Here is a 93,482-nt window from a genome sequence, read left to right on the forward strand (position 1 = left end):
GAGCCTTCATCATCCGTAGGTACTGGTGGCGACAATGGCATTGCCAGGCGCGGTACTGATGCCGTCGTCGCCAGTTCGACCAGAGCAGCATGTGTGATAAAGTCTGGTTTCCCCGCATGAACCAGCGATTCATCAATCGCCGGAGTTCAGGTAAGGTCCAGGCGATACGCGTCACGGTGTTTTTTTTCCTGCGGAATGGCCTGCCGCATGGCGACCAGCAAAGCGTGCGCCAGAAGCGCCAGGGTGATATGGCGATGCCAACTGCCCCAACGCCGAACTTCATAGTCATCCAGCCCACATTCCCCCTTGGCTATCTGGAAGCCTTGCTCGATTTTCCAACGCTGACCGGCAACCCGCACCAAGGTATGAATCGATGCCTGCTCTCGCGGGGCAAAGACCACATAGTAGGCCCGCTCGTCCGGCTATGAGCGGCTGCGTCGGATCAGCAGATAATGCCCCCAACGACGATCCTCCTCGTTGAGTTGGAGGCGCATCAACGGTGTCAACGCCCACTCGTACCATCGTTCTCCCTTGCTGCCAGCGCCGGCAGACAAGGTCTGCCACGCATCATCAGGCAGGGCCGCCATGCTCTCATCAGCCCGGGTGTACTGGAAGCTCTTCCACCACAAGGGTTCATTGCAAGCCACTTCCAGAACAAAGGGTTGCGATCGCTGCTCGAGCCAGAAGCGCAGGCGGCGATTGCCTCCGTAGATGCTGTCTCCTGTTACCCAGGAGGCCGGCGTGCCGTGATCCAGGGCACGCTCCAGCATGCGACGAGCAAGCTCCGGTTTGCTGGCAAATTCGACGTCATCGGGAATCCCGGCACGCCGGCAACGATGGCGATCCTCGGTCCAGGACTTGGGCACGTACAGGGCGCGATCCAGGAACGCATGCCCAGCAGGACTGGCGTAGAGAAGAAAGACCCCAATTTGGCTGTTTTCGACACGCCCGGCCGTGCCACTGTACTGGCGCTGTACGCCGACGGAGTGCTGGCCTTTCTTGATGAAGCCGGTCTCGTCCAGCACCAGCACACTCTCAGGATCGCCCAGCAACTCGATGACCCATTGGCGAAGCCTATCCCGCGCGTCATCCGCATCCCAGCGCGCCCGATCCAGCAGGTATTGGACGCCATCAGGAGACACATCGCCCAACCATTCGGCGAGTTGCCAGCCATTCTTGCGCTCACATCGGCTGAGCAATCCTTTGATATATCCCATGGCCCGCTCGCGGGTTTCCGAGCGAGGAAAGAGCGGTCCAAGTCGTTGGGCCAGGTCATCGAAGCGGTCGACAATGGCGGTTTCTAGTGACGGCATATCTCATCCACGAAAACGTTAGGATTCAAGATCATGCAGTGTAGTCAAATTTAGCTACGGCTGTAGTACTAGTCTATACCGGCAAGTGCGAAACGACGAGTCGCCTGACGCGTGTTCTCAAGCAGACAGGGTTGAAGGTGGCTGTGCTGCGCTTGAGCGTTGACACCAGGTCGAGAAAGGCATCGAAGTCCGGCTCAATAACCCCGAGTTGGTGAAGCCAGGCCTTGATCTCCTCGACTTCCCGACGGTCGCGTTCATGTAGATCGGTTGGAACAACTACACGCTTCAGCAGGCGGCGCGCTTGCCATGGCGTATCGGACAGCACTGGGCGGTTGCGTGGTGTTCTTCGGCTACACTGAAACCTCGCAGACCGACTGCATGTGGTTGATGGCCAGCAAAAGCGCCGTAGCGCAGAGCACGTCCGGGGACATCCCCGAACCGGGCCTGGATGCGCTCAACATTGATGGCGAATCGGTCGAGATGGAATTGGTCAGGCAACTAGTCGCTTGAACCCAACCCCTCTTCGGAGGATTTTTTTAGCACACTCAGTAATGTGGAGGTGTCATCACCCACACAACTACTGTTCTGGTCTTTCCCGGATTCCTGTATCTGTGCGGTTTCGATGAGTCGAAGTGAAAACTATCCCCTTCGCAGAGGAGGAACACTTCTGATTCAATGGTGAGCTCTAACTGTCCCTGATCCACGTACCCAGCCTCTTCTCCATCATGGGAGTACAGCTCATCTCCAGAGCTTCCTCCGGGCTCAAGGGTACATAGCAGAAGCTCGAGCTTTCCAGACAGTGTGGGAGAGAGAAGCTCATCACGGATTCCCGACTCGAATTTCAAGGAACGGCGCCTGGAGGCGCGTACGACAACAGCAGCCTCAGGTTCCTCATGCCCTTCTGGGTCGGGAAAAAACCAGTTGATGCTTACTCCGAGGATACGTGCAATCACATTCAGTGATCGAATCGATGGGGTTGCATGCTCGCGCTCGAGCTGACTCAAGTACCCAACAGACAGGCCCGTTTCAAGAGCGAGGTCCTGGAGAGTCATTGACTTTGCCTTTCGCAGTTCACGCATGCGCGATCCAATGATTGGTTGCGTCTCGCGGGGCCTATTAGCTGGGAAGCAGTAGGCCTTCTCCTCGGGATCCGAAGTAGGTTTAGAATATTTCATCAAAATTACACCGCTATTTTTTTGACATGAGCGAATTTTTCAGCAATAAATTATAGCAGGGTTGGAGGGTGAGGTCACCATCCTCCAGTAAAGCACGTCCTGCCTTTCTGCAGGCTGCCACAAGGAGCAACCGATGGAGCGGCTTGAATTCAACGGGAAGGCGATTCTTGCTCGAGCAGGGGCTAGCGGTCCGGCCATGATGATATGTGCTACGGCACTGATGGCTTTCCAGGACTCCTTGGTGAAGCTGATGAGTGCAGACCTCCCGCTCTGGCAGCTATTCCTGGTCAGATCGTTAATAGCTCTCCCTGTGCTGTTAGTTCTATCGGGTAAAAATTCCGGCCAGGTTCTGCGGGCGGCGTTTTTACCTTGGGCTCTCATTCGGTCATTCTTTATTGTAGCGATGTACATTGCTTTCTATGCAGCTCTACCAGTTCTCGACCTATCCGTTGTGGCTGCGCTCTATCATGCGGCACCTGTTCTCATTGTTCTGCTTTCGACAATATTTCTACATGAATCAGTTCGTCTTGGACAGGCCATTGCAATAGGTTTGGCATTCATCGGGGTTCTCATAGTCGTTCAACCTTCGGGTAATGCTTTGACTATAGCTGTAATCATTCCGCTTGTTTCAGCCCTTTGTTATGCGATTGCTGCAGTAATGACCAGGTCCAATGTAAGTGATGCTGGTCCATGGGCTCTAACCGTATCCATTAATATCGTTTTTGTAGCTCTCGGAGGTTCAGGAGTTGCAATTTTGGCAATTGTAGACCCGGCGCCAGTCTATCCATTTCTTACACAAGCATGGATACCGCTGAGTAAAGAAATTATAGGTAGCCTATCTGCACTCGCAGTGATATCAGTAGGGATTCATTTAGCCCTGGCAAAGGCATATAAAGCTGGACCTATGGCGGTAGTTGCAAGCCTTGATTATTCATATCTTTTATTTATTGCGCTGTGGGTATTTGTATTTTTTGGATCTGTCCCAGAGAACATGGTTATCTTTGGTTCTATTCTCATTGCTGCTTCTGGTATATGGCTCACATTTGGGAATCAAGATAATTAGAAGGCAATGGCTGAAATAAACATGTGGTGCCAGGAAGAAGATTTAATTAAAAGTGAGATTTCCAAGAGAGACTGAATTAAAGGTTTTTCATAAACCTGTAGGGTGCGTGGAGCCTGTGGTTATTTATGAGTTTTATTATATTTATAAATAAGATATTGTTCTTAAAATTACGCAGGAGGTCGTGATGGCTCTTAGCATTGAATCCTTGAGAGCATTTCAAGCTGTCGCCGAAACAGGAAGTTTCACGCGATCAGCAGAAAAAATATGTAAGACTCAAGCAGCTGTTAGCCTTCAAATTAGACAGTTAGAGCATTATCTTGGAAAGGACTTGTTTCTACGTGAGCGCAGTGGCGCAAAATTAACAGAGCATGGTAGAGTTTTGCATAAATACGCATCTAAGATCTTGTCGGCGCACTCAGAAGTAATATCCAGATTGTCTCACCCAGAGCCGGTAAGCACAATCCGCTTTGGAATACCTGACGACTACAAACTAACTTGCCTGCCTGTTTTACTCTCATGCTTCAATGAGGTCTTTCCAAATGTAATAATCGAAGCGGAAATTGAAAGCACGTATGAACTAGAGCAATTGCTTGATAGGGGAGAGCTCGATCTAGCAGTTATTACCAAGGCTTTAAGTGAGGGTGAGCAAGGTGACAAATTTATGGTAGACCGCCTCATCTGGGCATCGGCAATAGATAGCAAGGCTTATATGGAAAGGCCATTGCCATTAGCGATATATACTAAACCATCACAGTTTTATGAGTGGGCCATTTCAACATTGGATGCTGTCGGTGTAAAGTATCGTACAGCTATATCAAGCTCAGATATCACAACTCTACATGCAGCGGTTTCGGCGGGCTACGCAGTTGCTCCAATGTTAGAGTCTGAAATATCTATTGGTCTAAAACAGTTAGATGTATCAGACGGTTTGACTTCATTGCCTACTGTGAAAGTTTGTCTTGCTTATCCTAAGGGCTCCTCTTCAAATGTTAGTCGGAAACTTGCAAACCTCATAGCCGATGACATTTCAAAAATTATTGGCCGAAAAGTGAGTGAAGTGAAAAAATGCCGAAATTCTTTTGCTAGAAAATCACTTGGCAATGATGTCGCATACAAGCTACAGAATTTTCAATGATTCATTCTCATTTTGTTCCCAATAGCAATAGCCCCATTATTTTGATGAGGTTAAAGCATAGAATGGATCTCCTACAATCATGACAAAATTACCACACCTTTTGTAGGTGCAGAGGATAGTTGCATTTCCGGGAAGGTGTTAATAATAACTTGTCAAGTCTAGGTTCTTGTCTGAAAAGTCTGCACGCAAACAACGGTCTATGCAGACCAGGCATACCACCGCCCGGAAGCTGCTGGCGAGCTTGTCGTAGCGTGTGCAGATGCGGCGTAGTTCCTTGATCCAGCCGATGCACCGCTCAATGACGTTCCTTTCCCAGCAACGCGGTTTGTCAAAACTTCTGAGTGTCCTTGGTCGTGGTTTTCGACGCATCTTGCGTCTAGCGATGATCGGCTTCATTCGATGGCGGTCGCAGTACTGGCGGAGGAAATCACTGTCATAGCCCTTGTCTGCCACGATGCAGCGATAGCGCTTACGTGGACGTCCCACCGGCCCAGGCAGGTGGACGTGTTCCATGGCCGGCACGAAGTGACGGGTATCCGAATCCTGCCCCGGTGTCAACGTCAGTGGCCAACCATGCCGATCGCAGACCATGTGATCTTGGGCGTCAGGCCGCCTCGGCTCTGCCCCAGTGCATGGTCTACGGGTTCGTTCGATCCCCTTTATTGCCGCCTCCCGAGAACAGCGCACGTGGCCCGGATTAACGTAGAGTCGATCATCCAAGTATAGATCCATCAGTCCGTCTTCACGCAACTTGAGATGGAGCTGATCCAGGACCGCCTCGAAAGTGCCATCATCTCGCCACTGCGGGAACCGGTCATAGACCGTCTTCCACAGACTATACCGTTCCGGGAGGTCGCGCCACTTGGCACCAGATCGCAGGATCCAGAAGATCCCGTTTACCACTTGACGGTCATCTCGGCGGGGGCGCCCATTGGCTGGGAGGGCGAGACAATGTCCTCGATCATCTTCCAGCTTTGATCAGAGAGTTCGTAGCATCCTGCCATGCTTCACCTATGCAGCTGCTGAGGCATGAATAATATTAGTAAATTCGGCTTTCGGATAAAACCTAAGCTCCAGTGATATCGCTGTCTGACCATTGTGGTAGCTGGATGGGATATCTATGTCCTCAAAATATCCGCTGCTGCGATACCTAAGGTAAAAGGTGTTTCTACATGCATAAGAAATTTTTATAGAGATAAAAAATCCTTGAGATCCTTGTTGAAAAAAATGAGTTACCCTGAATGTGAGAGTCAGGTCATAAGGCGTCTATCTTGCTGGTCAGAAATATAACTAAGGATGGTAATGGAGGTGCAGATAATGACACGTGTAGGTTTTATTGGTACCGGAAACATGGGGCGACCAATGATCGACAAGCTTCTTGAGGCTGGATATCCAGTAAGTGTCTATGATTTCAGAACTGAATCAGCAAGAAGTGTTATCGAAAAAGGTGCTGAATGGCATGACTCTCCACGTAGTGCGGCAAATAACTGCGACATTGTAATTACTTGCCTACCATTACCTGAGGATGTTTATGAGAATATGGTTGGTGATGAGGGAGCTCTAGCTGGTATGAAATCCAGCAGTGTGTGGATCGATACATCAACAACTGACTATCACAACACTCTAGATGTTGCCAGCCAAGCGAAGTCTCAAGGAATTTATTCGTTAGAGGCACCGGCTAGCAATTTATCGCATATGGGTGTTGATTTCGCCAATGCAAGTTTTTTTGTAGGTGGTCCATTGGAAGCCTATAAGCGTTGCGAAATAGTATTGAATGAAATGGGTGTAGTTTCATTTCACGTCGGAGGTATTGGTCAAGCACAATCAGTCAAACTCTTGACAAATTTGCTTTTCTATACCGCAGTCGTCGCAGTTGGAGATGCTTTACTTCATAGTAGATTTGCAGGGGTACCTGCCCATCAAGCATGGAAGTGTTTCGTTCGTTCCCCTGCTAATTCCGTAGCCATAGAGCAATTTGCACCATTTCTACTAGATGGTAGCTTCGATAGTTCCTGTAGTCTAGAGATTGCTGTAAAGGACATGGCTCTAACCGTTCAAATGGCTGATGAACTTAAAACACCTATGCCACTAGGTCGAGTGATTGAGTCGCGTTACAGGCATGCAGGGTTAAAGTATGACCGTTATGACAATCACCTTCGTGTGGTTGAAGCGAGACATACGGGTAATGGGGTCCACTTGAAGGTACCCGGGTATAGTGCACCCTCAAAGTATGGAATCGATCCGTCTTACCCCATTGATCAAGAGTTCACCACTGACCAAGTCGGGCGCGTTAAACCAAAGCGCGAGCATCAATTTCCACTTAATGATATTCCGCTTGATGATGACCAAGTGAAACTTCTCGATACGCTGATAGATGACTTGGTTTATGTCAATCGCCAGATCCTTGACGAAGCATATGATCTTGGCCGAGGAATGGGATTAAAGGACTCCCTTATCTATGACGTAGTTACATGGAGTGTAGGCGCCTCTAATTGGTCTGACAGTTTGATGGATGAATGTGGAAATGAACTCATGTCAGAACGAAAAAAAACAGCTGATGAAATAACAAGCCCTAACCTTACAGCCCTTTTCGCAGACAATTTATAATTTTCCTTATTTGTAATGGATGTTCAGGAATATAGCTTAATCACAATAGGTTTATAGGTGTGTTATGGATGCTTTCCCCAAAATATCTCTACAGAAACTTTCTTCTTCTGAAATGCGATTAGATGAGCTCGATATTTTATACTCGACCTGTCAGAACTATGGCTTCTTCTATCTAATAGACCATGGTTTATCAGAGAAGAAAATAAAAGACACTATTAAAGCGTCTTATGATTTCTTTAATCTTCCTAAATTAGTGAAAGAACGATACAATCACTCTTCCCAGGGCGTTTTTCCTGCTACTTCTCGTGGGTATACCCCGTTGTATGGAGAGATTCTTCACCCTGGTGAAGGTAATGATCCGAAGGAGATTTTCGATGTTGGCATCGAGAATGATAGTTCAGGTCGTCCCTTTTTAGGGCCGACAAACTTGCCGGACAATGAAGTTGCTCCTAACTTTTCTAGATTTCTGTTGTCGTTACAGTCGGACATCATGGATGATGTTGTTCCTGTGCTTGGGAAGGCTTTTGCAGAAATTCTCGGCATGGATTCCGATTGGTTTAAAAGACATTTTAATTCTCCTACACTTCTTCAGCGTGTGATTCGTTATCCACCTAATAATGGGGCTGCAGGTAAGCACACAGATAATGGATTTTTTACACTACTTCTTCAAGAAGATCTCCCATCATGCTCATTGAAGGTATGGTTCAAAGATCATTGGGTGTCTGTTCCTAGTCTCCCTGGAAGTCTTATAGTGAATCTTGGCGACATGCTTCAGGAATTAAGTGATGATAGATTTATGAGTACACCTCATCAAGTTGAGCACAATGGGGGTACAGATAGAATTTCTCTTCCATTCTTTATATATCCAGACATCGATTCTCGTCTTTCTTCTCCGAGTGGGAAAAGATCATTTGAAGTTGCTGAGGTAATGTTGAGCAACTTTCTATCTATCTGGGAAACCAACGATGGGGCTGGCCGTGCGATTGAGTTGCAGTAATTATTTACATACACATACAGAGTGATTGAGATATGTTGGAACAAAGCGATTTTTGCAGCCAAGACAACGATAGAGATGAATGGCGGGCACGTATTGATCTTGCGGCGATGTTTCGTTTGGCAGATTACTATGGTTGGTCAGATACGGTATGGGGACATATTAGTGCCAGGGCACCAGGTACAAAGGATAGCTTCCTAATGCACCGTTTTGGACTTCGTAATCGCGAAGTATGTGCATCTAACCTTATCAAGGTTGATCGTGATGGATGTGTTATAGATGGCCCGCGTGATGTAAATGTTGCTGGTTTTGTTATTCAGAGCGCTATCCATAGACACCATCCTGAAAACCATTTTGTATTCCATACTCATGCTCCAACTGCACTTGCGGCTACCGCCTTTCGTGATGGGGTGCCTTTTCTAGTGCAAGATTCAGCAATGCTTTATGGCAAGGTTCGGTATCATGGCTGGGAGGGTGAGTCAGTCGATCTTGGTGAGCGAGAACGGATCGCCGAAAACCTCGGAGATGGAAAATGTCTCATCATGCGTAATCATGGTTTTTTGACAGTGGGGGCTACCGCTGGTGAAGCATTCATGAATATGTACTATCTTGTCCGCATGTGTGAGGTTGCCCTTCGCGCCTATGCTAGCGGCCTTCCTCTTGATGAGGCTACACCTGAGCTTTGGTCTCTTGCGGCGGAGCAGTATAAATCTTTTCCCCCTGGACACTATGAGTGGCCGGCCCTGTTAAGGGTATGTGATGAACTTGATCCGACTTACAGGAACTAATGTTTATGACTATTTTTCTAGATCAGGGTGCTGTCCCCTCGCAATCTAATGCTGGTGCTGGGCATTTACGTGTGGGGTACATTGGTCTCGGTCAAATGGGCCATGGTATGGCTGCCAATATTCTTCGCGCTGGCCATAGTATTTTTGGGTATGATGTTGACCCTAAGGCCATGTCTACATTCAGAAGTATTGGAGGGGTAACGGTAGGCAGTGTGCGTGAAGCTGTAGGTTCTGTAGATGTAGTGATTACGTCACTCCCAGGTCCTCAACATTTGGAACAAGTCGCTTTATCAGAAGATGGCTTGCTCAATTCCGCCCAAGTAGGGACGATCTGGATTGATTGTAGTACTGTTGATGTTTCCACTGGCATACGTCTTCGTGATGCTTGCACTCAGGCCGGTATTGAAATGGTTGATGCACCTGTGACAGGAGGAGCGGAGCGTGCATCTAGCGGAGATCTGACTGTTCTTGTCGGTGGCGATGACGACATTGTTACACGACTTAATTTTCTCTTTAGAGGCTTTGCTAAAAGAGTTCACCACCTAGGACCATTTGGGGCTGGATATGCAGCTAAGTTGTGTCAGTTGCATTTGAACTATCTCGTTGCCACTGGGGTCGGAGAAGCTTTTCTCATGGCAGCTCGATTTACAGTTGATGTTAAAGAGTTATATTTAGCTCTGCAAAAAAGCTGTGCGCAAAGCTATGTTCTTGACCATCATGTGCCCCAGTTGCTTGCAGGAGACTACGACGAGTCCTTCAATTTAGGCCTTGCTGTAAAGGATTTGGGGCTGATCTGTGATTTGGGTGAAAGTACTGGTGTTGAACTTTCGCTCGGTCGATTGGTTTATAATCGATACAAAGAGGCGCGAGATAAGTACGGTGATACAGCGCCCCATCTCAGTATTATACGCCTATTGGAGGATAGCCATCATCAGTTAATTCGCCCTATGAGTAATATGGAGGTGGTGGAGTAGCGCATAATTATAAGCTTGTGCCATTAACTACCGGATGAATGATGTTTTTTCTGCGCCGTCATATCTTGAAGTCAATTTTAAGATTTTTCTAGATGATGCGGGAGAAAATATGTTATTCGTGACTTTCTCATCTTGTTGTGGCTGCTTTAATCCATCGGGCGGATTGTTTGATGTTTTTTAACAAACTGGAGTTTAGTTTTGTCCCAAGTCTCGCTATATACAGCTTTAATAACTGCTATTGTCTTTGAGGTGCTAGGGACGTCTGCTATGCAGGCGGCACAACATTTCTCTAGGCTTGTGCCAACCACACTTATGGTGGTTTGTTATGCTATAGCATTTTACACGTTGTCCTATACACTTCGCTATATCCCAGTCGGTATCGCTTATGCACTCTGGAGCGGTCTTGGTACCGTCTTGATCTCATTAGTCGGTTTTGTAGTTTTCGGACAGAAAGTAGATATGGCGGGTATTTTGGGGCTTGCGCTTATAATTGCGGGCGTATTAGTGCTCAACCTTTTCTCCAATTCAACACTACACTGAAGATGGCGCCTGACAAGCAGACGTTTCAGTCGGGCCTTGAGGCGTGGCAGCTGACTCAGTTGGTACCGAAAGGTGTGCATGTCCATGGATAGGCACCTCAGAGGACCTTCACCTACCAAGGTAGCCTTTCACACCCAACAACGGGGACATAGCCTTTAGATAAGGCTTCATGGCCCTTGCGGAACGCGGTCTCATCCACGGACAGAAAGCGCACATCCAGTGAGTCCTCGTTTCCAGGCCTCGCTTGACCGCATGCCTCATGATGCCGTCGATAGCTGTCCAGCTCAGCTTCAGTTGCCGACTGACCGCTTGTATCGATGCGTCTTTCAACCAGCGGATCACGAAGGCTTCAAAGAGCGCGGTGTAGAGGCTGTTACCCTCTGCCCAAGGCACCTGGATCGTCAGGCAGCCATGCTCTGGGCAACGAACACGAGGCACATCCGCTACTACCTTGGTCTGGAACTGACAGGTGTCCAAATGTCGCCACTGACGGCGTCGCTTGTCGTATCTCGGGGCGAGTCGACCGCACTGGGGACAGCAAAGGCCGGTAGAGGCATCACACTCGACGTGGACTTCGACCAAACCACTGGTCTCATCCAGCTCCACATCGCTGACCCACCAGGGGGAGGAAAGGCCGAGAATACGCTGTAGAGCTGATGCTGATGCATGGTGCCCCTATCAAGATACGTTCATGACAGGGACTATGGTGTAAGAAATCGACACCTGATGGAATCAACACCCACTACATTGGATGATGACACCAATATATACAGTGTTTTGGCTTGCCGTTCCAACCAACAATTACCAATACCTTGCTTCCCGGTGGCAGTAAGACGCTTGACAGCTGGAAAGGCACCGCTAGCATGAAAAGCGCAGTTGCTGTCGATGACAGACTTGGAGGTCTCGACCGGCTCCAACGGGGACGCCCGAGGTTGCTGCACATCTCATCCCAGTGCAGGCGCTTGATCTTCGAATGGATCACCCAAGTTCGCCAAGCATCCAGTGAGCGGGCGCTGTCTCCGGCGGTCGGATGCCTCTTCACACTACCACCCATCTAGGGAGCCTTCCCCTTGTGGGCAAGTCTCCTCATGACATGAGGAGATCATCATGAAAAGCGGGCAACCTTCATTGGCGTTGACATAGCCCTGTATGACGCGCTTCTCGCCATTGAAGTACCTGCCGAGAAGGCTCGTCATGTCGTCAATGCGTTGGAGGATGATATGCAGAATCTCGCGACCAAGTAGGATCTCTATCACCCCGAGCAGCGAGTGACGTCTGCGATGTACCGTGCTCTGCTGTTTCAAACCCTAACCTTGGGCTGGCCTGGTGGTCGCCATCGTCAAACTGCTGTAATCCCCACGCCGCTTGGCGTGACTAACCCCACCCACCATGGGAATCACGGGGGTGCGAGGCGTCATAGCGTCTGACCAGTGCACCGTTGGAAGGCATGAACGGTCTGTTTCAAGTGGCAAGATCATGCGCGAGAGGCTGCCAGAATGAAGCCAACTTCCATCGTCATGATCTACGGACTGGCTGCTAGATAGGGCTCCTGCTAAATCCACATGAAATGTCGAAGAACTCATTTCCTCTGTGGTAGTTGAGTCGTTTCGGCAGTACCTATGAGTCTATTAATTTAATCATCCGAAGATGTTATAGGTAGAAGGTTGCCATCTCTGGTGATCAGCTGTAATAGGGATCAATCTCTATCCCGCTGTTTCTTATATCTGTATGTTCTTTTAGGCTACTTGCTATGACCGTGGGCAGTAATCCAGTGCCAATTCTCCGTCTGATAGCTTGATGTGACTCTTTACTGCAGTCCAGAAGACCATAGTATATAGTTTCATGTGATGTCCCAGTCCCTGCATCAAGCACATCTAATTTCCAGCCACTTCTTCTTACTATCCTAGCCATCAAAGCATCGACAACGACTTCAAATTTGTCAATTTCTTTAGCTAACCCAAACTCAATCATGCCGAGGAAAAGGATCACGGTTCGGACATCTATAGTGCCTTTGGTCCGAGAAGTGCCTTCATTTATGGGTGTGATAAAAAAGCGCGAGGCTTCCCAAACGCTGGTGGTTTCGGTTTCCTGTAGTGTAGACGGAGCTTTAAGCCACTTGAGCGGACCCGATAGGAGGGTCGGTACAGTAGAGGGGCGCAACCTCACACAGCTGGTGACGGAGCTAGCATTCAGGGTGTATAGATATACCGAGTCATGATTGTCATATTTATCACATTCGAGGTCGCCTCCATCATAACTTTCAATATCCCATTTTCTTCTATCGATAAAGGCGTTCTTACGTGAACGGTATATTTTCTCCAAGGTGGCCTTATCAAGATGCTCATATTTTTTTACATATACTTTGTAATTAGTAAGAGGTCTTGAGTTTACTGGTTCTTCTTTGTCTAATGGCATGCGATTCCCCTGTATATCTAGTGTTTAAGTTTTTATTGAAAATACAGGGTCAGGGCTAAGGGAAGTCACTGTCTCTTGGTACAGTGGTTTTTCTTGATAAATTATACTAATGCTAATGCTATTATAGATATCTTCATTTCCTGTATTAGGGAAACGCTGAACAATTCAGCATCGGGTCTGTGAAGCTGCCCAAGAACAACTTTTCTGCTCCCCCGAGTTCGACACTCCCAGCCCGGTTTTGGCCTGAAATCGACCTTTGCAGTCTGAGAATTCAGCGACTTAGTGCATTCCGGTCGAATCTTTTGTAGTGACACGTTTTTTCTTGGTTCCTTGCCAGCAGCTCAGTAGGCGGTCCATGGTGGTGACATGTTTGTCAAAGTCACCACATCCGGGCCGCGCCGCTACGTAAAGCTCGTCGAGTCCTACCGCTACAGGCCGGCAAGCCGCGCCAACGTGTCATCGCCACGCTGGGTCGCCTGGAGGCCGTCTCGGCCGGGGAATCCAGCGCGTTGATCAATGGCCTGCTGCGCGTAACCGGTCAGCCCACGCTTGAAGAAGGCACCGGCGAGACCGACTTCGCCCCGGCGCGTTATGTCGGTGATCCCTGGCTACTGACGTCGCTCTGGAAAGAGCTCGATTTGGATAACGCCTTCCGATGCGTGCTGCGCAGCACGCGGCAGTTCGATGCCGACCGTGGCCTGCTCTCCCTGGACAATCTGACAGCCCTGTCCGCCGTGCGCATCTAGGGTGCCCTCTGGAGTTCATCCTGGCGGTGCCGGGGCGCCGTTATGGCGAGTTCGATGACTTGCTAAAGGCATTTCATCAGGCGCACTGCCAGGATGCCGATCACGAAGCCTATGGCGAGATGGCATGGCAGGACCATCGGCTGATCGTGGCGCACCGGCCAGAAGTTGCCCAGGTGCAGACGGCCGCACGCGATCAAAAGCTCGAGGCCCTGCAGGCCGATGCTCGCCAGTGGTTCGAGAAGTTGGATAACCAAGACGCCGGACGTCGCTACCGGGACAGACAGCTCTCCGATGCCGACGTCACTGCCAGACTCTACAAGGCCGTCTCTGACGCTCACCTCGAGCATATCCTGAAGGTCGACCTGACGGCCGAGAGTAAGCGTTCATCCTGGGACGTCCTGCCATCCCACTGAATTTCGCCCTACAGTAGCCTCCCACTTCCCAACAAGAGGTTACTTCCATGAGAAAGCACCGCACGTCGGAACAGTGGCAGGCCCTGGTTGATCAACAGCATGATTCCGGCTTGTCAGCCACGCAGTTCTGCAAACAGCAGGACATCGGCTACGCCAGTTTCTGCAACTGGCGCAAGCGCCTGTCGGATCAGCCAGCCGGTGAGGCGCCTGGCTCTGATGACGCAAGTTTTCTCGACCTGTCCTCACTGATGGATGCATCGTCATCGTCCGGGGCAGGCTGGAACATTGTCCTGAGCCTCGGCAATGGCGTCGAATTGCGGCTGAGCCAGAACGGATGATCGGTTTGGATAGCCAGGCTCGGATCTGGCTGTGCACCGAGCCCACGGACATGCGCAAATCCTTCCGGGGATTGAGCGCCCTGGTTCGCAATCAGCTCAGGCAGGATCCGCTTGGCGGCCACTATTTTGTGTTCGTCAATCGCCGCAAGACCCAGATGAAGATGCTGTACTTCACCCTGACAGGGTATTGCCTGTGGGCCAAGCGTCTGGAGCAAGGGCAGTTCCGCGTGCGCCCGTCCACGTCTGGCCAGCGTGCCTTGACTCTGGCCGATCTCCAACTGCTGATTGACGGCATCGAAGTGCAAAATACCGTCAATTCAAGCGGTTTCGAGGCGCGTAACGGGCCTGTCTGCGGTATAATATAGGCCATGAATTCAACGGCCTGTGCCTCCCGTTCCTACACACCTTCCTCCCCGGCACTGGCCGAGGAGAATGCCCTGTTGCGAGAGCAGTTAGAGGCCCAGACAGAGACCATCCAGCAACTTCAGCATCAACTGGACTGGTTCAAGAAACAACTGTTCGGCCCCAAGTCCGAGAAACAGGTGTATGACCCGCCGGAACAGGGTGGCCTATTCAACTCCGGTGCAGTGCCCCGTCCCGAGACGCTTTCCGAGGAAGAGGCTCGCCCGGTTCGAGCCTATCAGCGGGGCATCGGCAAGAAGCAGCGGGACGACGACTGCCTGAATGACACGGGCCTGCGCTTTACCGCCGATGTGCCGGTGGAAGTTATCGAGCAACTGCCGCCGGAGTTGACCGGTTCGAACGCCAGCCAGTACGCCATCATCGGCACCAAAACGACCTACCGGCTGGCCCAACGAGCCTCCAGCTATGTGGTACTCAAGTGCGAGCGACCGGTATTCCGGCGCAAAGGGACTGACAACAAACCGGTGACACCACCTGCGCCATTCAACGTCCTGGACAACAGCCTGGCCGATGTCAGCCTGCTGGCCGGATTGCTGGTGGATAAGTTCCAGTTCCACCTGCCGCTGTATCGCCAGCACCAGCGTATTCAACAGGCTGGTATCACCGTCAGTCGCAGCACCCTGACTAACCTGGTCAAGCGGGCCGTCGATCTCCTCTGGCCCATTGTGGATGCCCAGACCGACAACGTCCTGCGCAGCCGGGTGCTAGCCATGGATGAAACGCCTATCAAGGCTGGCCACCAGGGCCGGGCGGGGCCACAAAAAGGCAAGATGAAAGCCGGGTGGTTCTGGCCACTGTACGGCGATGCCGACGAAGTGGTGTTCACCTACTCGAACAGCCGGGGCCGAGCCCATATCGAGCAAGTACTGAACGATCATTACCAAGATCAATCGCAAGAGTGTGATCGTGTTGGACGAAGATGGCTCCAAGCAGTACAAAGTCTCGCCGGGCTTGCTCAGGCCTCTACGCGAGGTGAAGTAAGTTCCCTACGTCGTGGAATGAACGCTTACGGCCGAGACGTTCAACTACGTGCTGGATCAGCGTGCGTTGGATCGCGCCAGGACGATGGATGGCAAGCTGCTGCTGGTCACCAACATGGTCGATCACGATCCGTGGGAGATCGTGAAACGCTACCGGTCTCTGGCCAACATCGAGCGCGGCTTCCGGGCGCTGAAGAGCGATAGCGAGATCGCGCTGGTCTACCATCGGCTACCGGATCGTATCCGCGCCCACGTGCTGATCGGCTTCCTCGCTTTGGTGCTTTACCGGGTGCTGCGGATGCGGTTGAAGGCCAGCGATCACCCGCTGTCACCGACGCGGGCGCTGGACATTGCCCGCAAGATCCAATTCCACCAGGTCCTGCTTACCCGTCGCGAGACCTGACCAAATTGAAGCCTGAACAACGCGACCTCTTCGAGGCCATTGGCCTGCCGGCATCTACCGCATCCCGCTTGTAGTGCCAATTTTGATAACGCGTTTCCAGGCTAATCAATAGCTTACACCTCTATTCTATCGAACTCCGGGGGTCGCTACTAGCTACTAGCTACTATAAGAAGACAGATACTGCGACTAAGTCGATAATGCGAAGACCGATAGGGTCATTATTTACTGACATTTTCTTCTATTTTACACGACAACATATATGGCTCTGCTGTTCTACTGTCCTAAAGTACAGGGCAGCCTGTTTTTTTAATTTTTCATGTCTACACTTAAAGTTATACATTCTGTTATTGTTTCACAACAGGTCTGTTTTGGTTTGTAGTCTCTATAGTTTAATCCTCTAAGGGGCGTATCTTTGAGCATAAAAGCTCAGACTGCCACAATGACATACATTTCATAAGAAGGAGGGTGGCATGATTATAGCAATGTCATTTTGCCAAAGAGGATGGAAGAGTGACGTCCGCGCTAGGATGATCAAAAAGTATATTACATGTGAATCGACTTATTTTTCAAATAAGATCCCATAGCTAGGTTAGTCCTCAAGGCTATATTTAACTAATGGTGGAGTTGGTCAATGTCAATGAAACTAAGAAAAGTTTCGCCAAATGTTGGAGTTGAGGTAACAGGTGTTGATCTAAATGAGTCATTATCCGAAATTGATTATGTTAGGCTTGTGTCTATTTTGGAAAACACTGGCCTTCTGATCGTACGTAATCAGGATATCTCGCCTAGATCGCTGATAGATTTTACCAGATATTTTGGCAAGGCCTGTGCCTACACACGGTCAAAATTCGAGCTTGAGGACTATCCGGAGATACTTGTTTTATCCAACATCAAAAAAGATGGTAAAGGCATCGGGAGCCCAGTCAGCGGCCGCGCTTGGCATATCGACGGGCACTACCTTGACGAATTTCCTCGCGCGACGATCCTCGCTATGAAAATCCTGCAGAAAGAAGGCGGGAACACTCATTTCGCCAATATTCAGGCCGCTTGGTCCAGTCTGCCCGAGGAAGTGGCAAATCGGGTCAAAACGCTTAAAGCCACGATCAGCCGGGTTAAAAGTCGAGAGTACAATTACCCAGAACGTGGTCCAGCAACGCCGGAAGAAGTCGAAGAGTGGGAAGACGTCATACATCCAGTTCTCATACGCCATCCGGTGACAGGTCGTGCTGGCCTAGGTGTTGGTGGAAATGTCCCGTGGGATATTCACGGGATCGATGACGTTTCTGCGCTGTCACTGATGACCTTTCTGCAGGAATGGACGATCCGGCCAGAATTTACCTACGAACATGTCTGGCGTGAAGGCGACGTGATCGCCTGGGACAACTGGACCGTCATGCACAAGGCATCGCCTTATTCTGGAGAAAGACTGCTATTTCGAACTACTGCCTTTTGAACTCGGTATCCTATTATGAATGAACCGTTTCCGCTGTTTTTTGTCAACGCCAGTGATGTGCTTGGCCGTTATTCAGAGGTCGACAAAAATGCAAGCCTTATATCCGAGCGTTACCCGGTAGCTCAGTTCCCGACCATTCTCGATATGTGCAGTGGGGTTGGCCATTACTCTTATGCATTTGCTACGCACGGATATTGCGTTACTGGAGTAGAGCTTTCCGAAGATCAGGTAGCCTATGCCCGTACCAACAATGCACATACGAATGTAGAATATCTGGTTGGATCGATGGAAGAATCAGTTGGATCCTCTCCTTTTTCGCTGCTCACGAACACCTATTCTAGCTTTGGTTACATGGTGTCTTTGGAAAAAGATCAAGAGGTATTGTGCAACTGGTTCAACCTTCTTTCCATAGGTGGTGCTCTAGTTATGGAACTCACAGATTTTGAACGCGTCAAGCATGTTTTTGCGTATCCATGTGCACATAAGGAAAGAGTTACGAACAGCGTTCGAGAAGAACTCTGGATGGATTGGGGAAATCAAATTCTCACCGTGCGTTATAGCCAAAACGACAAAGTCTATAAAAGCCAGACACGAGTTTACGCGAAAAGCCAATTAATCTCAATGTTGCGAGACGCCGGCTTCACCGATATCCACACATACGGAGACTTTGCACAGGGATTAAAGACACCCGAAAAAAGGTTGATAATCGAATGCAGAAAATGAACCAAAATATCGGAGTGATTGTCGATGGGTATTCCACTGGAGGTCAACTCGCTTCGGCACTGAAATCGCTCGGCTACAGAGTGCTAAATATCATGTCCACTGGTAGCATCATTGTCGAAGAAATTTCCAGCAGTCTGAATAATGAAAACTTCTTCGATACATGGTTTTATGACGGTGACCTTGATAGCCTCGTCGCACGGTTGGCTGAGCTTCGCCCTCAATTCGTTGCTACCGGTTTTGAGTCCGGTGTTCCATTAGCCGAGACCCTTGCCGACCGCCTAGCCCTCCCGTCCAACGATAGTAACAAGCCAGGCTATCGTAGCAATAAGGCCCGCATGGGTGAAGGACTGAGAGATTCCGGTGTCCCCTGTGCAGAACAGATTATAGTTTCTTCACTGTCTAACATGACCCGAGAGGCGGTCGACGCAATCGGCTATCCCGTCGTCGTTAAACCCACAGAAAGTGCAGGAAGTGATAGTGTCTTTATAGCTCACACCTATGAGGGGGCACTCGGACATATCAAAACTATTCTAGGAAAAAAGAACCGTATCGGTCGCAACAACACGGAAATTCTGGTTCAGGAGTTTATTCAGGGACAGCAATATATCGTCAATTCTGTCTCGCTGGATGGAGAACATTTCATTACCGAGATATGGAAAGATATTCGTACCCAAACCATCAACGGGCAGGTTCTCTACGATCATGAACACCTAGTCGATTTGAAAGACCCGGTCAGTCAACAATTAACGGACTATTTGAAAGCCTGCCTTGATGCATTGGGTGTCCGCCACGGTCCAATTCATGCAGAGGTTATTCTTACCATGAAGGGACCGCTGCTGGTTGAAGTTGGCGCGCGTTGCCAAGGGGGTATCCTAGGAGAAACTGTGTGCAAGGCGATCGGTTTTAGCCACGTCACCCTGACTGCTGCACTGCATTCTGATCCGAACAGCTTTATCGAAATCGTCCGCAAAATCTCCTATAACCCATGTATCATGGTAGTGTCGCTGAATTCATTCCGCTCTGGCGTCGTCAAAAAAACGAACTATCAGGAACTATTGCAGAAGCTTCCATCCTTCAGCGCGATCATGTCGATGCCAAGCGTTGGAGAATACGTCCCAAAGACACGTGATTTATTCACATCTCTCGGAGCAATTTATCTCGTTCACGACGACTTCAATATTCTAAACTCAGATCTTGCCACGATCCGCTCTCTTGAAAAATCGAATTCCTTCCTTCAACTATCGGAGAGCTAGAATGACATTAAACAGATTTTATCCTGACGGAAACGAAAACTTCGAATGGTTCCCGGATGAGCGTTTGTGCGAAGTAAAAATGGAGCTAACGTTTCCTGAAAAGTATTCAATCTTAGGCCCCGTAGTCGGAAAAATCGAAAAACTCGTAACCATGGCTAGCGTCCAAGGTGATGGAAAATTGGATGATGCGGGTCTGTTAGCCCTTGCCGACTCCTTTGATGAAGCTGCCAGCCTGTGCAGCGGTGATACCTCCGAAAGTTTGAGGATAAAGGCAAATTCTCTGCGCACTGGATATAATATGGTTAGCATCAAGGAACTGAATGCACTGGATGATGACCTTTCATTTGTGGGTGGCAATATATCTTCCTGGTACGGTAAACATCCTGGTGGTTTCGCCACCTGCTTCGTCAGTCTCGACAATCCAAAACTTACTGCACTTTGTGACTCTGTCGGCGGCTTTCTCAACATGCTGACGGACTATATCGCGACGATCAACAAGCGCCTTTTTCTATCTGAAGTTCCCAGATTTATTGCCTGCGATCTTGTATTCATGGCAGGTGAGGGCGCCGGACATCCCAAGCACATCGCTTATTTTCTGCCAGAAGACGAAGGCTTCAAAAACTCGCCCATCAAAAAAACCCACTATTTATCAAATGTTCACCAAACTCATATTACCAATATTTCCAAAGATCTTCTGAGAAAATTTACTCGCCATAACTATAATGGTATCGATACCCTAAGTCTTGGAGCCTTAGGTGTTCTGAGCCATGAATATGGCCATTTCTTAAAGTTACCTGAAACAAATTTTCGTATCATTAGCCGTTGGGATCGCTGGTCTTCGATCATGTATCAGGAGATCGCTGCTGACGTCTTCGGATTTCTAATTCTGGCCGAGGTTTGGGGGCCTACACTCGGCTACTATCTCCATGAGACATGCACATATTATCTCGGCGAGTTGATGCGCTATGTCAATCGTGGTTTCGGAAAGTTCCCTGACTCCGACGGAATGATGTTCCAGCTTAACTATCTTCTCGACTTCTCAGCGATTGAGCTGTGTGAAAATGAGACAAGACTACGAGTTACGGATCCGCAAATAATGGTGGCCGCCATGCGATCACTGGCGCGTTGTCTTATCGAATGTTTGTTCAAAAATGACTGCGATTTACTCAATGATTTTAACCAGCGTTTTGGAGTAAGTTCAATAGCAACAGATAAGCTAGGTGGCTTTCTTTTCCAGCTAAATAAGAGTCCGGTGACTTCGGTTGCTTATTACAATTCCGGCCTTTGACACCTTAAATAAAGGACGTAAAATGAACGATAATATTTTTCCAACTTTCTACAAATCCTCATGCAAGTGCGAAAACAAGAGCGTTTTCCAGATTTGGGAAGAGGGCGCTGCATATAAGGATTCCATCACACCCTCCGTGCATGTTTGGCACTATCGCGACCATATCCTGCGTCAGATTATCGGTCATGCGACTGAAGGTAAATCCATCCTATCCTTAGGCTGCGGAAACGGTTTTGTCGAGGGGCTTCTTGTGGATATGGGATACAAGGTTAATGCCATTGATCTGCACGATGAGGCCGTGAAATTTAGTCGAGAGAAGGGCGTGAATGCAGTTGTAAGGAATTTTTATGACTTGGGCAGAAGTGACATAAAAGGTGTGGGTTGCATCTATGCCGATGGCTTCATCGGTCACCTTTATAACGAGAAGAAAAAAATCTCGCCATTTCTCGATCATTTGGAGTACGTCATCGGCGATAAGGATATCTATTGTGTACTTTCCAACGATGCCCCTCTGGATCTCACTCTTGAAGTTCAACGACATGAAGCCGTACCGGACTTCTGGTACATTAGCATCGAGTACCTGACCGATGTACTGAAGAAACGCGGATTCGAGGCAATTTCTTCACAATACTATTTCTATGATCGTCCAATCAGTGGCACTCGGCGCCGGATGATCGTATCTTTCTCGGTAAAGAAGCGCTGATATGGACAATAAAATTGTACCCAACCATGTACTTCTGGCTATCGACCGCATTCGTGCTCGCTTTGAAACACCTTTTTTTCTCTATAATGCTGCATCAATTCGGACGCAATACACGATGCTAGTCTCTGCCTTCGATGGGCTGCCTTTTCAGCAGTATTTCGCGGTTAAGGCGTTGCCTAACCCTACTATCCTACGCATGCTGCTTGATATGGGAGCCGGCTTTGATTGTGCCACAATGACAGAGGTACAAATGGTCCGAGCGCTCGGGGCAGAAAAGCTGGTCTTTACATCCAGCAACTCATCTATCGAACAGTTTGCCATCGCTGAAGCAGAGGGCGCGAGATTGACCATTGATGACCTACATTTGTTGGAGCGACTGCCACGAAGAGCAACCCAGACTAGCTTGCGTATCAATTTCGGTAACAGCTGCTCAGACAACATCATTGGGGGTGCAAGGTCGAAATTCGGTATGACCCCAGATCAAGCGCGACAGGCTGCCATGCAGCTGAAGGCCAACGGTATTACCTCGATCGGTTTGCATTGCATGGATAGCGCCAACCACACCGACTCAACCAAGAAGACACGCGAAGCAATCGACCTGATCACTTTCGCGCGGCAACTTGTTGACGAAGGCGGGGTAGATATCTCTTCGTTGAATTTTGGCGGAGGCCTCGGCATTCCCTACCGCCCCAACGATACAGCCTTTGACGTCACCGATTATGCATTGAAAATTCGCGCAGCGCTTACTAAGTATTTTTATGTCATTCCTGATCTTTCCATGGAGTGTGGCCGCTTCATCACGGGGCCTTCAGGATATCTCGTGACAGAGGTAACAGGAGTCTACCGCAAACCTCATTCGGTCATCGGGCTGAACGTCAGCACCGCTGCCATGCCACGGGTTAGCATCTATCCTAATGCATACCATCACGTTTCCTTACCCGGTGCAGCCGGGACCGAATTGATACCAACCGATGTGGTCGGCTCGATGTGCGAAAGTATGGACAAATTCTGCGAGGCCCGACCTCTGCCTATGCCGCACCAAGGTGATCTTTGTTTGATACATGATGTCGGCGCACACTGCATCTCCATGTCAAATAATTATAATGGAATGCTCCGGCCACCAGAGTTTCTTATGGATAATAGCAGTATATACATGATATCTCGTGCAGAAAGCTTTCAAGATGTGACGTCCCGCTTTATCAATATGGAAGTGAAAGAAAATGATAAAATTGTTGAAAAAGCTTGAGCCATTTATTGAAGAAGGGCTGTCAGGTGCTGCTTCAATCTCGGCATGCGAAACTTTAAACGCTAACCTTAAACTAGGCATCGAGGCATTAGGCACAGGGAGGATACGGGCAATTTGGCGGAGTGAAGATGGTTGCTACCATGCGAACGAATCCGTAAAACGACTGATTCTTGCCTATTTTAAAACCGGAAAGAATGAACCATTTAATATTTCCCGTTTGAGTGACGGTTTCGATTGTATCCAGCTCCGCTACAAAACCGGAGATGAGCTCTATCTGCAGCAACATGGAATACGCATCGTGCCTGGTGCGATCGTGCGTGAAGGTGCCTTCCTTGGAAAAAATACCGTCATGATGCCCTCTTTTGTCAATATCGGTGCCTATATTAGTGAAGGAACCATGGTTGACACTTGGGCCACTATAGGTTCTTGTGCCCAAGTTGGAAAGCGGGTCCATATTTCTGGTGGAGTAGGTATCGGTGGCGTGCTTGAACCCATTGGTGCGCAACCAGTGATCATCGAAGATGATGTCTTTATTGGCGCAAGAAGCGAAGTGGCTGAAGGTGTCATCATCAGACGTGGTGCCGTTTTAAGCATGGGCGTATATATCGGAAAATCTACTCCTATTGTCGATGCGAAGACCGGAAAAAAATGGATAGGGTATATCCCTGAAAATGCCGTCGTTGTACCGGGTGCAATAGATGTATATGGTACTGGAATTTCAACTTATGCTGCAGTCGTCAAGAAATATGCTGACGATTCGACTCGCAGCAAGCTGAAGCTAGATGATACCTTTCGCGGCGAAGCAAGATCTCTCTAAGACTGATCTACCATGATAGCTCATAAATGTCCATTTATCCAATGGAACTCAGTGATGACGGATCAATCGCCTTGGTAAGGTGGCAGCACTCATGTGATCATCATGGCACACGGGCGCGATAAGTATCTAGTAAGGATCAGGAATGACCAAGACCACCTATGCCGACCTTCTACAAATTTCGGTCCCGGTAACGCTTGTCCAATTTACGGCAAGCCTATTGCTGGTGACAGATACCTTTATGATCAAAACCTTTGCCCCCGAAGCACTCGCTACGCTTGGCGGCGGCAACGGAATTTTTCTCTTCGCTCAGTTTTCTGTGGTTGCTGCTATGTTTTCTATCGACGGCTATATTGCCTTTGCTGTCGTGAGGGATGATCCGGAAACTCATCGGGAAATTCTCGGTACATCCATGTTTCTCGCGATTATTCTCGGCCTACTTTGTGTATTTGCTGCAGCCATTCTTTTTCTGGGATGGCAGGGCGGTGACAAGCGGCAAATCGCGATTTATATCCTCATGATGTCCCTATCGTTGCCATTCTTCCTTGTCTTTCTCGTGTTCCAGAAGTTCTGGATCTCGCGCGGTGAGTCCATCCAGATGTTTCAGATCAACCTCTTTGGTCTCGCTTTGAACGCGCTGGCCGATGTAGTACTTCTCCACCTCCTACTGACCGAACCCGATAGCGCCCTCTCGATCGCCCTTGCGACCGTGGTCTTACGCATGTCAGCGCTTACGGCCGTCCTCTGGTATACACTAGCCCGACTTGGAAAGGCCGACACCTTTCGAATATTCCTCCCTACACCACATGGTCGGACCTTGCGCAAACTCTCCAGCCTGAGTTTATCCACCGGGCTAAACGGCGTTCTGGATTCGGCGACTATGCTACTGCTCAGCCTCGGGGCCATCCATTATGGCACCTACGCGATGGAGATTAGCCAATATGCCATAACCCTTAGTCTGGTGCTGTTTCCGCTTTATATCGGTATTGGAAACGCTGCCACAATCCTCGTTGGCGGAGCGCTTGGTCAGGGTCAGCTATCAGTTGCCCGCATAATCGCTTGGCGCGCCCTGAAGCTCGCTAGTCTTTTTGCCGCTGTTGCAACCGCGTTGATCCTCGGCACTGTGCTCACCCGATACGCAAGGATTGAAACGGAACTTGCCTTGGTCCTGCTCTGCGTCGCCGCCTATCAATGGGCAGATGCGATTCAAGCCGTCGGGGCCGGTATCCTGCGTGCCTCCAATTTCGGTACGCCTCAGGTGCTTGCCAATGCGCTGGCCTTTTATGGGGTCGGGCCGCTCATTTTGGTCATCTGTTTGTTGCTAAATTTTGAATTCCTCGGGCTGTGGGTGACATTCTCTTTGGCCATAATAACAACAGGTTTCTTCCATTATCTCCTCTACCTAAAGTGGTCGTGGCATTGGATTGAGAGTGATGCAGGGAGTCAACATTCTTAAATGTCCCCTAGTTTCGGGTCGGTCGCTAAGTTCTGTTTACCCTAACTTGATCTTCAATGACAAGTTCAGAGCAGAATTCCTGACACACATTGGTTCCTGTCGCTGGGCGATGCATGTTACAAGATTGAAGCTTGGCGGCAGGACCACAATCAAATCAGGCCCCATTCTTCTTTGGGCTGGCTCACCCCAACGGCAAAAAGTTCAGAATTTCCAATGAAGATCGGCCCTGATATAGGTCGAGGGCGGAGTCTGTCATCATGATGACAGCACAGTCTTCAGCGGAGATGTGGTAATAAAGATGGGTCATGGCAACACGATACCGATGGATCAGGTATTGCGTTTCCAGCTCACACGGCTCAAGCCTTTACTAAACCCATATCGCGGGCCGGTTTGCAGATGGAAATACCGAGTTCATGGATCTGATCGTGACACTCGGGGTGCAAGAGTACGCGATTATTTAGCGTGTCTTTACCACCCTGAGTACGAGGGACCAAGTGATGATCCTGCCATCCGCTCTCCCGTGTTATAGGGTGATGGCAGTGGGAACACAATCCCCGCTGTTGTCGGTATAGACGTGCCACGACGCGGCGGTATTGCAATGAGTGCATCATCCTCTGCGCACGCAACGTTTCGCCTTCCCGTTCCCATGCCGGATCAAAAGGGTTGTAGGCCCCTTTGATTTTGGCATGCCGCTGGATCGACGTGGCGGACAGCGGGGCAAGCCTGACGTACTCCAGGTCACCCGTGATCGCATCACGTCGTTCATAGGCAAACTCCCAGTGCCGGTTGCCCAGGGTGTGGAAGTATCGCTTCCTCACCCATTGAGCTCCCTTCTTCTGATGTCGCCGCCTTGCCCAGCGCCACAGCAAGTACCAGATCTTCGCGTCCAGGCGATGGAACGTTGCCTTGGCCACAACGGGCTGGTGATATTGAGCCCATCCCCTTAGTACCGGTCTTAGCCGATAGATCAGATGCTCCTGGCTGCCCCCATGGTGACGTTGTATGATCTCCCGAACCTTGCTGTAGAACGCTCGCACGTTCTTCTTGCTTGGTTTGATCAGAAGCTTCTCGCCATATTTACGGAAGTTCCAACCGAGAAAATCAAACCCCTGGTCAATCGATACTATACGGGTCTTTTCCTGAGCGAGTTCCAGGCCGCGGGCGGCCAGGAACTGCTCGACCCACGGACGGACTTCCTTCTCCAGTATCTCTGGGTAGGAATACCCAGCGGGCGCTGCTTGCCATTGGCCTTGGGGATAAAGACCCGCCGAAGCGGGGACGCCCGATACCCCCGGCGCTCTAGATCTTGCGCGGCCTCCCATTTTGACTGCGGTGTGGACCAGCGCTTGCCATCCACACCGGCTGTCTTATTCCCTCGGTTTTCCGTCACACGACGAACGGCCAGGAATTTGGCCGATGTCGAGCGTGTCAGCATCCGTTGGAGGGCTTTCACCTTCCTCCAGTTGCTGTTCTTGCAAGCCTTCGCAATCCGAATCTGCATCTCCCGCACCGTCCGCTGCGCACGACACCAGTCGATCTGGTGCCAGTTCTGCGGACGGTGGGAAAGCGCAGACATCGATTGTTCCCGATGCTCTACCATGCTGCCTTCCTCTCCGAGGATTAGGGCTATCTCAGCCTTCATGCGATGAAAGACCAGACGGAAGTGGGCTCGCTTTTGCGCCAGGTGATGTCTCAACCCGTATTCCGGTGATTACAGCCGGACATTCGCTTTCTCCGTCCTCCCATACCCGCACTGCCAACGGCGCACCTTGCGGATTGCTTGCCCAGTAGGCAGCAATACGGGCTTACCACGTTCCTTGACCATCACACGACTGGGTTAGGACCTGCCTATTCGCCGGTGACCCTTTGCGACGACGTGCCCCCACTATAAACAGGGGCATCCGGCCACATACCGTTTGGTCAATGCCTGTCAGCAGCTTTGGCATCCTGAAATTAACGACGTTTATCGACAGTTCACTTGCGTTGCCCATGCCAGCCAGCCTAGCGCCTCACCCCGATGCAGCTTCGAGGATCGCCACCGCGACCTCACGGCAGCGGCAGACACCTTGCGGTGGGCTACATTCCAGAAGAGCTTCAGACAAGTCCGTTACCAGAGATGCCTGTCTTCTTGGGCTACTGCTGGTCGTACAGCAGGTCAAACTCCACCCGAGAAACGACCTTCGGATGTTTGACAATGACGGTCAAAGCTTCTAGTTTTATCTTTTCATAAATCCCCTCATGCTATTGATTTATATAGATAAAAACCAACGTGTCGCACTCACAAGTACTTCTTGAAACTGCCCACCGCGATATCCACCACTAATCCGAGCAGCACGGCACTGGGCAGCAGGATCAGCAATGGATGCACGCTGACCGGCAACGCCAGGTAGATCACCCAGGGCAGTACCGCCAGCGGTATAAGGCTGGCTTTCGCGCGATGGTAGACAAAACCGGACTCGCGACCGGCGCCGATGCGACGGATGTCCCGGCGGACCAGGCCATCGATCAGGCCGACGAAAGCAGCCATCACGAACAGCGGCAATGTCAGTAGCAGTACCAACAGGCGCACGAGGAAGACCAGGACGATGAAGGCCGCGGCGATCAGGTAGCTTTCGAGGTAGACGTAGGTCTGGCTCAGGTAATAGCGCAAATCCCGCGCCTCGCCGCGGCTGCCTGAGCTGGCCTGCGTCGACGCCTCGCGCATCCAGTCTAGCAATCCTGTTCTGATGAACAGCCAGTCGTGGGCGCGTTCGACGATCCGATGCGTGGTACGCCCCGGTTCCTGTATCACGACGCTTTGGGTGAAGTGGCGGGAAAGTTGGATCAGTTCGTCGTCGAGCATGCCTTGCGCGTGGCGCCATCCCTGGTCCTGCCAGAACAGGTGCATGCCGATGCATTCGATGATGATGCACAGCAGCAGCGATCCGCACAGCACGCCGAAGAGACGCAACGGCAGTGTGATGACACGGGCGATAAATCCCTGCTGCCGGGCCTGCTGGCGCTGGGCGGCGGAGGCAGGATCAGCCATGGTGTGGGCCTGCTGTTGCCGGGGAGGTAGCCGTACCGACAAGGTGTCTGAAACCGTCGATCAGGTCGTCGGGCAGGGGAGCGTCTTGCAGTCCTGGCAACGCCTGGTTGTTCCACCAGTCGCCGGCCTCGATAGAGTGCCGGCGCATGGTGGCTGCCATTTCCTGCAAGTCGCGTGGCATGGCCTCGTCGGGGTCGGGGGCCGGCAGTGGCATGCGGATCTTCCACAGGTTGCCGCCTTCGATGAGGGCGAAGCATTGCCCCTTGGGCAGGCCGACCACGTGAGCCGGTTCGATCAGCGGTACGCTCGAGGTGGAGATGCGGTCCAGGGTGTTGCTGGTGAAGTCCGTTTTGCCGTGAGGGTCGGAGCTATCGGTAGCGCCGCTCATCAAGGCGGTGGTGTAGACCTCGACCTTGGGCAATTGCTGGGTCAGTAGCTCGGCCGTGGATGTCTCACGTACGCGCAGCATGAACAGGTTGTTGAAGTTGCCGACGATCTGGCCCGCCTTGGCCCGGTTACCGATGCGCGCCTCGATATCGCTCAAGGTTTGGGTGTACGCCGTGATCTGCAGCCCGGCGCCGCCGCCCTTGTTGACCATCGGCACGAATTCGTCGCCCAGGAGTTCGTTGAACTCATCGGCATGGACGTTGATCGGCACCTTGGTGTCGGCTGAGGCACCTGGCAGGCCATCGTCCACACCGAACTTGTAGATGTGCCCGGCCACCGACACCAGGTCACTGAACATCGAGTTGCCCACGGCGGCGGCGACCTCGGCGTCCGACAGGGCGTCCAGGCCGACGTAGACCACCGCGCGCTTCCTGATGATCTGCATCCAGTCGAAGATCGGCCGGGGATCGTCCAGGTCGGAATAGTTCGGTGCCAACAGTTGCGCGGTCTTGCCGGTGGTGAGCTTTTCCAGCAGTGGCAACAGGCTCGCCACGATCTTGTCGAAATAGGTGCGGTCATAGCGCACCGCCGAGCGTAGGCCGTCGAGCACTGGGTCGTAGACACGTACCTGGGACAGGTATTGCTCGATCGCCACCACGCGCTTCTCGCGCCCGATCATGTTGCGGGGCATGTTCTTGTCGTTGAGTGTGGCTTCGAGCTGGACGATCACGTCCCAGGCCTTGGGGTCGGTCCTGGAGAAGAAGTGCGCCGCGTACTCCATGAACAGCGCGTCGATGTTGATGACGTGGCGCTGGATCAACAGGTAGTCCGGGCGCTGCCCCAGCTCGACCAAAGCGCGGGCGATGATGTTGACGAAGCGCCAGGCAAACTCCCTAAAAGCAGCGCTGTCGCCTTCGCCTGAGAGTTGTCCGGCGATACGTGAGGCGACTTCGGAGATCCGCCCGAACCGGCCCACCGCGTTGTAACGTGCCGAGATGTCAGGCCAGCCCAAATGGAAGATATAGAACTCGCCCTCGCGTCCGGCACGCTTGGCCTCGACGTACATGCGCTTGAGCAGGTCGGCGTCACCCTTCGGATCGAACACGATCACCACTTCGTGCTCGCCAGCGGCGTTCTTGCGCCGGATATCCTGAGTGATGAACAACTCGGCCAATCGGGTCTTGCCGACCCGGGTGGTACCCAGCACCAGCGAGTGGCCGACGCGCTCACCCAATGGCAAGGTCACGTCGGTCTCGTGGGGTTCGATGCCGTGCAGTCGGGGCATGCCGCCCACCGGCGGCAAGGGCCGGGTTGGGTTGAGTGGGCTGTCCCAGGCGGTCAGTCGCGCCAGTGTCGGTAGCGGGGAGGGTGCGAACTCCAGTTGCTCCTCCAGCCGGCGGGCCAGTCGATGGAGCGGGGGAGGCTCGACGTAACGGCGGAACTCCGGCCGGTAGGTCTGCATCAGCCGGTGGGTGTGGCGTTGCTCCCAGCGGAAACCGCGACCGATGAACAGCCTTTGCTGGCTGACGGGCACACCCCGGCTGGTCATCACGTAACGGGGCAGGCGGCGGATGTTGCGGCGGTAGCGCAGGATCGCCAGCGCGTCACGCAGGCGGATGGCACCGAAGGCAAGGAACGTCAGCGCGCTGCCGACGCCGAGTGATGGGCTTAGCGCGAGCGACCACGGTGCCACCAGGCACAGAAGCGCGGCGATGGCGCAGACCGCCACGGTGTACAGCTCCACCGCTGGCCGCAGCAGGACCTCGATCGAGTGCGGTTGGGCCATGGGGCATGCATCACTGCTCGATGCCGGTGGCGGTGATCAACACTGGGTAATGGTGCAGCCCCAGGCGTGCGGCCAGGTCGTCGCCGGCGACCGGTGAGAGCGTCAGGCCAGAGGCTGAGCGGCGTAGCGCCTCCAGTTCCGCCTGGGATTCGACATTGACCACCAGCCCCACGGCGCCCAGTTCGCGCAAGATAGGCAAGCGCTGTTCGAGCCAGGCGTGCGAGCGGTCATCGCTTCCCACCAGAAACAGCGGCGTCAATCCCGGCGCCTGGATGACACGGCGTTGTACGACGCCCGGTGACAACGACACCGAGCGCACTGGTAGCATGTCGGCTTCATTACCCCCTTCGCTGGGCCTGGCAGGTGCCGATACTTGTGGTGGCGTCGCTGGTGGTGGGCTATCGGGCTGCGGGTTCAGGGCCTGGTAGTAAGGCAGGGCCGAGGCGCCGCCGTGATCTTCGACCACGATCAAGGGCGGATCTGCTGAGGCCGGCAGGGTGAGCCAGGCCAGCAGCAGTCCGACGAACAGGCGGGGTATGCGAACATAGGGGGTCATGGTGGGTGTGCCTCTTGGGTGGCGGTGATTTGCCTGCCGAGTACGCGCTCGAGGTGCTGGCCGACACTGCGGCGGTAGCGCGCGGCGGGCTCGCCGCCCGCCGGACGGTGGTAGCGCCCCACCGCCAGCAGCCAGTCGCCGCCGGGGGTGTGCTGCTCGCGCAGGATCTCGGCGGCAATGGCGAGGTTGCGATAGGGATCGAGCAGGTCGCAGGGTTCGTCGTAACGCCCGCGCTGGTAGCCAAGGTTGATCTGTCCCAGCCCGGCGTCGATGCGGGTCGTTGGCACCTCGTGCAGGGCGTCGTGCAATCCGGCGCAGGCGTCGCCACGGGTGGCGAAGCGCTGCGGATTACCGGCGACGTTGAGGGTCCAGGGCCAGGGGAGGATGCGGCCCCGGATGGTGGTGCCGCTCTCTTGCAGGGCAACGGCATAGAGTACCGCCGATGGCACGCCGGCCCGGTACGCGGACAGTTGATAGGCTGGCGGCGGCACTTCTCCGATGGAGGCTTGCGCGCCGGGCGGCGAAGCGCCGGCACCCCCGGCCAACAGTGCCCCCGCCAGCAGTAGTCCGAGGCGAGTCAACCAATGGAGGTGAGCCGCTATTGCCGCTGCCATTGCCCATCCACCTCGTGTACCACGGCCGGCAACTCACCCGGCAGTCCAAGCGACAGCCAGCGCCCGCCATCGTGATTGAGCGTAATTGTGCCAGTGCGCACCCGGGCCGGGTCGATGCCGACCCGCGAGGCCCAGTGGCGGATGTGGGCGTCGTCCTGGCGGCTGCCGACCATGTAGATGTCGATCTCGGTACGGTCGGCGTGCAGTCGTTGGACGAGTTGGTCGCAGGCGGTACAGGCGTCCCTGACGAACACGGCGGCGCGCTGGGCACCGGCATCGGGCGTGGCGAGGGCGGCGCTGGGCAGCTCGACCCGTGGCATGTCGGGGTGCAGGCGCTGCCAGGCAGCGTCGTAGGCACGTTGATAGCTCAAAAGTTTCTCGACGCGCCGGGCCTCGGCCTGAACCTGCAGTTCGGCGTAGCGGCGGCGTTCCTCGTCGGAGCGGGCTTCGATACCGAGCGCGGTCAGGGGATCCAGGTCGGGCGAGTAGACGCCGATCGGCCCCTGCATCAGCTCCCGGTAGCGTGCCCATTCCTCGGTGCTCAGTCCCCAGTCCTGTGCCAGGCGTTCGTCGTCGTGAACCTCGGCGGTCTGCCGGATCTGGCTGTGGGTGGTGTGGTCGTCGGCTTCGGTGGTGTGCTGAGCGGAGGCAGGGGCGGTGCCCAGGGCCAGGCTGGCGATGGCCGACAGAAGCAGAGGACGAAGAGAAGGGCGGTGCGTCATCATGGTTGGCACGCTCATGGCACCACCTCGTCCAGCAGCGTGGTGGATGCCGGCGTCTCGGGAGCCTTGCCTGTGGTTCCGGGCGTGCGCACCCGGGCATCGTTGTCGGTTACTGCGCCGCACCTTGATACGGGGGTAAAGCACACGCGCCGGGCCGCTTCATCGACGTGCAGATCCCAGGCCGGGCCGGCCAGAGTCGCCAGGGCGTCATGCAGCATTAGGGGGCCAAGTTGGTAATGCGCCGCCGGCAGCGGCAATGCCTGGAGATCGTCCGCCGTGCCGGCGCAGAGCCGGTAGCCGGTACGTCGCAGCACATGGCGCAGCGCATCACCGACGGTGGCGTGCGAGGTGTTGGGAATGGCGACATTGATGACTTGCAGCAGCAAGTCATGCTGGGCGGCGGACGGGGCGAGCTCGACCAGGGTGTAGCGGCCGTAGCGGGCTACTGGAATCAGTTTCGGTGTGAGTGTTGGTGCCAGGCTGGCCGGCGCTTCAGGCACTTCTCTGGACAGTTCTTCAAGTGGTTCAGCTAGCGGTGGAGGCTCCGTCGTGACGCATCCAGACGCCAAGGCTGCAGCCAGTATCAGGCTGACAGCGGGCAGGCTCCCACCCAGGCGCAAGGGACAGAGGAAGTGATGTGGCCGGAGCTGTGGCATGCGTCACGGTTCCCAGGAAGATGGAACCGTAACCTTCGCAACCGATGGCCATCTCTGCTGTAAACAATCGGCACCAACAGGTCACCTGATTGATGTGAGGAGGCGCCAATAGCGGTACGTGATCACGCAAAAGTTATTCGATATTCCCTACTGGAGCCGGACCGGATCTGATGGACATGGCATTGCAGTGCCTGAAAGCTTTCATAGGTTGCCATCAGAAGCCTTTCGTACTCACAGAATTTCGGTCAAGTTCATATCAGGGTGGTGGTGCTCATGACGATGGTTTCCTAGAGATGGCACACCCTCCCGGTACTCGTCCTGGCAGATCAACAAATCGAGCTGCAGACCATATGTGCAACCACATGCAGGTTTTCGGATGTCACCGCTTCGATGGGCGGAACACCCCCCAACAGGTCATACGGTTGTAGGAGTGCATGGTAGATCTGCCATGAGTCGACACTACGGACCGTCTGTTTGAGCACGGCCTGAACCAAACGGCGCTTGAGCGGGTCGAGCTGCCAATCCGGAACTCGCTGCCCTCGATTCCCCAGACTGATCGACAGCAAGTTACCGGCCTGGATCTCGTAGGTGATCCATCGCCGCGATTTTCCTGCTAGTTTGGCGTACTCGGATACTGGCAGGTTGTGGGGCGCCTCCAGGATGTCAAGCAGGATCATCCGTTCGCGCTGGGCGTTGGAGATGGTCGGTTCCGTCTTGGGGGGACGTACGGCGGACAGTCGTTGAACCGGGACAGGCACTTGCGATGGCGCCTCTTGGGGCTTGGACAGCACCAAGGTCGGCGTCACGGCAATCGATGGCGGTCCCTGCCTGTTCGGTTCTTCAGCGGCCACCGGGACATCCTCCAGGCGGATGGTCAGGAGGTCGCTGGCCGCTTTGACCTGGCCTTGCTCGAACAGATCCAGCCTGTCGGCCCAGTCCTGCATCATGCGGCGGCGCTGCTCGACGTACTTGGCATGGTTGTAGGTCCTTCGGACCTGGTTCGGATCGACGTGGGAGAGCTGCGCATCGACCCACTTCTCGGGATAACCGAACTCGTGCAGCGCGGTCGAGATGGTGGCGCGGATGCCATGGCCTGTCAGCCGGCCGTCGTATCCCAAGCGCTTCAACGCATGATTGAGGGTGTTCTCGCTGATGCGCTTCTTCAGATCCTTCGCTCCGGGGAACAGATACTTCTGCGCGGGCTTCATTCGGTCGAGCATGTGCCGAACGATCTCCATCGCCTGCGCCGACAGCGGCACGATGTATGGCGGGATGTCTTCCGTCCGCAGGTTCTCCTTCTGCATCTTCAGCTCCAGCTGCTTCACCACATCCGGCGGGATGATCCACAAGCCGTCATCAAGGTGGAACTGGTCCGGCGTCGCCAGTCGCAGCTCGCCGGTCCGTACCCCGGTCAGGAACAGCATCCGCACGCCGAGTTGGGTCTGCAGTCGGCCGGGGTACTTGCGCAGCAGGCGCAGGAACTCGGGCAACTCGGGTATGCGCAGGAAGGGGTTATGGCGCACGGGTGGCTGGGGCATGGCGACAACGTCCAGGTCCGAGGCCGGGTTACGTTCCAGGTCGGGCACGACCACCAGGGCGTACCGAAACAACTGGTTAAGCCAGGTGCGCACCTTCTCGGCCACCGACGGCGCGCCGCGCTTCTCGATGCGACCGACGACCTCGAGCAGGTCGGCACGGGTGATGTCGTGGATCGACCGTCTGCGCAGTGCCGGCAGTACGTCGTTTCCAAAGATGCGAGGGATCAGCGAGAGCGAGGTTTGCCGTCCCTTCTTGAGGCGACCCCGTTCGCGAAACTTGAACCACTTCTCGTAGACCGCCTCGAAGGTGCTCTGCTCAGCCTGGGTGGCGATGCGCCGATCCTTCACGCGCTGACTCTGGGGGTTGATGTCCTTGGCCACGAGCGCCCGCGCCTCGTGGCGGCGGGTGCGGGCTTCGCGCAGGCTGATCTCTGGATAGGTCCCGAGGGACATTCGCTTCTGCCGCCCCAGCCAGGTGTAGCGGAAATGCCAGGACTTCGTGCCCGTGGCCGAGACAGCCAACGAGAGACCGTCGAAGTCCGGGAGGGTATAGTCCTTTCCGGTGGCCTTGGCTTGCCGGACGACCATGTCAGTGAGTGCCATGTCTGCTCCTGAACAGAGTCAGGAGTCAGATGCTCATCCCATCGCTCGCTCGGCTCCAGCGACAATCCGGGCTCGAACCCAACCGCTTAGATGGACTACTGGATGGACTAATCTAGTCCAGCAGTGGGTGGATTTCAGTGAATATCACTGGACGACTGTCTGGAAAAAATTCTTTGATGACAGTGGATTATGGAGCTCGGTGGATTTCCATGGAAGCTGGGCTGGAGCGGGTGAAGGGAATCGAACCCTCGTCTTAAGCTTGGGAAGCTTCTGCTCTGCCATTGAGCTACACCCGCGACAGGTTTTCGATAGTAAACTCAATGTTTTAGCTGACGCAAGCTGTCTCGCGCTTTTTCACCGACAAGTGATTGTTTCTGCCGTTTTTTCGCGTGTTGCCATTGGGCGGGGGATGGCAGCCGTCCGTGTTTGATGCGCCGCCTGGCGTGCGGTGAAGAAAAATCGGTGGTCAAGTGAGAACTTTTTCCTTTCCTGCTGTCCTATGGAGTACAGACAACAGCGCGATGGCAGTCGCTAATACTGTTGTTCTGGCTCGCAGTTTCGATCTTGCCGCCCATGGTTCCATGTGGCGGCTTTCTTTTTGTGCGTCACCCTTTTTGTGTGTCACTGAGAGCTGACGACTGTTGCCGGCACGCCTGAAGAACACGCCTGCCAGGAAGAGCGGGTGCCGGCGCGGCACTGGGTCCGGCAAGGTGACCGGGTGCGGTTGTCGAGACAGGGGCGATTCGTTGCAACGGGTCTCGTGGATCAACTATGCCGCATACGGAGCACTGCGATCAACACGTCACGACGGGTCACGATACCAATCAACCGCTCCTGTTCGACAACCGGGAAGACCTTGGGTTTTGCGCCCAGCATTTCCTGGGCCAGGTCCGTGATGCTCTTGTTGGGCGAGACGGCCAATACCTCGTGACGCATCAGCTCTCTAACCAGTGGCGCTTCGTCATTGAGATAGGCGCTTTCCAGCAGCTTTCCCAGCACATCCTGCTCCGAGATGAATCCGATGAGGTGATCTTTCTTGTCGACGACCGGTACGCCAGGCAGTCGGTGCAGGGCCAAGCCTTCGGCCAGGGTGCGAACCGAGGCGTCTCCAGTGACCCGGTAGCAGTCGCGGGACATGATATCGCGAACGATGGTAGGGGCTTTGTCGTGCATGAAACTGCCTCCTTGTCCGAATGGTTCAGAGCATGTCATGCGTTAAGCATAGACGAGCGGCACGCAGGGAAGGGGCTTTGCCAACACTTTTTCCAACGTTGCTATAGCGTTGCGCAGGAACCCGCCTCCAGAGTCCGACTCCAATACCTATACTGGACTGGCGCTACCCGAAGCGTATGCGGACCTTCGAACGAAGGGTCCTGCTGGAATGGATCGCTGATGGATGGAGAAAGGTCGCAGAGGAATTGTCAATGGACGCGCGGGAATACATGGCAAAAAAAGGGATTGCCCAGGGGCGTGATGAAGAGCGCCCCAATACCCTCGAGGAGAAGGCTTGGCAGCGGGCTCGAGAAGCCGGTGGTCACCAGCCTCGGGCCGGCACCCCCTACGATTGGGAAGACTGGGAGAGATATCACGGTGAACTGGCCGAGGGAGCCGAGGCCATCGAGCAAAAGATCGACCGCGAGGCGCATCGTCATGCAATGGAGCGCGGCTCGACAGGCGGTGTACAGCACTTCACCCCGACAGTCGACATGCGGCATGACCCGCCAAAGCCCGACGATGAGAAAGACGACATCGCGGTTGCTTCTCCCGGCTTGCGACGGGCTTTCCTCGGGCTCGGGGTGTTGGCGCCTCCCGTGGCGGTAGGGCTCTCCCATGGCGGGGCAAGGCGTGTTGCAACCTGCCTGATACTGACTCTGCTGGGCTGGCTTCCGGGTGTCGTCTATGCCATGCGGTGGATCAGGCATGCGGCACGTTGACCTTTACTTTTTGGCGAGCGCACTCCACAGGAGGGCGCTGAACAAACACTTGCCTGCGCAGTGAGTCTGTTTCCACGATTCGCGGCGAGGATGCGGTGGAATCGGAAGAGGAAAGCGAGGCGTCAGGCACAAAGACGGGGCTGGAACGTTGAAGGCGGCACCGTTGCCGGTATAATCGCCGTCAACTATTGTTCTTCCTGGGGTTGACCGTGGGCTATCTGATAGGCGTTACCGCACTGTGGGCCTTCTCGTTTTCTCTGATCGGTGCCTATCTGGCCGGCCAGGTGGACAGTTATTTTGCCGTGCTGGCGAGGGTGGCCCTGGCCGCCGTGGTATTCCTGCCGTTCCTGAGGCCGTCACTGCTGCGCGGGCCTCAGCGCATGGCGCTGATGGGGCTTGGCGCCATCCAGCTTGGCGTGATGTACATCTTCTTCTATCAATCCTTCCTGCTGCTTTCAGTGCCGGAGGTATTGCTGTTCACCATCTTCACGCCGCTCTACGTCGCCTTGCTGGACGATGCGATGTTCGGTCGTTTCACGCCGTTTCACCTTGTCACCGCGGCATTGGCGGTGGTAGGGGCGGCTGTGATCCGGTTCGAGGGTCTCGACAGCGGCTTCTGGCTCGGTTTTCTGGTCGTGCAGGGAGCCAATCTCTGCTTTGCCCTGGGCCAGGTGGGTTATCGCCGTCTCTCCGCCGAACTACCACCCTCCTTGCCGCGGCACAGCGTCTTTGCCTGGTTCTACCTGGGCGCCTTGATGGTGGCCCTGCCGGCCTTCGCCATACTGGGCAATGCCGATGCCATGCCCAGTACCGGACTGCAGTGGGGGGTGCTGGCATGGCTTGGGCTGGTGGCCTCTGGTATCGGCTATTTCCTGTGGAACCTGGGGGCCACCCGGGTGGACGCCGGAGCGCTGGCCATCATGAACAATGCCTTGATCCCGGCGGGGCTGCTGGTCAATCTGGTGATATGGAACCGTGACGCCGACCTGGTGCGCCTGTCTCTGGGCGGGGCGATCATCGTTGGCTCGCTGTTCCTGAATGAGTGGTGGCTCCGTCGTCGCGCGCCTGCCACCGCCTGAGTGGGTTTGCCCGGCCAGTGGCCAGTGGCCATAATGGCCGGCCGTGATCGGAGAGGCCAGGGCATGCAAACCTTCAAGAATATCGGTCTGATCGGCCGCCTGGGCAGTGCCAAGGTGGTCGAGACACTCAAGCGGCTGATGCATTTTCTCGATGAGCGGGACTATCACGTGATCATCGAGGATCGCACAGCCACCGTGCTGCTCGATCATGGGCATCCGGAAGCCAGCCGCCGTACGCTCGGAGAGCTGTGTGACCTGGTCATCGTGGTGGGGGGGGATGGCAGCCTGTTGGGCGCGGCCCGGACCCTTTGCCACAGCGGGACCCTGGTGCTGGGCGTCAACCGTGGCCGACTGGGCTTCCTGACCGATATTTCCCCCGATGAGCTGGAAGAGCGTGTCGGCCAGGTCCTGGCCGGACAGTACGAGGTCGAGGAGCGCTTTTTGCTCGACGCCGAGCTCTACCGGGACGGCTCCCTGGTCGGCAGCGGTGATGCGCTCAATGAAGTGGTGCTGCATCCGGGCAAGGCCGTGCGCATGATCGAATTCGAGCTGTTCATCGATGACCAGTTCGTCTACAGCCAGCGCAGCGATGGCCTGATCATGGCGACTCCCACCGGTTCGACGGCCTACTCGCTGTCCGGTGGAGGCTCCATCATGCACCCCAAGCTGGATGTCATCGAACTGGTCCCCATGTTTCCCCATACGCTTTCGAGCCGTCCCATCGTCATCGACGCGGCGAGTGAGATTCGCGTGCATATCGGCGAGACGAATCAAACCTATCCACACATCAGCTGCGATGGGCAGACGCGTGCCGTGGCCAAGCCGGATGACGTGCTGGTCGTGACGCGCAAGCCACAGCGTGTACAGCTGGTACATCCGCTTGGTCACAACTTCTATGAAGTCCTGCGCAGCAAGCTGGGCTGGAGCAACCGGCTGGGGGACTGACGTGACGAGACAGGCAGCAATCGAAGGCTACGACCTGATCGGCGACGTGCACGGCTGCGGTGCCACGCTGGGCGCTCTGCTGGAAACGCTCGGCTACCACCAGCGTGCCGGCGTGTACTGCCATCCCCGTCGACGGGTGATATTTCTGGGAGACCTGATCGATCGTGGCCCCCGCATCCGCCTGGCGGTGAACATCGCCCGGCGCATGGTCGAGGAAGGGGAGGCCCATATCGTCATGGGCAATCATGAATACAATGCCCTGGCGTATTGTCATCGGGCGCCGCGCCGCTTTGGTCGTGAATGGCTTCGCGCCCATTCGCCACGCCACAACCGCATCATCAAGGAGACGCTGGACCAGTACCGCGATCATCCTGGCGAGTGGGAAGACGTTCTGGCCTGGTTTCTGGATATCCCGCTCTTTCTGGAACTGCCGGGACTGCGGGTGGTTCACGCCTGCTGGGACCAGTCGCTGATCGATGAGCTGCGTCGGACCCATCCCGATGGCCGTATCGACGAAGCCTTTCTCGAGGCCTCGGTGGACCCCGGCACCCAGGCTTTTCGGGTGCTGGACCGGCTCACCCGCGGTTCCCATATCCCGCTGCCGAGGGGCGTCGAGATCCACTCGGGCGATGGGTTCACCCGGCGCAGCTTTCGCGCCCATTTCTGGGCTCGCGAGCCCAGAACCTGGGGCGATGTGATCTTCCAGCCGGATAACCTCCCCGATGACCTCGAGGAGCGGTCGCTGACCGACACCGAAAGGTCCCGGCTGAGCTACTACGGGCCTGAACAGCGGCCGCTCTTCATTGGCCATTACTGGTGTGAGGGAATCCCCGCCCTGCCTGCGGCCAATATAGCCTGCCTGGATTACAGCGCCGTGAAGTTCGGGCGATTGGTCGCGTATCGCTGGAGCGGTGAAGCGCACCTGGATGCCAACCACTTCGTCTGGATCAGAGTGCCCCCCGAGGAGCAGGCAAGGCCAAGGCCCTGGGAAATCGACTTCGATTGAGTGTCCGGCCTGCCTGCGCCTGTTGGTTGCAAAGCATTACAATATTTTTTTCAGGGGGCGTGAACTTCCTGGCGCTGGACCCGTCTGAGTAGGTGTTCCCTTGAATGATCCCTTGCTCTTGTCCGGCGGCCCCCTTCCGCCGGACTTTTTCTGTGCCCCGGTTTTGTTCGCCCGTGGCTCTGGTTGGCCGCCAGGCGGATGTTTTTCACCAGGCCGCCATTGTGATGCCCGGCTTATCAAAGCAAGATTCCTGTTAATGAAGCCTATTCAGGGAGAGTTCATGTATCGCGTCATGCTGTTTCCCCACGATGCCGATGTCGGGGACTTGCGCCGTGCGCTGTGGGCCCATCGAATCGGTCACCGATTTACCAATGAGGAGGAGGGTCAGGTGCTGTGGCTGGCCAACCCCACCCAACATGATGCCATGATGCAGCTGCTGTCCCGCTGGCAGAGGGGCGAGACACTCATGTCGGAGCGGCGCCGCCTCCCCGCAGGCGGTGCTTCGCTGGCGATTCCGTTTCGCCAGGCGCCGGTCACCGCCACGGCCCTGGCCGTGTCATTACTGGTATTCGCCCTGATGTGGCTGTTGGGCGATATCGTGGTGGCTGTCTTGACCATTGTGCCGATCGGTATCGCCAACGGTGGCCTTGCCTTCGGCAGCCTTGGCGATGCGCTGGCCACCGGGCAAGTCTGGCGGTTGCTGTCGCCGGCCTTCCTGCATTTCGGCTGGATGCATCTGATCTTCAACATGATGTGGCTGTGGTATTTCGGTCGTCAGGTCGAGGCCTTGCATGGCCCGGGGCGCATGCTGATGATCCTGCTGGTTGCCGGCATCGGGGCCAACCTGGCCCAGTACGCGACCGGCACGGTGCTGTTTGGCGGTATGTCCGGCGTCGACTATGCCCTGCTGGGGTATGTCTGGCTGATGTCCCGGCGCGCGCCTCACAGCGGCTTCTTCGTACCGCAGATGCTGGTGGTGTTCATGCTGGGCTGGATGGTCTTCACCATGACCGATGCCGCCGGTGCCGTAGGCTTCGGTAACGTGGCCAATGAGGCCCATCTGGGCGGGCTAGTCGTTGGCCTTGCGCTGGGCTGGTATTATTCCGGTCGAGCCCGCCGCCATTGAGCGCCTGTTGCCACCTTTGAGAGAGTGACCCATGAGCGATATGACCTTCGAGCGCATGATTCAACAGATGACCCCGGTCATCTACGACAGCCTCAAGCAGGCGGTTGCGCTGCGCAAGTGGCCCGATGGGCGAAGACTGACCAGCGAACAGACCGAGCTTTGCCTCGAGGCGGTGATGCGCTACGAGATGGAGAACAACGTACCCGAGGCGCAGCGGGTCGGCTACCTGGAACAGCGTACCTGCGGCAGCGCCAGCAGTGGCGCCGATGTACCACCCGAGCTGGCGGGGCTGGCGCGGGATGCCACCCGTGGTTGAGGTGTCCTTGATCGAGGCTGACGCGTCGCCCCGGGGGTGCCTCTCCAAGATGGCCATCGTTCCCGGCGAGCCGGTGCGCTATACGCTGCGTGCCGGTGAGCTGCGGCTGGACCTCAATTCCCGGCTGGGCCGCCCCCTGCGGTTGGAATGGACCGGTGCCATTGCCTGCACGCATTGCGGACGCGCGACGAAGAAGAGCTTCGCCCAGGGATACTGCTACCCCTGTTTCAAGAAATTGGCCCAGTGCGATACCTGTATCGTCAAACCGGAAACCTGCCATTTCTTTGCCGGCACCTGTCGCGAGCCGGAGTGGGCCGAGCGCCATTGTTTCCAGCCCCATGTGGTCTATCTGGCCAACTCTTCCGGTCTCAAGGTGGGCATTACCCGAGGCACCCAGGTGCCGACGCGCTGGCTAGACCAGGGGGCGATTCAGGCCTTGCCCATACTGCAAGTCGACACCCGCCAGCAGTCGGGTGTCGTCGAGATGCTGTTCAAGGAGGAGGTGGCCGATCGCACCAACTGGCGGGCCATGCTCAAGGGCGAGGTCGAGCCGATGGACCTGTGTGCCGAGCGGGATCGGCTGCTGGCACGCCTGGAAGGGGGCTTCGCCAACCTGCATGAGCGCTTCGGCGCAGAGGCCATCCAGGTTCTCGATGTGCCTCCGGTTGCCTTCGACTATCCGGTGCTCGAATTCCCGCGCAAGATCGTCTCGCACAACTTCGACAAGCAGCCCGTCGTGGCCGGAACCCTGCTGGGCCTCAAGGGGCAATACCTCATTCTCGACAGCGGCGTGATCAACCTGCGCAAGTTCACCGGTTATGAGGTGGTGGTCGGCTGAAACGGGGCGGCAGGCGGCTCGTCGAAAGGCTATGCTTGTGCTTCCCATACCAACCGGCCAGGCAAAGGACCATGTACCGACTGCATATCGCCAACAAGAACTATTCATCGTGGTCGCTGCGCCCCTGGGTGCTGATGCGTCAGCTCGAGATCCCGTTCGAGGAATGCTTGACGCCCTTCGATCCCGGTACGAGTTGGGCCTCGTTCCGTACTTTCTCGCCTTCGGGCCTGGTTCCGTGCCTGGAGGATGGCACACGCCCGGTCTGGGATTCGCTGGCTATCATCGAATATCTGGCGGAGCGCCATGCCGGCGTCTGGCCAGCCGATGACGAGGCCCGCGCCTGGGCCCGCTGCGCCAGCAGCGAAATGCACGCCGGGTTCTCCGCCCTGCGCGGACAGTGCTCCATGAACTGCGGGGTGCGGGTCAGGCTCCATGACGTGTCGCCGTCCCTGGCGCGGGACCTGGCCCGGCTCGATGAACTGTGGCAACAGGGGCTCGAGCGCTTTGGCGGCCCCTTCCTGGCGGGGGAGTCCTATACGGCGGTGGATGCCTTCTTCGCCCCGGTGGCATTCCGAATACAGGGGTTCGGACTTGAGCTGAGCGAGACCTCGATGGCCTATGCGTCGACATTGCTCGCTCTCCCGAGCATGCGGCAGTGGCTGGGCGAGGCATTGGCCGAGCCCTGGCGTGAAGCGGACCACGAGGCGGAGCTGCACAGGAGTGGCACCGTGCTGGAGGATCTGCGCCAGGCGCCTTGATGCCTTCTCCTAAAGACGACGAGACGAGGACACACCCGATGGCGGACAGGATGCGTGCGATGCGATTGCATGTCCCCGGCCAGCCGCTGGTGCTGGACCGGATTCCTCGCCCCGAGCCTGGAACGGGAGAGGTTCAACTGCGGGTATTGGCCTGTGGGGTCTGCCGTACCGACCTCCATGTGGTGGACGGTGAACTGACCGACCCCGTTCTGCCGCTGATCCCTGGTCATGAAATCGTCGGGTCCATCACGGCGTTGGGGGAGGGCGTTGGGTCCCTGCAGGTGGGCGATCATGTCGGTGTGCCCTGGTTGGGCTGGACCTGCGGTACGTGCGATCACTGTGCGGCTGGACGGGAGAACCTCTGCGCGAAGGCCCGTTTCACCGGCTATACCCGCGAGGGTGGCTACGCCGAGTACTGCGTGGCCGATGCCCGTTACTGCTTTCCCCTGCGCGGCATTCAGGCCGCCGCCGACGCCCAGGCGGCAGCCCCTCTCCTGTGTGCCGGTCTGATCGGCTATCGGACCTGGCGATTGGCGGGCGGTGAGACCCCACGACGCCTGGGAATCTATGGCTTCGGTGCCGCGGCGCATATTCTCGTGCAACTCGCTGTGGCCAAGGGGCAGTCCGTCTACGCTTTCACCCGCCAGGGGGACATCACCGCGCAGGCTTTCGCCCGGCGACTGGGCGCCGTATGGGCGGGCGGGAGCGATGAGACACCTCCCGAGCCACTCGACGCTGCGCTGCTGTTCGCCCCGGTTGGCGAACTGATACCCATCGCACTCTCCCACGTGCGACCGGGAGGAGCGGTCGTGTCGGGCGGCATCCATATGTCCGATATACCGTCCTTTCCCTACCGACTGCTGTGGGAGGAGCGCAGCGTCGGCTCGGTCGCCAACCTGACACGACGCGATGGCGAGGAGTTCCTGCCGCTGGCGGCACGACTGCCGATACGCACCGAAACCCGGGCCTATCCGCTGGAAGAGGCCAACCAGGCGCTTGCCGACCTGCGCGAAGGGCGTCTGACCGGCGCGGCCGTGCTGATGCCCTGAGCCCGCGGCCTGAAACAGGGCTCGCGCTTGCCCATGTGGCCTCAGTCGAACAGATCGCCCTGGTCGCGTGGCGGACGAAAGACCGTGGTGTCCAGCCGCTGTGCCGATCGTACGGCGGGTATGTTGAACCCCAGGCGTCGGCATGCCCGATCGAAGCGCTGGGCCAGCAGGTCGGCAAACACCCCCTGTCCGCGCATGCGCTTGCCGAAGCGGGCGTCGTAGGCCATTCCTCCACGGCACTGACGCATCAGGCTCATCACCTTGCCGGCCCGCTCGGGGTAATGGGCATTGAGCCACTCCTCGAACAGCGGGGCCACTTCGTGAGGCAGGCGCAGCAGCGTCCACCCGGCGCAATCGGCGCCGGCCTCCCGGGCTGCGCCAAGCAGCCGTTCCAGCTCATGGTCGGTCAGCCCGGGTATCACCGGCGCGATCAGGGCGCCGACCGGTATGCCGGCCTTCGCCAGCCGCTCGATGGTCCTGAGTCTGGCGCCGGGTGATGCGGCCCGGGGCTCCAGGGTACGCTTGAGATCCGAATCAAGGCTTGTCAGGCTGATCATGACCCTGACCAGTTTCCTGCCGGCCAGCCCGGTCAGAAGATCGAGATCGCGCAGGATCAGGGCGCTCTTGGTCACGATCGTGACGGGGTGGCGGCACTCGAGCAGGAAGGCCAGGAGCTGGCGTGTCGTTTTTCGCTCGGCCTCCAGGGGCTGGTAGCAGTCGGTATTGCCCGACAGATTGATCGGGCGGCAGGTATAGCCCGGCTTGCACATCTCCTCGCGCAGCCGTTCTACCAGACCGGTGCGGGCGATCAGTCGTGTCTCGAAGTCCAGTCCGGGAGAGAGGTCCCAGTAGGCATGGCTCGGCCGCGCGTAGCAGTAGATACAGCCGTGCTCGCATCCTCGGTAGGGGTTGAGGGAGCGGTCGAACCCCAGGTCGGGCGAGTTGTTCCACGAGAGGGCGCTGCGCGAGCGTTCGTCGCTCACCACGGTGGCCAGCCGGTCGGGCGTGGCCTCCTGCCACCAGCCATCGTCTACCGTTTCGCTGCTGGTGGGGGCGAAGCGATTGTCCGGATTGAAGGTCGCCCCGCGGCCCTTGCGTCTCATCGTTTCGGGATGGCTTGTCATTGGATATTCCTGTGAGAAATCTGTATTTATATACAGTATAGAGGGGTCTGGCCACTTCGCCAAACGGCCTTTTCGCTGGTCACCGTGAAGGCAGGGCTTGGCCAGCGGGGACGGTTTGGTTAGGTTGAAGGGATGACCATGCCTCCACCCACCCAAGCGAATGAGTCAGCCGAGGTGCTCTTCTCGGTACAGGGCCTGTGGTGCACCAGCTGCGCCCTGGCCGTCGAGGCCCGGCTGTCGCGCCTGCCCGGTGTCCAGTCGGCAAGCCTGCACTATCCCAGCGCGACGCTGCTGGTATCGGGAACGCACGACGCACTGGACGAGGACAGGCTGGCGGCTGTGGTGCGTCGGCTCGGTTATCGTCTCGCGCCTCCAGAGGCGGCTCGGGATGCCGAGGCGCGCCTGGAGGCGGAGAGCCGTTACCTGTCATTGCGGCTGATGGTGGCGCTCGCCTTCGGCATGTGGACCATGCTCGCCTCGTTGCTGATCTATGCCGGCGCCTTGCCCCATGCCGGGCTCGAGCAGGTGATGGCCTGGGTTTCCGGTGCCTTCGCGGTACCGGTGGTCGGCTATGCCGGCGTGCCGTTCTACCGTGCCGCCTGGCGTACGCTGCGAGCGCGCCGGCCCGGCATGGATGCTCTGGTCACCCTGGGAGCGCTAGGGGCCGTCGGCGTTTCCCTGTGGCTGCTTTACCGGGGCTCGGCTGAAGTGTATTTCGACACCGCCGTGATGCTGATCCTGCTGTTGCTGGCGGGAAGGCTGGTGGAAACCTTGTGTCGTCACCGCGGCCTGCGTGCCCTGCAGGCCCTGCATACGCCTGTCGGGGAAGTCGCCCGCTGGGGCCGGGGGGCCTGGCAGGCCTGCGCCGTGGAAGAGGTGGGTGAAGGCGATCGTTTGAGGGTGGCGGCGGGAGAGGTACTGCCACTGGACGGCACCCTGTGTGACGAAGAGGCGCTGCTCGACCTGGCTCCACTGACCGGCGAGAGCGCGCCGCGGCGTTTTCTCCCGGGAGAGGCCATGGCGGCCGGCTGCCGCAACCTGGGGCCACCGCTGGTGCTGGAGGTCACGGCGGTGGCGGGTCGGTGTCGCCTGGACAAGCTGCGGGAAAGGATGTGGTGGCAGCAGGCACGCAAGGGCGAATTGCAGCGCATGGCCGACCGCTTCGCGGCCTGGCTGAGTCCGCTCGCCGTGGTGCTTGCGCTCTTCACGCTCGGTGTCGCATGGCTGGCCGGGATGCCTCAGGAGGAAGCGCTGGTGCGGGCGCTCTCGGTGCTGGTGGTCGCCTGTCCCTGTGCCGTGGGGCTGGCGATTCCCCTGGCGGGGCTGGCCGGCAGCGGCCGCGCCCTGGCCCGAGGCGTGGTGTTCCGCGATCCCGGAGCTTTCGAGATGTTCGCCGATATTCGCTCTGCCGCCTTCGACAAGACCGGCACCCTGACCCCGGGGGAGCCGCAGGTCATTGCCGTGACCGTGGCATCTGGTGTCGATCACGTCTCGTTGGTTGGGCTTGCCGCGCTGGCAGCCCAGGGCAGCCAGCACCCGCTGTCCCGGGCCTTGTGTCGGTACGCCCGGGACCAGGACGTGCAAGGAGCGGGCGAGATGCGGCAGGAAGACGAGAGGCGGGGTCAGGGGCGCCGGGTCGAACTGGTCGACGGCCGTGAGCTTCTCCTGGGTAGTGGCTCATGGTTGAAGTCGCTGGGCATCGAGATCCCGTCGGGAACTGACGAGGCAACAAGCGAGGTGGCGCTGGGGGTGGACGGCCGCTGGCTGGGGACCTTTTCCCTGGGGGAGGCCCCACAGCCCGGCACCCGGGAGACGCTGGCCCGGCTACGAGAGGCCGGGTTGACCCTGGCGCTGATCAGCGGTGATCGTGGCCCGGCGGTCCAGCGTTTTGGCCGGCTGGTCGGCCTGGGCCCCGGAGAGTGTTACCCCGACCGGCTTCCCGAGTCGAAATCCAGGCTGGTCGCGGCGATGCCGCAGCCTTCGCTCTATGCGGGGGACGGTATCAATGACGTGCTGGGAATCGCGACGGCCAGTGTCGGCGTGGCGCCGCTGGGCGCCAGTTCCGCCGCCCAGGAAGGCGCCGCGGTCGTGCTGTTGCGTCCGGGAATCGGCGGCGTGGAAACCGCCTGGCAGTTGGCACGGCGCACCCGGCGGGTAATGCGCCAGAACCTGGTGCTGTCGGGCCTCTACAATGCGCTGGCGCTGGGGTTGGCGGTGAGCATGGCGATTCCCCCCCTGGTTGCCGTTCTGGCCATGGTGGCGAGCTCGCTGAGCGTCATGGCCAATTCGGCAAGGTTGGGATGGGGTGGTCATGAGGAGCCAGCCGATGCCCGGGGGGCCTTTGGCGTGCCGGGTGAGCCACGGGTCGACGAACCGACGCTGAAAGCCAACCGGGCGGCCTGATGCCCTGCGCGGCATCGCCCGGGCTTGCTATGATGGGCCCTGTTTTTCCCATGCCAACGATGGATGCATTGCATGCTCGCCGATACTCTCGCAAGTCTCCAGCCCATCGACAAGACCATCGCTGACCGGGTTCTCGCCCACCTGAACCGGTTGACCAAACCGCCCGGCAGCCTCGGCCGGCTCGAATCCCTCGCCGTTACCCTGGCCACGATCACGGGGGAGGCGTTTCCGCGGGTGACACCGCCAGGCGTGCTGGTCTTCGCCGCCGACCACGGGGTGGCGGCCGAGGGCGTTTCCGCCTTTCCCCAGGCCGTTACCGGCCAGATGGTGGCCAACTTCCTCGCGGGTGGTGCAGCCATCAACGTCTTCGCCCGCCAGATCGGTGCTCGCCTCGAGGTGATCGATGTCGGGGTGGCTGCCGAGCTGCCCGGCCAGGCGCCCGAGTTCGTCGATGAAAAGGTTCGCTTCGGTACGGCGAACTTCGTCGAGCGGGATGCCATGACCCGTGCAGAGGCCGAGCGGGCTGTCGAGGTGGGCATCCGAGCCGCCAAGCGAGCTATCGAGGGCGGCTGCCGTTGCCTGATCGTCGGTGAGATGGGTATCGCCAACACGACGGCAAGCAGTGCCCTGCTGGCGGTATTGACCGGTGAGCCGGTGGCGAACCTGATCGGACCGGGCACCGGCATTCCCGAAAGCCGCCTGTCCCACAAGCAAGCCATCATCGAACGGGCCATCCGTGCCAGGGCGCCGGATCGCCAGGACCCGATGGATATGTTGGCCAAGCTGGGCGGGCTCGAGATCGCCGCCATGACGGGGGCTTACCTGGGCGGTGCTTCCCGGCGCCTGCCTCTGCTGGTGGATGGCTTCATCGCCACCGTGGCGGCGTTGCTTGCCTGTCGTCTCAATCCGGTGGTGCGCGACTACCTGATCTTCGCCCATCGTTCCAGCGAGCCTGGGCACGTCAAGGCATTGGTGGCACTGGGTGGCGAGCCATTGCTGGACCTGGAGCTTCGCCTGGGTGAAGGCACGGGAGCGGCCCTGGCCTTCCCCCTGTTGACGGCGGCGACCGGCATGCTGGCTGATATGGCGACTTTCGAGGCCGCCGGGGTCGCCGGTGGCGAAGGGACATGATCACAGAACCGTTCTCGCTCACGCTGTTCGTTTTGCTGGTGGGGGCGATTGCGCTGGACTTGTTGATCGGCGATCCGCCTCGGCTCCCGCATCCGGTCGTGGGAATGGGGCGTGTCATCGTGATTCTGGAGCAAGCCTGGAACCGCGGCTCGTCCACGGCCCGTCGGCTCAAGGGAGCATTGCTGACCCTCATCGTGGTGACCGGCGTCTACGTTCTGGTTTGGGGCCTGCTGGTGGTATTGGCCCGTTTGCATCCAGTCCTGGGTCTGGCCGCGGAGCTCTGGCTGCTCGCCACTGCCCTGGCCATCAAGGGGTTGCGTGACGCCGTGCTGGAGGTGGCCAGGCCGCTGGCCGGAGGAGACCTCGACAGCGCCCGGCAGGCGCTTTCGATGATCGTGGGGCGCGATACGGCAACTCTCGGTGAAGCCGATATCACCCGGGGCGCGGTGGAAACGGTGGCCGAGAATACGGTGGACGGCATTACCGCGCCATTGTTCTGGGCACTGCTGGGCGGTGTGCCCCTGGCGCTTGCCTATAAGGCAATCAACACCCTGGATTCCATGGTCGGCTATCGCAACGAACGCCATGGGGATTTCGGCTGGGCATCGGCACGGCTCGACGATCTGGCCAACTGGATGCCGGCGCGCCTGACCGCGCTGGCCATGTGGCTCGCGGCGCTTGCCGTGCCCGGGGCGCGCACCGGGGGGGCGCTGGCTGCGACTATTCGGGAGGCGCCTCGCCATGCAAGCCCCAACAGCGGCTGGTCGGAGGCGATGGTGGCCAACCTGATGGGCGTGCGGCTGGGTGGAACCAACCACTACGCCGGTGTGGCCTCGCACCGTGCCACCCTGGGTGAGCCCTGGGAACCGCTCGACGTTGGACACATCGGCCGCGCCATCCGCCATATGCATGGTGGCTGGATGGTCTTCGTGCTGTTCATGGCACTGGCGGTTCTGTTGCAGGAGTGGTTGGCTTGAGCCTGGATGACGATCGCTGGCCGCGCCATGGTGGGCAGGCGGCGGCACTGCTGGCGCGCTTCGGCCTGCCCCATGACCAGCCGCTGATCGACTTCAGTGCCAATCTCAATCCGTTGGGCCCGCCGGCCTGGGTGCCCGAGCGGCTGGCCGAGCTGGCCGCCGGCCTGGCGCATTACCCCGACCCGGGCTACCCGAGGGCGCGCGAGGCGATCGCCCGACACGAGGGCGTCGCCGTGGAGCAGGTGCTGCTGACCAACGGCGGGGCAGAGGCGATCTTTCTCACGGCCGCCCTGCACCCCGGGGGACGGGCAGCTGTCCTCCAGCCGAGTTTTGGCGAGTATACCCGGGCCTGTGCGGCCCATGGCCTGGCGGTCTCGTCTCTCGCCATGACGGCACCCGATTTCCGGCTCGACCCGGAAGCCGTCGAAGCACGGCTCGGCGACTGCGACCTGCTGTTCCTTTGTCGGCCCAACAATCCCACCGGAACCCTCTCCCCTTGGATGGCCGTCGAGACGCTGCTGGGCATGGCGCGGCGTCAGAATTGTCGGGTGGTGATCGACGAAGCCTTCATCGATTTCGTCGATGCACCGGGGGAGCGGCTGTCACCGCTGCTGGCGGGATTCGACAACCTGATCCTGCTGCGCTCGCTGACCAAGCTCTATACCTTGCCAGGACTGCGCCTGGGCTATGTGCTGGCTGGCGAGGAAACCATGCGTCGGCTTCAGGATCACCAGCCGCCCTGGAGCGTGAACCATTTGGCGGCGGAACTGGTGGAAGACCTGCTGGCCGACGAGGATTTTCTCGTTCGTACCCAGGCCTGGCTGCGTGAGGAGCGTCCGCGATTTCAGTCCCGCCTCGCGTCGCTGGGGCTCGAAGTGATGCCGAGCCAGGCCAATTTCTGCCTGGTACGCCAGAATACCGGCCCGGCAGCGGCCGATGCGCTGCTGGGGCGGCTGCTGCATGCCGGCATCCTGGCCCGCCATACGCATGATTTTTCCGGCCTCGACGGGAGTTGGCTGCGCCTGGCGCTGCGCGGACGGGCCGACAACGACCGCTTGTTCGCGGCGCTGGCGGCAGAGATCTCGCCATGATCGCCTTTGTCAGCGGTGGTGCCCGCTCGGGCAAGAGCGCGGTGGCCGAACGCCTGACGCTCGATGTACAGCAGCGGCGTGGTGGTCCACGCGTCTACCTGGCCACTGCCATCGAATCGGATGGCGAGATGTCGGCACGGATCGCCCGCCACCGGCGTGAACGCGACGATGGCTGGATCACGCTCGAGGCGCCACTGGCGCTGGGTGAGGCGCTTCCTGCCGTACCGGAAGGCGCCACTGTACTGCTTGATTGTCTGACCCTCTGGTCCAGCCGGGCACTGTACGAGGGTGGGCTCGACGAGGCGGGTGGATACGCGGAGCTGACGGAGCTGCTTCGTGTGGCGAGAGAGAGGCGAATCGCCCTGGTGGTGGTTTCCAACGACCTCAACGAGGGCCTGCCGCCCCGGGACGCCGAAACCTGGCGCTACCTGGCCTTCCTGCAACGGCTGCATCGCCGGCTGGCCGCCGAGGCCGAGTGGGTGATCGAGGTGGTGGCGGGCCTGCCCATCGAGTGGAAAGCCCACGGGGAAGCAAGACGATGAAAGAGGCGGGATATGGGCTGCTGCTGGCCATCCAGTTCCTGACCCGGCTGCCGGTACCGGTCGAGTGCCCCTGGACCCCGACCACCAGCCGCTGGGCCCTTCGCTGCTATCCCCTGGTGGGGCTGCTGCTGGGTGCGATACTGGCCGGCGCCGCGGCACTGCTCCGGGAGGTGTTCCCCGTACCGCTGCTGGCGCTGGCGTTGCTCAGCCTGTGGGTGGCGCTTTCCGGCGGGCTGCATCTGGATGGCCTGATGGATGTGGCCGATGCCCTGGGCAGCAACGCGCCGCTGGAGCGGCGCTGGGCGATCATGAAGGACCCCCAGGTGGGCAGCTTCGGTATGCTGGCGCTGATATTCCTGCTGGCCTGGAAGGGGGCCTTGCTATGGGCCTTGCTGGAAGCCGACGTCGACCTCATGGTGGTGATGGTGATCCCCGCCATGGGGCGCTTCGGTGCCGTGCTCCTGCTGTGTCTTGCCCCCTGCGCGCGACGCGAGGGGCTGGCCTGGGCCTGGCAACGGCACCTGGAGCACCGTGATCTACTGCTGTCGGCAGTGCCGTTGCTGCTGATTGCCTGGTGGCTGACGGGCTGGCTCGTGTTGATGGCTGCCTTGCTGATATTCCTGCTCGGCCATGGCCTGGCCATGACCCGCGCGTTTCGCGGCATCAACGGTGATATCGTGGGTGCCGGCATCGAGGGAGGAGAAGTATGGCTTCTGCTGATCGCCTGGATCTGGTGGTCGTCCGCCATGGGTTGACGGCCTGGAACCGTGAGCAGCGCTACCAGGGGCAGCGCGATATCCCGCTGTTGCTGCCCGATGCCCTCGAGGGCATGGACCGATTGCGGGACAAGCTGGCCGGAGAGCGTTTCGACGCCGTGTATTGCAGTGACCTGACGCGCTGTCGTCAGACCCTGGCGCATGTGCTGGACGTCGACAGCACCCCCGCTGAGCCGCGCCTCGATGCTCGCCTGCGCGAGCTCGACTTCGGTGCCTACGAGGGCAAGTGCTATGTCGAGCTCAAGGATGAACCGCTTTACCGCGCCTGGATCGACACCCGCGGCGAGCAGCCTCCTCCCGGTGGCGAGTCGACGGCGAATCTGCGCCAGCGGCTCGATACGTGGCTGGCTGACCTGTTCCGTGCCGCCGAAGCCGAGGGGCACCGGCGGATACTGGCGGTGAGCCATGGCGGTGTGATTCGCGAACTGCGACGACGCTTCGAGGCGATCGACTTCTGGGACGGCAGCGTTGGCCAGGCCCAGGGGCGGCAGCTGACGTTCACGCATCAACGGGGGGATTGGCTATGCAGCTCTTCATCGGCGGTGCCTGTGCCGGCAAGCGTGATGTCGTAAAGGCGCGTTTCCCCGCCGCTGGCTGGCATCGCATCGAGGCCCGCCCGGGCCTGAATGCCTGGCAGGACCGGGTCGTGGCCGGCATGGACCTGGTGCTGACCGGCTGGCTGGACTGGCTGGATGCCGCCCTGGACGTTGAGCCCGCCGATGACACGCTTCGGAGCACCATGACAGAAGCCCTGGATGACCTGTGCCATGCCGAGCGCGAGCAAGGCTTCCAGGTGGTGTTGATCCTGCCGGAGATAGGGCGTGGCATCGTCCCGATGGACGCTCGGGACCGGCGTCTGCGTGACCTGGCCGGCTGGCTGGCGCAGGACGCCGCCGTACGAGCCCGGCAGGTGTGGTACGTGCGCCACGGCCTTGTCCAATCACTGCGCGAGATCAATACACCGGTCGATGGACATTGACGCACCCCGGTGGGATTGCTAGCTTACGCGCACTCTCAGGTGCTGGCGGTAGGTGCTACCGCCAGTGAAACGGGAAGTCGGTGCGCTTCAACAGCCAATCCGACGCTGCCCCCGCAACGGTAATCGAGAAAAGAACGGCTATTACGCCACTGTGCTTCAGGCACGGGAAGGCAGCCGCTCGGGAAGCCTGGTTCTTGCCAGATACCGCTTCCGCTCGTAAGCCCGGAGACCGGCCAGGGAGTTCATGCCGGGTTGCGGTGGGCTACCTCGAGGCAGGGCAGGCGCCGCCGTTCTCGTTTTCCTTCCCCCTCGATCCCTTGCCACCCCGGCGACTGCAATAGCAAAAAAGTCGTGCGGGTGAGTACGGCGAGCAAGGGAACGACATGAAAATTGGAAACAATGCCTCCCGTGGCCTGGCTGCCTTCAGCCTGGCCGCACTTCCACTGGCCGTCCAGGCCCAGGCTCAATCTCAGGCCCTGGTCGATGTTGCCACCGACGATGCTTATAGCCTCAATCCCGTGGTGGTTACCGCGGCGCTGGCGCCGCGTACGGCGGACCAGAGTCTCTCCTCGGTTACCGTGCTCGACGAGGCCGCCCTGCGCCGCCAGGACCCGGTGAGCATTCCCGATCTGCTGCGTGGGCAACCGGGCGTGGATGTCACCTCCAATGGCTCTTTTGGAAAGAGCAGCGGCGTCTATATCCGCGGTACGGGGAATGAGTCGACGGTGCTGATGATCGACGGTATCCGCCTTCGCTCCGCTACCGACGGGGGCGCCGCCTGGCAGTATCTCGACCCGCGCATGTTCGACCGGGCCGAGATCGTGCGCGGCCCACGGGGCAGCCTGTATGGCGCCGATGCGGTGGGCGGGGTGGTGCAGCTGTTTACCCCGGAAAGCGATGAGGATGCGCCGCAACCGCGGTTCTCGTTCGGCGGCGGTTCCTTCGACACCCAGCGCTACAGCGCCGGCCTTTCCGGGGGTTCGGGCGGCACCCGCTACAGCTTTGCCGGTAGCCATTTCTCTACTGACGGTACGCCGATCCGTCGCGGTGGCGAGGACAAGGGCTACGATAGTACCGCCGGCTTCGCGCGGCTTGCGCACACCTTCGATAACGGTGCCGAGGTCGGTGGGTTGGCGTTGCGGGCCCGAGGCACCAACGAATACGACGGCGGTGAGAACGACTTTGTCCAGCAGGTCGCCGGTATCTATGGCGAGCTACCGGTGTCCGATATCTGGCGCAGCCGCCTGACCCTGAGCGAGTCGCGTGACGAGTTGGATGACAGAGCTGCTGCCAGTGACTGGGGGCCGGCCAGCACTTCCACCATCAATACTCGCACTCGCACTGCGCGTTGGGAGAACACCCTGACACTCGATGCGCACGAACTGGTGGCCGGCGCAGAATACACTGGGGATCGCGTATCGGGCACCACTGACTTCGACGAGAACAGCCGTGACAATGTTGCTGCCTTCGCCCAAGGTCTGTTCGACTTCGCTCCCTTCGCGGTGCAGGCCAGTCTGCGCTACGACGACAACGAGGCCTACGGTGACGAGGTGACCGGGGGCCTGGCGCTGGGCTACGACGTGGACGGCCACCATACCCTGCGGGCCAGCTACGGTACTGCTTTCAGGGCACCTACCTTCAATGATCTGTACTGGCCATTCGAGGATTTTGGCGACTGGGGCTCTTATGCCGGCAACCCGGATCTAAGGGCGGAAACCTCCAAAACCCTTGAGCTGGGTGCACGTGGCAGGTACCAGCATCATTTCTGGGACCTGGCGATCTATCAAACCGTGGTCGACGACCTCATCGCTACGGAAACCGTGAATGGTGATAGCAGACCGACCAACATCAATGAGGCCCGCATCCGTGGCGTCGAGCTCTCCAGCGGGGTGGAGATCGATGATTGGACAGTGGCCGCGGCGCTGACCTACATCGATCCGGAGGATCGCGAGACCGGCAATCGTATTCAGCGCCGTGCCAGCCAGAGCGCCCGTTTCGACATCGACCGCGCCCTGGGCGAGTGGTCGCTGGGCGGCTCCTGGGTGGTGCAGAATCACCGCTACAATGATGCCGCCAACGAAGATCGCATCGGTGGCTTCGGGCTGGTCAACCTGCGCGCGGGCTGGGAGTTCGCCCCCATGTGGTCGGCGCGCCTGACCGTCAAGAATGCCTTGGACAAGGAGTATGAAACCGTCCGTGACTATCGCAACGCCGGTCGCGCGGCCTTTGTCAGCGTGCACTTTGGGCAATGATGGGCGCCAGGCAGGCGGGGCGGCCATGCGCCTCGCCTGCCTGGCGCTTGCGCTGCTGCCATGGTTTGCCGCCGCGGCCCGGTCCGAGTCGGTCTGCGCCGTCGATGACAGCGGCCGCGAGGTATGCCTCGAGCAACCGGCCACGCGTATCGCCACGTTGTCGCCGGGCGCCACCGAGCTGACCTATGCCGCCGGGGCGGGGGAAAGGGTAGTCGCCGTGGTCGCCTACAGCGACTACCCGCCCGAGGCCAGCGAGGTCCAGTCGGTGGGCAGCCATACCCGGGTCGACCTGGAAACCCTGGTCTCGCTGACCCCGGATCTGGCGATCGGCTGGGTCACCGGCAATCCCGTCGAGCAGCTCGAGACCATCGAGGCACTGGGCGTGCCGGTGTTCTATATCGAGCCGCGGGACGTCGAGGGGGTGGCCAGCGCCATCGAGCGCCTGGCCCATCTGGCCGGCACCGGGACTGAGGGGCGGCGTATCGCCAGCGACTTCCGCCGGGGCATGGCGGCCCTGGCCGAGCGCTATGCCGACGTCGAGCCGGTGGCGACCTTCTATCAGGTGTGGGACGAGCCGCTGATGAGCGTCAACGACGAGCACCTGATCGGCCAGGTGGTGGCGATGTGCGGCGGTGTCAATGTGTTCGGTGATCTCGCGCGGCTGGTGCCGCGCATCGATGACGAGGCGGTGCTGGCCGCCGACCCCGAGGCGATCGTCGCCGGCGGCATGGGCGAGGAGAACCGCCACTGGCTGACGCATTGGCGGCAGTATCCGAGCCTGACCGCGGTGACCCGCGACAACCTGTTCTTCGTGCCGCCGTCGTTGATCCAGCGGCCCACGCCACGACTGCTGGAGGGGAGCCGCCTGCTGTGTGAGAAGCTCGAGGTGGCCCGTGAGCGTCGTTGAACTCGGCGCACGGGCCATGGGGCGCCCGCGCCGCCTGGCCGTGCCTCTTGGCACGCTGACACTGGCGGCGCTGACCGCGCTGGTGCTATCGCTGACCATCGGTAGCGCCAGTGTCGCTCCGGAGGCGCTGTGGGCGGTGCTGCGCGGCGAGGGAGACGCCTTGTCGCGTACCCTGATTCTCGAATTGCGTCTGCCGCGTTCGCTGTCGGCTTTCGCCGTGGGTGGGCTGCTGGCGATGGCGGGGGCATTGATGCAGGTGCTGCTGCGCAACCCGCTGGCCGATCCCTATGTGCTGGGGCTTTCCGGTGGTGCCGCGGTGGGGGCCCTGACCGCCATGCTGGCGGGACTCGGCGGGCTGGTGATCTCCGGCTCGGCGTTCGCCGGGGCGCTTGCCTCCACATTGCTGGTATTTGGCCTGGCTCATGGGACCGGCAGCTGGACGCCCTCACGGCTGCTGCTCACCGGGGTGGTGGTGGCGGCCGGCTGGGGAGCGGTGATCACCCTGATGCTGGCGGTGAGCCCCGCCGAGCGGTTGCCGGGCATGCTCTATTGGCTGATGGGCGATCTCTCCTATGCCCGTACTCCCTGGCCACCATTGGCCCTACTGCTGATCGTCTGCCTGCTGGTGATCCCGTTGGGACGCAGCCTCAACGTGCTGGCGCGCGGTCCGCTGCAGGCGGCGGCGCTTGGCGTGGCGGTGAGGCCGCTGGAGTGGACTATCTACGTGGTGGCGAGCCTGCTGACCGCCATGGCGGTCACCACCGCTGGCAGCATCGGTTTCGTCGGTCTGGTGGTGCCTCATATGTTGCGCCTGGTGCTGGGCAACGACCAGCGCCTGATTCTCCCAGCCTGCGCCTTGGCCGGCGGTACGCTGCTGGTGCTGGCCGACACCCTGGCCCGTACCATGATCGCGCCGGAGCAACTGCCGGTGGGGGTGATCACCGCGCTGTTGGGCGTGCCGACCTTCCTTTACCTGCTCTACCGGAGTCGCTGATGAGCCGCCTGGATATCCGCGAACTGGTGATCGACGTGCCCGGGCGCGGCGATGGTTCGGCCCTGAACCTTCGCGTCGAGCCAGGGCAGGTGTGGGGGGTACTGGGGCCCAATGGTGCCGGCAAGACCACGCTGCTGCATACCCTGGCCGGCCTGCGGCCGGCACGGCGAGGCGATGTGTGGCTGAACGATCGTCCGCTGGCGACCATGCGCCGACGCCATATCGCCCGGGCGCTGGGCCTGGTGTTCCAGGACCGCCAGGACGGCTTTCCCGCCACGGTACGTGAAACCGCCCTGATCGGCCGCCACCCGTATCTGTCGCCATGGCAGATGGAAGGCGGCGATGACCTGCGCCAGGCCGAGGCAGCGCTGGAGCGCCTGGACGTTGCTCATCTGGCCGATCGTCTGGTGAGCACCCTTTCCGGCGGTGAACGGCAGCGGCTGGCGATCGCCACGGTGCTGACCCAGGCTCCGGCGCTATGGCTCGCCGACGAACCGACCAACCATCTCGACCTGCACCACCAGACCGCCGTGATGGAATTGCTGGCCGAACAGGCGGCGGCGGGCCGCGCGGTCATGATGTGCCTGCACGACCTCAATCTGGCGGCACGCTGGTGCGACCATCTGCTGCTGCTCTATCCCGACGGCAAGGCGCGCTGGGGCCCCCGCGAAAAGATGCTGGTCCCGAGCTCCCTCGAGCGTCTTTATGGCCAACGCCTGGCCACCGCCGAGATCGACGGTGCCCCCGTCTTCGTTCCTGTGAGGTGATATGACGACCATAACGATTCGCGGTGACTCCCACGCCGCCCTGATCACTGCCTCCGGGTCGTTTTTCCCCACGGACCCCTGACCGCCACTGATGACAACGCCAGGAGACGAGACATGCGAGACAACGCCAAGACCCCCGAACGCCACGCCCAGCGCATGTCCGCCAAGCAGAAGATCATGCAGGAACGCATCGCCCGTGCCGACAAGGAGCAGGGCGTGCTGCTGGTGCTCACCGGGCCCGGCAAGGGCAAGAGCAGTTCCGGCTTCGGTATGCTCGCCCGAGCGCTGGGCCACGGCATGAAGGTCGGCGTGGTGCAGTTCATCAAGGGGCGTAGGGAGACAGGCGAAGAGGCATTCTTCCGTCAGTTGCCGGGTGTCGATTACCACGTCATGGGGGAGGGGTTCACCTGGGATACCCAGGACCGCGAGCGCGATATCCAGGCCGCCGAGGCCGCCTGGAAAATCGCCGGGCGCATGCTCGAGGACCCGAGTTTCGACCTGGTGCTGCTCGACGAGCTCAATATCGCCTTGCGCTATGACTGTCTCGACCTCGACCGCGTGCTCGACGACCTCCAGGCGCGTCCCGACATGCAGCATGTGGTAGTGACCGGGCGCTACGCGCCGCAACACCTGATCGAACTGGCGGATACCGTCACCGAGATGAAAGTGGTCAAGCATGCTTTCAAGGATCAGGGGGTGAAGGCGCAGAAGGGCATTGAATTATAACCCGTGCCGCACTGCGACAGGCTTACGGCGACGGTCTTGCGCTCGTACTGAAGTGGGAGGCGAACATTGCTACGCTTTACATGATCCCAAGACATAGGGGGACAGGATGAGCATGCGTGCGATCAAGGGTGATATCACTACCCTGAACGTTGACGCCATCGTCAATGCCGCCAATACATCGTTATTGGGTGGTGGTGGCGTGGATGGGGCGATTCACCGTGCTGCCGGGGCCGAGCTCTTGCAGGAATGCCGGCAGCTTGGAGGCTGTGCGATAGGAGATGCCAAACTCACCAAGGGGTATCGTCTGCCGGCGAAGTATGTGATTCACACCGTGGGGCCGGTATGGCGTGGCGGCAAACATGACGAGCCTACACTGCTGGCTTCCTGCTATCGGCGTTCGCTGGAGGTCGGCTCCGCGGTCGAGGCAGCGTCGATCGCTTTCCCCGGTATCAGTACCGGAGTTTACGGCTATCCCATCGCCGATGCGGCACAGATCGCTGTCACGACGGTGAGAAACGCATTCGAAGAATGGGGCGCCACTCCATCCGTGCTGTTCTGCTGTTTCTCGGACGTGGACCTGGACGTGTATCGAGCGCTGCTCGATGATCTGAAGGGATAGCCGTGCTTCCCTTCAGTTGGTCGAGCTCGCCGATACCGTTACCGAGATGAAAGCGGTCAAGCACGCCTTCAAGCATCAAGGAATGAAGGCGTAGCAGGGCATCGAGCTATGAGATTCAGATAAAGAGAAGAGTATTGATGATCATGAATACGATCATGCTAAACGGAGGAACCATGAGCATGTATGTTAATCAGATTTTTATTTTTGTCTAGAAGTGTCGTGGTCGTTGAGAGTTTTCTTGAGACAGACAAGCCTCGATCGATTGTCGCATGTGCGTGACCAACGCCATCAGTTCGGAGGTTCTCCCGTCCCATCGGTCTTGGCATTCGCCGAGGTAACCGCGTCGAGCGATGTCGAGCAGGGCGGCCTGCTCGCTCGGCAGCCTGTCCATCGCCCAGCGTGCCGCGATATCCTTGGGAGCGATGTCGCCGGTCGCCGCCGTCAGCCACATGCGGGCGAGGGTCAGCACCACGTTGCGTTCATCGCCTTCGATGTCGTCGAGCAGGCTGGGCAACGACTCCGCGAGCGCGCGGCGGATGTCCTCGGCCGGTACCGGGTCGAGCAGTCTCGAGGCGTCGGGTCCCAGCAGGGTGATACTGTCATCCCGCGCTTTCTTCAGCACGATGGCCAAGTCGGGATCGTGCGTGGGGGGAGGGATGTGTCCCGCCTCGAATGCCTGTCTGAGCCATTCGCCATAGACGAACTCGGCGCTTGGTGGGTACCGCCAAGGCGTGATATCGGTCAAGCGGACGATCGTCAGTTCGAGAGGGCGTGCAGACGTTTCGATATCCACCCGGCCGGATATCGTCATCAGTGCCGCCACGAGCTGCTGGCGCATCTCGTTCGTCAGGCCCTCCTCGACGATCACCAGCACGTCGACATCGCTGTCGGGTCGCAATCCTCCCATGACTGCCGAGCCGAAGAGATACGCCGCGATGGCCGAATCGTCGAGGAAATGGCGTACGGCACGGAGGGCATGGATAGCTTCCTCGGGAAGCGTATTGCTCTCTGAAGGGTAGTGGGAGGGAGGCGTCATGCGTCACCGAACTCCTTGGCGATACGAATGGCGTCGGGGCATTGCTCGTCCAACGACTGCCGGTACTTGATGCAGCCGCGCATGAACTGGGGCCATTCGGGGACCTCCAGGCTGGGCGGCGTCTTTTCGGGTAGCAGTGACCAGAGCGCGGGGTGGTGCCAGCATAGGTCGTGACCGGTGCTGTCCCGGTGGTCGCGAATGCCGGCCCTGAGCTTCTTGATTTCGTCGATGAGCGCTTCCCGTGTCATCGAGTCCAGATCGTCGTCCATACCTCATCCCTCATACTTCATACCTCAAGAAAAGCCGAGCATATAGGCTCTGAGCTGCCTCTCTTCCCGCATCACATGAATGATCAGGACGCTATCTCCATCTTCACGATAGAAGATCCGGCATGGCGGTGCGACGACCTCCCGGTATACGGATGCGGGTAGCTCCGGCGGCGTCCTGCCCGACGTGGGGAAGGTTGCCAGCCGCTCGGTGATGCTAAAGACCTCCTCGACGAGCTTGCCTGCCGCGGCGGGGTTATCCACGGCGATGTATTCCGCAATGGCGTTCAGTTCGGTAAGGGCGGGTTCCGTCCAGACTATGTCAGCCATTTGCGCATTTTCTCTTTCGCCTCGGCTTGAAGAGACGTTCGCCCTTCCAGGGCCGCCCGTTCACCTCGTGAAAGTCCTTCCAACAACGCCAGGCGGCGCTGCATGAATTCGTAATCCTGTACATCGACGAGGTAAGCGGAAGGCTTTCCATGCTCGGTGATCAGTACCGGTTCCTTGGTACTATGCAATTCCGCCAGGATCGCCGTGGCTTGGCGTTTGAGGTTGGTCACCAACTCGACTTTCATGGGGCTCACCATAGGGAAAATAATAAGTGATACTATAGTGTTACTCTCAGGTATGTTGCAATCAACCAAACAGTGATGGGATGGTCTCTTGAATGGCAACACTGATGATCCAGGGTACCACTTCGGATGCCGGCAAGAGCACCGTGGTGGCGGGGCTGTGCCGGGTGCTGGCCCGGCGCGGGGTGTCGGTGGCGCCGTTCAAGCCGCAGAACATGGCGCTCAACAGCGCGGTGACCGTGGACGGCGGCGAGATCGGCCGTTCCACGGCGCTGCAGGCGCTGGCTTGCGGGCTGGAGCCGCACAGCGACATGAATCCGGTGCTGCTCAAGCCCCAGACCGACCAGGGCGCCCAGGTGATCCTGCGTGGTCGCGTTTACGGCAACATGGAAGCCCTGGACTACCACCTCTTCAAGGCCGAGGCGAAGCGGACGGTCATGGCGGCCTGGCAGGCGCTGTCGAGCCGCTATGACGTGGTCATTGCCGAGGGGGCGGGCAGCCCGGCGGAGATCAACCTGCGTGAGCACGACATCGCCAACATGGGCTTCGCCGAGGCGGCGGACTGCCCGGTACTGCTGGTCGGTGATATAGACCGAGGCGGGGTCTTCGCCCAACTGGTGGGGACGCTGGAGCTGCTCAGCGAGAGCGAGCGGGCCAGAACTCGAGGCTTCATCATCAATCGCTTTCGTGGCGATATCGGCCTGCTGGAACCGGGGCTCGACTGGCTCGCTGCCCATACGGGCAAGCCGGTACTGGGCACGCTGCCCTATCTGCAGGGGCTGATGCTGGACGCCGAGGACAGTCTCCAACGGGAGAACGGGACACAGGATCGGGTAGCGTTCAGGATCGTGGTGCCGGCGCTGCCGCGAATGAGCAACCATACCGACTTCGACGCATTATCCCTGCATCCCGGGGTGGCGTTGAGCTTCGTGGGGCCGGATCGGCCGGCCCCACCCGCTGACCTGATCCTATTGCCGGGCAGCAAGAGCACCCGTGCCGATCTCGATTGGCTGCGTCGCCAGGGTTGGGAGGCGGTTATCCAGCGCCACCTCCGCTACGGCGGCAAGCTGCTGGGCATCTGCGGTGGCTTCCAGATGCTGGGTACCGCCATACACGACCCCCATGGGCTGGAGGGCGAGCCGGGAAGCAGCGAGGGGCTCGGCCTGTTGGCCATGACAACCCGTCTGGTACCGGGCAAGCAGCTGCACAATGTCACCGGCCGACTCATGCTTGGGGAGAAGGTGCCTTTTCAAGGTTACGAGATCCATAACGGTGTGAGCGAAGGCAGCGCCCTGGGCCGGCCGTTGCTGCAACGGAAGCCTGGCGCTGGCAAGGGCGGGGATGAGGGGGCCATCAGCCCTGATGGCCAGGTCGTGGGTAGCTACGTCCACGGTATCTTCGACCACCCCGAGGCGTGTGATGCGTTGCTGAATGCATTGGGAATGCGGCACGCCGCGGCCGCAGTGGATCGCGATGCCCATCGACAGCGCTCTCTCGATCGCCTGGCCGATGTCATGGAATCGCATCTGGAATCGGATTCACTGGCACAGCTGTTCCGGCTCTGATCGCCGCCTTGTCTCAATTGCCGTTCGTTGGTGGCGTTGTTCTTTAGTCGATAGTCAGTGGAAGGCCTGAACCCCGGCCAAGTGGCGTCGCGGCATCTTGTCGGTTTCCTGACATTGACGTAAACGGTAGTGAAACAGCGCCTTTCCTGTCGACAATATTGCCCTATCTTCCTCGTTCTGGCCCTCGTAAATCCCTGTATCAATCTGTTATGCCTTGATTCTGTCAACAATGAGGCGGGCTTGCCTTTGGCCAAGGTCGTATGTTCGCGACTGCAGCATCCGCGTAAAACCGCTCCATGCCAAGAAGAAGAACACAACAGGATCACTCATGATCAAACAGGACCATTGAGGAATCGACGTGCTGCCGAAACGTGAATATGGCCAGGAACATCCCTACTGGCCGATGGGGCCCTTCAAGGTCCGCCTGCCCTTCATCCATTTCCGTTGGGAAATACCCGAAACCGTCCAAGCCATGGTGATGTTCGTCATCTCCCTGGGCATGATCCCGTTGCTGGAACAGTACCTGGGCGTGCCCTATGAGGTGGCGCTGGCCTTCGTGGTGGTCTGTGGCATCGGCTTCATCCTGCCGCCGCTGCTGGGGGTGCCTTTCATCGCAGGGTGGATCACGCCAGCCATTCCCGTCGTCTTGCTGTTCATCGGCGATTATGAGCCGGGCCCCGAGGCCATTCGTGCCATGGTGGCACTGCAACTGATGGTCACCGCGATCTTCCTGTTCATGGCGGTGACCCGGCTTGGCACCAAGCTGGTCGACAACGTGCCGGCCTCGATCAAGGCGGGTATCCTGCTGGGGGCCGGCATTGCGGCCATCAGCGGTGAGATCACTGCCGGCGGCAGGCTCTACAACACGCCAATCTCGCTGGGCATCGGTGGGTTGATCACCCTGTATGTGCTGTTCTCGCTGTCGTTTCGTGATATGGCCGAGAAGTATCGCTGGGCGCGTAATATCGCGGCCTACGGCATGGTGCCGGGCATGTTGATCACCATGGCGATCGGCTGGGGAGTGGGTGAGTACCCCATGCCCGAGGTCGAGTGGGGCCTGGCCGTACCTGACTTCGCTGGAATCTGGGCCTACCTGCCGTTCTCCATCGGTGCGCCTGGCCTCAGCCTGATGGTGGCAGCGATTCCGACGGCGATCATTGCCTATATCATTGCCTTCGGCGACATCATCGTTGGCCAGACCCTGATCAAGCGTGTCGACCACTTGCGTCCCGATGAGAAGATCGAGGTGGACGTCGACCGCGTGCATCTGGTCACCGGGCTTCGCAACCTGATGCATTCGTTGCTGGCCCCCTATCCGGGCCTGGCCGGTCCGCTGTTCACCGGCGCGATGGCTACCATTGCCGAGCGTTATCGCTACGGGCGCCGAGCCATGGATACGATCTACTCTGGCACCGGGGTGTTCTGGATCGTCGGGTTCTTCGCGCTGTTCCTGCTGCCACTGGTGACCGTGTTCCGCCCGGTGCTGCCCATCGCACTCTCCATCACCCTGCTGATAACCGGTTATCTGTGCATTGCGGTGGCGGTGGAGCAGATCAAGAATGCGACCGCCATGGGCGTGGCGGGGATCATGGGTGTCGTGCTCGCCACTCATGGTGCCGCCTGGGGTCTGGGTATCGGCCTGATTCTCTATTTCCTGATCGAGCACCGCGCACGTGGCGCTCGCGAAGTGGAAGAACAGGAACCGATCCAGGTCGAGGACGACATGCCAGTCGAGGAGGAAGCAGCTATCGAGCCACGGCCCTCTTCTTCACGCTGAGGCGCTGCGCCGGCAGGTAATCGAAGGCGGGCCGACACCTGGGTGTCGGCCCGCCCTGTTTCCAGGCCCCTGGTTTACCGGTTTGCTGGCTGGTCGGGCGCGATCGGCAGGCGACGCTTGTGCTCGGTCCTGCGATAGGTCGATAGGATGACTTCATGGGCATGGTCGCTGACGGGGCCCCCTTCAAGGAAGTCATCGATCTGGTTGTAGGAGACACCGAAGGCGTCTTCATCGGTCTTGAGAGGTGCGAGTGACTCCAGGTCAGCGGTGGGGGCCTTTTCCACCAGTTCCCGTGGCGCTGCCAGGGCATGGCCAAGCGCGCGCACCTGGCGCTTGGTAAGCCCCGTCAGCGGCGCGACATCGCAGGCACCGTCTCCATGCTTGGTGAAGAAGCCCATCAAGGCTTCAGCTGCCTGGTCGGTACCGATCACCAGACCGCCGCGGGCGCCGGCAACGGCATATTGGGCAATCATTCGCTGGCGTGCCTTGATATTCCCCGAAACGAAGTCACGGTGGCTGGCATCCTTGAACTGCAATCCGCTTGCTTCCAACTCTTCCAGCATGGCGTCGCTGGTATCCTGGATGTTGGTGTTCAGTATCTCATCCGGTTGAATGAACTCGAGGGCGCGTCGGGCATCGTCGGCGTCCCGCTGCTCACCGTAGGGTAGACGCATGGCAATGAACGTGGCTTCCTGGCCCCTTTCACGCGCCTGCTCCACGGCCACCTGGGCCAGGCGTCCTGCGACCGTGGAATCCACGCCGCCACTGATACCCAGGACCAGAGCCGTCAGGCCGGTTTTCTCCAATTGACGGCAGAGGAAATCCTGCCGACGCTGGATCTCTTCCTGCGCGTCGATGACCGCGCTCACCCGGAGCTGCCCGGCGATCCTGTGCTGCGCTTCATTGTAGAAATTTCGGCCAGTCTCGCTCTGTTCCACCGCGTCACTGAGGCAGAGATGATGAAAGTGTGGCAGGCGCTCCAGGGAATAATGGGCCGCCGCGAGTCTCACCTCGTTGCGCTCGCCATTGAAGCGGCGGGTTTCACAGAAATGGTGTATCTGGTTATCATGGCGAAAGGCCCAGGCGAAGCAGATCGTGCCGACCGGGGTGCCGTCGTCACTTCCCCCTGGTCCGGCGATGCCGGTATTGGCTAACGCGACATCGGCCTCGTTATTGTACAAGGCGCCCAGCGCCATCTCCTTGGCCACTCGCTCACTGGTGAGGCCGAACTCATCGATGGTGGTGAGCCGCACGTCAAGATATCGATTTTTCGATTTTGGAGAGTAGACGGCCAGGCCGCAGTCGATCTCCTGTCCGCTTCCCGGGACCCGGGCCAGTTCCGAGACGATCAAACCGGCCGTGCAGGATTCGGCTGTGGCCAATTTCAGATCATTATCAATAAGATAATCGACAACTCTGTCAAGCAGTTCCATTGCTTTTCCTCATGCTTTATCGCTAGGCTCCACGGTACCCTCGGGGGCTGTTCTCCCATAGCCTAGAATAATCTCTCCTCTTGCCCAGAAAAACGGCAGGTCGGTTTGACGCGCTGGTACTCGAGCGGGCCGGCCATGGCCTCGACCCGAGGAATCATCGTCCTGGCGGTTCCGGCGGGGGAGCGATGCCGGCGAAGCGTGATGGATCGTCGGTGATGGCGCTATCGACACCCCATGTCCAGTGGCGCACGAAGGCGGCAGGGTCGTTGGGGGTGTAGCATAGCAGCCGATAGCCGGCGTCCTTGATCTCTCGGGCTCGCGTGGCATTGAGGCGTGTCCAGTCGGTATGCAGGCTGAAGGCCTTCAACGCTTCACACCGGGGTTGCCATTCCTGGGGCACACTCTCGGTGAGCACGCCAATGGGAAGGCGTGATGCATCGGCCAGCGTTCGCGCATGCGCGAGTGCGGACAGGTCGAAGGAGGACAGTATCATCTGCTCGGGAGGCAAGGATGCCAGCAGGCGGGGTATGACCACATCGGCCAGTTCGGTGGCGCTGCGGTTGCGTCCTATCTTGAGCTCCAGGTTGACTCCCATCCCCAGGCTGGACAGCAGTTCCAGCATCTCGTCCAGCGTGGCCATGCGTTCGCCCCGGAAGGCATCACCGAACCAGGCTCCGACATCCAGTTTCCGGGCTTCTGCCAGGCCAAGCCGGGCAATCTGTCCATGGCCATCCGAACAGCGTTTGAGGGTCGGGTCGTGCCAGATCACCGGAGTCCCGTCGCCAAGCAGTTGTACGTCGAGTTCCACCCAATGGAAGCCGGCCTCGAAGGAAGCTCTCACGGCAGCCAGGGTGTTCTCTGGCGCATGTGCGGAGAGGCCACGATGGGCGATCAGGCGGGGTAGGACAATGTCGGGGTGAGGGGGCATGAGTAGCTCCGGTAGGTCATCCTGGCCATTGAAACAGCAACGTGTGACAGGATAGCGATTCTCGGCACGTGTGACACGGGCGAAAGCAGCCGGGACTATGCTAGTCTTGCGGGCTTTCAACGATGCAGCGAGGCAAGGCATGAAGGTGATTACCCCTGAGCGCGAGGAACAGCGCGATGCCTGGCTGGCACGCCTGTGTGCCGATATCTATGGCAGGGAGGCGGGTCTTTCGCCACTGGTTACCTTTACCGGCACCCGGCAGGTGCTCTTTGCCCACGAGGCTGCACGGTTGTGGGCACTGGCCGACGACCAGGAGCGACCCGGAGCCCTGGCGCTGCTGGTGCTTGACGAGTCCGGCTCCGGAATGAGCCTGGCACTCAGCGCCTCGCCGGGCGGGGATCGTGAAAGCGAGAGACGGCTGATCCGTGAGCTCGTACTCAAGGCACCGCTGCGGGTCGAGACTGGCGATCAGGACGCCGAGGCCTTCTACCGGCGCTGCGGCATTACCCGCTGGTTCGCTGCGCCCGGCGGCCGTCGAATCGGCCTGGCCCAGAAGCACCCTGCCCAGAGCGTCGACGACATCATTCCGGCCCTCGGCTACGATGATGCAGCGATACTGCGCCGCTTCAAGCACGATCCGCATTTCTTCGAACGGGAGAAAGCGCTCTTTGTCGCTGCCTTGGCGGCTTTTCCCGATGGAGCGTGAGTAACGGCCAGGCGGCAGGGCCAGGTGAGAGGATGATCGAGGACGAGGTATGTCGGGGTCTCGTCGGCGATGGCTTGACCCTCGGGGCAATCGGCGTTTGGATGTGGGCTATCTCCAACCAATGTTTCAAGGAAGAGTTGCCATGGCAAAACGCATCCAGTTTGCTCAAACCGGTGGTTCCGAGGTGCTCGAGTTCATCGACGTCACCCCCGCCGAGCCGGGGGCGGGCGAGGTCCGGGTCAGGAACCAGGCCGTCGGCCTCAACTTCATCGATATCTACTTCCGTACCGGGCTCTATCCGGCGCCGTCGCTGCCTTCCGGCCTCGGCACCGAAGGTGCGGGCGTGGTGGACGCCGTGGGCGAGGACGTGACGCATCTCAAGGCGGGCGACCGGGTCGCCTACGCCCAGGGCCCGCTGGGGGCCTATGCCGAGTACCACGTGTTGCCCGCCAACAAGGTGGTGGTCCTGCCTGACGGGGTCGATGTGGAAACCGCCGCTGCCTGCATGCTCAAGGGGCTGACGGTGCAGTATCTGCTGCGACAGACGTACCCGCTCAGGGGAGGCGAGACGATCCTGTGGCACGCCGCGGCCGGTGGCGTCGGTTCCATCGCCTGCCAGTGGGCCAGGGCCCTCGGCGTGAAGCTGATCGGCACCGTGAGTTCGCCTGAAAAGGCCGTACTTGCCGAGCAGAACGGTGCCTGGGCGACCATCGACTATACGAAGGAGAACGTGGTCGAGCGTGTTCGCGAGCTGACCAATGGCGAGATGTGCGACGTGGTCTACGACTCGGTGGGCAAGGACACCTGGGAGACTTCGCTCGACTGCCTCAAGCCGCGCTCGCTGATGGTCAGTTTCGGTAATGCCTCGGGCGCGGTAGAGGGAGTCAACATCGGCATTCTCAACCAGAAGGGGTCGCTGTTCGTGACCCGGCCCAGTCTCAATGGCTACGCCGATACCAGGGAACGTCTGGAAATGATGTGCGATGACCTGTTCGGCATGCTGAAGGGTGGTGAGATCAAGATCGATACTGGCCAGAAGTACCCGCTGGCAGAAGCAGGAAAGGCCCAGGATGCCCTCCAGGGCCGCAAGACGACGGGTTCCACCATCCTGCTGCCCTGATACGTCTTCGGGTTCTTCCTTGCCGACGCCTGCCTTCCCGAAGGTGGGCGTTGTCTTGTGCGACAGCCGGTCCGTCGGCCGTGTCGGCATCCCCGGCCCTGATCATTCGTTGCTGACATAGGCGCCCATCTCCCGCATTCGCGACTCAAAGCTTGCCACGTTGTCCACCAGGCCGTCGGGGCCGAAGGCCACGCATTCCGCCAGCAGCACTTCGATCAGCGTGATGGCGGAAAGAATAGAAGGGAAAAAGTGCGGCGTGGCATTGGCCACGGTGAAGGTGATGGCGGCGCCCGGTACCAGTGGAGAACGCAGTGTGTCGGTTACCACGATGGGGCGGACGCCATTGGCCCGGGTGATATCGAGGGCGCGCATCGTCTCACCGCAGTAGGGTTCGAAGCCGAAGGCAACCACGACATCCTCCTCGCCGAAGGCCGCCAACTCAGTGAGAAGCCCCCCTTCCTGGCCGCGTATCAGCTGAATGTTGGGCATGGCGATACGACCCACGTAGGCAAAGTGATAGGCGCAGGCGAACGTATCGCGAAAACCGACCACGGCGATTTTCTCGGCGCCGAGCAGCATCCTCGCTGCGTCGCGGACCCGGGTCTGGGTATCCGCGGTGAAGAGACGGCCAATATTGTCAAAGGCCGCATCGCCTACGTCGAGAAATACCTGATCGTCGGTCTGGCTTGCCAGGTTTCGCAGATTGCTGGCGCGTCCCGAGAGCTCCACCGGTCCGGCCTGCACGGCGGACTGGAACACGTCGCGAAACTGTTCATAGCTGTCGAAGTCCAGCCGCTTTGCCAGGCGTACCAGAGTGGAAGCTGTGACCCGCGCTGCGGAGGCCGATTTTCGAATCGACTGGAAGGCAATTTCCACGGGGTGCTCGAGCACATAGCCGGCGGCCAGCTTCAGTTGAGGGCTGAGCTCTGGGTAGGCGGCGGCCAATTGCTGATTCACGGCATCGAGACCCGTCGGTGGATTGACCTCGCCATCCGATGGTCCAGCACTGTGTGGTTCATGTTCCAGCACGGTGGTCTCCTGCGTTTGAGTGCCTGGCCCATCACATGGTGTGGGCGACGATACCCGCCGGCACGTAGTGTAACGCATGGGTTTCGTTAAGGATTGAAACAATCGTTTCCTGTTCGTTGCTTTTGCGGTACATGCGTATTGACGGCATGGACTGTCTTGGCTAGGATGCGGATAACACAAATGTGCTATGAATTTTTTATAATGTCACGCTTGTTTTCGGAAGGATTGCCCATCGCTCCCATCATGGAACATGCCTTCTGCCACCGTTCGACCGCGAGAGTGCCCGCTTCGTCCATGAGTCAATCAAGCCCTGAAACCCTGACTATCGCCCGCCAGGGCGCCGTCATGGAAATCCGCTTCAACCGTCCGCACCGTCTGAATGCGGTGGTGGAAACCCTCTATACCGAGCTGCTGGCTGCACTGGCCGCCGCCGAAGCGGACAGCGACATTCGTGTCGTGATCCTCACCGGCGAGGGTCGAGCCTTCTGTGTCGGTGCCGACATGAAAGAGCATGGCGGTGCCCGGCGCACCCTCTACCAGCGTCGTCAGTACCTGCAGTTGGGCAACGATGTGTGCGAGGCGATCTTCCGGCTCGATAAGCCCGTCATTGCGGCCGTCAATGGCTATGCGTTGGGAGCGGGTGCGGAAATGGCCGTCTCGTGCGACTTCATCGTGATGGCCGAGGATGCCCTGCTTGGCTTTCCCGAGACGAGTATCGGCACCTGCGTGGGTGGGGGCGTTTCAAAGACTCTGCCGCAACTGATAGGGCTGAACATGGCGCGGCAACTGCTATTCACCGGCAGGCGTATCGATGGGAAGGAAGCCGAGCGCATCGGGCTGGCCACCTCGAGCTGGCCCCGCGAAACGCTGTTGAGCGAAGCCCATCGGCTGGGGAGCACCTTGGCGGGGCAGGCGCCTGTCTCCATCGCCATGCTCAAGCGTCTGGTCAACCAGGGAGGCCATACGGATCTGGAAGGGCAACTGCAGCAGGAACTGGACGCGGTATTCACCTGCTCGACAACCGACGACTGGCAGGAAGGCGTCGATGCCTTTGCCGAGAAACGCAAACCGAATTTCAAGGGCCAGTGACAGGCCAGGGTAATCGAGACATGAATCCCATTGAAGGACATCTGCCAATCCGCAGCCCGCTCCATGACATCCTTGCGCCCGCCGGCATTGCCGTGATCGGCGCCTCGAACGATCCTACCAAGCGCGGTTACAAGGCCATGGTCGGCCTGATCAAGGATGGCTACCGTGGTGACATCTTCCCGGTCAATCCCAAGGCCGACATGGTCCTGGGCGTCAAGGCCTGGCCATCGGTGACGGCCATTCCCGGCAATCCGGAACTGGCCTTGATCTGTACGCCGGCTGCCTCGGTACCGGGTCTCGTTGCAGAGTGCGGGCGCCGTGGCATCAAGGGCGCGATCATACTGGCCAGTGGTTTTGCCGAGGTCGGTAGCGACGGGGCAGCACTCGAGCGCGAGATGATGGCCAAGGCCGAAGCGCACGGCGTGCGGATCATCGGTCCCAACACCTCGGGCGTGTTCAACCTGCACCACCGGGTCAACCTGTTGGCGCTGGACAATGTCAAGCCCGGCGATGTGGGGATCATTTCCCAATCGGGCAACATGTTGCTGGCACTGGCCCTGGAGGCCCAGCACAACGGCCAGGTGGGCTTCAGCACCTACGTGGGCCCGGGCAACCAGAGCGATATCGGCTTCGATGACTACCTGCGTTATCTGGGCGAAGACGAAAATACCCGGGTCGCCACGCTCTATGTGGAAGGTTTCCGCGATGGCCGCAAGTTCCTCGAGGTCGCCCGTGATGTCACCGCCATGAAACCGGTGGTGGTCTACAAGTCCGGCTCCACCGAGGAAGGGCAGAAAGCCGCCAGCTCGCACACTGGGGCGCTGGCCGGCAGCTATGCCATGACGGTGGACCTGCTGCGCCAGGCCGGGGTCAGCGTGGTGCAGTATTCCGACGAGATCCTGCCCGTGGCCGAGGGCCTGGGCCTGCTGCAGAAGGCCCGCGGCAAGCGGGTGGCGGTGATCTCCGATGGCGGCGGCCAGGCGACCATCGCCTCTGACCGCCTGGCCGAGGCAGGGCTCGAACTTGCCGCGTTGAGCGAGTCCACGCGGCAGCGGCTGCGTGACGTGCTGTTTCCCCAGGCGTCCACGGTCAACCCTGTCGACGTGGCGGGTTCCACCGATGCCAACCCATCATTGCTGGCGACCTGCATGGAGATCGTTGCCGAGGACGACAACGTCGACAGCGTCTTTCTCGTCGGCATGTTCGGCGGCTACAGCATCCGCTTCGCCGAGTCGTTGATGGGTGACGAAATGCGCGGCGCCGAGGCCATGGTAGACCTTGCCAGGTCCACGACGAAACCGCTGGTCATCTACAGCCTCTATACGCCGATCAAGCCGCCGGCACTGCGCCGCCTGCACGAGGCCGGGCTGCCGGTCTACGCTTCCATCGAACAGTCGGTACGCGTGCTTGCCGCACTGGGCGAGCGCGGCCAGTACCTGGCCCAGAACCAGCGGCAGGTGCGTGAAACGGCGCTTGCGCCCAAGCCGGAACTGTCCGGCCTGTTCCAGCGGGCGCAGGCGGAAGGCCGCGACCTCTTCGAGCACGAGGCCAGGCAACTGCTGCGTGAGCACGGTATCGATGTGCCCATGGAGCGGGTGGCCAGGAGCGAGCCGGAGCTGGAAGCCGTCGCCGGTGAGTTTGGCGATGTCCCGCTGGCGATGAAGGTGGTCTCGAAGGACATCCTTCACAAGTCCGACGCCGGTGGCGTCAAGCTCGGCCTCGTCGGCGAGCAGGCCCTGCAGCGGGCGCGTGCCGATATCCTGGATTCGTGCCGGATCTACGATCCGGACGCCGTCATCGAAGGCATGCTGGTCACTCCCATGGCGAGGAAAGGGGTCGAGGTGATCGTCGGGGTGGTACGCGATCCCATCTTCGGCCCGGTGCTCATGTTCGGCCTGGGAGGGGTCTTCGTCGAGATACTCGAGGACGTGGCATTCCGTTCCATTCCATTGTCTCGCCATGACGCGGCCAGCATGGTCGAGCAGATCAAGGCGAAGAAGATACTTGCCGGCGTCCGCGGTGAGCCGGCGGTCGACAAGGAGGCGTTGATCGACCTGCTGCTCACGGTATCGCGCATTGTCGAGGCCTATCCGCAGCTCTCCGAGCTGGATCTCAATCCGGTGATCGTCCATGCCGATGGGTATGCGGTGGTGGATGCCCGGGTTATCGTGGAGCGCGACACCCAACATACGCTTCAGTACAAGGAGTCCGTTGCATGAGCGAGCCCTCGTCCCAGTTGCCCGGCCTGCAGGATGCCCGGCTGTCACTCGAAGGAAGGGTAGCGACCCTGACCCTGGATCGCCATGACGTCCGTAATGCCCTGACCGGTACCGCGCTGGTCGATGACATCGTCATGGCGGCCGAATGGGTCAACCAGTGTGACGACGTGTCGGTGCTGGTGATCACGGGAGAAGGCTCGGCTTTCTCGGCCGGCGGTAACGTCAAGGACATGGCCAGCCGCGGTGGCGACTTTGCCGGTGACGTGGCCGAGGTGGCCGCACGATATCGGCGCGGAATCCAGCGTATCCCGCTGGCGCTTCAGTCCGTGGAGGTGCCTGTCATTGCCGCGGTCAATGGCCCAGCCATCGGTGCCGGCTTCGACCTGGCCAACATGGCCGATATCCGCATCGCCTCGAGCAAGGCGAAGTTCGGTGAAACGTTCCTCAACCTGGGCATCATTCCCGGCGACGGGGGAGCCTGGTTCATGCAGCGTCTGATCGGCTACCAGCGCGCTTTCGAGCTGACGCTGTCCGGTCGCGTCATCGATGCCGAGGAGGCGAAAGGCTACGGCATCGTGCTGGAGGTCACTGAGCCCGATGCCCTGATGGCGCGTGTCGGAGAGCTTGCCGCGCGAATCGCTGCCCAGCCACCCAGGGCGACCCGGCTGACCAAGAGGCTGATGAAGATGGGGAGCCGGATGGAGCTCAAGGACTTTCTCGATGTCTGCGCGGTGTTCCAGGGAATGTGTCACAACGAGCCGGAACATCTCGAGGCGGTCAATGCAATGCTGGAGAAGATGGCCAAGTAGTTCATTCCATTGATTCCTCGGGCCCGGCTTCGGCCTAATGCCACCTCGACATCATGTTGCCCAACAAACGCTCCTTCGTTGCGTACAGTGCCGTGGTGCAGGCGTACCAGCGGCTATGGTCGACCTGTCAATCGGGTCTTCGAGCAGACTCAGGCCCTGTGGCATCAGCAGCGCCGCGCCGCATCCCCACTGGTGCGGGCTGACGCTGCTGGGCGCCGATGGAGTGGTCTGGCGCAGCCCCGATTCTCCAGAGAATCAGAAGGCATTCGCACGCACGTTGCAATGCCCAAGGGGAAGCGAGCGACCCGCAAGTTCGCATGGTGTGCCAGACCCATTTAGTGACGGGCTCGGTTTGGAACCACCCCTCCAAGGTTCAGAGCCTAACAGCCGCTTGAGGCTCACTAGTTTGACAGTAGGGAGAGTGATACGCCTTGACGCGAATCTTGACGTTGTGGTCGAAGACGTGTTTGACCGTAACGAGTAAATACATTGCTTAGGCTCCAGTTATATTGCTTACAACCAGGCTGTAGACACATCACCATTGTGCAGCAATACGAATACGCCAGTTGCGATAGCCGCTAAATATTATCCAAAGAAGTAGAAAGGCTGTAATCGCCAATATGGTCCCGCTGATCGGCCGTTCGATGAAGGTCATGAGATCGCCGCGGGAGATCAGCATTGACCGACGGAAATGGTTTTCCATGAGTGGGCCAAGCACGAACCCCAAAAGCAGCGGTGCCACGGGAAAGTGAAGTATTCTAAGTGTGTATCCCAGCACGCCGAAGGCGATTACCACCCAAATCTCGAAGATATTATAGGTGGCTGTATAGACGCCTATACAAATGAATACGAGGATTGAAGGATAAAGTAGATGGTAAGGAATCAGCAGTACCTTGACCCAAACCCCGATCATTGGAGCGTTTAGGATAACCAATAAGATATTACCAATCCAAAAACTCATGACGACACCCCAGAAAAGATCCGGCTCCTGTGTCATGAGCTGTGGGCCGGGAGTTATTCCATGCATAATAAGTGCCGCAAGCATGAGCGCCATGGTTGCGCTGCCGGGAATGCCCAGTGATAAGGTAGGAATAAAAGCAGTCTGATCAGCAGCGTTATTTGCAGCCTCGGGGGCAACCACTCCCTCAATCGCCCCCTTACCAAACCGAGAAGGATCTTTGGCTACGCGTTTTTCAATCGCATAGGACATAAAAGAGGCAATGGATGAGCCGGTTCCGGGTAAAGCACCCATAATCGAACCAAGCCCAGCGCCTCGAAAAATAGGTAACCATGATTCCTTTCGTTCTTGGGTGGAAGGAAATATTGCCTTCCACTTGAAGTTAGATTTATCAATTAACGTCATTTGGCTCTGTCGCGCACTGGCTATAATTTCCGACACACCAAATAAGCCCATCGCAAGAGCAACCAAGCTGATGCCATCCGAAAGCTCGGGAATGTTGAAAGTGTAGCGTCCAACAGCGGTATACATGTCAAGGCCGATTCCCCCCACGATTATTCCCACCATCACCATGGCGAAGCCTTTGAGAAAGGAGCCATCCGATATGCCTGTCGCGGCAATCAAGCCCAATACCATTAAGGAAAAATACTCCGGCGATCCAAGTCCAAGGCCAATTTCTGCGACCATCGGAGAAAACAACATGAGCAGCAGAATTCCGATCGAACCACCGATGAAAGATGCAGCTGTTGTCATCAGTAGTGCTGCACCGGCACGACCGTTCTTCGCCATCGGATAACCATCGATGCACGCTACAGCACTTGCAGTCGTTCCTGGAAGATTTAACAGAATCGAAGCTGTGCTGCCTCCGTAAGACGTGCCGTACCAAATGCCTGCAAGCATAATAAGAGCTGCGGTGGGTTCAATATGAAAAGTAATTGGCAGCAGCATTGAAATTGCCGCGATAGATCCGATTCCAGGAATCATGCCTACCACGGTGCCCAGCGTTACACCAACCAGACAATAAAAGAAGTTCGTGGCTGTCAGTGCATTGCTCAGCCCGATCTGGATATTGGTGAAAAGATCCATGTCGTAGTCCTCAATAGGGCCAGCGTGCCATTGTTAATGTAAGTCCAAGACCTAAATAAAATATTAGATAGGACATTAGAGACAAAAAGAGGGATGTGATAATTATGGAAATAGGGCTAATTTTATGTTGTCCCAGAGTAGCAGTCGCCACGAGCATCATGATCGCTGGTACAAGTCCAAATTTAGGCAAAATCAGACCAAACAAAATGAGAGATGCCGTAATAGTGATAAGAGGCCTCCACTCAATCGCATCGAGTGTACCCGGGCGGAACAGTGCAGGAATAAAAATACCGCTTCCGGAAGCTGCCAGAATAAAGCCTGCACTTATTGGGAAAAACCCTGGCCCCATTCGCTGCAGCGTCCCAACCGACATGGTCATCAGGCCATATATCACGACGGCGGTGCCGAGCAGGGCCATCAACCCTCCACCAATAAGGTCCCTGTAGTCTCTATTGTACATAATTAAACTCCTGAAGTTGATCTCGCCTTTACAGGGCGAGATCAATTGCAGTGCTCTTGACGTGATTATTGGAGGTCGAGATCAACGTTAGCGTCAAGTTCCTGCCAACCCTCAATTTCGGAGTTTAGGCGGTTCGCTAAATCTTCACGGGTTCCACCAATGAATTCTGTACCTTGGTCCCGAAACATCGCGTGTAGGCTTTCATCCTGCAGAACGGCGTTCATTGCAGCATTCATCTCGTCGAGAACAGCATCTGGGGTGCCAGCAGGTGCAAACATTCCGTTCCAACTTGTGACATCGAAATCTTCAATAGTCTCGGAAACAGTAGGCATGTCTGGGAATACTGGCGAGCGTTCTAGCGAAGTCACTGCAATCATGCGTAGATTGCCAGCTTGGACTTGTGGCATGGCCTCAACTATTTGATTGATACCGGCATGCACGCGACCACCAGCAACATCCAGGGCTCCCTCGGTGCCAGAGGGGTAAGAAATAGCTGTGATTGGAATACCTGTTCGGAAAGACAGTAATTCCGCAGCCAGTCGAGGGGCTGTCAGCGGACCAGAATTAACCATGTCAAGCCGCCCAGGATTTGCCTCTGCCCACTCCAGCAAAGCTTCTATAGAGGAGATTTCGTCAGGTAAGGCTGGCCCTAATATCACTCCATAAGGCTGAGTGGCAACCGGAATCACTGGATCGAGCAGCTCGCGTGGATCGCCGGGCCCAATCTCCGGTTGAAATGCAAAATTACTCGATAGTGATGGAGTACCGATCAAAAAGATTGACCCATCGGTGGCGGCACGTGATACATAGTCCACAGCGATCATTGTCGAACCACCTGGGCGGTTTTCAACAAGCACTCTGCGACCCAGCTCATCTGACAGCCTTTCAGCTACCGCACGCATGACGGTATCGACACCACCACCGGCCCCGAATGGAACAACAAGCGTCACGATATCAGCTCGCTGGGCTGAAGCCGGCAATATAGAGCCGATGGTCACTGACAAACCCAATAACACTGCCATGATGGTTCGACGCAACAGGGGCCTAATGGTTGAAGAATAGCTAAATTTCATTTTCTTTCTCCTTCTTGTTAGAAATGAACTGGCGTTTTGTACTAAAAGTAGCGCTATCATTCTCGATAGTGTCTGCTTGATAGCATTTCCGGGAAGATATTCTTCCTTTTTCGCCCTCCTTGTTGAAAATGAACTGGTATTTCACCTAGAAAGCAGCGTTATCATTCTCAGCAGCAGCCTGCGTAGATAGCATGGCAAGAGAAATTTCCCGCCGTACGACCTCTATACATCTATCTATGTCGTCATCCGTCACGGTAGAGCGCAGGGCCGTGATGGCTGCAGCACCGACGAATTCCCCATCCGCTTCAAAAATGGGAAGCGCTGCAGAAACGAGGTGCTCGTTTTTTTCACCGCGTGAAATATAGTAGTTATTGGTGAGCACAAACTCAGCCTTTTCCGAGTCCAGATCGAAACCTGAATATGCTGCCAGGACATGCGCTGCTGCCCCACCTGCGGACATCGGTACAGAAGCACCTACATCAACGAAATAACGAAAATCCCGTTTCTGCCGATCCCTGATCAGACATACGCGTTGATCCCCAGACCGAATAAAAAAAGCGGCAGCCTGGCCGGTCTCAAGCGCAATATTTTCTACCGTTCGCTCAAGGCGCGTAACGATATTGGAAGTGCTGCGAAAAATTGCAGCCAGACGTAGAGTCGCAGGGCCTGGCCAGTAATAGCCGTCTTCACTTTTTTCCAGATATCCGTAGGTAACAAGCGTCTTAAGAGCACGCAGTGTAGTGGCTTTGTCCAATCCTGACTGTGCAGCAATATCGCGCAGCTGCAAACGGGGCCGCTCAAGCGAAAAACAGTTCATCAAATGCAAGCCACGGTCCAGCACACCCGAGGGAGGCACAGTGTCATTTCCGTTGCGGCTCTTACTTGACAGATTCTTCATTAGCGTGTTTCATCCAACAGGAGTTTTATTAAATGATATGCGTTTCACTCAGTGAAAAATTAGCAAAGGAGACATTCGATGTCAAGTCACTACTACGACCCGTCCGATGCCAAGCACCGCATGGAAATGTCCAAGCTCGCTCCTGACGACTTCAACGCCTGGATGGCCCTCAATTCCATCCCAGCGTCAACGACTGGAGCCCTGAGTCCAAAGATGCGTGAGATTGTCGCAATCGCCGTAGCCCATGCGACCGGATGCCCTTACTGCATTGAAGCGCACGTCAAGAAAGGCAAGGCTGCCGGCGTTAGCAAGCAGGAGATCGCCGAAGCGATATTACTGGCTGCTGCCCTCTGCGCTGGAGCTGCGGCTGCTCATGGCGGGCTAGCCATGAAATTCTATGACCAGGAATAAAAGAGAGATAGCAAACTAAATTGGAGAGGGAGGACGGCGGCGTGACGATTTCCGTATTCGACATGACCACGATGCAGCATCTCTGGAGTACCCCGGAGGTGCGTGAGATCTTTTCCGAAAGCAACAAGCTGCAAAAATGGCTGGACTTTGAAGCTGCGTTGGCTAGAACACAGGCGAAATTGGGAATCATTCCAGAAAGTGTGGCCAGGGAAATCACTGAGTCAGCCAAGGTCGAACTCCTTGATATCGGCGCGATGGCGGCCGAAATTCGCCGCGTCAAACACACCGTCGTCCCTTTCCTTAAAGAGATCCAAAGGCATCTCAGCAAAGAAGCTGCCGAATACCTGCATTACGGAGCTACGACACAGGACGTAGTGGATACCGGATTGGTGCTTCAACTCCATCAAGCCCACACGATCATCAAAGACCTAGTTGCTGATATTGGCCAAGAACTCTTACGACTTGCAATTGAGCACCGAGATACGATCATGGTTGGACGTACTCATGGTGTTCAGGCCCTTCCGATCACCTTCGGCCATAAATGTGCGATCTGGCTTGATGAAATGGCTCGTCATGCCGAGCGTCTAAAACAATGTGAACAGCGCGTGTTTGTTGTCATGGCGGTGGGTGCGGTTGGCTCCCAAGCATCGTACGGCTCCAAAGCGACCGAACTTGAAAAAGGAATAGCCAGCGAGCTTGGGTTGGCCGCATCAGACATTAGTTGGGCACCTTCCCGCGATCGATTGGCCGAATACACTAACTTGCTCGCTCTGATTGCGGGAACACTGGGCAAGATTGGCAACGAACTATTTAATCTTCAGCGCAATGAATTTGCCGAAATTGAAGAAGGCTTCACCGAAGGAAAACTCGGCTCATCAACGATGCCACATAAGCGTAATCCCGTGGCCGCCGAAAACGTTGCCATGTTATCGCGCAGCGTACGCTACAATGCAGCCATGATGGTCGAGGCTATGGTTCAGGAGCATGAGCGAGATGGCATTGCCTGGAAATCGGAATGGAAAGCTATTCCGGAGACGGTCTTAGTAACCAGTGCAGCGCTATTTCAGACCGTAAACCTGCTCAAGGATCTGCGCATCGATGCGCCTAGAATGATGCGCAACATGGCGATAATGAAGGGCTACCTTCTTTCCGAGAAAGTTATGCTTGAACTAGGCAAAAAGGTCGGTAAGAGCACAGCTCATGAATGGCTCTATGAAGCATCGATGTTGGGTATCGAGAATGGGCTGAGCTTTGCTGATTCCCTCGCTGCTAATCATGAGATTTCCGGCACATTCTCAGCTAGTGAAATCGAAGATATGACACGGCCAGAATTATACCTTGGCACCATAGGGGACCAGATCGACAAAGTCGTTGCCCGCGAAAAGCAAGCCAACTGGCTTCGACCCTCAGGAACCTAAATGGGATCACTCTGTCCAGATGACCCTTCGCATCATTCCGGACAGAATCTCACCCAGGAGTTCTCCATGCGCACTACAACATCTCCTCTTATCGATGCTGGTTGGCTCAATTCCCATCTCAGCGCACCTGATGTGATCGTTCTGGATGCCAGTTGGTATCTACCAGCTCAAAATCGCGATGCTGAACTTGAGTTTCTGAATGGTCATATTCCCGGTGCGGTGCGTTTTGATTTTGATGAACGGTTCGCCGACATTTCTTCTACATTGCCACACATGCTTCCTACAGTTGAACGATTTACACAAGAGGCCTGCGCATTAGGTATCAAGAAAGACAGTCGTATCATTATTTATGACGGCGCCGGTATATTTGCAGCTCCACGAGCTTGGTGGATGTTTCGTGCCATGGGCCATGAAGCGGTTGCCGTGCTCGATGGTGGCCTGCCGGCATGGAAGTCCACAGGTGGGCCGCTCGAAACAGGGCCTGAGAAGCCACGTACCAATGGCGATTTTTTAGCTACTCTCGATCGCCGCTGGGTTCGCTCAGCCAAAGAGGTTAAGGCTGCTTTGGAAACGAATTCAGCAACGGTTGTTGATGCCCGTTCAGCAGCGCGCTTCAGCGGCACTGAACAGGAAGCCCGTCCGGGACTGCGCTCTGGCCACATGCCTGGCTCCCGCAATCTTCCTTTCGACCGATTGCTCAAGGACGGTCGCTATGCAGATGCCGAAATACTGAAAGAAGCATTACGCGATACCGGAATCATACCTGGCCATCCGGCAATCGCATCGTGTGGATCGGGAGTCACAGCTTCCATCATCGCACTTGCCGCCGAAGCTGTGCTGCAACAGCAGGTCGCGGTTTACGACGGTGCCTGGGCAGAGTGGGGCCAGACCTCTCGCCCCGACCTGCCCGTCGCAACCGGAGGGGACTGACATGGACGTCCCGCTTCTCGAGCCACTTGCCCGGTTCACCTCGGACTTTCACATCTCCGATCGCCCTGCAACGAGCGATGAACGACTGTTCACAACCATATGCGATTGGTCGAGCGCGCTTCTTGCCGGCCTCGGGCATCCTCTTTATCCATCCTATCTCACCGCGCTCGCGCCAATTTCCGGAGAAATTGGTCCGGCCAATATAGTAGGACAGCCACACGGTTATACCATTGCCTCAGCCGCTGCGGCCAATGCCGCGATCAGTCATTTCTGGGAAGTTGACGACGCTCACCGCGAATCTACCACTCACCCCGGTATTACCGTCATTCCAGCGGTGATTGCCCTCGCCCAGGCATTTCCCGAGATCCCCACCAGCCGTGTACGCAGCGCTATCATTGTCGGATATGAAGCCGTGCTCAGGATCGGATCATTCTTAGGCAGTGATCACTACGCCGTCTGCCACACGACAGCTACGGCAGGCACCTTCGGCGCAGCTGCGGCATCGGCTCATCTGCTAGACCTTGATGTAGATCGCACCTTGTGGGCCTTTGGGCATGCGGGTACCCAGGCGCAAGGACTCTGGCAGCTCCTCGATGATGACGCCAGTGAGGCAAAGGGATTTCATGCGGCAGTCGCGGTGCGCAACGGTATTTCCTCGGCGATGATGGCTAGGGCAGGAATCAAAGGGGCCACCCGTATCCTCGAAGGCCGGCGTGGCATGCTGGCCGCCTGGCACCTCCGAAATTGCGACCTGGACTGGCTGCGCCCCGGCGACAATAGAATGATCGATACGGTCACCGTCAAGAACTGGCCAACCTGCGGACAAATGCATTCGACACTCGATTGCGCCGTCCAGATCTATGAAGCCGGCAGTTATGCCGTACCTGACATCATATCGGTAAATGTGGAAATACCGAAAGCGTGCACCGATATCGCCGACGTTCAGGTGCCGGAGACCCTGAGCGCGGCCAAGTTTTCGACGAGCTTTTGCGTGGCAGCTACCCTTGCCGGCCGCAAGCCCGACCTCCAAGGCTTGCAGCCGACATTGCTGGCCGATACAGAGGTACGCAATCTCGCCAGTCGGGTATCGCTAACGATCGATCCTGGTTTTTCGGCACGCTTTCCTCGCGAGCGCCCCGCCAGAGTAACAGTCACTCTTGCTGACGGTAACATACTCTCAGCCGAACGAGCCTTTCGGAAAGGCGATCCCGAAGCCCCATGGACGCGCAGCGATTTGATCGCGAGAACACGCGATGTTCTCGCTCTGGCCGACCGATCATTGGATGTGGATACACTCATCGATTGGTGTGATCGGTTTGCTGATCCCAAATGCTCCGAGTGGTCACCCAACCAACTGTTTTCTCTCGCTAATCTATCTACCCCTTTACACGAGGCTATATCATGACGCCAGCCCATGCAAAAGCATCTAACGCCATACTGCCCGAAGGGTTTGCCCAAGCGCTGGCTCATGTCTGTTCGAAAAACACCCTCATTACCGATTCCGATAGTATGCAGCGATTTCTCATTGAAGAGCGCAGTCTGTTTACCAGCAATGCCGAGATCGTTGTGGCACCATCGACGGCCCAGGAAGTCAGTCGCATCATTTCGCTTTGCGCGCAATGGGAAGTGCCAGTCGTTCCACAGGGAGGAAATACCGGTCTGGTTGGAGGAACAGTTGCCGGGCGCGGCGAGGTTCTTATGTCCCTGCAAAAGCTTAATCGTATTTTGGAGGTCGACGCTGAGAACTTCACGATCACTGTCGAAGCCGGCTGCATTCTCGCCGATGTCCAGAAGGCCGCGAGCGATGTGGGATGTTTCTTTCCCCTCAGTCTGGGTGCAGAAGGAAGCTGCACGATAGGCGGCAACATCGCCAGCAATGCCGGTGGCATCGGGGTGCTCAAATATGGTAATACCCGTGAGCTGACGCTGGGACTTGAAGTCATTTTATCCGATGGGCGTATCTGGAACGGCATGCGTCCACTATACAAGGATAATACCGGTTATTCGCTAAAGAATCTTTTCATTGGTAGTGAAGGATCGCTCGGTATCGTCACCAAGGCAATTCTAAAGCTCTATCCGGCACACATTCAGCGCAAGAAGGCCTTTTGCGCGCTCAATTCGCCGCGTGATGCTCTTACCCTGCTGGCGCTGGCACGCAAGCGCAGCGGAGACGATGTTACGGCATTTGAGCTAATGTCTCGGTTTTCGCTGGAGATAGTCACCAAGCATACAGACAATAACGAGCCGTTCTCGGAAAGCTATCCGTGGTATGCGCTTATCGAATTTTCGACGTCTCGTACCGGTAATGATCTTGAACTCTTATTCGAGGCCTTCGCCGAAGAGGCATTTGAAACCGGGCTCATTCTTGATGCGGTCGTAGCCCAATCCGTGGACCAGGAACAACGGCTGGCGGCGCTACGCGAGTCCATCCCCGAAGCACAGAAGAAAGCCGGAGGCAGCATCAAACATGACGTTTCTGTACCTGTATCGAAAGTCCCTGATCTAATCGAAAAGGCAAGTGCGGCCGTACTGGCTCTAATCCCAGATGCCAAGATTTGTGCGTTTGGCCATGTTGGCGATGGCAATGTACATTTTAACGTCACCCAACCAGATGGTGCCGATAGGAAGGTTTTCCTCGAACGCTGGGATGATGTGAATGCAGTAGTTTACGAGGCCACCACTCAATTAGGAGGATCGATTTCAGCAGAGCACGGTATCGGCCTACTCAAGGTTTACGAAATCAACCATTACCGTGATCCTGTAGAGGGCGAGCTGATGCGAACCATCAAGGCTGCATTAGATCCATATAACATCATGAATCCGGGGAAACTCGTAGCCTCTTGAACCTCCACTTTCCCTTCTATCAAATGAAAGCGCTGCCTACGATAACATAGTATCCAACCGTTACCTGCCTTATCCATCAAGGGTGATTATGCCGAACCGCGGATCACCGCTTGTCTACGATCAGACGTTGTGCTGCTAATTCTGAGGCAGTAGCATCGTGGACCTGGCTGGCTTTGTGCGTTGGCAGTCGTTCCAGCACGTCCCTCAGGTAGGCATACGGCTCGTGGGCGTTGAGCTTGGTGGAGTGGGTCAGGCTTATGATGTTGGCGGTAAAGTGCCCCCTATCTCGATGGCGCAGATGTGTCCGTTATCGAAAGTGCTGGATTTTCACTCGGTCCACTGTTGTGCTTGATGCATGCACAGTGACAGACAGGTGGAAGGAATGGCCGACAGCACTTTAGTCTTCGTCGTGCTCGGATTGACGCTGGTCGCATTCGTGTGGGGCCGTTTCCGCTATGACCTGGTAGCCCTCTCGGCTCTGCTGGGTTCGGTGATGCTGGGGCTGGTGCCGGGGGACGAGGCTTTCCTGGGCTTCGGCCATCCAGCGGTGATTACCGTGGCCGCGGTGCTGGTGTTGAGTCGCGGCTTCGAACGCTCCGGCGTGGTAGACGTGATTGCCCAGCAGGTGCTCAGGGTCGGCAATCGGCTTTTTTTCCAGTTGACCGCCCTGACCGGTACCGTGGTGGTGCTGTCGGGCTTCATGAACAACGTCGGTGCCCTCGCGCTATTGTTGCCGGTGGCCATGAGACTGGCTCGCGAACACAACACCTCGCCGTCATTGCTGCTGATGCCATTGGCCTTCGGCTCCCTGCTTGGTGGTATGACCACCCTGATCGGTACCCCGCCCAATATCATTATCGCCAATTACCGTGGCACGGTTCTGGGGGAGCCTTTCGGGCTGTTCTCTTTTTTCCCCGTTGGGGCAACGACAGCGTTGGCGGGCCTGGCCTTCATATTGCTGGTGGGGTGGCGGCTGGTGCCGCAGCGGGCCGGAAATGCGTCCACCGAGGAGATGTTCGATACATCCAACTACCTGGTCGAGCTCACGGTCGATGAAGACTCGAAGGCCAATGGCTGGACCTTGCGTGAGCTGCAGCGCGAACTGGAGGAGACCCTCCCGGTGTTGGCAGTGGTGCGTGGTGAACAGCGCCAAACCGGGCATGCTTTCCTGGGAGCCCTGCGCGAGGGAGATGTGCTGTTACTGGAGGCCGGCCCCGAGGAGATGAAGCTGCTTGAAGACAAGGCGGGTCTTCGGGTCGGGCTCGACCCGAAGAAGGAGGAAGCGACAGTGCAAGGGGCGGCGGAGGCGGAGTCCGTCCAAGCCGAAGCAGGGGATACGACGTCGCAGCGTGCCATGGCTGGAAACCGGGATGGAAAGACCGGAAAGGAAAAGAAGAAGGGCATCGATACCGAAGGGCTGGAACTGGTCGAGGCGGTAGTGCGCAATGACTCGATGATGATCAACCGTAACGTGATTCAACTGCGACTGCATAACCAGTACGGCATGCACCTGGTCGCGGTGGCTCGTGACGGTAGCCGCCTCAAGCAACGCCTGCGTGAGATCCGGTTTCGTGCCGGTGACGTTCTGCTGCTTCAGGGCGGCGAAAGCCATCTCGGCGAGAGCCTGGCAACGCTGGGCTGTCTGCCATTGGCGAGCCGTAATCTAAACTTGGGGCAGCCACGTTTGCTGGTGGCTTCCCTCGCCATCTTCACCCTGGCGATCATCGCTATCCTGCTTGATTGGTTGCCGGCCGCGGTGGCGCTCTCCCTTGCGGCCTTGCTCTCGTTGCTGATAGGCGTGCTGTCACTACGTGACGGCTACCAGGCGGTTGATGGGTCCGTCATTGTCCTGTTGGGGGCGATGATTCCCGTGGGGGAGGCGCTGGAAACCAGCGGAGGTGCGGCGCTGATCGCCGAAAGTCTTCTGAATCTGGGCAGCCAGTGGCCTCCCGTTCTGATCCTGGTGGGGCTTTTCGTGCTCACAATGATGCTGTCGGATATCATCAACAACGCGGCGGCGGCGGTGCTGATGGCGCCCATTGCCGTTGGCCTGGCCAACGGCTTCGATGTGTCGATCGATCCCTTTCTGATGGCGGTGGCCATCAGCGCTTCCTGTGCCTTCCTCACGCCTATCGGGCACCAGTCCAACACCCTGGTGATGGGCCCGGGCGGCTATCGCTTCGGTGACTACTGGCGCATGGGGCTGCCGCTGGAGCTGGTTGTGCTCGCGGTGGCGATACCGATGATACTGTTGGTGTGGCCGTTGTAGGGACTGGCTGGCCCTGACTGAACGACACGTGCCGGGCACGGAGCAAAGGAAACGCCCTGGCCCCTTTGAACTGGCCCCGGGAAGTTGGACAGTCAAAAGAGCCAGGGCCGTTTTCGTGCTATGCCGGGTCTGACAGGTCAGGCGGCGTTATGGCGAAGGATCTTCGATTTGTCGGTAGCGAAATCGTCGTAATCGAAATCGTCGACGCTGAGCATTTCCAGCACTTCCGCCTCGAAGCGGCGCATGAAGACCGCATCCGCTTCCGTAATGAGGCCTGCCTCGAGACCCGCCTCGACACGCTGTTCGGGATGCAGGGCATACATAGGCAGTTCGCCCTTGGCGAAGGCCTTGTTGAGCGTGCGGTAAAGCACCTCGGCCCGGTCATATTCGCCCAACAATGCGTTGTAGTGGGCCAGGGGGTTGTCCTTGGCGCCATCCTGGGCGTCCCAGGTATTGCGCAGCAGCTTGGTGCGCAAGGCGGTATCACGTGAAACCGCCTGGGCGATTTCACGGGTCAGGGTGTCGTGGGGGCGTTTCCAGCGGCGTCCCAGCGGCATCACCACGACGCGCAACATGCCGGCCAGGCCGCGGTTGGGCATGTTGTCCAACAGCTCATCCAGTGCCTGCTCGGCACGCTCGAGCAGGAAGGTGCAGCTGTAGTGGAGCAGTGCGGCCTCGCTCTCGACCTTGTCGCCTTCATGCCAGGCCTTGAGCACCATGGATGTCAGGTAGAGATTGGACAGCACGTCGCCGAGGCGAGCCGAGAGCAGCTCTCGCTGTTTCAGGGTCGAACCGAGGCTAGCCATGGCCGCATCGGCACAGAGCCCGAAACCGGCGGAAAGTCGTGCCATGTCCTTGGCATAGGGGGCGGCGATTTCATCGAAGGGCACCGCCCCCTTGCCGATTCCAAGGCCCATGGTGAAGGCGCGAGCGGCGTTGCCGAAGACCAGGCCGGCATGACCGAAGAAGGCATGATCGAAAGCCTTCAGATCGTTGGCCTCCATGGCCGTCAACTCCTCCAGTACGTAGGGATGGCAGCGAATGGCACCCTGCCCGAAGATCATCAGGTTGCGGGTCATGATGTTGGCGCCTTCCACGGTGATGGAAACCGGATTACTGCTGTAGCCGATGCCGATGTAGTTGCGTGGTCCGAGGGTTACCGCCTTGCCGCCGTGGATATCCATGGCATCGGAGAGCGCGGTCCGCTGGAATTCGGTGAGCTGGCTCTTGAGAATCGCCGAGGGTACCGACGGCTTCTCGCCGTGGTCGATGGTGTTGGCGGTCTGGTAGACCGCGGCCTGGGCGATGTAGCCCAGGGCGGCCATGCGTGCCAGGGGTTCCTGCACGCCTTCCATTTCGGCCACTGGAACATTGAACTGGCGACGCACCCGGGCGAAGCCGCCGGTCCAGCCGATGGCGTAGCGAATGGTACCGCTGGCGCCGGAGGGCAGGGTGATGCAGCGTCCGATGGCAAGGCATTCCACCAGCATGCGCCAGCCCTGTCCGATCATCCCGGTGCCGCCGATGATGGTATCCAACGGTACGAAGACGCCCTTGCCCCTGATCGGTCCGTTGAGGAAAGGGCTGCCGATGGGGTGATGGCGGCGGCCGATCTCCATGCCGGCGGTGTTGCGGGGGACCAGGGCCAGTGTGATACCGCGGTCCTCCTCCTCGCTCAGGAGGCGGTCCGGGTCGAACAGCCGGAAGGCGAGCCCGACTACGGTGGCGATGGGAGCCAGGGTGATCCAGCGCTTCTCGAAATCGAGGCGCAAGCCGAGCACTTCCTTGCCATCGATGACTTCCTTGCACACCACGCCGATGTCCGGCAGGGAGGTGGCGTCACTGCCGGCACGGGGGCCGGTCAGGCCGAAACAGGGAATTTCGCGCCCGTCGGCCAGCCGCGGGAGGTAATGCTCCTTCTGTTGCTCGGTGCCGTACTTGAGCAGCAGTTCCCCCGGGCCCAGGGAGTTGGGCACACCCACGGTGATCATCAGCATTTCACTGACGGTCAGTTTCTGCAGCACCATCGATTGTGCCTTGGCGGAGAAACCAAGGCCGCCATACGCCTTCGGAATGATCATGCCGAAGAAGCCTTCCTTCTTGAGGTATTGCCACAGCTCCTCGGGCAGGTCGGCACGCTCCTTCGCGATCTCCCAGGCGTTGCACATGCCGGCGGCGACCGAGCACTGGTTGTCGATGAACGCCTGCTCCTCTTCGCTCAGGCCGTCGTCACGGTAGTCGAGCAGCTGGTTCCACTGGGGGCGGCCGGAAAAGAGCTGGCCGTCCCAGGCGACGGTGCCGGCTTCCAGTGCTACGCGCTCGGTATCCGAGACCTTGGGCGACACGTTCTTGAACATGGCAAACAGGCGTGGGGAGAGCCAGTGGATGCGCAGCGCGGGCAGGCCGGCGACGGCGACGCCGGCGGCACCGATCAACAGGATGACGCCCAGGATCGGCGACCCCAGCAACAGGCCGGCCAGGCCGAGCACGGCCAGTACCGCCAGGGCGGGCATAGCGCCAGCTTCGCGGCGCATGATCACCAGCAGTCCGACCATGGTCAGCAGGAGCAGTATCAGAGTGAGCATGCATCGTCTCCGTATGGCGTTTAGAACAGTCGTTTGAATCCCCCAGCCTAGACTATCTCGCCGGATGTGACTAGCCCTCTCTGTGTAGCAGCTATGCCGCCCGGGTGCATGCAGGGCGCCCCGCAGGGCGGGGCGCTGATGGCGGGATGGGTGGGCTCAGTCGAGCCGGCGTTGAGGCTCGTGACGAGCCGGGGAATCACCGGCCACGTAATAAGGGGCTCTCGAGGGCGGCAGCGGTGCACGGCCACGAATACGGTCGGCGATCTTCTCGGCCAGCATGATGGTGGGAGCGTTGAGGTTACCGGTAGGAATCACCGGGAACAGAGAGGCATCCACCACGCGCAGCCCCTCGAGCCCGTGCACCCGACCCTGTCCATCGACGACAGAGCGTTCGTCGTCTCCCATTCGACAGCTCCCGCACGGATGGTAGGCGGTCTCTGCATGTTCGCGTACGAAGGCATCGAGCTCGGCATCGGACTGCATGTCCGGCCCCGGCGATATCTCGGGCCCCCGGTAGGGGTCGAAGGCTGGCTGGGCGATGATCTCGCGGGTCAGACGGATGGCGTCGCGAAACTCCTGCCAGTCCTTTTCCTTTGCCATATAGTTGAACAGGATGCTGGGTGACGCCATGGGGTCGCGGGAGAGCAGCCGAATCCTCCCGCGGCTGTCCGAGCGCATGGAACCCACATGTGCCTGAAAGCCATGTGCCTGTACCGCACTCTTGCCGTTGTAGCTGATGGCGATCGGCAGGAAGTGGTACTGCAGGTTGGGCCATGCCTCGTCGTCGTTGCTGCGGATGAAGCCTGCCGCCTCGAACTGGTTGCTGGCGCCGACGCCCTTGCCGAACAGCAACCACTCGGCGCCGATCTTCGGCTGGTTGAACCATTTCAGGGCCGGATAGAGGGAGATGGGTTGCTTGCACTCGTATTGGATGTACATCTCCAGATGGTCCTGGAGATTCTCTCCGACGCCGGGAGAGGCGTGCACCACCGGGATGCCCAGTTCTTTCAGTTGGCCGGGGTCGCCTACCCCCGAGCGCAGCAGTATCTGCGGCGAGGCGATGGCACCGCCACACAGCAGAACCTCGCGCCGAGCCACCGCGCGCCGATCCCGGCCGCGGTGCAGGTAGCGCACGGCGACGGCCCGTGTTCCCTCGAACTCGATGACATCGGTGGTGGCATGGGTCTCGATGGTCAGGTTGGGCCGTGCCTTGGCGGTGTCGAGGTAGCCCCGGGCGGTGGATGCGCGCCGTCCCTTTGGGGTGACGAAACGGTCCATGGGGCCGAAGCCCTCCTGCCGGTATCCATTGACGTCCGAGGTTTCCGGATAGCCGGCCTGGACAGCGGCGTCGATAAAGGTCCGGTAGAGCGGGTTGTTGCCCGGCCTGGGCGTGGTGACACTGACCGGGCCGTCGCCGCCGTGGTAATCGTCAGGGCCGATGTCACGGCACTCGGCCTTGCGGAAATAGGGCAGGCAGTCGGCATAGGTCCAGTCTGCCAGGCCCGGCAGGCTCGCCCAGTTGTCATAGTCGAGGGCATTGCCCCGGATATAGCACATGCCGTTGATCAGCGAGGAGCCACCGAGCCCCTTGCCACGGCCACACTCCATGCGCCGGCCATTCATGTGTGGCTCCGGGTCCGTCTCGAAGGCCCAGTTGTAACGCTTGCCCTGCAAGGGGTAAGCCAGTGCTGCCGGCATTTGCGTGCGGAAGTCGAAACGGTGGTCGGGGCCTCCGGCCTCGAGTAGCAGCACGTTGACCGCCGGGTCCTCGGTGAGGCGGGTGGCCAGCACGTTGCCGGCCGAGCCGGCACCGATGATGACGTAGTCGAATTCATGAATCTGGGACATGACATCTCTCACTGATAACGCCACGGAAGCGGCCTGCTTGCATGTGCAAGAAGAGTCGGCCCAAGGCTGGCGCGGCTGGCTGTCGCGAGGGGCGCCGGGGACAAGCCCCGAGCGATCCGGTTAGCTGTCTTCGCTGCCTCCTAGAACACCGACTCGAAGGGCCCCATTTCCACCTGTATCGACTTGGTCTGGGTATAGTGGGCCAGTGTCTCGATGCCGTTCTCGCGGCCCACGCCGGACTGCTTGTAGCCGCCTACCGGCATCTCGGCAGGGGACTCTCCCCAGGTGTTGATCCAGCAGATGCCGGCTTCCAGACGATGAATGGTGCGATGCGCCCGGTTCAGGCTCTCGGTGAAGACGCCCGCGGCAAGGCCGTAGTGAGTGTCGTTGGCCCGGCGGATCAGTTCCTCGTCGTCGTCGAAGACGAGGATCGACATCACCGGGCCGAAGATCTCCTCGCGGACGATGCGCATTCCGTCGGTGCAGTCGGTGAAGACCGTGGGAGCGGCCCAGGCACCCTTGGCAAACGAGTCCCCGGTCATCGATTCGCCGCCAATCAGTACACGGGCGCCTTCCCGCTTGCCCAGTTCGATATAGGAAAGCACCTTCGCCTGGTGCCCGAAGCTCACCAACGGGCCGAAGTTGACGCTGGGGTCCAGGGGGTCGCCGGCCCTGATTCGGGCCACGCGCTCCTTGATCTTCGTCTCGAAGGTTTCTTTAGCGGCGCTTTCCACGAAGACCCGGGTACCGTTGGTGCAGATCTGGCCGCTGGAGTAGAAGTTGGCCATCATGGCCGCATCGGCGGCACGATCCAGGTCGGCATCGGCAAAGACGATCATCGGCGACTTGCCGCCAAGCTCCATGGTCACGTCCTTGAGCGTCGAGCCGCCGGCAGCGGCCATGACGTTCTTGCCGGTACCGACTTCACCGGTGAAGGAGACCTTGTCGATGCCGGTATGCTCGGTCAGCATCGCGCCCACGCGACCATCGCCGTGAATGACGTTGAACACCCCATTCGGCAGTCCGGCCTCGGTGAATATCTCGGCCAGTCTCATGGCGGTCAGCGGCGTCACTTCGCTGGGCTTCAATACCACGGCGTTGCCGGCCGCAAGCGCCGGCGCAGCCTTCCAGCAGGCGATCTGGATGGGGTAGTTCCAGGCGGCGATGGCGCCGATCACGCCGAGTGGTTCACGGCGGGTATAGACGAAGGAGTCCGGCCTGAGAGGAATCTGGCTGCCCTCGATCGCCGGTGCCAGGCCGGCATAGTATTCAATGACGTCGGCTCCGGTGGCGATGTCCACGGCGGCGGTTTCGCTGATGGGTTTCCCGGTATTGCGGGTTTCGAGTGCTGCAATCTCGTCATTACGCTCGCGAAGCAGGCCCACGGCCCGGTTCAGGATGCGACCACGGGCCATGCCGGACATGGCAGCCCATTCGCGTTGCCCCTTGCGGGCCGCCGCGACGGCGGCATCCACATCGGCCTGCGAGGCTTGCTGTACCTTGGCGAGAAGGCTTCCATCATATGGGTTGAGCACGTCGAAGGTTTTGCCTGAGGTGGCCTCCACCCGGCGGCCATCGATATAGAGTGTCTCGGTGTCCAGGGTTGCCATGGTGTCTCCTGTCAGGAAGCGGTAGCCGGTTCGTGGTCGGCCAGTAACTGCTTGAGGTGGGTGTGAGCCAGGCATCGAGCGTGTTCGGCATCCAGCCCCTCCGCAGTCAAAGCGCCGCGCAGCCAGAGGCCATCGATCATTGCGGCCAGGCCTCGGGCGGCATTGCGGGCCTGCTCACGCGGCATGAAGCGTCGGAACTGGCTGCAGAGATTCGAGTAGAGTCGACGGCCGTTGACCTGCTGCAGCCGCTGTAGCTGGGGCTTGTGCATGCTGCTGGCCCAGAACGCCAGCCAGGTCTTGGCCACGGGCCCGGAAACCTGGCTATGATCGAAATTGCCGTCGATGATGGCGCCAATGTGCGCATGGGGAGAGCTGTCGGGCAGGGCGCGGCGGCGAGCCGCCACCGCTTCGCCGAGGTCGCTCAGTATCTGGCGCATGGTGGCTTCCAGCAGCCCGTCCTTGCCGCCGAAGTAATGGCTGATGATACCGGCGGAGACGCCCGCGTGACGTGCAATGCGGATGACGGTCGTATCCGCCAGACCGACTTCGTCGATGGACATCATGGTGGCGTGGATCAACTGCTGGCGGCGAATCGGTTCCATTCCTGTCTTGGGCACCCGAGAACTCCTTTATCCTTTACTTGTGCGGCCTGGACCCGCTATATCGAGGTTGCGTTCAAGATTGCCATTCTTTTATTGAACGTTCAATCAATAAAAAGTCGGCGCCCAGCCAGGCTTGCCAGTTCACTTTGTATCGGGCATAATCTCGCCCCGTTAACCGGTAGTCGAAACCAACCGGTACGTCAAAGGCTACGTAGCTCAGCTGGTTAGAGCACATCACTCATAATGATGGGGTCCCCTGTTCGAATCAGGGCGTAGCCACCAGAACAGTAGCGAACGCCCGTTCGGCACCATTTGAGCGGGCGTTTTGCGTTGTGGGGCAAGCAGCTGGCTCGAGGGAATCTGTCCTTGACCTTGTCGGAGTGATCCGTATACTACGCCCCGTACTTGAGGCCATTCCTCGATAGCTCAGTTGGTAGAGCAAGTGACTGTTAATCACTGGGTCGCAGGT

85 protein-coding genes, 2 tRNA genes, 7 pseudogenes and 1 riboswitch are annotated in these 93,482 nt (G+C 58.3%); of the genes and pseudogenes, 61 read left to right on the forward strand and 33 right to left on the reverse strand.

Annotation, left to right across the window (positions count from 1 at the left end):
• Nucleotides 1-146 precede the first annotated feature (146 nt).
• A pseudogene (locus C1H69_RS00005) lies at nt 147-1,313 on the reverse strand (IS701 family transposase).
• Between the two features lie 267 nt (nt 1,314-1,580).
• On the opposite strand from C1H69_RS00005, the gene C1H69_RS24685 reads away from it, so the two are divergent.
• Nucleotides 1,581-1,823 carry a hypothetical protein gene (locus tag C1H69_RS24685; RefSeq protein WP_205738369.1) on the forward strand — a complete coding sequence of 81 codons (243 nt, stop codon included), beginning with the start codon at nt 1,581-1,583 and terminating at the stop codon, nt 1,821-1,823.
• 35 nt (nt 1,824-1,858) lie between these two features.
• On the opposite strand, the gene C1H69_RS00015 is transcribed toward C1H69_RS24685, so the two are convergent.
• Entirely contained in the window at nt 1,859-2,392 is a 534-nt protein-coding gene (locus tag C1H69_RS00015) for a helix-turn-helix domain-containing protein (protein WP_240609735.1), read from the reverse strand.
• Between the two features lie 229 nt (nt 2,393-2,621).
• Here C1H69_RS00015 and C1H69_RS00020 point away from each other — a divergent pair, with 229 nt between their 5' ends.
• Nucleotides 2,622-3,551 (forward strand): DMT family transporter, encoded by a 930-nt coding sequence (locus tag C1H69_RS00020; RefSeq protein ID WP_102651380.1) that lies wholly within the window; start codon nt 2,622-2,624, stop codon nt 3,549-3,551.
• A gap of 184 nt (nt 3,552-3,735) precedes the next feature.
• The gene (locus tag C1H69_RS00025) at nt 3,736-4,686 is read left to right on the forward strand and encodes a LysR family transcriptional regulator (protein ID WP_102651381.1); all 951 of its coding nucleotides are present in this window, start codon (nt 3,736-3,738) and stop codon (nt 4,684-4,686) included.
• A gap of 138 nt (nt 4,687-4,824) precedes the next feature.
• On the opposite strand, the gene C1H69_RS00030 is transcribed toward C1H69_RS00025, so the two are convergent.
• Nucleotides 4,825-5,589 (reverse strand): IS5 family transposase, encoded by a 765-nt coding sequence (locus C1H69_RS00030; protein WP_422666868.1) that lies wholly within the window; start codon nt 5,587-5,589, stop codon nt 4,825-4,827.
• Between the two features lie 414 nt (nt 5,590-6,003).
• Between C1H69_RS00030 and C1H69_RS00035 the strand changes: the two genes are divergently transcribed.
• From C1H69_RS00035 to C1H69_RS00055, 5 genes are all read left to right on the forward strand, one after another.
• Complete coding sequence (locus tag C1H69_RS00035; RefSeq protein ID WP_205738370.1) at nt 6,004-7,293, forward strand: NAD(P)-dependent oxidoreductase; 1,290 nt, start codon at nt 6,004-6,006, stop codon at nt 7,291-7,293.
• 64 nt (nt 7,294-7,357) lie between these two features.
• Nucleotides 7,358-8,290 (forward strand): 2-oxoglutarate and iron-dependent oxygenase domain-containing protein, encoded by a 933-nt coding sequence (locus C1H69_RS00040; protein ID WP_102651383.1) that lies wholly within the window; start codon nt 7,358-7,360, stop codon nt 8,288-8,290.
• A gap of 32 nt (nt 8,291-8,322) precedes the next feature.
• On the forward strand, nt 8,323-9,075 hold the full coding sequence (locus C1H69_RS00045) for a class II aldolase/adducin family protein (RefSeq protein ID WP_102651384.1): 753 nt from the start codon (nt 8,323-8,325) through the stop codon (nt 9,073-9,075).
• A gap of 5 nt (nt 9,076-9,080) precedes the next feature.
• Nucleotides 9,081-10,049: an NAD(P)-dependent oxidoreductase gene (locus C1H69_RS00050; protein WP_165789380.1), complete on the forward strand. Its 969-nt coding sequence runs from the start codon at nt 9,081-9,083 to the stop codon at nt 10,047-10,049.
• Nucleotides 10,050-10,247: 198 nt separating this feature from the next.
• Nucleotides 10,248-10,589, forward strand: a complete 342-nt coding sequence (locus tag C1H69_RS00055) for a DMT family transporter (protein ID WP_102651386.1) — start codon at nt 10,248-10,250, stop codon at nt 10,587-10,589.
• Between the two features lie 108 nt (nt 10,590-10,697).
• Here the strand turns inward: C1H69_RS00055 and C1H69_RS24545 are convergent, their stop codons facing one another.
• Both C1H69_RS24545 and C1H69_RS00070 read right to left on the reverse strand, forming a co-directional pair.
• The gene (locus C1H69_RS24545) at nt 10,698-11,195 is read right to left on the reverse strand and encodes a helix-turn-helix domain-containing protein (RefSeq protein WP_422666870.1); all 498 of its coding nucleotides are present in this window, start codon (nt 11,193-11,195) and stop codon (nt 10,698-10,700) included.
• Nucleotides 11,196-12,269: 1,074 nt separating this feature from the next.
• A complete protein-coding gene (locus C1H69_RS00070; RefSeq protein ID WP_102651389.1) occupies nt 12,270-13,004 on the reverse strand; it encodes an acyl-homoserine-lactone synthase in 735 nt (244 codons plus the stop codon).
• 366 nt (nt 13,005-13,370) lie between these two features.
• On the opposite strand from C1H69_RS00070, the pseudogene C1H69_RS24550 reads away from it, so the two are divergent.
• The 14 genes and pseudogenes from C1H69_RS24550 to C1H69_RS00145 all read left to right on the forward strand — a co-directional run.
• A pseudogene (locus C1H69_RS24550) lies at nt 13,371-14,127 on the forward strand (IS1634 family transposase); the annotation flags it as partial.
• 83 nt (nt 14,128-14,210) lie between these two features.
• On the forward strand, nt 14,211-14,501 hold the full coding sequence (gene tnpA, locus C1H69_RS00085; RefSeq protein WP_102651392.1) for an IS66 family insertion sequence element accessory protein TnpA: 291 nt from the start codon (nt 14,211-14,213) through the stop codon (nt 14,499-14,501).
• Entirely contained in the window at nt 14,498-14,866 is a 369-nt protein-coding gene (gene tnpB, locus C1H69_RS00090) for an IS66 family insertion sequence element accessory protein TnpB (protein WP_102651393.1), read from the forward strand. Before tnpA ends, tnpB begins: the two co-directional genes overlap by 4 nt.
• A 3-nt stretch (nt 14,867-14,869) precedes the next feature.
• Nucleotides 14,870-15,787 (forward strand): annotated as a pseudogene (locus C1H69_RS00095) (IS66 family transposase); the annotation flags it as partial.
• A 142-nt stretch (nt 15,788-15,929) separates the two neighbouring features.
• Nucleotides 15,930-16,381: pseudogene (locus C1H69_RS00100) on the forward strand (IS1634 family transposase); the annotation flags it as partial.
• Between the two features lie 557 nt (nt 16,382-16,938).
• A complete protein-coding gene (locus tag C1H69_RS00105) occupies nt 16,939-17,760 on the forward strand; it encodes a TauD/TfdA dioxygenase family protein (RefSeq protein ID WP_102651395.1) in 822 nt (273 codons plus the stop codon).
• A gap of 15 nt (nt 17,761-17,775) precedes the next feature.
• On the forward strand, nt 17,776-18,483 hold the full coding sequence (locus C1H69_RS00110; protein ID WP_102651396.1) for a class I SAM-dependent methyltransferase: 708 nt from the start codon (nt 17,776-17,778) through the stop codon (nt 18,481-18,483).
• Nucleotides 18,471-19,736, forward strand: a complete 1,266-nt coding sequence (locus C1H69_RS00115) for an ATP-grasp domain-containing protein (protein WP_102651397.1) — start codon at nt 18,471-18,473, stop codon at nt 19,734-19,736. Before C1H69_RS00110 ends, C1H69_RS00115 begins: the two co-directional genes overlap by 13 nt.
• A gap of 1 nt (nt 19,737) precedes the next feature.
• Nucleotides 19,738-21,024 (forward strand): hypothetical protein, encoded by a 1,287-nt coding sequence (locus C1H69_RS00120; RefSeq protein ID WP_102651398.1) that lies wholly within the window; start codon nt 19,738-19,740, stop codon nt 21,022-21,024.
• 22 nt (nt 21,025-21,046) lie between these two features.
• The gene (locus C1H69_RS00125; RefSeq protein WP_102651399.1) at nt 21,047-21,727 is read left to right on the forward strand and encodes a class I SAM-dependent methyltransferase; all 681 of its coding nucleotides are present in this window, start codon (nt 21,047-21,049) and stop codon (nt 21,725-21,727) included.
• A 1-nt stretch (nt 21,728) separates the two neighbouring features.
• Nucleotides 21,729-22,973 carry an alanine racemase gene (locus tag C1H69_RS00130; RefSeq protein WP_102651400.1) on the forward strand — a complete coding sequence of 415 codons (1,245 nt, stop codon included), beginning with the start codon at nt 21,729-21,731 and terminating at the stop codon, nt 22,971-22,973.
• Entirely contained in the window at nt 22,948-23,790 is an 843-nt protein-coding gene (locus C1H69_RS00135) for a 2,3,4,5-tetrahydropyridine-2,6-dicarboxylate N-succinyltransferase (protein ID WP_102651401.1), read from the forward strand. Before C1H69_RS00130 ends, C1H69_RS00135 begins: the two co-directional genes overlap by 26 nt.
• Nucleotides 23,791-23,932: 142 nt before the next feature.
• Entirely contained in the window at nt 23,933-25,243 is a 1,311-nt protein-coding gene (locus C1H69_RS00140; RefSeq protein WP_102651402.1) for an MATE family efflux transporter, read from the forward strand.
• Nucleotides 25,244-25,318: 75 nt separating this feature from the next.
• The gene (locus C1H69_RS00145) at nt 25,319-25,504 is read left to right on the forward strand and encodes an integrase core domain-containing protein (RefSeq protein ID WP_102651403.1); all 186 of its coding nucleotides are present in this window, start codon (nt 25,319-25,321) and stop codon (nt 25,502-25,504) included.
• 95 nt (nt 25,505-25,599) lie between these two features.
• Here the strand turns inward: C1H69_RS00145 and C1H69_RS00150 are convergent, their stop codons facing one another.
• The 11 genes and pseudogenes from C1H69_RS00150 to C1H69_RS00200 form a co-directional block, all read right to left on the reverse strand.
• Complete coding sequence (locus C1H69_RS00150; protein ID WP_240609737.1) at nt 25,600-26,565, reverse strand: group II intron reverse transcriptase; 966 nt, start codon at nt 26,563-26,565, stop codon at nt 25,600-25,602.
• A 38-nt stretch (nt 26,566-26,603) separates the two neighbouring features.
• Nucleotides 26,604-26,885, reverse strand: a pseudogene (locus C1H69_RS24495) (reverse transcriptase N-terminal domain-containing protein); the annotation flags it as partial.
• Nucleotides 26,886-27,521: 636 nt separating this feature from the next.
• Nucleotides 27,522-28,271, reverse strand: a complete 750-nt coding sequence (locus tag C1H69_RS00160) for a TIGR03747 family integrating conjugative element membrane protein (protein ID WP_102651405.1) — start codon at nt 28,269-28,271, stop codon at nt 27,522-27,524.
• Nucleotides 28,264-30,444: a type IV conjugative transfer system coupling protein TraD gene (gene traD, locus C1H69_RS00165; RefSeq protein WP_102651406.1), complete on the reverse strand. Its 2,181-nt coding sequence runs from the start codon at nt 30,442-30,444 to the stop codon at nt 28,264-28,266. Before traD ends, C1H69_RS00160 begins: the two co-directional genes overlap by 8 nt.
• 10 nt (nt 30,445-30,454) lie before the next feature.
• On the reverse strand, nt 30,455-31,000 hold the full coding sequence (locus C1H69_RS00170; RefSeq protein ID WP_102651407.1) for an integrating conjugative element protein: 546 nt from the start codon (nt 30,998-31,000) through the stop codon (nt 30,455-30,457).
• Nucleotides 30,997-31,614, reverse strand: coding sequence for a lysozyme family protein (locus C1H69_RS00175; protein ID WP_108724222.1), 618 nt, complete (start codon nt 31,612-31,614; stop codon nt 30,997-30,999). The genes C1H69_RS00170 and C1H69_RS00175 overlap by 4 nt, the downstream gene beginning before the upstream one ends.
• Entirely contained in the window at nt 31,599-32,354 is a 756-nt protein-coding gene (locus tag C1H69_RS00180; protein ID WP_338066156.1) for a TIGR03759 family integrating conjugative element protein, read from the reverse strand. Before C1H69_RS00180 ends, C1H69_RS00175 begins: the two co-directional genes overlap by 16 nt.
• Nucleotides 32,351-32,992, reverse strand: coding sequence for a PFGI-1 class ICE element type IV pilus protein PilL2 (gene pilL2 / locus C1H69_RS00185; RefSeq protein ID WP_102651408.1), 642 nt, complete (start codon nt 32,990-32,992; stop codon nt 32,351-32,353). The genes C1H69_RS00180 and pilL2 overlap by 4 nt, the downstream gene beginning before the upstream one ends.
• A 326-nt stretch (nt 32,993-33,318) precedes the next feature.
• Nucleotides 33,319-35,133, reverse strand: a complete 1,815-nt coding sequence (locus tag C1H69_RS00190; RefSeq protein ID WP_102651409.1) for a tyrosine-type recombinase/integrase — start codon at nt 35,131-35,133, stop codon at nt 33,319-33,321.
• Between the two features lie 222 nt (nt 35,134-35,355).
• Nucleotides 35,356-35,429: transfer RNA gene (locus tag C1H69_RS00195), tRNA-Gly, on the reverse strand.
• A gap of 469 nt (nt 35,430-35,898) precedes the next feature.
• Nucleotides 35,899-36,306 carry a CBS domain-containing protein gene (locus C1H69_RS00200; RefSeq protein WP_102651410.1) on the reverse strand — a complete coding sequence of 136 codons (408 nt, stop codon included), beginning with the start codon at nt 36,304-36,306 and terminating at the stop codon, nt 35,899-35,901.
• Nucleotides 36,307-36,557: 251 nt separating this feature from the next.
• Here C1H69_RS00200 and C1H69_RS00205 point away from each other — a divergent pair, with 251 nt between their 5' ends.
• The 9 genes from C1H69_RS00205 (at nt 36,558) to C1H69_RS00245 (ending at nt 44,184) form a co-directional block, all read left to right on the forward strand.
• Nucleotides 36,558-37,067, forward strand: a complete 510-nt coding sequence (locus C1H69_RS00205; protein ID WP_102651411.1) for a YqaE/Pmp3 family membrane protein — start codon at nt 36,558-36,560, stop codon at nt 37,065-37,067.
• Between the two features lie 209 nt (nt 37,068-37,276).
• Nucleotides 37,277-38,146 carry a carboxylate/amino acid/amine transporter gene (locus tag C1H69_RS00210; RefSeq protein WP_102651496.1) on the forward strand — a complete coding sequence of 290 codons (870 nt, stop codon included), beginning with the start codon at nt 37,277-37,279 and terminating at the stop codon, nt 38,144-38,146.
• A gap of 63 nt (nt 38,147-38,209) precedes the next feature.
• Nucleotides 38,210-39,091, forward strand: coding sequence for an NAD(+) kinase (locus C1H69_RS00215; RefSeq protein ID WP_102651412.1), 882 nt, complete (start codon nt 38,210-38,212; stop codon nt 39,089-39,091).
• Nucleotides 39,092-39,110: 19 nt separating this feature from the next.
• Nucleotides 39,111-40,097: a metallophosphoesterase gene (locus tag C1H69_RS00220; RefSeq protein ID WP_102651497.1), complete on the forward strand. Its 987-nt coding sequence runs from the start codon at nt 39,111-39,113 to the stop codon at nt 40,095-40,097.
• Nucleotides 40,098-40,377: 280 nt separating this feature from the next.
• Nucleotides 40,378-41,223 carry a rhomboid family intramembrane serine protease gene (locus tag C1H69_RS00225; protein ID WP_102651413.1) on the forward strand — a complete coding sequence of 282 codons (846 nt, stop codon included), beginning with the start codon at nt 40,378-40,380 and terminating at the stop codon, nt 41,221-41,223.
• A 31-nt stretch (nt 41,224-41,254) separates the two neighbouring features.
• Nucleotides 41,255-41,539, forward strand: a complete 285-nt coding sequence (locus C1H69_RS00230; protein WP_102651414.1) for a YeaC family protein — start codon at nt 41,255-41,257, stop codon at nt 41,537-41,539.
• Between the two features lie 49 nt (nt 41,540-41,588).
• Nucleotides 41,589-42,377, forward strand: a complete 789-nt coding sequence (locus C1H69_RS00235) for a DUF2797 domain-containing protein (protein ID WP_102651415.1) — start codon at nt 41,589-41,591, stop codon at nt 42,375-42,377.
• Between the two features lie 71 nt (nt 42,378-42,448).
• Entirely contained in the window at nt 42,449-43,135 is a 687-nt protein-coding gene (locus C1H69_RS00240) for a glutathione S-transferase family protein (protein ID WP_102651416.1), read from the forward strand.
• A 59-nt stretch (nt 43,136-43,194) separates the two neighbouring features.
• On the forward strand, nt 43,195-44,184 hold the full coding sequence (locus tag C1H69_RS00245; RefSeq protein WP_240609743.1) for a zinc-dependent alcohol dehydrogenase family protein: 990 nt from the start codon (nt 43,195-43,197) through the stop codon (nt 44,182-44,184).
• 41 nt (nt 44,185-44,225) lie between these two features.
• Here the strand turns inward: C1H69_RS00245 and C1H69_RS00250 are convergent, their stop codons facing one another.
• Nucleotides 44,226-45,308: a PA0069 family radical SAM protein gene (locus tag C1H69_RS00250; RefSeq protein ID WP_102651417.1), complete on the reverse strand. Its 1,083-nt coding sequence runs from the start codon at nt 45,306-45,308 to the stop codon at nt 44,226-44,228.
• Between the two features lie 138 nt (nt 45,309-45,446).
• Here C1H69_RS00250 and C1H69_RS00255 point away from each other — a divergent pair, with 138 nt between their 5' ends.
• From C1H69_RS00255 to C1H69_RS24555, 15 genes and pseudogenes are all read left to right on the forward strand, one after another.
• Nucleotides 45,447-47,711 carry a heavy metal translocating P-type ATPase gene (locus tag C1H69_RS00255; RefSeq protein WP_102651499.1) on the forward strand — a complete coding sequence of 755 codons (2,265 nt, stop codon included), beginning with the start codon at nt 45,447-45,449 and terminating at the stop codon, nt 47,709-47,711.
• Between the two features lie 72 nt (nt 47,712-47,783).
• Nucleotides 47,784-48,842: a nicotinate-nucleotide--dimethylbenzimidazole phosphoribosyltransferase gene (gene cobT, locus C1H69_RS00260; RefSeq protein WP_102651418.1), complete on the forward strand. Its 1,059-nt coding sequence runs from the start codon at nt 47,784-47,786 to the stop codon at nt 48,840-48,842.
• Nucleotides 48,839-49,819 (forward strand): adenosylcobinamide-phosphate synthase CbiB, encoded by a 981-nt coding sequence (cbiB, locus tag C1H69_RS00265; protein WP_102651419.1) that lies wholly within the window; start codon nt 48,839-48,841, stop codon nt 49,817-49,819. Before cobT ends, cbiB begins: the two co-directional genes overlap by 4 nt.
• A complete protein-coding gene (cobD, locus tag C1H69_RS00270; protein WP_240609744.1) occupies nt 49,816-50,910 on the forward strand; it encodes a threonine-phosphate decarboxylase CobD in 1,095 nt (364 codons plus the stop codon). The genes cbiB and cobD overlap by 4 nt, the downstream gene beginning before the upstream one ends.
• A complete protein-coding gene (locus tag C1H69_RS00275) occupies nt 50,907-51,452 on the forward strand; it encodes a bifunctional adenosylcobinamide kinase/adenosylcobinamide-phosphate guanylyltransferase (RefSeq protein WP_102651421.1) in 546 nt (181 codons plus the stop codon). Before cobD ends, C1H69_RS00275 begins: the two co-directional genes overlap by 4 nt.
• Nucleotides 51,449-52,207: an adenosylcobinamide-GDP ribazoletransferase gene (gene cobS, locus C1H69_RS00280; protein ID WP_102651422.1), complete on the forward strand. Its 759-nt coding sequence runs from the start codon at nt 51,449-51,451 to the stop codon at nt 52,205-52,207. Before C1H69_RS00275 ends, cobS begins: the two co-directional genes overlap by 4 nt.
• Complete coding sequence (locus tag C1H69_RS00285) at nt 52,159-52,800, forward strand: histidine phosphatase family protein (RefSeq protein ID WP_102651423.1); 642 nt, start codon at nt 52,159-52,161, stop codon at nt 52,798-52,800. The genes cobS and C1H69_RS00285 overlap by 49 nt, the downstream gene beginning before the upstream one ends.
• Nucleotides 52,752-53,207, forward strand: a complete 456-nt coding sequence (locus C1H69_RS00290; RefSeq protein WP_102651424.1) for a bifunctional adenosylcobinamide kinase/adenosylcobinamide-phosphate guanylyltransferase — start codon at nt 52,752-52,754, stop codon at nt 53,205-53,207. Before C1H69_RS00285 ends, C1H69_RS00290 begins: the two co-directional genes overlap by 49 nt.
• A gap of 20 nt (nt 53,208-53,227) precedes the next feature.
• Nucleotides 53,228-53,459: riboswitch (cobalamin riboswitch) on the forward strand.
• 131 nt (nt 53,460-53,590) lie between these two features.
• Complete coding sequence (locus tag C1H69_RS00295; protein ID WP_102651425.1) at nt 53,591-55,459, forward strand: TonB-dependent receptor domain-containing protein; 1,869 nt, start codon at nt 53,591-53,593, stop codon at nt 55,457-55,459.
• A gap of 25 nt (nt 55,460-55,484) precedes the next feature.
• On the forward strand, nt 55,485-56,366 hold the full coding sequence (locus tag C1H69_RS00300) for a cobalamin-binding protein (protein ID WP_102651426.1): 882 nt from the start codon (nt 55,485-55,487) through the stop codon (nt 56,364-56,366).
• A 16-nt stretch (nt 56,367-56,382) separates the two neighbouring features.
• Entirely contained in the window at nt 56,383-57,360 is a 978-nt protein-coding gene (locus C1H69_RS00305; protein WP_102651500.1) for a FecCD family ABC transporter permease, read from the forward strand.
• On the forward strand, nt 57,360-58,127 hold the full coding sequence (locus tag C1H69_RS00310; protein ID WP_102651427.1) for an ABC transporter ATP-binding protein: 768 nt from the start codon (nt 57,360-57,362) through the stop codon (nt 58,125-58,127). Before C1H69_RS00305 ends, C1H69_RS00310 begins: the two co-directional genes overlap by 1 nt.
• A 114-nt stretch (nt 58,128-58,241) precedes the next feature.
• Nucleotides 58,242-58,853: a cob(I)yrinic acid a,c-diamide adenosyltransferase gene (gene cobO, locus C1H69_RS00315; protein WP_102651428.1), complete on the forward strand. Its 612-nt coding sequence runs from the start codon at nt 58,242-58,244 to the stop codon at nt 58,851-58,853.
• A gap of 106 nt (nt 58,854-58,959) precedes the next feature.
• Nucleotides 58,960-59,472 carry an O-acetyl-ADP-ribose deacetylase gene (locus C1H69_RS00320; protein ID WP_102651429.1) on the forward strand — a complete coding sequence of 171 codons (513 nt, stop codon included), beginning with the start codon at nt 58,960-58,962 and terminating at the stop codon, nt 59,470-59,472.
• Between the two features lie 4 nt (nt 59,473-59,476).
• Nucleotides 59,477-59,566: pseudogene (locus C1H69_RS24555) on the forward strand (cob(I)yrinic acid a,c-diamide adenosyltransferase); the annotation flags it as partial.
• A gap of 114 nt (nt 59,567-59,680) precedes the next feature.
• Here C1H69_RS24555 and C1H69_RS00330 read toward each other — a convergent pair.
• Genes C1H69_RS00330 through C1H69_RS00345 form a run of 4 tightly spaced genes read right to left on the reverse strand, consistent with a single transcriptional unit; the run spans nt 59,681 to nt 61,349 of the window.
• Complete coding sequence (locus tag C1H69_RS00330; RefSeq protein ID WP_102651430.1) at nt 59,681-60,508, reverse strand: aminoglycoside adenylyltransferase family protein; 828 nt, start codon at nt 60,506-60,508, stop codon at nt 59,681-59,683.
• Nucleotides 60,505-60,777: a hypothetical protein gene (locus C1H69_RS00335; RefSeq protein ID WP_102651431.1), complete on the reverse strand. Its 273-nt coding sequence runs from the start codon at nt 60,775-60,777 to the stop codon at nt 60,505-60,507. Before C1H69_RS00335 ends, C1H69_RS00330 begins: the two co-directional genes overlap by 4 nt.
• 24 nt (nt 60,778-60,801) lie before the next feature.
• Nucleotides 60,802-61,104: a type II toxin-antitoxin system RelE/ParE family toxin gene (locus C1H69_RS00340; protein ID WP_102651432.1), complete on the reverse strand. Its 303-nt coding sequence runs from the start codon at nt 61,102-61,104 to the stop codon at nt 60,802-60,804.
• Nucleotides 61,092-61,349 (reverse strand): type II toxin-antitoxin system Phd/YefM family antitoxin, encoded by a 258-nt coding sequence (locus C1H69_RS00345; protein ID WP_102651433.1) that lies wholly within the window; start codon nt 61,347-61,349, stop codon nt 61,092-61,094. Before C1H69_RS00345 ends, C1H69_RS00340 begins: the two co-directional genes overlap by 13 nt.
• Nucleotides 61,350-61,441: 92 nt before the next feature.
• Between C1H69_RS00345 and C1H69_RS00350 the strand changes: the two genes are divergently transcribed.
• Together C1H69_RS00350 and C1H69_RS00355 are read left to right on the forward strand one after the other, a co-directional pair.
• Nucleotides 61,442-62,911: a cobyric acid synthase gene (locus tag C1H69_RS00350; RefSeq protein WP_102651434.1), complete on the forward strand. Its 1,470-nt coding sequence runs from the start codon at nt 61,442-61,444 to the stop codon at nt 62,909-62,911.
• A 358-nt stretch (nt 62,912-63,269) separates the two neighbouring features.
• Nucleotides 63,270-64,688, forward strand: coding sequence for a xanthine/uracil/vitamin C permease (locus C1H69_RS00355; protein WP_102651435.1), 1,419 nt, complete (start codon nt 63,270-63,272; stop codon nt 64,686-64,688).
• A 74-nt stretch (nt 64,689-64,762) separates the two neighbouring features.
• Here C1H69_RS00355 and nadE read toward each other — a convergent pair whose 3' ends face one another.
• Entirely contained in the window at nt 64,763-66,121 is a 1,359-nt protein-coding gene (gene nadE / locus C1H69_RS24500; protein ID WP_102651436.1) for an ammonia-dependent NAD(+) synthetase, read from the reverse strand.
• A 154-nt stretch (nt 66,122-66,275) separates the two neighbouring features.
• On the reverse strand, nt 66,276-67,049 hold the full coding sequence (locus tag C1H69_RS00365; RefSeq protein ID WP_102651437.1) for a glycerophosphoryl diester phosphodiesterase: 774 nt from the start codon (nt 67,047-67,049) through the stop codon (nt 66,276-66,278).
• A 139-nt stretch (nt 67,050-67,188) separates the two neighbouring features.
• On the opposite strand from C1H69_RS00365, the gene C1H69_RS00370 reads away from it, so the two are divergent.
• Entirely contained in the window at nt 67,189-67,755 is a 567-nt protein-coding gene (locus tag C1H69_RS00370; protein WP_102651438.1) for a hypothetical protein, read from the forward strand.
• A gap of 142 nt (nt 67,756-67,897) precedes the next feature.
• Nucleotides 67,898-68,875 carry an NADPH:quinone reductase gene (locus C1H69_RS00375; protein WP_102651439.1) on the forward strand — a complete coding sequence of 326 codons (978 nt, stop codon included), beginning with the start codon at nt 67,898-67,900 and terminating at the stop codon, nt 68,873-68,875.
• Between the two features lie 102 nt (nt 68,876-68,977).
• Here C1H69_RS00375 and C1H69_RS00380 read toward each other — a convergent pair whose 3' ends face one another.
• Entirely contained in the window at nt 68,978-69,904 is a 927-nt protein-coding gene (locus tag C1H69_RS00380) for a MurR/RpiR family transcriptional regulator (RefSeq protein ID WP_102651440.1), read from the reverse strand.
• A gap of 294 nt (nt 69,905-70,198) precedes the next feature.
• Here C1H69_RS00380 and C1H69_RS00385 point away from each other — a divergent pair, with 294 nt between their 5' ends.
• The 4 genes and pseudogenes from C1H69_RS00385 to C1H69_RS23995 form a co-directional block, all read left to right on the forward strand.
• Nucleotides 70,199-70,993, forward strand: a complete 795-nt coding sequence (locus C1H69_RS00385; RefSeq protein WP_102651501.1) for an enoyl-CoA hydratase/isomerase family protein — start codon at nt 70,199-70,201, stop codon at nt 70,991-70,993.
• 20 nt (nt 70,994-71,013) lie between these two features.
• Nucleotides 71,014-73,212 (forward strand): acetate--CoA ligase family protein, encoded by a 2,199-nt coding sequence (locus C1H69_RS00390; protein ID WP_102651441.1) that lies wholly within the window; start codon nt 71,014-71,016, stop codon nt 73,210-73,212.
• Nucleotides 73,209-74,021 (forward strand): enoyl-CoA hydratase-related protein, encoded by an 813-nt coding sequence (locus C1H69_RS00395; RefSeq protein ID WP_102651442.1) that lies wholly within the window; start codon nt 73,209-73,211, stop codon nt 74,019-74,021. The genes C1H69_RS00390 and C1H69_RS00395 overlap by 4 nt, the downstream gene beginning before the upstream one ends.
• Before the next feature lie 44 nt (nt 74,022-74,065).
• Nucleotides 74,066-74,377: pseudogene (locus C1H69_RS23995) on the forward strand (IS4 family transposase); the annotation flags it as partial.
• Between the two features lie 179 nt (nt 74,378-74,556).
• Here C1H69_RS23995 and C1H69_RS00400 read toward each other — a convergent pair.
• From C1H69_RS00400 to C1H69_RS00415, 4 genes are all read right to left on the reverse strand, one after another.
• Nucleotides 74,557-76,065, reverse strand: coding sequence for a tripartite tricarboxylate transporter permease (locus C1H69_RS00400; protein WP_102651443.1), 1,509 nt, complete (start codon nt 76,063-76,065; stop codon nt 74,557-74,559).
• Between the two features lie 10 nt (nt 76,066-76,075).
• Nucleotides 76,076-76,525 (reverse strand): tripartite tricarboxylate transporter TctB family protein, encoded by a 450-nt coding sequence (locus C1H69_RS00405; protein ID WP_102651444.1) that lies wholly within the window; start codon nt 76,523-76,525, stop codon nt 76,076-76,078.
• Nucleotides 76,526-76,590: 65 nt separating this feature from the next.
• Nucleotides 76,591-77,598 carry a Bug family tripartite tricarboxylate transporter substrate binding protein gene (locus C1H69_RS00410; RefSeq protein ID WP_165789385.1) on the reverse strand — a complete coding sequence of 336 codons (1,008 nt, stop codon included), beginning with the start codon at nt 77,596-77,598 and terminating at the stop codon, nt 76,591-76,593.
• Between the two features lie 145 nt (nt 77,599-77,743).
• Entirely contained in the window at nt 77,744-78,496 is a 753-nt protein-coding gene (locus tag C1H69_RS00415; RefSeq protein WP_102651446.1) for an IclR family transcriptional regulator, read from the reverse strand.
• Between the two features lie 78 nt (nt 78,497-78,574).
• Between C1H69_RS00415 and C1H69_RS00420 the strand changes: the two genes are divergently transcribed.
• The 5 genes from C1H69_RS00420 (at nt 78,575) to C1H69_RS00440 (ending at nt 84,099) form a co-directional block, all read left to right on the forward strand.
• Nucleotides 78,575-78,907: a carboxymuconolactone decarboxylase family protein gene (locus C1H69_RS00420; protein WP_102651447.1), complete on the forward strand. Its 333-nt coding sequence runs from the start codon at nt 78,575-78,577 to the stop codon at nt 78,905-78,907.
• Between the two features lie 41 nt (nt 78,908-78,948).
• The gene (purB, locus tag C1H69_RS00425; protein WP_102651502.1) at nt 78,949-80,325 is read left to right on the forward strand and encodes an adenylosuccinate lyase; all 1,377 of its coding nucleotides are present in this window, start codon (nt 78,949-78,951) and stop codon (nt 80,323-80,325) included.
• A 66-nt stretch (nt 80,326-80,391) separates the two neighbouring features.
• Nucleotides 80,392-81,255 (forward strand): 3-mercaptopyruvate sulfurtransferase, encoded by an 864-nt coding sequence (gene sseA, locus C1H69_RS00430; protein WP_102651448.1) that lies wholly within the window; start codon nt 80,392-80,394, stop codon nt 81,253-81,255.
• A 1-nt stretch (nt 81,256) separates the two neighbouring features.
• Complete coding sequence (locus C1H69_RS00435) at nt 81,257-82,660, forward strand: MmgE/PrpD family protein (RefSeq protein WP_102651449.1); 1,404 nt, start codon at nt 81,257-81,259, stop codon at nt 82,658-82,660.
• Entirely contained in the window at nt 82,657-84,099 is a 1,443-nt protein-coding gene (locus tag C1H69_RS00440; RefSeq protein ID WP_102651450.1) for an FAD-binding oxidoreductase, read from the forward strand. The genes C1H69_RS00435 and C1H69_RS00440 overlap by 4 nt, the downstream gene beginning before the upstream one ends.
• A 103-nt stretch (nt 84,100-84,202) precedes the next feature.
• On the opposite strand, the gene C1H69_RS00445 is transcribed toward C1H69_RS00440, so the two are convergent.
• Nucleotides 84,203-84,397, reverse strand: a complete 195-nt coding sequence (locus C1H69_RS00445; RefSeq protein ID WP_102651451.1) for a transposase domain-containing protein — start codon at nt 84,395-84,397, stop codon at nt 84,203-84,205.
• Between the two features lie 84 nt (nt 84,398-84,481).
• On the opposite strand from C1H69_RS00445, the gene C1H69_RS00450 reads away from it, so the two are divergent.
• Nucleotides 84,482-86,368 (forward strand): SLC13 family permease, encoded by a 1,887-nt coding sequence (locus tag C1H69_RS00450; RefSeq protein ID WP_102651452.1) that lies wholly within the window; start codon nt 84,482-84,484, stop codon nt 86,366-86,368.
• A 137-nt stretch (nt 86,369-86,505) separates the two neighbouring features.
• Here the strand turns inward: C1H69_RS00450 and C1H69_RS00455 are convergent, their stop codons facing one another.
• The 4 genes from C1H69_RS00455 to betI all read right to left on the reverse strand — a co-directional run bounded on the left by C1H69_RS00455 (nt 86,506) and on the right by betI (nt 93,028).
• The gene (locus tag C1H69_RS00455) at nt 86,506-88,953 is read right to left on the reverse strand and encodes an acyl-CoA dehydrogenase (RefSeq protein ID WP_102651453.1); all 2,448 of its coding nucleotides are present in this window, start codon (nt 88,951-88,953) and stop codon (nt 86,506-86,508) included.
• Between the two features lie 156 nt (nt 88,954-89,109).
• Complete coding sequence (gene betA / locus C1H69_RS00460; RefSeq protein WP_102651454.1) at nt 89,110-90,801, reverse strand: choline dehydrogenase; 1,692 nt, start codon at nt 90,799-90,801, stop codon at nt 89,110-89,112.
• Nucleotides 90,802-90,941: 140 nt separating this feature from the next.
• Entirely contained in the window at nt 90,942-92,411 is a 1,470-nt protein-coding gene (betB, locus tag C1H69_RS00465) for a betaine-aldehyde dehydrogenase (RefSeq protein WP_102651455.1), read from the reverse strand.
• A gap of 11 nt (nt 92,412-92,422) precedes the next feature.
• A complete protein-coding gene (gene betI / locus C1H69_RS00470) occupies nt 92,423-93,028 on the reverse strand; it encodes a transcriptional regulator BetI (RefSeq protein ID WP_205738371.1) in 606 nt (201 codons plus the stop codon).
• A gap of 190 nt (nt 93,029-93,218) precedes the next feature.
• Between betI and C1H69_RS00475 the strand changes: the two genes are divergently transcribed.
• Nucleotides 93,219-93,295: transfer RNA gene (locus tag C1H69_RS00475), tRNA-Met, on the forward strand.
• Nucleotides 93,296-93,482 lie beyond the last annotated feature (187 nt).

Source organism: Billgrantia endophytica, assembly GCF_002879615.1.
In the GTDB taxonomy this organism is placed as follows: domain Bacteria; phylum Pseudomonadota; class Gammaproteobacteria; order Pseudomonadales; family Halomonadaceae; genus Halomonas; species Halomonas endophytica.

Coding starts and splice junctions, on each gene's coding strand:
- C1H69_RS00125 (WP_102651399.1), top strand. CDS start 21,047: ATGAACGATAATATTTTTCCAACTTTCTACAAATCCTCATGCAAGTGC.
- betA (WP_102651454.1), bottom strand. CDS start 90,801: ATGTCCCAGATTCATGAATTCGACTACGTCATCATCGGTGCCGGCTCG.
- traD (WP_102651406.1), bottom strand. CDS start 30,444: ATGGCCCAACCGCACTCGATCGAGGTCCTGCTGCGGCCAGCGGTGGAG.
- C1H69_RS00110 (WP_102651396.1), top strand. CDS start 17,776: ATGAATGAACCGTTTCCGCTGTTTTTTGTCAACGCCAGTGATGTGCTT.
- C1H69_RS00035 (WP_205738370.1), top strand. CDS start 6,004: ATGACACGTGTAGGTTTTATTGGTACCGGAAACATGGGGCGACCAATG.
- C1H69_RS00440 (WP_102651450.1), top strand. CDS start 82,657: ATGACGCCAGCCCATGCAAAAGCATCTAACGCCATACTGCCCGAAGGG.
- C1H69_RS00175 (WP_108724222.1), bottom strand. CDS start 31,614: ATGGCAGCGGCAATAGCGGCTCACCTCCATTGGTTGACTCGCCTCGGA.
- C1H69_RS00235 (WP_102651415.1), top strand. CDS start 41,589: ATGGCCATCGTTCCCGGCGAGCCGGTGCGCTATACGCTGCGTGCCGGT.
- C1H69_RS00310 (WP_102651427.1), top strand. CDS start 57,360: ATGAGCCGCCTGGATATCCGCGAACTGGTGATCGACGTGCCCGGGCGC.
- C1H69_RS00250 (WP_102651417.1), bottom strand. CDS start 45,308: ATGACAAGCCATCCCGAAACGATGAGACGCAAGGGCCGCGGGGCGACC.
- pilL2 (WP_102651408.1), bottom strand. CDS start 32,992: ATGCCACAGCTCCGGCCACATCACTTCCTCTGTCCCTTGCGCCTGGGT.
- C1H69_RS00200 (WP_102651410.1), bottom strand. CDS start 36,306: ATGCACGACAAAGCCCCTACCATCGTTCGCGATATCATGTCCCGCGAC.
- C1H69_RS00385 (WP_102651501.1), top strand. CDS start 70,199: ATGAGTCAATCAAGCCCTGAAACCCTGACTATCGCCCGCCAGGGCGCC.
- C1H69_RS00275 (WP_102651421.1), top strand. CDS start 50,907: ATGATCGCCTTTGTCAGCGGTGGTGCCCGCTCGGGCAAGAGCGCGGTG.
- C1H69_RS00295 (WP_102651425.1), top strand. CDS start 53,591: ATGAAAATTGGAAACAATGCCTCCCGTGGCCTGGCTGCCTTCAGCCTG.
- tnpB (WP_102651393.1), top strand. CDS start 14,498: ATGATCGGTTTGGATAGCCAGGCTCGGATCTGGCTGTGCACCGAGCCC.
- C1H69_RS00120 (WP_102651398.1), top strand. CDS start 19,738: ATGACATTAAACAGATTTTATCCTGACGGAAACGAAAACTTCGAATGG.
- C1H69_RS00015 (WP_240609735.1), bottom strand. CDS start 2,392: ATGCGTGAACTGCGAAAGGCAAAGTCAATGACTCTCCAGGACCTCGCT.
- cobS (WP_102651422.1), top strand. CDS start 51,449: ATGAAAGAGGCGGGATATGGGCTGCTGCTGGCCATCCAGTTCCTGACC.
- cbiB (WP_102651419.1), top strand. CDS start 48,839: ATGATCACAGAACCGTTCTCGCTCACGCTGTTCGTTTTGCTGGTGGGG.
- C1H69_RS00300 (WP_102651426.1), top strand. CDS start 55,485: ATGCGCCTCGCCTGCCTGGCGCTTGCGCTGCTGCCATGGTTTGCCGCC.
- C1H69_RS00330 (WP_102651430.1), bottom strand. CDS start 60,508: ATGACGCCTCCCTCCCACTACCCTTCAGAGAGCAATACGCTTCCCGAG.
- C1H69_RS00455 (WP_102651453.1), bottom strand. CDS start 88,953: ATGCTCACTCTGATACTGCTCCTGCTGACCATGGTCGGACTGCTGGTG.
- C1H69_RS00335 (WP_102651431.1), bottom strand. CDS start 60,777: ATGGACGACGATCTGGACTCGATGACACGGGAAGCGCTCATCGACGAA.
- C1H69_RS00340 (WP_102651432.1), bottom strand. CDS start 61,104: ATGGCTGACATAGTCTGGACGGAACCCGCCCTTACCGAACTGAACGCC.
- C1H69_RS00420 (WP_102651447.1), top strand. CDS start 78,575: ATGTCAAGTCACTACTACGACCCGTCCGATGCCAAGCACCGCATGGAA.
- C1H69_RS00450 (WP_102651452.1), top strand. CDS start 84,482: ATGGCCGACAGCACTTTAGTCTTCGTCGTGCTCGGATTGACGCTGGTC.
- C1H69_RS00140 (WP_102651402.1), top strand. CDS start 23,933: ATGACCAAGACCACCTATGCCGACCTTCTACAAATTTCGGTCCCGGTA.
- C1H69_RS00130 (WP_102651400.1), top strand. CDS start 21,729: ATGGACAATAAAATTGTACCCAACCATGTACTTCTGGCTATCGACCGC.
- C1H69_RS00345 (WP_102651433.1), bottom strand. CDS start 61,349: ATGAAAGTCGAGTTGGTGACCAACCTCAAACGCCAAGCCACGGCGATC.
- C1H69_RS00290 (WP_102651424.1), top strand. CDS start 52,752: ATGCAGCTCTTCATCGGCGGTGCCTGTGCCGGCAAGCGTGATGTCGTA.
- C1H69_RS00435 (WP_102651449.1), top strand. CDS start 81,257: ATGGACGTCCCGCTTCTCGAGCCACTTGCCCGGTTCACCTCGGACTTT.
- C1H69_RS00205 (WP_102651411.1), top strand. CDS start 36,558: ATGGACGCGCGGGAATACATGGCAAAAAAAGGGATTGCCCAGGGGCGT.
- C1H69_RS00190 (WP_102651409.1), bottom strand. CDS start 35,133: ATGGCACTCACTGACATGGTCGTCCGGCAAGCCAAGGCCACCGGAAAG.
- C1H69_RS00225 (WP_102651413.1), top strand. CDS start 40,378: ATGTATCGCGTCATGCTGTTTCCCCACGATGCCGATGTCGGGGACTTG.
- C1H69_RS00135 (WP_102651401.1), top strand. CDS start 22,948: ATGATAAAATTGTTGAAAAAGCTTGAGCCATTTATTGAAGAAGGGCTG.
- C1H69_RS00045 (WP_102651384.1), top strand. CDS start 8,323: ATGTTGGAACAAAGCGATTTTTGCAGCCAAGACAACGATAGAGATGAA.
- C1H69_RS00230 (WP_102651414.1), top strand. CDS start 41,255: ATGAGCGATATGACCTTCGAGCGCATGATTCAACAGATGACCCCGGTC.
- betB (WP_102651455.1), bottom strand. CDS start 92,411: ATGGCAACCCTGGACACCGAGACACTCTATATCGATGGCCGCCGGGTG.
- nadE (WP_102651436.1), bottom strand. CDS start 66,121: ATGGAACTGCTTGACAGAGTTGTCGATTATCTTATTGATAATGATCTG.
- cobT (WP_102651418.1), top strand. CDS start 47,784: ATGCTCGCCGATACTCTCGCAAGTCTCCAGCCCATCGACAAGACCATC.
- C1H69_RS00160 (WP_102651405.1), bottom strand. CDS start 28,271: ATGGCTGATCCTGCCTCCGCCGCCCAGCGCCAGCAGGCCCGGCAGCAG.
- tnpA (WP_102651392.1), top strand. CDS start 14,211: ATGAGAAAGCACCGCACGTCGGAACAGTGGCAGGCCCTGGTTGATCAA.
- C1H69_RS00395 (WP_102651442.1), top strand. CDS start 73,209: ATGAGCGAGCCCTCGTCCCAGTTGCCCGGCCTGCAGGATGCCCGGCTG.
- C1H69_RS00375 (WP_102651439.1), top strand. CDS start 67,898: ATGGCAAAACGCATCCAGTTTGCTCAAACCGGTGGTTCCGAGGTGCTC.
- sseA (WP_102651448.1), top strand. CDS start 80,392: ATGCGCACTACAACATCTCCTCTTATCGATGCTGGTTGGCTCAATTCC.
- C1H69_RS00390 (WP_102651441.1), top strand. CDS start 71,014: ATGAATCCCATTGAAGGACATCTGCCAATCCGCAGCCCGCTCCATGAC.
- C1H69_RS00400 (WP_102651443.1), bottom strand. CDS start 76,065: ATGGATCTTTTCACCAATATCCAGATCGGGCTGAGCAATGCACTGACA.
- C1H69_RS00020 (WP_102651380.1), top strand. CDS start 2,622: ATGGAGCGGCTTGAATTCAACGGGAAGGCGATTCTTGCTCGAGCAGGG.
- C1H69_RS00050 (WP_165789380.1), top strand. CDS start 9,081: ATGACTATTTTTCTAGATCAGGGTGCTGTCCCCTCGCAATCTAATGCT.
- C1H69_RS00150 (WP_240609737.1), bottom strand. CDS start 26,565: ATGGGAGGCCGCGCAAGATCTAGAGCGCCGGGGGTATCGGGCGTCCCC.
- C1H69_RS00320 (WP_102651429.1), top strand. CDS start 58,960: ATGAGCATGCGTGCGATCAAGGGTGATATCACTACCCTGAACGTTGAC.
- C1H69_RS00170 (WP_102651407.1), bottom strand. CDS start 31,000: ATGACCCCCTATGTTCGCATACCCCGCCTGTTCGTCGGACTGCTGCTG.
- C1H69_RS00025 (WP_102651381.1), top strand. CDS start 3,736: ATGGCTCTTAGCATTGAATCCTTGAGAGCATTTCAAGCTGTCGCCGAA.
- C1H69_RS00115 (WP_102651397.1), top strand. CDS start 18,471: ATGCAGAAAATGAACCAAAATATCGGAGTGATTGTCGATGGGTATTCC.
- C1H69_RS00305 (WP_102651500.1), top strand. CDS start 56,383: ATGGGGCGCCCGCGCCGCCTGGCCGTGCCTCTTGGCACGCTGACACTG.
- C1H69_RS00370 (WP_102651438.1), top strand. CDS start 67,189: ATGAAGGTGATTACCCCTGAGCGCGAGGAACAGCGCGATGCCTGGCTG.
- C1H69_RS00215 (WP_102651412.1), top strand. CDS start 38,210: ATGCAAACCTTCAAGAATATCGGTCTGATCGGCCGCCTGGGCAGTGCC.
- C1H69_RS00365 (WP_102651437.1), bottom strand. CDS start 67,049: ATGCCCCCTCACCCCGACATTGTCCTACCCCGCCTGATCGCCCATCGT.
- C1H69_RS00405 (WP_102651444.1), bottom strand. CDS start 76,525: ATGTACAATAGAGACTACAGGGACCTTATTGGTGGAGGGTTGATGGCC.
- C1H69_RS00240 (WP_102651416.1), top strand. CDS start 42,449: ATGTACCGACTGCATATCGCCAACAAGAACTATTCATCGTGGTCGCTG.
- C1H69_RS00180 (WP_338066156.1), bottom strand. CDS start 32,354: ATGAGCGTGCCAACCATGATGACGCACCGCCCTTCTCTTCGTCCTCTG.
- C1H69_RS00415 (WP_102651446.1), bottom strand. CDS start 78,496: ATGAAGAATCTGTCAAGTAAGAGCCGCAACGGAAATGACACTGTGCCT.
- C1H69_RS00040 (WP_102651383.1), top strand. CDS start 7,358: ATGGATGCTTTCCCCAAAATATCTCTACAGAAACTTTCTTCTTCTGAA.
- C1H69_RS00410 (WP_165789385.1), bottom strand. CDS start 77,598: ATGAAATTTAGCTATTCTTCAACCATTAGGCCCCTGTTGCGTCGAACC.
- cobO (WP_102651428.1), top strand. CDS start 58,242: ATGCGAGACAACGCCAAGACCCCCGAACGCCACGCCCAGCGCATGTCC.
- C1H69_RS00285 (WP_102651423.1), top strand. CDS start 52,159: ATGGCTTCTGCTGATCGCCTGGATCTGGTGGTCGTCCGCCATGGGTTG.
- C1H69_RS00070 (WP_102651389.1), bottom strand. CDS start 13,004: ATGCCATTAGACAAAGAAGAACCAGTAAACTCAAGACCTCTTACTAAT.
- C1H69_RS00255 (WP_102651499.1), top strand. CDS start 45,447: ATGCCTCCACCCACCCAAGCGAATGAGTCAGCCGAGGTGCTCTTCTCG.
- C1H69_RS00245 (WP_240609743.1), top strand. CDS start 43,195: ATGCGATTGCATGTCCCCGGCCAGCCGCTGGTGCTGGACCGGATTCCT.
- C1H69_RS00105 (WP_102651395.1), top strand. CDS start 16,939: ATGTCAATGAAACTAAGAAAAGTTTCGCCAAATGTTGGAGTTGAGGTA.
- C1H69_RS00350 (WP_102651434.1), top strand. CDS start 61,442: ATGGCAACACTGATGATCCAGGGTACCACTTCGGATGCCGGCAAGAGC.